The following is a 114,119-nucleotide window of genomic DNA, read 5'->3' as shown; positions in this document are numbered from 1 at the left end:
ATCCAGCACATCAATGGCTTTATCCGGCAACTGCCGACCTGAGATGTAGCGCGCCGACAGAGACGCTGCCGCCTGCAGGGCCTCCTCATCAATCAGGACCCCGTGTGCTTTCTCATAGACGCTACGCAGTCCGCGCAGAATAACCGTCGCCTGCTCCACATCCGGCTCACCGACGTTAACTAACTGAAAGCGACGCGAGAGCGCCGCATCTTTTTCAACGTATTTCTTGTATTCACTCCAGGTGGTGGCAGCAATCGTACGCAGCTCACCACGTGCCAGCGCGGGCTTGATCAGGTTCGAGACATCCAGCCCACCCGCCTGATTTCCTGCTCCAATCAGCGTATGAGCTTCATCAATAAACAGGATGACGGGACGCGGTGAATCCTTAACCTCCTGCATCACCCCCTTAAATCGCTTCTCAAACTCCCCTTTCACGGCGGCACCTGCCTGCATGGCCCCTAAATCCAGAGACAGCAGCTCCACGTCCCGGAGCTTATCCGGTACCTGACCGGCAACGATGCGCAAGGCAAGTCCTTCGGTGAGCGCGCTTTTACCCACGCCCGCCTCACCGACGATAATCGGATTATTTTTACGACGGCGTGAAAGGATATCGATCATCAGGTCAATTTCATCATCCCGACACAGCACCGGATCGAGCCTCCCGTCGAGGGCGTCCTGGGTCAGGTTATGCGTAAAACGAGCCAACAGCTCCCCCGTAGCAGAGGGGGAGGCAAGCGTGTTCCCCGCTGAAGTGTTCCCCTCACCTTCCGCCGAGCCCTTCACCCAGCCATCAAAATCCTGCGCCAGCCGTTCCCGGTTAATGCCCGACAGCAAGCGGGAAACGGCAGGTAATACATAGCGTCCCGGTGTCATCAGCAGTGCCAGCAATACAACACCGCTGCGCAACTGCAGATGACTCATCTGTGCCGAAGCCAGCATCCAGCCATCCTGCAGTAATTCCACCAACAGAGGCGAAAACGCCGGATAGCCCGGTGCAATGGCTTTATCCATGCCCCCCACATCCAGAAGATCATTCACTTCTTCATGGGCGATACCGACATGATCCAGTATGAGGCGGATATCGCTTAACGGCGTCTCCAGCGCTTTCAGCAGAAGGTGCTCAACACGAATTTCAGCACCCTGCTGGCTGACGCACACGGCCGCCGCCTCTTCCAGCATATGGCGGCAAACCGGATGAAGACGTTCAACAAGAATGTGCAGATCAATGCGGATCATGGGTTAACGCCCTCACTTTAAGAGTTCACTCAACTGACGCAGGACATCCTGCGTCTGATTGCTGAGCAGATGGTGAAAAAGGAGAAAAATGCAAGCCATCAGCAGGCAGGCGCTGCCCGCGACAGTGCGCAGTGACACCTGGCGGGACAGACGATACGGGGCGGCCTGTTGGCCAAAATCAAGATGTAACACTGGCGGCTGAGTGACAGGTTCCGGGTTCAGTTGATGCTGAAGGGACTGGCTTATCTCCTGTAGCATTTTTTTGCCGTCCGGCAGGAGACGATAACGCCCCTGAAACCCCATCAGCAGACACAGCAGAATAAATTCCAGCACATCGCGATAACGCACGGGATCGTCCCGCAGCTTATCAAGAACAGAAAACACCTTTTCACCGCCCCAGGTTTCACCATGAAACTGAGACAGCAGGGAGTTCTCCGCCCACACGCTCTGGTGCCCCCATTCATGGGCCATCACCGCTTCGTCAATAAAGGAGCACAGCACATAGCGAAACGACAGGATCACGCCATTCTCATAGTCGAGCCCCCGCAGTTCCTGCTCAATCGCACGGATTTCCGTTGACACAGTCTGATACAGACCTGCCACATCGTTATGGCGGCTCAGCGTGCGCACGCGGGCAACCATGCCGAACAGCGGAGTGACCGCGTCAACGATCGGATTCAGGCTGTTACCCCGCATCCTGAAAGCATAATCAGGATCGCTGTCCGTCAGACCCGCATCCTCATGGAGCAGCCCTTTCAGGCCGTCGTGGTACATTGCATCAGTTGCCATCGTTAACTCTCCCTGTTACTGGCTGCGAATAGCCCAGAGCTGCATGTCAAGTTCAGGAAACTCACCGGCAATATGGAACGCCAGCGTGTTTCCGGTCATCAGTACTGACCAGGCCGGACTTTGCCGGTCAAGCTGGAAGTAGCTGTAGCCCGCGTGGTAAGGCAACTGACGCGGAGCCACCGGCAGAGGCTGAAGCGGCACGCCGGGGAGCTGCAGGCTGATAAGCTCACGAATTTTCTCACCTGACGCGACCTTGACCTGCTGTAGCAGCTGTTTACGCAGCTGTTCCTGCGGCATTCTGGCGCGTACGGCCAGGACGAACATCGCACTCTGCAGCAGTTCACTTTCAGCAATGACAGCAAGATGAACGCCATACGCCTGTTTACTCAGCTGCAGGGAAACAGCGCGCGGCGACAGTACCGTACTGAGTGCCTGACGCAGGGCATGCATGACCGGTTCGAAACTCTGACGGGGATCGTCATGACGGTAGGCCGGAAACTCAGGATGCAGACGGGATTCGTCCGTGAAGGTCATCAGTTCACCGCAGAACGCCACCAGCGTTTCGTACAGACGCTCCGGGTGCAGCGTGCCCAGGCGGGCCAGATGCGACAGGCTGGGCTGCATGCGATTAAGCAACTGCAGCATCATGAACTCCGCCACATCGGCGATGCCCTGCTGTCCGGGAGTAGCAATACGCTGTGCCAGCGTCCGTGCGCGTTCGGCCACCAGTCCTGCGGATTCGCCCAGAAAACGTTTAAGCACCGGGATCGCTGACACAGACGAACTGCAGGGCATAAAAGCAGATTCCAGCACCAGGCCCCCATCCGGGCGCCGTTCCTGAATACGGGCGACAGCAAGCGTTGCCCAGGCACTGCGATCGTCTCGTTCCAGCATCAGACGGGGGCTCACACGCCCGAGATCGAGTGCGGTAATATCCCCGCCATCGCTGTGAAGGTCACGGATCTCATAGCGGTGGGCTTCCAGGCGGGTGGCAACAGACTGCTCCGGCTGACGTACTTCATTAACCCCACTGACCGCAAGCGGGATTGCCAGATAAACCTTCTGTCCTGTCACCGAGTCATCCGTAATTTCCAGCGGCGGCGGCAGCGCATCATCACCGGGAATATTGAAAACCGTGCCATCGGGCATCACACCCCTCGCCCCTACCAGTGCGATACGCCCAAAATTCAGGTATTCTTCATTGATGTCCAGGGACTGCAAACCACTGAAATAATCGCTGATGGCACTCAGGCGCGCCTGCAGCAAATAGTCCACATGGCGCTGTTGCTGCTGAAAATGCTGGGGCTTAATGAAAAGCCCTTCGCGCCAGATAACGCGGTTACGAATCGACATAGTTATTCTTCTGTTTGCTGTTGTAAGTCCACTTCATTCATACGCAGGTGCACCAGCACCTGGTAATGCCGTCCCGTGCTTTTCACCGGGATCACCTTGCGCCACTCGGTACTGTCCGGATCGGCATAGCGGGCTACGACACCGATATAGCGCGTCTTTTTATCCAGTTCAGCAGCAGGCAGGTATTTAAATTGCCCCGGCAGCAGGGTGTAGTCCTGGTGGTCGAGATAGTTTTTCGCCAGTGCCCTGGGCAGGTCAGTGGTTATCTGATCGTAATCACTGGCAAGTAACCGGGAATCTTCCGCCAGCATGACAATCTGAAATTCAACGGGTGACGCATCACCGCTCTCATTGGGGTTCATGTCCTGCTCCCCGACCAGACTGAAGGAGACAGTGGAAGGCTGATCGTCGTGACTACCGACCTGGATATCAGGATTAGCTGCAACCTTCGCCATCTTGCCCATGGTGGTACATCCCGCCAGGGATAGTGTGAGCAGCAACATCAGGACAACATTTCGCATCACAGCGGCTCCAGCCCATCCCGAACCGCGCGGTCATACGCCTGGGCGTATACCTGGCGGAACAGTTTTTCAAATCCCTGCTGGCGTGATGAGGTCAGTTCCCGGAAATAATGCTGATACATCTCCCACTCCCATCCTGCACTCTCCCCCTGTCCACCGCGGCGGTAATGAGCGAAACGGGCCAGCAGCCCCTCCGGCGAAAAAGCCTGAAGAACGCTATGCAGCGCAACACTTGTCGCCTTCTGGCTGGCTGTATGCTGCAGGCGGATATTACTGAGGAGTTCCGCAACGGCGGCCGGAGCCGACAGATGCACCGGGCTTTGCCCTTCGGCAAAGAGCAGCGAGAGGGTGTCGTGATAATCAAGCCCCAGGCGCAGAGGGTTATCTTCAATCGGGCGCAGCAGTTTGTCGGCAAGCGCCCCCTGTTCAGCCTGAAGCGCCAGCAACCCTTCCACCAGCGCACGCAGGGTTCTGCCCATATCGAACAACATCTCTGCGGCGGTAGAAGATTCTGTCACCGCAAGGTTTCCCCCCATACCGGACATCACGATTTCCAGCGCGGCCACCATGCTCTCGTCATGTGTAAGGCCGGTACGCCCCACACCCGGTAGTTCAATAAATGACTGATTCACTGTCTCTTTTCCTCCAGAAAGCTCGCCCGTCTGTTCTGAGAATGCAGGCTGAGGCATACTCCCTGTCACCAGCGATGACACGCTGTGGCTATCCTGTTGCAGCGCCCCAAGAGGATCATCCTGTCGAGGCGCCTTTGTTACCGTATGCGTCGTTCCGGCGTCGTGCTGAGTATCTTCAAGCCATGTATCCATATCCCGCTGTGGTCGTTTATCCATCAGTTCATCCAGCGCAGGATCGTGATGTCTCTGCCCCAGGGACACCCGGATCTGAAACGGCCCAACGGTCAGTTCATCTCCCGGACTCAGCCTGACGTGCCGGTCTCCGCCCACCGGTGACCCCGAACCATTTATGAATGTTTGTCCGCTCTGGTCGTGCAGACAAAAATGCCCGTCAATAACGTCAATACGTGCATGCCCCGGCAGAACCGAGCCAATACTTTCCCGAAGCTGCCAGTTATCCTGATCCGATGCGCCAAGTGTCCCCCCTTCCGGCCCGAAATGGTGCTGAACCTGAGAGTCGCCCTCCAGCTGCGCGCTGTTAATGACCAGTAATGAAAGCTGTTGTGTACTGTTGTTCATGCCTACTCCTGCACGCATATCATGACGCGGGCCATCTCAGGCGGCGTCCCCAGAAAACTGCTCCAGCCCAGGCTCGCGCCCTGATGATTGTCGAGACGCATTCCGTTTGCCTGCTGATAGCCAAAACCGAGGCTCAGATCCCAAGCCAGCTGGTCGCGCAGAATGAATGACATAAAGCGCACCAGCGGCTGATGCTGATCGCCATCCGGCAGAAAACGGAGAAAATCACGAAATGAAAGGTTATTGATTTTTAATATGAATTTCCCGGCACAGTCATTGACCCGAGCACCAGAAATGAAATCATGCCCAAGTGCCATGTTGGCCTGCCCTAGGCGGTTTTGCTGTTCTTCGCAGACCGCCACTTTACGCATCTGCCAGTCCTCAACGTCCACATTCTCAAGATCGAAACAGTGCATAACCAGACCAGAGATGACTTCAGGTGAACGGCTGGGGCTCGCCAGCATCCCTGCATAAGAGAGCATTTTGGCCCGGTTAACAGGCAGGCTGTCGCGTACGGCTTCATTACCGAGGCCCACCAGCGCAAACATCTGACGGGAGAACCCGTCCCGTCCGTCGTCCTGAAAACGGACATGGTAGCGATACTTACGCCATATCCGGTGAAGAAGGGTCAGCAGGCGATGATGGAAAAAATCCAGAAACAGCCCGAGACGCGATTCCTGCCACGCGTACTCCCAGGCCAGTTCGTCAAGGTAATAGCCGGGCATCGGAGACTGGCTGCCATGCAGACCCAGAAAGGCCACTTCAAGATGGCGCAACCCACTATCTTCCAGGCTTAAGCTGACAATGTCGCCGGGATGAAAGCCCAGCGAAGCCGTGGCAGTAAAGCGCACACGCTCCTGTTCAGGGTGAATATCCTGGTCAGATTCGGGATCGACGTTATCCAGCAAATGGAGCAATTCAACCAGCGGGAAGAAAGAAAACTGTGCAATCTCCCCACGGGCAATCACATCATCGAGTGCTGACCTGCCTGTACCGGCCATCGGTAACACTCCTTGTTGTCAAGGTTGTACACCTCCAGCAAATGAAACGCGTTCACGCTGGCATAGAGGGAGAGGAAATGTGCAAGCACGGTGCCGAAGAGATACAGATCACCTTCGCCCCCGAAGGCCGACTGACGCACAAAGAGTCTGGATTTCAGGCCGCGCACCGGCATACCGCGTATCAGGCGATCAACCGGCACGGTCTCAATACGCTCGACCCCCGCCAGTCGCTTACGCGATGCCTGTTCAGCTTGTTTGTCATACAGCGCTGGAAAATCCCACGTACGTAACACCTGCGTCAGCGCGTCCGGACTCAGCAGTGAGACATAGTTCAGTGACATGCTGGAAATCAGCATCCACTGCAGGCTGCCATCCAGCACAGGACGTAGTGAACGCGTTGGGCGGGTAATATTGCGGAAAGTGAAAAAATTGGGCGTGGCATTCGTCGGGACGCAAATGTCCCCCACCTTCAACTGTGCTGCACGTTCTCTGTTGGTACAGGTCATGGTGACAGAGACTGCTTCATCTTTTCCGACCACTTCTCTTTCGTCACCCCGGACGAAAGACAGTGAATGCTCAAAGCCCTCGCCGTTCACGGCCTCGCGAACCCTGAGACGGTAATACAGCGCCAGACGCCCGTTTGCACGTTCAATCTGGTGCTGAAAACTTTCAAAAGGCTGATACACCCGGGTGCCGCCCCGCGCACGGCCATCCGGGCCCTCTACCCAGCCTTCTACATTGTTTACAGAAAAAATCTCGTAGCTGTCAGGATGACTGTAGCTGGCGCGTAACGGATATTCCGTTTGCTGTCCAGTGAGGGCCACCGGTTCACTGTCATGATGGAAAAGATTGATGGCAGGCACACAGTTCAGCATGAAAGCATCCTGGCGGATCTTCAGTGAAGGGGGCAGCGGACGTTCAAAACAGAAATGCAGTTTAAATGACGACACGGCCATCGGTTGCTTCGGCCAGTCGCCCCCGGCAAGATGGATAAACAGAAAACTTTCAGGGAAACAGAAATACTCCTGCAGGATGCGATAGCCAGAGTAGATATTGCCGGGGTAGGGCAGCAAAGCCTCTTCCCGTGCAAACCCGCTGGTCCTGAGGAGACTGGCAGGCTGACGAAAACGCGTGCCGTTAATTTCCAGCTCAATCCAGGCCAGCCGGTCCGATAACCAGAAATAGAGCTCTCGCGCCGTCCAGGCATCACCGCCAAGATAAAACCGCAACTTACTGAGATCCAGTTGCTCAAGAGTCATCGGGACCTGCAGCGCCAGCTCCAGGGTGATCGCCGAAACATCTGTACCGCTGTAAGCACTGACATTCTCAAGCGTGGCCGGAAAGATCCACAGATCGTGGCATGTCTGAAAATGGCACACTGCTTCATTGTTAACAATGCTGTCAAGCGCGCACCCCCGCCCGAGAAACGCGGGCTGTGCCAGAGCCCCTGCAACCGGCGTAAACTGAACAATTGTCATCGAAGGAACAGGACGCAGGTAATTCGGCCACAGCATATTGAGCAGGCCATGCGTCAGTTCCGGAAACTCATCTTCGATTTTGGCGCGCAGGCTACCCGTCAGAAACGCGAACCCTTCCAGCAGTCTTTCCACATCAGGATCGGTAGTCTGTTCAGATAAAAAACGCGACAGCTCGGGATGCGACTCAGCAAACTGACGCCCCTGCAGGCGCAGCCAGGTCAACTCATCCCGGTAATAATGTTCCAGCGACATAAATCACATCATTCTGTAGTGGCGGTTACTGTCCATATGGATATCAAACGAGGCGACCTGCTCAATCGTATCCAGATGTACCGAGGCGTTAACCCGAAATGCCATACCGGGGACCGCTGTGGTGTTATCCACAGCAAAAACCTCAACACCGACAATCCGTGGCTCATATTCGCGGATACAATGGCGGATAGCTTCACGTATACGTCCACCTGCATCAGCACGACTCTGCGTGGAATCATTAAGATCCACCACACCGAGCTCCGGCGCACTGCGGCAACTCCCGCATCGGGTATTGAGAACACGCTCAAGCTGACGCTTGACCGAGCTGACCAGCCTGTCTGTTTCCTGGGTGGGCGAAATGGCTGTATCCTCACCCCTGATACGATCAAACAGGCTGGCAGAGCTTCCTCTGTTCCATAATGCGAGAGAAGACACCGTGGCTTATTCCTTGTCCAGACGACCCACCAGGGAGAGTTCAAAGTTCGCGCCCATGTATTTGAAGTGCGGACGGACAGAAATCGACACCTGATACCAGCCTGCCTCACCTTCCACATCCTTCACCATGATCTGCGCTGCACGGAGAGGACGACGGCTGCGCACATCAGCAGGCGGATTTTCCTGATCGGCAACGTACTGCTTGATCCAGTTGTTCAGCTCACGCTCAAGATCCTGACGTTCTTTCCACGAGCCAATCTGCTCACGCTGCAGAACTTTGATGTAATGCGCCAGACGATTAATAATGAACATGTACGGCAGCTGCGTACCCAGACGATAATTGGTTTCGGCGTCTTTCCCCTCACGCGTATTCGGGAATACCTTCGGCTTCTGTACCGAGTTGGCCGAGAAGAACGCAGCGTTATCACTGTCCTTACGCATAGTCAGAGAGATAAATCCCTCCTCTGCCAGCTCGTATTCACGGCGATCGGTGATGAGGACTTCCGTCGGAATTTTGGCCTGTAGCTGCCCCATCGCTTCATAAACGTGGACAGGCAGATCGGAGATAGAACCACCACTTTGCGGACCAATGATATTCGGGCACCAGCGGTACTTCGCGAAGCTGTCGGTCAATGCCGTCCCCATCAGGTAGGCGGTATTGCCCCACAAATAATGATCATGGCTGGCGTTGATATTTTCCTGATAGTTAAACCCTTTGACCGGATTCTCCACCGGATCGTACGGCAGGCGGGCCAGAAAACGCGGGGCGGTTAAGCCCAGATAGCGGGCATCTTCTGACTCACGCAGGGCGCGCCATTTGGTATAGGCCGGGCCTTCAAATACCGATTTGAGATCCTTGATGGAGGGAAGATCGGTAAAACTGTCCACACCGAAAAATGTCGGCGCCACAGAAGAAATACAAGGTGCATGTGCCATCGCGCCAACTGCACTCAGGTATTGCATCAGCTTGATGTCCGGAGAGCTTTGGGTCAGGGAATAATCACCAATCACCGCACCGACAGGTTCCCCACCAAACTGGCCATAACCGGTGGAGTAAACATGCTTATAAAATCCGGACTGCGTGATTTCAGGTGCAAATTCAAAATCATCAAGCAGCTCATCTTTAGTCGCGTGTAACATCAAAATTTTGATGTTCTCGCGGAAATCGGTTTTATCAACCAGCACCTTCGCCGAACGCCAGGTGGACTCCAGCGCCTGGAACTCACGGGCATGCAAAATTTCATCGATCTGGGCGCTGAGTTTTTTGTCCAGCTCAACAATCATGCGGTCAACCAGAGCTTTGTTGACTGGTTCGGCGGCATCACCACTATCAAGGATGTTGGATATCAGCGCTGTAATACCCTGCTTCGCGACGTTATAGCCTTCGTCAACAGGCGTAATACGCGCCTGCGCCATAATCTCGTCAAGCAGTGAGGAAGATGCCCCGGCATCATCAGTGCGGGTTTGTTTTTCGGTAGCAGACATAATGTTTCCCTTACTGTTGTCGCATTATTTTTCTGGCTTAATGAGATCCAGCTCTTTAAGCAGCTGTTCACGGGCATCAGGGTTTGCAAGCAAATCCTGCAAACGGTTACGGAATGAGGGGATATTTCCCAGTGGTCCCTTAAGCGCAACCAGCGCCTCACGCAACTCCAGCAATTTACGTAACTCAGGGACCTGCTGTGCAAGGTTGTCCGGGGAGAAATCAGCAAGAGAAGCAATGTTCAGATGAACAGGCAGGTCATCTTCGCTTTCTTCTTCAAGACGATTTGGCACGTTAAAAGCGAGATCAATTTTGCTTTCCCGCATGACGGCATTGAAATTGTTCTTGTCCAGCGATACCGTCTGTCGTTCTTCAATCGGCGTTTCTTCTGTTCGCCCTTTCAGGTCACCCACGATCATCAGCGTTAAGGGTAATTCAACCTCTGCCTGTTGCCCGCCGGTCGCAGGAACATATTTAATATTGATTCTTTCTTTCGGCGCGACAGAGGAGCTGCCTGTATTTTTACTCATATTCTTCTCACTCGAGTTTTCACAAATCAGAAATTAAAACCGGCGGACCAGCAAATACAATCGGGTATCCCCGGGCGAAGATTCAGATATTCACCAGACGGTTAATTGGCGATAGTCACCTGACGTTACACTGCCTCATACGGAGGAGTGACGCGCAGGAATGATGCCGGATATGTTAGATCATCACGCTACACATTTGCAATAAAACAGAATTAAAGATCGCAATCAGATCACAAAAAGAGATTTAATATCAAAATGTAACAAAAAAGACACATTCAGATAAATCCAATAAACATCATGACTACAGCATAAAACCGCTACATTCACTCGCTACTACAACTACCTACAGAATAATATTTCATTATTATTAAATTACGCCATCATGCAGGTACCGGGCAGGCTAAAATATTTCCTGATACACGTTAAAAAAACACAAAAAGAAATATAATTCACCATTTCACACTATTTAATCACTTGCATAGCTATAAAAGTCAAAATAAATGCAATATAAAAGGATTTCATTAATCATTCGTTTATAAAAAACCTGAATATCATTCCGATCGTTTCATGATAAAAAGCCATTCTGATTATGACTACATTAAAATCTGTACTCCATTGTGCATTACTGGTGACCTCGGGTTCTTTGTTACTGACTGCTTTTACTGTTCAGGCAGATACAACGGTCACCTTTCTTCGTCATGGTGAAAAACCGGAGACATCTACCGGTCAGTTAACCTGCAAAGGGTTTAATCGTGCTCTGGCACTGCCATCAGTACTCTTAGCCCGCTTTGGCATGCCTGATGCAATTTATGCTTCAGCACCAAAGGAAAACAAAACAGGCAGTACGCTGCGTCCGCTGACTACGATTCTCCCCACAGCCATCCAGGCTGAACGCCCGGTGATTCTCAAATACCATGCCACGCAAACAGAGGGGCTGGTGAGCGATATTCTGTCTGCCCGCAGTCTGCATAAACGGGTATTCGTCTCATGGGACATAAAAATCTGGTGGTGGCTGCGAAGGGGCTGGTGAAACAGACCGGAGGCGATCCAGAGCAAATCCCCTCATGGCCCGGGCAGGATTTTGACAGCCTGTATATTGTCCGACTTAACGATCATGGACGGTTTGAATCATTCAATAAAGAAACAGAGGGGCTGAACGGGGTAAGCGATCGTTGTCAGAAGTGAAAAGACGAAGGGACCCACCTGGATCCCTAGCTCATTGGGCAAACAGCCACTGTGTCGTTTTGCTGTCAATCTTACCAGACGGTTTACCATCAACCCCAAAGTAGCGGTCCTTGCGGCACATCTTCTCTTTGGTGTCGCAGTAAATGCCGTTCGTAAACGTAAACGCCGTGCGGTCAAAGTCGCCCTGCGACGCCAGCTGCTGGCTTTTTTTCGCGCCCAGGTATTTCATCGTCAGCACATCCGAAATGCCTGTCGCATCAGCACAAAAATACGCATCGCAGACGACACCTTTTGCCGGTAAGCGCAGTTTATTGTGCTCTGCAGCCCCTGCCAGAAAAGACATACTTACCCCTATAACCAGCAACAGCGCACTAAATATGTTTTTCCTACTCATCCGTTTCCCTTGATTTGCTCTTGAATGGCCGTCTTAAATATCCAGGGCGCCCGCGCTTCCCAGTGTTGAACATTCGGGTGATAAGCAAATGTCCGCGCGTTGTTGCATTCCACTAAGGATATTTCATCACCCGCGCCCTCTCTCCGGAGGAGCACACCACTATTTGCGTTAATAATTTTCACGCCACACTACACACTCCAACAGGCGGCGCGACTCCCCCTGCTCACTCACGCTTCAGTCGTGGCGAATTGCACAGCCACAGAGTCATAACCATCACCAGTATCGCACCGGCATACACAAACACATCACATGAAGACGGATGCTCCACAATAATCAGCCTGACAACGGCCGTGATGCCAATGTAGATGATGTAACGGAGCGGAAAATGGTATCCCGCCTGAAAGTACTTCACGATAAGCGCAATAAACTCAAAGTACAGAAAATACACGATCAGCCCAGCCACCAGGCTGTATTTGGTATTATCCGTCACAGGCTGTAGTAATACCTGAGCAAGATGCCAAGTCTCTTTTGCAAGAAAAACGACCAGTATCAGCCCCAGCAACAATAGCGCTGCGTTGAGCACCAGTTGCAGACATCTGGCGATCCCTGCCGGTACAGCATGAAAAAGTTGGTCAGTTGGTAACATCCTTTCTCCTTGCCTTGTTGCCTTGTTGCCTTGTTGCCTTGTTGCCAGAACATCCGGAACCGACATAAAACACCACCAGCTAAGCACACTGCCTGCCACAGCCAGTCCCGCATACCATGATTCCCCTCGGACAGTGGAGTTATTAGTGTCGTCTCATTCGGTTGAGCGCGAACAGACAGCGGTAGATAGCGCGATATCAGGGTATATTGCCTGCCCGCACTCATGCGAATGGACTTTCCGGTCACTCCGGGTTATCCCTTCATCGCGGACCAGAAAGCCAGATGGACCACCACCAGGGCCTCAAAGCCCACACCTGCAACATCAGTGTCACCGGCTCGTTCCTGCTGAGCAAATGGCGGTCTGCGTCTCTTTATACGGGGGCGGATATTACGAACGGAAAATGAGCCACACAAGGGCTTATAGTCAAGAATATGTTTCAGCCAAATACCAAATGTTAAAAACATTCATGATGTTACGACAACTTGTTCAATAAACAGGCGGGAGGAAAATGAGCAGGATAATGTTCTGACGGTATAAACCCGGAAGCGCCTTACACACCGTCGCAACGGTAAACCGGAACCCGGCGGATTGTTCCGGTGAGCGAATCAAAGATGTCAGCGTCTGAGGTCACAATCCTCATGCCCGTCTTTCTCAGGCGCAGCACATCCGCTGCCATACGCTGGCAACCGAACCAGAAGAGAGCATCCAGTGCGGTCACCGCCAGTCCCGATGCAAGTGCCCGCCTGATACGCTCGCGTGGCGATTTCACCTCTTTTGCTATCTGCTGAAAGGGGGATGACGAAACGCCATCCGGACTCACACGCCGTATGCGGGTCACCAAGTGATAATGAAATTCGTCCGGTATTGCACTGAGATCGGCCTTCAGGCTCCAGACGCAGCCAAAACGCTTCCCATTGAAAATCGCATCTTTCTGATTAAGCTGCAGCTCATCGCGCAGACCGGCGATCAGCTGTGGTGTACGGAGCAGCAGTAAGCGAAAAGGCAGCTCAAAGCTGGTGACGTAATCGACGTTCAGCAGGGCAATACGCAGGCGTTCTTCCGCGCCTGCTTTTTGTTGTCGGCATTCTTCGAGCACATCCACCCACTGCCGGGTCAGGCGGGGCGACTCGTCAGAGCATGAAAAATGATACTTTTCTATCTGATAGTCAATCCGCCCCATGCTCATCCTTTTACGTTAGTATTGCTAACAGCACTTCAGACATCAGCTACTGGCAACAGAGACAGTAAACTCCCACCTGCGTGTTGCTCACCCGTCGCGTAACGCAGGTCCCGTGCATCAAATGCATCGCAAACAACACGCACCTCTCCGGCAACGATAAACGCCACCGGCGCGGACTGCTTACCCTCTTCTGTAAAATGGCGCTGCAGTTCGGACTTTCTTACCAGTAGCGCAGATACGTCCGCGTATTCGGCGTACAACGCGCCGGGAACCCATTCTTCATCAGACACCACCGCATTTATCCAGCCCTGCGAGCGCAGATATTCGATAGCGTGTGTCAGGCGGAACAAATCCGACTGTTGTGCCAGCGGCTCTGTGCAGGACTGAAGGAGGTATTCCAGCCGCTTTAACAATCCGGCAGCGGGACCTTGCTGGCGTCCGAGTCGTAGCAGACTGTCAATGTCGGAAGCCACAGAGCGTGGAAAGCGGCGCTGCTTTTGCGTATCAGCGAGCCAGCGGACCAGAAACGAGTGAATGCCCAGCGGTGACAGCGCCTGACCATCCTGCTGAGCAATCCTAAACCCACCAGCGCACACCAGGCAAAATGCGCCAGGTCGGCCAGTGATTCTTCGGGAGGTAGTGCAGTGAGATTCTTTTTATTCATGACGGGGATTATATCGGCAGCGCGTAGCGCGGAAAAGGACTGAAGGCCGGGGGGGATAACATCAGCGCCGAAGAGTGATATCTTTCCTCATCGTCAGACTGCACGCTCAGGCGCAAATAACGCTCGTCCGGGCGAGAGTGACGGGTACTGTCATTGCCTTAACCTGCGCGGTAAACTGGTTAAAGGGCGTTGTGAAGACGCCCCGGGCAACGCGGTTCAGGATGACTGGCGTTATATTCGTTACGTCTTTACGATTTGCGCCAGTTACCGCTATCCATGCATCAATGAGCATCCCGCTAATCCCCTGCTGAGCACTTTCATCGTGGACTCTCCCCAGCGTATCAAGGTTGAGCAGCAGCACCATTTTGCATTCTGGTGCACTGGCCGCCTCCCATATCCAGCGTAACAGCGTCGGTGGTGAACTCCGCCGCTCCTGCTGGCGTTGCCACGAATATTTGCCAATCTGTTGCCAGACTTCGGTATGAAAACGCAGGATAAGCGCACGGTAATCGGTCATGCTTTTGCGGTACGGCAACGTCAGCGTAAAGCTGAACGCCACCAGTCGCGGGTAATGGTCAACGGCCTGTTGTAGAAACATACGAATGGTGGCCGGGGAGCAGCAGTCAGCCCCGGTAATTTCAGAAACAGAATGATTCACGATGAGGGTTCTCTTTTGTTGATTCAGGTTACACAGTAAATATCGGGTGCAGAAGGAGGGGAAGCAGGGCTTATCCCGGGAGGGGGTTACAGCAGTAATTCCTCTGCCAGTTCGCCTCTTCGATGCTGTAGATACCGGTCAGGCACCGGGGGCAATACTTCACGCCCTGATAATGGTCGCCACACCATACGCAGTACCAGGCAAGCGACATCACGGGTGCCTCCAGCCCGCGGATAATACTGCGCAGCTTGTTGTGCCGGGCTTCGGCCTTCACCTCCGGGTCAAGATGGGCGCAGGCCATCAGCACATGACGGGATACGGTCTGCTGGTCATGCTCAAACCACGGGTCTTCGTGCATACCGGCATGCAGTATCAGCCGACAGCCACAGGACGCGCAGCTCCATATCTTTCCCGGTGCACTCATCGCCTCACCGGCAGTCACAAAATGCCCTTCGCGGTCATTTGCCAGGTAACACTTCAGCATGCGCATGTCGTCCCCCCTGCTGGCAGGTTGTCCGTATCAGCGCTTTCACGGCTGTATTCACCGCTCCGGCAGGTCACACAGTAACGCTCGCCGCGGTACTCGCTGTCGCAACCGGTACAGTGCCAGTCAGATTTATAAACCAGCGGACGGGCATCAGGGACATAGCACTGCAGCTGCCGGATATGGCGGGTCTCTTTGGGTTTCAGCCTGACATACGGACAGTGCTGCCGCCCGTTATCCGAAAGCGTTGCGGCCTGGTGTTCAAACCACGGACGTCCGGTCTGGTATTCAGGGTGGTACAGCAGCGCACTGCCACAGAGATGGCAGCAATAATGGTCGTACGGTGCTGTCTGCGCGGTTCTGGCACCGGTAAGGCGGTCTTTGCCGTCGAGGGCCATAAAGGATTTTGCATACATGGTCATACTCCGTACCGCCAGACGACACGCAGGCGTCAGCCGTCCCGGTACAGGCAGCATGGCAGGGTGCGAATGGCAGGTCAGTTAAGCGTTAGCGGGTCGGTACCGGCGATGGCCGGTCATGGAATACAGAAAGGTTACGGTTGCGCAGGAGCGCCGGAGGGACGAAAACACACGGGACAGGGTTTGATACCAGAGTACCGTCGCTGGCAACGGGGGCACGTCCACCGTGGCGGGATTTTCCATGACTGAGTACGGCGTCGTTTTTCCATTCAGATATCCCCTCTGCTCAGACGCCACGGGAATCAGCAATGCGCTGGCGCAGCCAGGATTCCACGTCACTTTTGTACCAGCGTGAGCTGCGCCCTAACTTAATCGGCTTCGGGAACCGGCCCTGGCTCATCAGCTGGTAGAACCATTTGTCAGTCATGCCGGTGCAGGTGGTGATAAAGGTCATATCGATGAGCGGGTCTTCTGCGCAAAGCAGTGTGGTGGAGGTTGTGTTCAGTCTGGTCATAATTGTTATCTCCCTCTGAGAAAAGGTTGTCGGGAGACATCCGGTGTCGCTGAATCAGGGACACGCCGGCTCTCCTCAGAGGATAGGGGTTGCCTGTTAAAAATTACCGGCCTATCGCATCAGGCCGGCTGAATTTAAACGCGGGAGTACGCTCAGCCCCGGCTGCAGCCGAAGTTACGCTCACCATCTCCGGTCGCTTTTGTCTCCAGCTTGGCCAGGTAGCTCGCCTGTAACAGCGCCTGCCGCAGCTGAGGTTCATCGCCACGCGTCAGCCATGAGACAGGGCTCGCCGGAAAACGCGCCAGAACGGCATGTGCCTGTGCATCCACCTTCAGGGCGCTGCACCACGCCTGTTTAATCATGCCGGCAAGCGAGTCCGGGTCCTGATAATCCCCCGGCCCGCACCAGGTATCCCGGTTCAGTAACAGCACCACGTGGTAGTGCTTCTTCCCTTTGATTTCGCCAAACTCCCGCGCCCAGACAAAACGCAGCGTGGTCGGCCAGACGCGCTTGCCCTCGCGACGTTTACGCCTGTGCAGGGCATCAATGCGGGCCTTCAGGGCATCGGTGAAGCGGGAGATAACAGCGGCATCCGAGGCCGAGGGGGTATCCGGCAGCCTGAGGTCAACGCGCAGGGCCAGTACGCGGGTATACGCCTTCAGCGCACAGTTAAAAGTATCGGTAATACGTTGCTGCCAGTAAGGGTCGCAGGTGTAACTCATGGAAACGGGCTCCGGTAGGTTGGTGTTCATAACCATTACCGGCGCCGTTAAAAAATACTTTTCGCCTTCCGCGAGCCCCTCTGTATTTCCATCAACGGCGGGTGAATTCAGAAATGTTCGGGATCGTTGGCATGCTGTTGAAACACCCTTTGCATACTGCATTACAGAATGCACAGGAGGGTGCCCGATGCCTCACTATCGAATGTTACTTATCAGCGTGTTATTACTGGCCGGATGTACGTCAGAGCACAGCAACCCCATCAGTCGTCTTGCCAGCGTAAAACACGCGACGGACTCACAACCTTACTGTGCGGAAAGCAGCGGGGTACTCAGTTGTGACTGGAATAACGTTACCGATGACTGGGATAGTGCCGATCCGGCAGAGTTCAGTGAGCACACGACAGTACGACCGTAATCTGTTCTTTCAGGGGAATAGCGTCATGGCAGCGACGGGTTCTGGTGCAGGGTGCCCCGAAGGCTGTGAAAAAACAGTCTTCACGTTACCGACACGTAAAGGGCTTCAGTGAACAATGGGTATGAACGAATAAGCCACGAGGGATTAAAGATGATTCCTGATGCTGATGAAGCACCGGCGATCCCACTGGCGCTGGCGAAAGAGAAACGTCACGACTGGCAGCATTCTGCCAACCCGAATTGCAGCGGCTTAACCGTTTCGATCTCAGATACTGGCCTGATATTGCCGGGATCATTCGCTCTCCGGGGATGGAAGAAGTGGAGATAACATTTTCGGATGAAGCCACAGAGGCAATTATCAACGCCCGCAGACCTTCGCTGACGGATTTCTTCAGCGCGTTTTTCGATAAGATTGCTATGCAAAAAACCGGCTACCACTACTCATTACCACGGACGTTTAAACCCTCAGATGCTGCGCTGGCGACGAGGGATCATATCCCCCGTGATTTGCCGCCGGATGAGCTCATTGACGCGCCATGTGAAGCGTACCCGTCATCGACTGAAAGAACAGGGCTACAGTGCTGTATGGTAAAGTGAGCCGTCATTCTTACCCATTTTTTATCGTGGGCCAGTGGTGGCTGATATGTCCCTCTGAACATCTCACCTGCGATACAGACTCCCCTGACCGGATGCCGCACGTGCCCACAATTCTTCATCGCTGAGCGTTGTCTCAATCAGTTCAACCGGCACACCGCAGTCATCAATAACGGCCACCCGGTAATCATCGATGGGCTCATAAGGCCCCAGGATAACCGTTTCCCCCGCAATCGCCTCAGCCAGACTGCTGACCTTAAAGGCCACATGTGGAACGGTTTTCAGCAACGGATGCAAAGGTGAGTCATCGGTAAAGCGATGCCACTGCACCCGGAACTTACCCGGATTATCGGAGGTATACATTCCCGCGCTGGCACTGAACTTGCCTGAAGTATCCCCGTCCTGCGCCGGAATACCGAAATGATGAAACTCGTACTGTACGTCTGCTTTCATCGTTAACGTCTGCCTTTTTTGGATAAACTCACGCTACATTACCCACTCTACCGAAAACAATGCATCAACGGATATTAACGTTCTGGTAAGTCAGCGGGCTGTTTATCTCCCTTTCTAAAACGCTCTGTAACGCATCAGGAGCGACGAATTCATCCCATACACAGATTTCCACTACCATGTTATTCAATGTGGTTATACCGTCTTACAGGAAGCCCTGAAGATATAAAGAACTGCAACGCCCAATGGCTTATCAAATAACCTGCGATTATTACCCGGAGAATGGCCGCATTCCATTTCACCATCATCTGGTTATTCTGTTTACGGTACAATCATGGTTATTACCACCAGTAAAGAGGCAGGTGCTATCAATACTCGTGCATACGTATATCCAAAACGCTTCCGGGATAGTCATTCACCGTAGTATCTGTCACTGACAGGTATTGCAAGGATTAATATCCGGCAGGCAGAGCAATATTCATAAAACTACGACAGGTTAGTTAACTGACTGAACATTTAACGCTCATTACCAATGTCATTGCGATACTGAAATTCAATTACCTCCATGCCTACAGTTAAGTACGGGAATGTTTATCTAATGACGAACCGTTGATCATCACCTGCCACTTATCAGGTATAACCATTCACCTTAAACGTTACTGTTAACCAGTAACCTCTGTCGTTGTGATTATTAGATTACTGACATCAATCGTTTTCACTTTTGCTCTGGTGCATATTACTCAATGGCTACTCATGTAAATACCCATTGCTTAATGTCAGTTCCTCAATGAACACTGAGCATTCAAGAGCCACTACATTGAGTGAACGTGTCAATGAATACCATCCAATAGCACTATCCCTTTAGTGATTACCTTCAGGTGATAATACCCTCTTCGGCATAACCCATCTGGTGATGACATATCCCTGGCTAATACCATTAATGATAATGCCCTATAATACTCCTTCTTTAATATATTAATACCATTAATGATAATGCCCTATAATACTCCTTCTTTAATATATTAATACCAATCCAACACATTCAGCACAGAGAAAACATTGAAGATAGCCACGCCAGACAGTGCTTATCTACAATTAACCCCTGTGTAAGTTACTCAGGAATTATCATTCTCAGTTAAGTGTGAAAACAGAATCAATGAAATCAGACGAACTCAACAGGGCGAACACTTATATCACCGTTAACCACAGAAGACCATATACCTGTTTCTGAGCAATGAAATGAAAATATCAATGGGCAACCATACCTGATGCAAGAAATGTCTCCTGAAGCGAACCAGGCATCATGACGGGGATGAGAACGAGAGTGTGCAGTAGGGCAAGCGGAAGGGTAAGATAAGCCCGTTGAGATGCAATAACATATACGAAAAGCCGTAAAATACGATAACAGTAAGGAAAAAAACAATAAAAACAACGACGGTAAAACCATGATAAAACCGTGATCAAACCAGAATCAAACCGCAATCACACTTCACGATGACTACCAGATGTGTTTTTCAGTGACGGTAAAACCATCATCGTGCTACTGTATTACGACGATAATCACTACACACACCCCTACTGTGTAGTTTAGTGTATGGAGCGTTTGATAATGGCAATACATTACAATGATGGCAGGCAAACACCCGTTAAAAGTCGTGACATCCGGATTTGTCATTTTTACCTTGACTGGTTAGGGATAAATAAAAACATCAGACCAGAAGGTATTAATCGCCAGGATGCAGGAAACTGTCATCATGCCGTCAACCAGCTCATCAATCAGTACTACCCCGATAAAGAACAGCAGAACAGGCTCATGGCTGAAATGAATACCGCCTGTGATGAAAATATCTTACCGGCAGAGCATTTTGACTGGCTTGAACACGATGAACGGGCTGCATTCTGGTTATGGGGTTATCTTTATACCGTGGGAGATTTGACTCTTGGGATTTCTTCATCAAGAGATGCACGTTACGATGAGAACTGGTATCAGTACCTTCATCTCAGTAAATCCCCGGCAAGTCATCAGGAAAGAATGCAGCTTCTCTTCAATTTCTTTGACTGGATAATTATTCCTGCCCCACCGGTTAATCACCTCAAGAGCCAGGTAATGGACAGACTTAAAGACCAGTGGAAGAATATTTACAGCAAACCCGTCCCGCTGAAATGGTTACCTGTTGAGGAAGAGGCAGTATTATGGGCATGGAATAGCCTTAAATCGCTACAGGAAGAAAGAAACGCCCCCACCGGTGGGCTTTCATTTATGCTTTCCTTACCAGGACTGAGCACCTGGTTTACGCCACTGAATCATTCCGAACGCAATTTAGCGCTGCGTGCCGCAATTGATTTATGGGACGATGCCCCGGATACAAAACGGCTCTTCCTGCTGAATCTGAATAAGGCCTGGAACCAGCAAAAATTACGTCAGTCCCGCACCGATAAAAAAGCACTTAACACATACCTGAAGAACGAAACGAAAATGCGACTGGACTTTATGGCTGAACGCAGCGGGGTTCGCATCAGCGATATGCTGGAAACACTGATTAATGACCATTACCGGAAAACCTGTGGCGGTGAATGAGGACTCCGCACTGAAAAAAGAGTGAACGGTAACAACCACACGGCCAGAAACTGCATTCAAAAAAATTTCAGACCTATATTACCCATGTGAGAACGGCAGCAGAAATGCTGCCGTTTTGTTATTTCACTCACGGAGGTTAATGTGTCCAGTCAGTACAACCGGGGGCCCGATACCCTGTTACCGTCGTTATTCCTTCTCCCGGGTCAACGGTCCCGAAAAATACCCGTGCAAATGTTTCTGGCGCGACGTCACTGCTCTGCGTCCTCTTCCGGTACCCGGATTTCGCTGATACACGGTCCGCCAGCTCATGAAGGCGACTATTGATTGCCAGTAACCAGGAGAGAAAAATGCATTGTCCGAATTGCGGTTCGCAAAACATACAGCTGCGCCATATGGGTAAAAAGACAGGTGGGGTGACTGGCGCCATTGCCGGGGGACTTGCCGGTCTGGAAGGGGCGACAGCCGGCGCGATGATTGGCTCAGTCATTCCGGTTATCGGTACAGTGGCCGGAGGGCTTGTGGGTTTTCTGTCAGGTGCCTGTGCTGGCGCGGTGGCGGGAGCGGTTGCCGGTGAAAAGCTGGACGGGACGGTATTTGATGAATATGGCTGCACGCAGTGTGAGCATACCTTCAGTGCGCCGTGAAGTTCAGCGGTATCAGCCATAATTACCACCGGGCCCTGTGGTCCGGTGTTTTCTGAGCCTGTTTTCCCCTTCCTCCCCTGGAGCTATGATGACAGGGAGTGTCCGTGTGTGGCCTTTTCTTGACCGCACAATACTAACCCTTTGTTAATCCTCACCTAAAATTTTCATACTTTCTTCCTGCCAACGCTCAGGGTGGTCATAACGTGTCCACCCACTCCTGCATAATAACCCCATGAAATATCGACCTTTTTTTTTCACATGGAGCGCCCATGCCACGCGCAGATGAAGAGACCCGCTATGACCGGATGGCCGTCAGACTGTCGGTCATCATCAGCCGGTTAATGACCGGAGAAACGCTGAACCTGCAGGCGCTGTCCGGGGAATTTGGCGTTTCTGAGCGCACCCTGCGCCGCGATTTTTATCAGCGGCTGGTTCACCTCGATATTATCGGGGAGAGCGGTACGTACCGGCTCAGCGAAAGCACCTTGCGTGATTACTCTCCGGGGGCATTGTCCTTTGCCCGCAGCACCGGCATCGCCCGCATCATTCCGTCGCAGAGCCGACAGCTGATGCACCTGCTGATGAATGAAACCGGCACCTCGCCCTGTTTTATCTGGCACGACTCACCGCCATCATGGGCGCATGCTGACAGTTTCCACCGCCTGGCCGAAGCCATTCATCACCATCAGGTTGTCAGTCTGCTGGTTGGCGGTGTTCGTCACGACACTCTGGAGCCTTACCGTCTGATTTACCGGCACCAGCACTGGTATCTGGTTGCCTGTCAGGGCGGAAGCCTCCGGGTATTCCGGCTGGAGGAAATCATCTCGGTCTCGCTGTCGGTGCAGACCTTTCGTCGCCGGAGCGACATCTGTTCGCTTATCACCGAAGAGAGCTTTATCAGCGCACTTCCCCATTTTCGCTTTATCAGCGATGTCATTCGCACGTTTCAGGAATGACGGACTTACACCACCATAAGGAAAGCCGAATGAGAGCACTTACTGCCACCCTGCTTGCCACACTTTGTACCCTGCCAGTGGCTCATGCAGACACACCTGACGCCCTGCGCAACGCCCATTACCTGCGCTGCGCAAAGCCCGTCTTTTATGCACAGACCCTGAATCACAAAAAGGAGGTCGAAATCTGCATCGTCACCCCGTCGGTGGCGTATTCGTTCGGTAAGACCGGCGCGGAGCACAGGGAGATGGACATCACGGTTCCGGCTCAGGCGACAGGCTACGCGTACCAGAGCAACCAGGTTATCAGCCTGCAGGAATTTACCGTCCGCAACGGCGATACCACTTACCAGGTATCAGCCGGAAGCAACGATGAAGGCAAACCCTTTGCCGCGCTCGATGTGTACCGGGGAAGTCCCGATACCGGAAAACATCTGGCGACCATTACGCTTGACCCAAACACCGTGGTTAACGACATCGGCCACGGATTGCAGGATGCAGGCATCCCCCGGCAGGATGGCCTTTAACCGGTTTTACCAACCTTAACCCTCAGTTTATTCAAGGATACAGCAATGAACATTTCCCTTGCTGGCGGTGTGCTCCGTCCCGCACGTTATTTTTCTGCGATCTGCCTGTTGCTCTCTGTTGGGGTGCTCAGCGGCTGCGGAGACGAAAAGTCAAAAGCCGAAAGCGAGTTTATCCGGGGCTGTAAATCCGGTGGCGGTACCACCGCTATTTGCGGCTGTGTTTACGACACTCTGCAGACGAAATACACCCACGGAGAGCTGCTCAAAATGAACCAGCAGTACGGCTATGTCCCGCCGGGCTTTATGAACAACATGCTCAGTGCGGCGCAGCAGTGTCGTAAGCAGTAAATGCCGGATGTACACAACGTTACCGGTCTGGATTATTCAACAACAAAAGGAACACGCTAATGGCGCTCGTCATTAAGTATTTCAGTATTGCTTTTGGCATCGCGCTGGTCGTGGTGCTGTTTAACGTTATCAGCGCCACCGGCGAAATTCGCAGTTTTGGTCAGGGGATGGGGTATCTGTTCTGGATGACGCTTGGGCCAGGCGCAGGTATGACAGTTGGCGCGGCTCTTCGACTGTGGCTGATGCCGGATGCAGTATACACCAGCGAAGGGATGACCGGGCTGCTCAAAGCCCGCCTGTTCTGGCTCGCAGGCCCACAGTGTATCGGCTGGCTGGCAGGACTTATCACCGTGGGTAAACAACTCATGTAACACGACTGCCCCTCAACACCATTTTTGACTCAGAAGGAAAAACACCATGCGATTCATGTACGCCATCCTGTCAGCAGGATCACTGGCCTTTGCCATGTCGGCACAGGCTGTCCCCAATATGTGGAGCAGTGGCTTCGGTATGGGCGTCACCGAATACATCATCACCAGCCCGGAAAACGTGATGCTGAATCTGAACTGCACCGGAAACCCTGACGACCAGAATATCCTGCAACATCACGTCATGCTCACACTGCCTGACGGCAGCGGTGCCGATTCACAGGATGAGAATACCGCCATCACCGTCGTCACGGATGACCAGCCGTTCCCGTTGCCGTCCTCTCTGGGCTGGCGTAACGGTGACAACGCCTGGCTGTCGTTCATTGATGCCATCAGCAAGGCAACGTCGTTTGAGATTTATGTCAACGACAAAAAGGTGGGGCATTTTTCCCCTTCAGCCGGAAACGTCCACAAGGTGCTGGCTGATATGTCCGGCTGTACAACATTCATCGCTGAATAGCGCCAGCCCGGCACTGTTACTCATTATTTTCAGTAAAACCCGTCAAGGAAAATCCCGATGACCGATATTTCGACCCTCAGCCAGCGACTGGCGACCCCAACCCTGAACTTCGTGCTGCTCACTGTCGCCACCTGCGGCATCTGGCCGCTGCTCTGGCTGTACCGGAAACAGCAGATTATCAGCGAGACCACCGGTTACCCGGTAAATGGCGATATCTTCGTTATCTGGCTCGCCGTCTGCTTTGGGTTCGGGCGGCAGTTCGGCGTGATGGCCTCACCGGACCTCGCCGGCTACGACACGGGCAGCGACACGCTGCTGGCCTTAAGCGGCCTTCTGTCACTCGCCTGTGGCGTGATGTACATCGTCTGGGCCTTTAAGGCCCGTGCCGCACTGCGTCACTATGCGCTGAATACCTTCCGCTTCGACCTGAAAATGAACGCGTTCTGGACTGTCGCTTTTAACGTCTTCTACATTACGTACTGCATCAACGACATGCCGCAGGCGCTGGCAAAACACCGGATTATTCACGGTCAGGCCCCCGTGCCGCCAGAATCGCCGTCACCGCAGTAACTCAGCTCTCCTCTATTTATATCCGGCAGGGGCTTCCGTGAATGCCCCCATTCGTCCGGGTCCGCTCCCCATGAGATTTAACGCAATGACATGACTGAAAATGGTGCTCAACGCCCTGCGTCAGATGCTGACGCAGGGCGCCAGCAGCCGGGCGCAGCAGTTTGTGGAAGGCCACTTCCGCGAAGAAGGCTACGACGAAGACAGTATTGATATCGCCAGACAGGCGGCAACCCTGCTCGCAGGAGCCCTAATTACGGCCCTGATGGAGCTGGTTCTGCAACTCATCGCCACACATCTGACCCACTGATGCCCTGCTCACTGAGCGGGGCATTTTGTTTATGCCATTCATCAGGAGCATTCACATGCACAACACCGACAGCCCGTTGCTGCCAGAAGGCCCGTTTACCCGCAGACAGGCTGGCGTCGTGGTAGCCGCGTATCAGAACGTCACTATTGAAGACGACCAGGGCACGCATTTTCGGCTGGTCATTCGCGACCACGAGGGACAATTAATCTGGCGGGCGTGGAATTTTGAAGCCGAAGCCGGGGAATGGCTTAATCGCTATCTGCTCAGCCACGGTATCCCCAAAAACACATTCACCAGAGATTAATCTCACCAGCAGCCACACCAACAGGCCATGTTCCCACAGGAGCATGGCCTTTTTGTTTATACCGTTAAAGCAACCATAAGGAATTAAACATGCGCTTAGCCAGCCGTTTTGGCCAAATCAACCAGATCCGTCGCGACCGCCCGTTAACCCGTGAAGAACTGATGCAGCATGTCCCCAGCGTCTTCGGAGAGGATAAACATGCTTCCAGGAGTGAAAAATATACTTTTATTCCCACCATCACCCTGCTGGAGAACCTGCAGCGCGAAGGGTTCCAGCCGTTCTTTGCCTGCCAGTCACGCGTTCGCGATCCGGATCGCCGGGAGCACACAAAGCATATGCTCCGTCTGCGTCGCGCCGGTCAGATAAACGCTCAGCAGGTGCCGGAAATCATCATCCTGAATTCGCACGGTGGTGAGTCCAGTTTTCAGTTACTTCCAGGAATATTCAGAAGCGTCTGCACCAATTCGCTCGTCTGCGGACAGTCGTTTGGCGAAATCAGGGTTCCGCACCGGGGCAACGTGGTGGAAAAGGTCATTGAAGGGGCTTACGAGGTACTGGGAATATTTGACCGGGTTGAAGAAAAGCGGGATGTCATGCAGTCGCTTTTACTTCCCCCAGCAGCACAGCAGGCCTTTGCAAAAGCCGCGCTGACGTACCGCTTTGGAAATGAGCACCAGCCGGTGACGGCATCCCAGATACTGACGCCCCGCCGCTATGAAGACCGTCAGGACGACCTGTGGTCAGTATTTAATCGTTGCCAGGAAAACCTGCTGAAAGGGGGTCTGCCTGGACGTACTGCCAAAGGCAAACGCAGCCACACCCGTGCCGTTAACGGCATCGACGGCGACGTTAAGTTAAACAGGGCGCTCTGGGTGATGGCGGAAGAACTGCAGCAGGCGCTGAACTGATGCCACCGCTGCCTGATAACACCCACCAGACCACCCTTTATCCGGCCGCCCTGGAGAACAATTCCTGCAGCCGTTCCATCTCCGATGACGACCTGTGCGCCTGGTGCTCGCACCTTCTTTATCGTCCCGGCGAGCTCAGCCTGTGCCAGTTGTCTGTGGCTGACGGCATCTGGCCCTCACACTGTGATGAGGATGGCTATGCGCAGTCCTGTCCGTCACTTCACCTCAACAACTCACCTCAAAATACAAAGGAAATCTAATGAATAACATGCTCACCCAGGACGAAAACACCGTCGGCTCAGCATCCCCGGAACAACTGCACGCGTCCACAATTATCTGCACGCCCGTACCGGATGAGGACCGCATCTGTTTCTGGCCGCTGCACTTTGGCACCATCCCGCAATGGATAACCCTGGAGCCCCGCATCTTCGCCTGGATGGAACGTTTCTGCGAAAACTACACCGGGGGCATCTGGCAATTTTATACGCTGAGCAACGGCGGCGCATTTATGGCCCCGGACGTTGACGAAGACGGTGATGAAAAATGGACGCTGTTCAACCCGATGAACGGTAACGGCGCGGAGATGAGTCCGGAAGCCGCCGGGATTGCCGTCTGCCTTATCGCTTACAGCCATCATGCCTGCCGTACGGAATGCGGTGCCATGACGGAGCACTACTACCGGCTGCGGGACTATGCGCTCATGCATGCTGAATGCCACGCCATTATGCGCACTATTGACTGAGACTGGCCGCGATGGAACAACAACTCCCGCTGTTTGCCCGTGAATTAGCCCCCACCGACCAGCAGACCATCCGGACGGCCCTCACTCTGCTGGAAAGCCAGCTACGCGAACCCGGCGCGCCATTTACCTCCAGCCATGCAGTCCGTGACTGGCTGCGCCTGCAGTTTGCCACACTGGAGCGTGAAGCCTTCACCGTCCTGTGGCTCGACAATCAGCATCGCCTGATTGCGCACGACACGCTGTTCTACGGGACAATCAACACTATCACCATACATCCGCGTGAGGTTGTTAAATCCGGTCTGAAAAATAATGCCGCCGCTGCCGTTCTGGCGCATAACCACCCGTCGGGTCTTGCTGAACCCAGCGACGCAGACAGACGAATCACCCAACGCCTGAAACAGGCGCTGGACCAGGTTGATATCCACCTGCTGGACCATCTGGTGGTCGGCGGGATGGATATTGTCTCTTTTGCCGAACGCGGCTGGCTGTAAGGAGAATAGCGATGAAAATTATCAGTAAACGTCAGGCGATGGCGATATACCGTCAGCATCCGCAATCGCGATTGTTTCGCTTCTGTACCGGAAAATACAAATGGTCCGGCAGCGTCTGCCACTACGCCGGTCGGGAAGTACAGGACATCAGTGGTGTGCTCGCGGTCTTCGCTGAACGCCGTCAGGACCGCAACGGCCCGTATGTCGTATTGCGCAGCGTCACGCTGAACTGAGTAAGGAAAATACCGATGAGCAGAATTATCTCCACCACCGTTTATACGCTGGATGAACTTTCAGGATCGGCCAGAGAACAAGCCCGCACCTGGTATCGTGAGCATGCACTGAACGATGACTGGTATCAGAACGTGTTTGACGAGTTCTGCGGCACCTGCAATATCCTGGGCGTGGAAATTAATATGTACAGGGTACCTCTCCTGTCTGGCGGCAGTCGTCAGCACCGCTGTATCTGGTTCAGCGGCTTTTGCCATCAGGGAGAGGGGGCCTGCTTTGAAGGCGATTATGCTTACCAGCCGCAGGCCGTCTACCGGATCCGGGAACACTACCCTGAAGACGCAGATCTTCACCGGATTGCCGATTTACTGCAAACCATTCAGTTGCACAACAGCGGTCAGCTTCATGCCACGATCCGCCATCACGGCCAGCATATCCATGAAAACTGTATGGCAGTCACGGTCGAACGACACAGCCCTTCCGGGCAGGACATGACCACAGACAGTGAAGCAGCGGTAACAGAAGCCATGCGGTTGCTGGCCCGCTGGTTGTACGACTGGCTGGAAAGCGAATACGGCTGGCAGACATCCCCCGCCATTGTTGACGACGACATCATCGACGGTAAATACACCTTCACCGCATCCGGTCAGCGCTTCGGCTGAACGGCATCACCTTTAACCTTTCCTTAATGACTTTTTTAGCGAGGCTTAATTATGCCAGACACACTCACGCCCCGTGTTCCCACGGACGCACCGCGCTGGGGTCTGCAACGGGATATCACCCCCTGCTTTGGCGCACGCCTGGCGCAGGAGGGCAACCGACTGCATTACCTGAATGACCGCGCCAGCATCACCGGAACGTTCAGCGATGCAGATTTACGCCATCTCGACCAGGCGTTTCCCGTGCTGTTGAAGCAAATGGAGCTGATGCTGCTTTCAGGTGAACTCAATCCTCGCCATCAGCACGGCGTCACGCTCTACGCAAAAGGGCTGACCTGCGACGCGGAGACCCTCGGCAGTTGCGGCTATGTCTATATAGCGATTTACCCGACACCAGCAACAACCGCGTAACCCCCGAACCATTGCCTTCGTTTTACCCCATTAACAAAGAGATCCAACGATGAGAATCTATCCTGTATCTGCAAAACGGGCAGCTGAGATTTGCCAGTCAACTCATGTGTCACCGATTGCTGTGTGGCTGCGCCTCCTGACTTATCTCCTGGACCATCACTACGGCCTGGCGCTCAACGACACGCCTTTCGGCAATGATGGCGTGATTCAGGAACACATTGACGCCGGTATTTCACTGTGTGACGCGGTGAATTTTATCGTGGAGAAATATGACCTGGTGCGTACTGACCGTCGCGGCTTCAGCGCAGAAGAACAATCGCCACTTATCAGCAGTATCGATATACTTCGCGCCCGTCGTGCCACCGGGCTGATGAAACGTAGCGGTTACAGAGCCATCACCGATATCACCACCGGGCAATATTCACTGGAGTCCGGGCAATGAAAGTTAGCCTGAACATTGAAGCTGACGCCATCAACGTACTGGCCCTCAACATGGGCCGGATCGCCGTAGATATCGACGGTATTGAACTGGCCGAACTGATTGATGTGGTGAACCAGAACGGTTATTCGCTTCATGTTGCTGACGAGCCTGGAAAACTGGCCATTGAAGATCCGCTCCCGCCCGTCACCCGCCTTAACGGCATCCAGTGTAGTACCGCCCATATCTCCGAGGCTGACAACAACCTGCTATTCGCTCTTTCGCATCAGCATGAAGACTTTGGTGACAGCGAGTGGATAAGCTATACCGGCTCAGGATATTTGATATATCTGGATGCGTGGCAGTACCCGGTGCTTCAGCTTAAGAAACGGGGCCTGTCGAAAGCCTGCTCGTGGCGCTGATACGTCGTTACACTATCAGAGTCATCCATCTTGATGCCTGTGGTGAAGTGCTGCCAGGCTTCGCCACCTTTGACTGGTAACTAATACCTCCAATCTTCACAAGTATTCGCATGCCTGAATTCACCACGGAAACGGCCCTCAATATTCTGATTGACTGGCTGCTGGACGTTCGCGATCTGCAGCTTCTGCACCCCCCCAGAACAAATTAGCCACCGAACCCCACTCATCACACACGCATAAGCGCCAGTCCTCACCGACTGGCGTTTTGCTTTCTTTGTATAAAAGGATAAGAACATGTCAGACCTTACTTTCACCGAACCCGACGTTTTAACCGACCATACCGACGTGATTTGCTCGACCAGTATTGAACGTATCGTCACAGAACGTAACGCCGCACTGACGCAGATTGAAGCGTTGATCCTCCAGCTTGACGATATTTCGACACTGACCCGCAGTATCGGCGGCAAAACCGCCCTGGACTGGGCCATGAAGCAGGACTTCCGCTGCGGCTGCTGGCTGATGGAGAAAACAGAAACGGCGATGAAAGCCATTACCCGCAATCTCGATCGCGGTATTTGGCGGGATTTGATGAAGCAGTCGGGGATGCTCAGCCTGATGGATGCTGCTGCCCGTGAGCAGTGGTACAACAGCCTGGAAAAGGATGACATTCCTGCCGTTAGCGAAGCCAATATTCTCAGTACGTTTGAGCAGTTACATCAGAGTAAAGGTGACGTATTTGAACGTGGGGTGATTAACGTGTTTAAGCGTTTAAGCTGGGATTACAAATCGAACTCCCCCTGTAAATTTGGCAAGAAGATCATTGTAGAGGGGCTGGTCAGCTACACCCGCTGGGGTTTCAGCTTCAACTGGGGCTGGCGGCGCGATCAACTTGTCGATCTCGAACGTATGCTAATGTTGCTGGACGGTAAGCCCATCCCCGACAATCGCGAGGATATTGCCCGACGCCTTAGCGATCACATCAGCCAACAGAAAACATCGGACAGTTACGAAGATGCGTTGTTTAAAATTAAATACTTCCAAAAGGGATCGGCACACATTACGTTCCTGCGTCCAGACCTGACGGACAAACTGAACGACATCATTGCAAAACACTATCCTGGGATGTTGCCATCCAAACAGTGAGAGGCCCTATTATGGTACCATTGCCAAACGCTAACGGTGCTCACTACGATTCCGTAAAAAGCGAGAACACCGTATCATCAAAAAGTATTCAGATGGACGTCAAAATTCCCCTTCAACCGTCGAATTTTGATGATCTGCAGAAGGGGGCCTTACTGGGGGCCTCAATATTTATGAAACACGATAAAACCTATTATTATCAACCATCATATACAGTGGAATTCATTCCGAGTCCGGGCACCACTATTTAAAGAACCCGCCCTCGTGGCGGGTTTTTGCTTTCTTGCTCACCATATCTAAAATCCCATTTGCACTCCTTGTTAGCCCCCTCCCCAGCTCTCTGACTCTGTTGTTTGTCATTTTTTATCCAGTATTACCATAAGCTTACAGAAAATCACTCTGCCGAATCTGTCACGCAGCACATCGCGTTTCGTATCCTGCATGGCAACCTTCATCGGGGAATGATTATTGCCTGGAAAAAATGGGCTGGAGGCAGAATACAAATGCCCCTGAACTGCCTGGCAGAAGGTGGAGTGAGCCTAATGAAGGCAATCAGGCGTAGTTTGATTCCAGTCGTGATGGACGGCGGTCGCAGCGCGATCATGCAGGATGAAGAAGATCTCTGAGGCATTTCATTAACAGGCTGGCACACCTTGCGCCAGCCATTGCGGCCAGATGGCGGCCCAGTCTGAACCATGCCCCATGCCGCTCACCCCGGCCGTGCGAGCACAGTTCCCGCCGACCGCCTGTACAAAGCGGCGGGCGACGTCGGAGGGAACCGTTTTGTCCGCGTCGCCACTAAGATGCAGCTGCGGGATATGGCGTAGCGCCGCTGCGTTATCGATGGCATTCAATGCACCCGGCATCGCGCTCACGTGATGCAATGCATTCACATAAGCGACATCCAGATTCCCCGCCACGGTGCGTAGCGAGCGCACGTCCTTTCGCCGTTCCGCCAGCAGCGCCGCGATATTTCCGCCGCCCGAATATCCCGTTAAATCAAGCTGAACGCCTGGATAGCGCGCCACAAACCGATCAATCGCCTCGTTCATTGCTTCGAGTACTTCCGCTGAAAACCGATCTTCCGTCCACCAGCGCACGCTGCAATCGGCGGGTAACGCAGGCCCGACGAACTGGCAAGGCCGGGCAAGATACAGCACGTTTGCGCGGGTATCGGTGGCGGCCAGCGTCAATCCCACCGGATTGTGCGGTGTAGGATCGTCCGAGGGCCGCGTACGGCTTTGCCAGGCAAAACCATCTCCTTCGATATAGACATGCAGTGACGTTGCCGGGGGCGTGATTCGGCTCCAGGTGACGATTAAAAATGAGGAGGTCTGCACATTCTCTCTGGTAAGACCTGATTGTTTTGCAATTTGGCTGGCAACGCTTTGGCGATCGACAGAAGTACAGCCTGCGAATAAAAAAGATAAATTAATCAATAAGGCTGCAACCAATATATTCCGCCTGACCTGCATATCAATGAATCGCCTTAAGTAAAATTAATAACAACACAAATTTTAGGTATTTATTTCGCCTGTAAATAATTAAGCAAACCTTATTGTTTTTTGCAACAAATTGTATATTCTGCGCCCGAACAATATCGGATTAATCCGAAGTTTATCCATCTGCAATTGACAACTATCGCAACTTTGTGACGGCACACCATGAGAAAAAAATATCTTAGCCAGCTGATTTCTTTGCTGGTAGCTTCGACAGCGGCGCAGGGGCTGCTGACCACCCATTCTATCGCAGCAGCAGACGTTATCATCGACGCCCCCATGTCTGACCTTCAGGTTCTGGGTTCGAATGATGTTATTCACGTCACCGACACCGGCTCTCTCAACGGCGCGCCGACCACCGCATTAACCCTTAACCCAGGGGCCTCGATCAACACCTTCATTAACGACGGTGTGCTCACTGATAATAACCTTCTTAATCTGCCCTCCAACCTGAACATTGTTCAAATTAACGGTGCAGTGGGTACCTTTGAAAACAACGGAACCATTCAAAGCATTACTCAATACCACTATGGCAGTATTGTCGAGCTGGGTTCACCGGCCGTGGTGGATAATTTTATTAACCGCGGCACGATTCAAAATTCGCTGAACAATCTGAATATCGGTATGGATAATACCGGCTCCGTCGAAAATAACGGCCATATTCTTAATCTGACAAATACCGAAACCGGAACCATTACCGGTTATCGCGGTATTAATAACCTCGGCACCATTGATAGCTTAACCAATGCGGGCGTGATTACCGCCGCGAATAATAATTTCATGCCGATGCCGGGGCAAAACGGGGCGATTTATAACCGCGGATTAATTGGCACCTTGCATAATACCGGCACGCTCCAGACCGGCACCCTTAACTATTTCGGCAGCGCCGGAGTCATCAACTGGGGCACCATCAACACCCTCATTAATGACGATTTGATCAGCGGCAGCGCAGATGCGATCACCAACTACGGTAACATCGGCACCATTGAAAATAATGGCCGCATCGCCGCGATCAACAACGGTATTTTCGCCAACAGCTCCGACGGCAACATCATCAGCGAAATCGTCAACAACGGCGAAATCACCGGCGGGTATTATGGGATTTATCTTTCCAGCTACAGCAACCTGAATCCAGCCACGCAAATCATCAACAACGGTATCCTGAACGGCGGCAATTCTGCCCTGTATATCTATACGGATACCAACGCCAGCGCGGAAGTCACCCTGACCAACAGTGGCCTGGTGAAGGGCGATATTTACTCCCAAAGCACCACGCCGCTCACTATCAACGGCGGCACGACCACCACGGGAACCCTGACCGGCCAGAACGGGACAGGCACCATCACCAGCCAGCGCTCAGACGTCATCTTTGGTACCGGTTCGCTGGTGCTTAACGACAACGTGAATGCGGCGACCGTGCAGAACCGTGGCGCGTCGTTGCAGGTGAACTCGGACATTACGATTACCGGGGATTACCACCAGAAAGCCGCCGCGGCGCTGCTCTCTGGCATCTCCGACCTGGCGAGCCAAAACGGAATTGTGACGGCCGATACCGGCTATGGCCGACTGAACGTCAGCGGCAATGCCACCATTGACGCGGGTTCCAGCGTCAATCTGCTGCGCACAGGTGCCACTTATCAGTTCGCTGAAGGCCAGCGTTATGTGGTGATCAGTGCCGCCGGCGCAGGCACTGACTACCACGCGGATCAGCTGAACTATGAAGCAGTAGGCTATCGCGGTGCGGTGAGTGGTTCAGTCTACGAAGACGGTGCGAACAAGGCGCTGGTGCTCACCGTCGGTGCAGAGCCGGTTGTCGTTCCCCCGGTAGTGACGCCTCCAGTTGTGACACCACCGGTCGTCACACCGCCAGTTGTCACTCCTCCGGTTGTTACACCACCGGTCGTCACACCGCCAGTGGTCACTCCTCCGGTCGTCACACCGCCGGTCGTCACACCGCCAGTGGTCACGCCACCCGTTGTTACGCCTCCGGTTGTGACTCCACCCGTTGTCACGCCTCCGGTTGTCACGCCGCCGACTCAGCCAACGCCGAAACCAGGGCTGGCGACCATCCCGAGCGCCACCGCCGCACTGGGCGGTCTGGCGAGCTATACCGGTATTTCGTCGCCACAACTGCTGGATCTGTATAACGCCTCGTTAGCGATTCAGGGTAAAGAGGAAGCCAACCGCGCTGGCGAGAAACTGTCGTCAGGTCAGAACCTCAACACCAGTTCAGCGGCAGCAGTCGCAACGTCTACCGCACAAGCGGTGGTCGGCGCGCACATTGATGCCGTGCGTAATCCGCACACCTCTGGCACCAGCGGCGTGGCAACCGGTGATGACTATGCCAGCAACTGGATCGTCTGGGGACAGCCGTTTGGCGGGTATGCGCGTCAGGACAGCAGCGCAGACATCAGCGGTTACACGGCGAAATTTGGCGGCCTGATTCTGGGTGCTGACCGTTCTCTGGGTGACGACTGGCGTCTGGGTGCAGCCGTGAACTACAGCAACACTTCTGTCCACGGGAAAGGCAACCTGAGCGGCAATACTTCTACCGCCGACAACTACGGCATCATCGGTTACGCCGGGTACACGGGCGATCCGTGGTATCTCAATCTTTCTGCCGGTGTGAACCGTCAGAACTACAGCTCTGTTCGTCGCGCTGACTTTACCGGCTTCTCCGGCGCTGCGCAGGGCAAATTCAACGGCCAGTCTGTGACGCTGCAAACGGAGTTTGGCTATCCAGTGAAACTGCCAGCCGATGTGGTAGTTACGCCGCTCGCCAGCCTGACCTACGGTTATCAGCACGTTGATGACTATAAAGAAACCGGCGGAAACGGCATGGCGCTGGATGTGGGCAGCACCCACTCTCAGTCGGTGGTGAGCGACATCGGTGCCCGCATCGAGAAGACCTTTGCAACCGGCCTTGGCAACCTGACGCCTTTCGCACAAGTCTCCTGGATTCATCAGTACGATAACCGTCAGGTGAGCAGCCATGCGACGTACGCCGCCGACGCCGTCGGTGAAACCAGCTTTATCACCAAGGGTGCAGCGCCTGTGGAAGATATGGCGGGTGTCGCCATCGGCAGCACGCTGTACGATGCGAACGAACTGAGCCTCGATGCGCGTTACGATTTGCAGGCAGGCGAGCGCTATCAGGCGCACACTTTCAGCCTGCGTCTGCGTAAAATGTTCTGATTGTTGTAAGACAAACGGGGCCGCTAATGGCCCCGTTTTTATCTCGCCCTGAAAACATTGCGTTTTTCGCCCTTCACGTCGATAGTCGTTCTTTTACTAACACGTAATTTGACATGAGCCTGACAACACTCTCCTCTGCATTAAAAGGCGGCGCGCTGCTCTTGCTGCTGTTCCTGATTTATACCGGCCTAATGACCACTGACCGCATTACCTGGCTGATGGAAGTCACTCCCGTGGCGATCGTCGTGCCACTGCTGCTGGCTACCCAAAAACGCTATCCGCTCACGCCCCTGCTTTACACGCTGATCTTCTTTCATGCCATCATCCTGATGGTCGGCGGGATGTACACCTACGCCAAAGTGCCTGTCGGTTTTGAGGTGCAGGAAATGTTTAATCTCAGTCGCAACCCGTACGATAAGCTCGGCCACTTTTTCCAGGGGCTGGTGCCAGCTCTCGCCGCAAGAGAGATCTTAGTGCGTGGCAATTACATCAATGGCCGCAAAATGACGGGCTTTATCGTGTGCTGTATTGCGCTGGCGATCAGCGCGACGTATGAGCTAATTGAATGGTGGGCGGCGCTCGCCATGGGACAAGGCGCGGATGATTTTCTCGGCACTCAGGGCGACCCGTGGGATACCCAGTCAGATATGTTCTGCGCCCTGCTCGGCGCGCTGACCACGGTAATGGTACTTGGGCGCTGGCATCAGCAGCAGCTGGAACAAGCGTAAAACGATGTCACAATATGAGCCCACCCGATCTGGCGGGCTTTATCTGTTAAATTCGAATCGGTTTTAGAGGGGTTCGCAGCAGTTGGGTATGCAATCCGGCATACCTTGGTTCTTGTTGCGCGACTGACGAAAGTATTACTCTGTTATTCTCGATACTGAGATTTCCAGAATCAAATAGCTTGTGGAGATCGGCCGCTAAAACAATCCCATTTTCGAGCGAATAGTCACATTTCTTGGCATGACTTTGTATATGACATGCTTCAAGAGCCATCGTTGAACCTGTTATTGCACAACGGTTTTCCCAGTTTGTCAGTGCCCTATTGCGGAATTCCTCCTGGCCACGGCGAAATTTCATCATTCGCAGCCCATCCTCTCGAAAGACAACGGGGCTCACGTCCAGGTCATCACTTCCCAGCAGGTCACTTAAAATCACAATAACCCCCTCGTCGAGAGGAGCCTGGAAGGTTGCGCCCTGTCGGCAGAAATGCTGTTTGAAAATACTCAGACGTTGATCGCCTTCAATATCAGGTAACGCTTTATTCAACGCCTGCTCATCCAGCGTAATAAACGCATCATTCTTGCTGACTTTCTTTAAGGTAAATCTAAGAGGATATGCGCTTCCAACGGTTTTATAATGTCCCGTTATTTCATACAGACCGCAAAGCTTATATTCCCCCTGCTTACCAGGATTTTGAATAACAAAGACGCAATCCCCCGTTTGAACACGCTCCCATGTCGATTGTCGGTTGACCCCGTAACCCTTTTGATACTCGAAATCATCGTTATTTGCAGGGCCGTGATAGGCGTAGAAATAGTTCATGCTTATATCCTTATCGTTGATTATAAAGATATTATCGGCATAACTGCTGAAGACCTTAAATTAACACTGTAAATAAAATTGCTCTGCGTCACTCATCGAATCACCACCCACCGCCACCCCAGAGCCACCGTAGCGGCCACAATAGTGATGAACGCCGCAACGTGCATAACAAAATCCAGCGGATGCACCTCGACCGGATGGCAGAACGACAATAGCGTCAGCGCCATACAGGCCACGCCGGCTCCTGCTGTCACCAGACTTTGTAGGGGATGTAAACTGCGGGTACGGCGCAAATAGCCAATGACCAGCAGCATCATTGGCGCGCTGACGGTCATCATAAAAGTGTAGCAACTCACGTCATCGCGATGGCTGATAAGCGTTGTCTGACCAAGACTCGCCAGCACACATCCCAGCCATAAAATCAGCAGCGGCATAAACCATTTCCAGCTCAAAGGGCGTCGTCCGGCGATGCTGATTAAAAATGCGTTACGGATCGCCAGCACCCCCATCACAAACGTCAGCAGCAGTTGAAACGACGCGAGAAGCGCTCCTGCCTGGCTCCAGTCCGTCACTGCGCGTTGCACCAACAAACTGCTCAGCCACCCGCACGGCAGCGCCATCAGCGTCCACGCCAGCACGCGCCAACCGTCGGGCCACGGGCGTGTGACCGGATGCGCCTGCTGGCTAAGTTTTTCGATTAACACGTCATGATTGGTCATGGTTCGCTCCCATCCGGCGAAGATTGGTGATGGCTCGATGAAGCAGCGATTTCACCGCCGAAATCGTCAAATTATGACGGCTCGCGGCCTGCGCAAGCGTCATTTCCTGCAGGTGAATCTGTTCCACAATTTGCCGCTGGCGCACAGGCAGTTTGTCGAGGATTTGCGTCAGTTGTTCCTGAATGTCCTGATGCTCCGAACTGTCCTCAACCGCGATGGCGGATAACGCCTCTTCAGCATCCGTTTCCCGGCGCTGGTTGCGCCCGCGATGGCGCAGGGCATCAATTGCTCTGGCCTGAGTAATCGCCATAAGCCACGGCAAAAATGGACAGCCCGGATCGTAGGTATGACGCACCCGATGCACCGTCAACAGCACATCCTGGACGACATCCTCCACCAGCACCGAATCGGACACCTGACGGCGGGCGATCGTACGAATAGCCGGGACGATCGCCCGCAAAAGCTGCGTATAGGCGTGACGATCGCCAGCCTGAGCTTTTGTCATCAACTCAGGCCATTCCTCACGCGGGGCAAAGCCGTTATCCATATTCCGCCATGACATTTACCTCATGCTTTTTTATCGGCGGCCTGATTCAGGGCATTCACCACAATCGACGGTGTCAGCACCTGCGGAAGCACCTTCGGCGCGCTCCCGTCCGCCGGATAGACCACATACAGCGGCAATCCGCCCTGCCCGAACGTATTCATCGCATCATCAATGTCGGCGTTAAATTTGGTGGAATCGGCCACCATATACACCGCACCGGTGCGCGCCATCGCCTCTTTCACCGCCTGCGTCGACAGTGATGTGCGATCGTTCACCTGACAGGTGATGCACCAGGACGCAGTGAAGTTCACAAAGATGGCTTTGCCATGACCGCGCATTTCTGCCACGTTCTGCGGCGACCATTTAACCGGTGCGACGTTTTCAGCGACGACGTTAGTGGACTGCGCCGTTCCGGTGGAAATTGCCCGCGGTAACGGCGCGATAGCCACGACAAAAAACACCAGCGTGATTGCCAACAGCACTTTGTACGACTGACCGAGATAGTGTCTGCGCTGGGCGATACCGTACAGCCAGGCGGCAAAACTCACCACTACCGCACTCGCCAGCATCACCGCCAGCGCCGTTGTTCCGGCCTGCTGCGCCAGCACCCACACCAGCCAGGCAAACGCGCCCAGCATCGGGAAAGCCAGCCCACGTTTGAGGACATCCATCCACGCACCGGGGCGCGGCAGTCGACGGGCAATCGCCGGGAACAGCGAGACGAGGGTAAAGGGTGCGGCAAAACCGAGTGCCAGCGCGAAGAATATCGCCAGTGAAACGGCAGGCGGCTGGACCAGCGCATAGCCCACAGCGCCCGCCATAAACGGCGCAGAGCACGGCGTAGCGACCACAATAGCCAGCGCCCCTGTTAACGCCGAACGGACAAACGCCCCGCGCCCGACGGAAATTTCCCCAGCGCGTTGCAAAGACAGTCCGACTTCAAACACGCCGAGCAGATTGAGCGCCGCCCCGAGCACGATCAGCGCCAGCACCGCAATCACCAGCGGCGACTGAAGCTGGAATCCCCAGCCTACGGCGGTTCCCCCGGCACGCAGCGCCAGCAAAACTGCCGCCAGCGCCATCATGGTAAAAATCACCCCGAGCAGAAACCCGAACCCTTCGGTCCGTGCGCCAGCAGCATCGCCCTGATGGCGCATAATCCCCAGCGCCTTCAGGGAAATAACCGGAAAAACGCAGGGCATAAAATTCAGGATCACGCCGCCCAGAAAGGCGGCAAACATGGCGGTTAACATAGCGGACCTCGAAGGCGAAAATCGGCGTTAATTACGAATGCGATTTCGCATAAAGCTTTACGGCATCCATCGTTTTCTGGATATGTGCGTCCGGGTTACGATCCGTATAGCTCAACAGGATTTTGCCGTCCGGGGCGATAACGAACGAGGTACGATCCGAGAGCGTTTTACCGTTCACCTTCATCAGGGTTTCATATTCGGTCGCCACTTTTGCCCCCGGATCGGCCGCTACGGCAAACTTATCGCGACACTCGAGTTTCGAGAATTCATCCACCTGATCGACATTCCCGGCGGTCACCCCCACCACCGTCGCGCCCAGTTTTTTGAAATCATCCGTCGCTTCGGCAAATGCGTGAGCTTCCAGGGTGCAGCCTTTAGTAAACGCCGCCGGGAAGAAATAGAGTACCACCGGCCCTTTTTGCAGCGCCTGCTGGAGGGTGAAGGTCAGCGGCTTCCCGCCCAGCGCGCCCTGAAGGGTAAAATCGGGCGCTTTGGCTCCGGCTTCGAGCGCGGCCTGGGTGTTCATGGAAAACAGAGAAAGCGTCAGTACGGCTGCGGCAGAAGCGAGTTTCAAACTTTTCATGGTCAACTCCATCAGGGAAAGTGGGCTATCTGAATAATAGTTCGTCCGCGAAGGAGCAAAAGTTTCGCCCGCCCATAAAAAAACATCCGCAAGGGCGACTTGCGGATGTTCAGTTGCAGCGTCAATGCGATGAAAGCGCTATTTATCCTTCTCGACGATCAGCGGTTCGATATCGCTCTCTTTCTTGATAACCAGTGAATCATCTCCGCGCAGACAGGTCCCGCCATAGTTGCCGCCGACGGTAAAAGTACATACCTGAATGTATTTCCCGTCCACTTTTGGCAAGCACCACAGCTGCTGATAGATATTTTTGCGATCGATAAATTTGCCGCTGGATTTATCCAGCAGCTCTTCTTCAGCGCTGATCAGATCGATATTGCTGCCACAACGACCGGCAATAGGTTTCACCGCGTAACCGGTTTTGCTCAGCAGTTCGTTAACCTCAAAATCCGTATCCAGCAGGTAACGATGGTTAGGGAACAGCTGCCACAGCACCGGAAGAATCGCTTTGTTACCGGGGATCACCGTCCACAGCGGTTCGAAGACCAGCACTTCCGGGCGCAGCAGAACGTCAATTAAACGCACCTCTTTCTGCGGATGACCGGTGCGAATCGGCACGGCGGCGTATTCGGTTTCGCTAACTTCACGCACCTGCTCGATGGCCGTTTCCCACGCCCAGGTTTTCCACACGCAGTTCACGTGGCGGCCTTCATCGTCGATCAATTGCCCCGCCGCATCCCAGCTCAGCGCTTCCAGCCCGTGCAGAATTTTGGTCTCAAAGCCCGCCTGCATCAGGGAACGCTGAATAAATAACGCGTGGTAATCCTCTTCGATATCATTGTCTTGCATGATATGCACAAACGGACGCGCGTTGCTGTGTTTCCACGCCCCGGTGAGCTCTTCGAGCAGCCCTTCCGCCGGGTTGTGCCCGGTTCCGCGATAGCCGTTTTTCACCCACTCTTCGAGGATTAAGCCCCCTTCCGTATGACATGAGGCCGAATCAGCGTTGTATTCGTACACTTTCAGCCCGCGCTCATCCATACAAAAATCCATACGACCGGTGATCATATGGTGACGACGCCACTGCCAGGAGAGACGCAGGCGCGGCCAGAGGATTTTCGGAATGTCGAAAAGCGCGAGTAAATTGTCGTCTTTCAGCACTTTGTCGGTGGCGTGGAGATACATCAGATGCAGCTCGTTGGTGGCTTTGATCAGCTCCTGCTCGGCGCTTTCGGTGATCGTGAAATACTGGCAGGGATCTTTGTTGATCACATGACCGTTGGCGCGAACGTAAGCCTGCTGAAGCGCATCGTTTTCGTTGAGCCATTTGCCGTCAAACTGGCGTTTATTGGGCAGTCGCGCCCCGCTGATTTTCAGCTGTTCGCCGCCAATTTCCGGCTGCGGCAGGCTGTGTTCGGTATCGTCGGTCTGGATCATCCAGCCCAGAATCGTGGTATCTGTGAAGGTGTCATGCAGGGTGTAGCAGCCCTTTTCGACCGACAGGCGCAGCTCGCGCGTCCACTGTTGGCCGACGGGCAGCGGCGAGTGGATCACGTTTTGCTCGGCAATACGCACTTTATCGCCCATCAATTGGGTGATAACCGCCACGTGGCCAGTCTCATGAAACTCACCGCCCTTTTGCCAGATCAGCAATGATCCGGCTTCTGGCGCGCGTTGTGACCCGTTGGCAAAGGCCTGAAGCGGCAGGATGGTGTCGTTTACCACGGCGCGCAGGAAGCGCAGGGAGAAAATCTCCCACGCCATGCCGACGTCGGTAAAGACCATGCCGTAGTTGAGGAACAAAAAGCGGCGCGCGAACTCGACGCACTGCCATTTGTGGCCCATGTATTCGTTAGCAACATAGCTGCGAAAATCCGCGTCCTCGGGATAGTGCCGCGGGTCCAGACTGCTGTAATTCGAAGAGTAAATGGCCACGCCACCCGGCGCATAACCTAACAACGTCCCAAACGGCGCGTCATTGCTTAACTTTCCATTTTTACGCATGAATCCAACCTAAAAAGGCAGGCGGCAAGAAGATGAAGGTTGTCGTCCGCACGTTGATAATAATCAGACAGAAGTGGATTTATCATACACCTGATAACGGGGAAATTCACAGCGTAGGTCCTGGTCATTGTAGGCCGGGCAAGCATTAGCGCCGCCCGGCTTTCAGGCCGTAACGCCGCTTTTGCCGGGTGGCGGCTGCGCCTTACCCGGCCTACTTGTTCTGTGCGCTCTTTGTGCCGGGTGGCGGCTTCGCCTTACCCGGCCTACAAATCCAACCAACACGCTGCGAAATGTCCGGGGGAGATCTCCTGCATTGCGGGCTCCTGCGACCGGCAAACGGGCATCGCGTGCGGGCAGCGGCTGCAAAACTTACAGCCTGGAAGCGTTGACGTGGGGCCAGGGATTTCTCCGCGCAGAGTTGCTTGATCCAGGTGCCGAATGCGCGGATCGGGCAGCGGTACGGCGGCCAGCAGTGCGCGGGTATAGGGATGCGCCGGATGGGAATACAGTTCGCCCGCCGGGGCCACTTCCACCAGCTTGCCGAGGTACATCACTCCGATACGGCTGGAGATATGGCGCACCATCGACAGATCGTGGGCGATAAACAGATAGGTCAGCCCCAGCTCCTGCTGCAGATCCTGCAAAATGTTCACCACCTGGGCCTGCACCGAGACGTCCAGCGCCGAGAGCGGCTCATCGCACAGCACAAATTCCGGTCGCACCGACAATGCACGCGCAATGCTGATGCGCTGGCGTTGGCCGCCGCTAAACTCATGGGGAAAACGTTGCAGATGTTCCTGTTTAAGCCCCACTTTATAGAGCAGCGTTTCAGTACGCTCCCGTTGCTCCTCACGGCTGTAACCGTGGATCTGCATCGGCTCGGCCACCAGTTGCTGTACCGTCATCCCTGGATTGAGCGACGAATACGGGTCCTGGAAAATAGCCTGCATTCTTTTACGCAGCGGTTTCAGCTGTTTCTCACTCATCTGCGCAATATCTTGCCCGTCAAAGTGAATCTCACCGGAGGTGATATCGAACAGGCGCAGCATCGCGCGTCCCAGCGTCGATTTACCACAACCGGATTCGCCGACCAGGCCAAAAGTTTCACCGCGCTGAATATCAAAGCTCACGCCATCAACCGCTTTCACCGCCACGCCTTTACGCAGCAGTCCTCCCTGAGCGTGATAGTGCTTGTGCAGTTCACGCACGCTCACTAACGGCCTGTTTTGCTCGCTCATATCTGAACCTCCTTATCAGCCCATAACCAGCAGGCCGCGCGGTGGCCCTCTCCGACGGAATAAAATGCCGGTTGGCGATCACACTGCGGCATCCGTTTTGGACAGCGCTCGGCAAACGGACAGCCCGGCGGCGGATTGAGCAAACCAGGTGGCGTACCTTCGATGGGTGACAGACGTTGATTCGCCTCGTCCGGGCGCGGGAGTGACGCCAACAATCCTTGGGTATACGGATGCGCCGGGCGGTAAAAAATATCCTCCACGCTGCCCTCCTCCATCACCAATCCGCCGTACATCACCACCACCCGACTGCACACCTGCGCCACCACGCCGAGATCGTGAGTGATCAGCAGAATGGCGGTCTGCGTTTGCTGTTGCAGGCTTTTCAACAGACGCAAAATTTGCGCCTGAATGGTCACGTCCAGCGCGGTCGTGGGTTCGTCGGCAATCAGCAGTTTCGGGTTACAGGAGAGCGCGATAGCAATCATCACGCGCTGGCGCATCCCGCCGCTAAACTCGTGTGGATACTGATCGTAACGGCGCTCCGCTTCGGCAATACCGACTTTTTCGAGCATGGCGATCGCCGACGCCTTCGCCGCCTTTTTAGACAGGCCTTTATTGCGCACCAGGATCTCCGCCATCTGCTTGCCGATGGTCACCACCGGATTCAGCGCGGTCATCGGGTCCTGGAAAATCATCGCAATCTCGTTCCCGCGAATTTTGCGCATTTGGTCAGGCGTTTTGCGCGCCAGATCGTCATTCTGGAAACGAATGCTGCCACCGGAGATATGTCCGTTGCTGCCGAGCAGCTGAATAATCGATTTGCAGGTGACGCTTTTCCCGCACCCGGATTCCCCGACGATGCCGACAAGTTCTCCCGCTTGTACATTAAAGCTCACGCCGCGCACTGCCTGCACATCACCGTCGCGGGTGTGAAATGAGGTTTGCAGGTTATCGAGTTCTAATAAGTTATTCATCGCGGTTCGCTCCCGGCTCAAAGGCGGTGCGGAAGACATCACCGAGCACGTTAAAACTGAACACCGTCAGCAAAATCAAAATGCCGGGGAACATCGCCAGCCAGGAGGCTTCGCCAATGTATGACTGGGCGTTGTTGAGCATACTTCCCCACGACGCCGCTGGCGCTTGCACGCCCAGACCGAGAAAACTGAGCGTCGATTCCATCAAAATGGCCGAGGCAATATTGAGCGTGGCGGCGACGATAACGGTCGGCAACACACCGGGAATGATGTGGCGCACGATGATCCGCAGCGGATGTTCGCCCGACGCGCGGGCATAGAGAACATACTCGCGCTCTTTGACTGACAGAGTTTCAGCACGCACCAGTCGGGACATGCTCATCCACGTCAGCAGGCTAATAATGAAGATAATGTTATCCACGCCTGGCTTCAGATAGGCGTTGACCACCAGCAGCAGGAAAAATGCCGGAATGGCCATCAGAATATCGACGGCGCGCATCATCAGGTTATCCAGCCAGCCGCCAAAATAGCCGCTGATGGTGCCCACGATCGTGCCAATCAGGGTGGAGAAAATCATCGCCAGAAAGCCGACCATCAGCGAGATTTGCCCGCCGTACAGGGCGCGCGTGAAGTAATCCCGCCCATATTCATCGGTACCAAACCAGTGCGCGGCGTCAGGCGGTAGGGTACGCGCCCCGAGCGACATCTGATCGGGATCGTAAGGGCTCAGCCCCGCGCACAGCGCAGCGGCGATAAAAATAAACAGGACTAATAAAGAGAACTGCGCCGGACGATTGCGGCGCAGCTGGTGACGAACTTGTTGCCAGCGTCTGCTCATCCGGGGCTACCTCAGTGTACGAATGCGGGGATCGGCGAAGCGATAAAGCAGATCGGCGATCAGGTTACCGACGATCAGCATCATCGACGACAGCATGATGATCGCCATGATCAGCGGATAATCCAGGGAGGTGATCGACTGGATCCCAAGCAGTCCCATGCCCGGCCACGAGAAGACGCTTTCAGTCACGTAAGCTCCAACCACCAGCTCGCCAAACGACAGACCAAACAGTGTGATCACCGGCAGCAGCACGTTTTTCAGCACATGCCGGAACAGGATACTGGTGCGTGTGGCACCGTATGCGAGCTGAGTTTGTACATAGTCAGCGGACAGTTGGGAAATGGTGTTCGAGCGGATATAGCGCACGTAGCTGGAGAGGTTATAGAAGGTCAGCGCAATACATGGCAACACGCCATGACGCACCACGTCCAGCCAGTTGTCATCCATGCCGATGGTGCGCATCCCCATGCTCGGAAACCAGTTAAGCTGCACGGCAAAAACGGTGATGAGCAGAATACCGAACCAGAAAATTGGCACAGAAATGCCAATATAGGCGAACAGGTTCAGGATGTGATCCAGCCAGCGGTGCTTGAATGCTCCAGCCAACAGGCCCAGCGGGATCGCCAGCACAATCGCCATCAGCAGCGAAGCGCCCATCAGCCCGAGCGTGGCCGGAATGCGCTCGCCGATCATCTCCAGCACCGGGCGGTGGTAAATCAGCGAATAGCCCAGATCGCCCTGAAAAACATTTTTCAGCCACAGAACGTATTGCGTCACTAAAGGCTTATCCAGCCCCATGCTCTGGCGGATACGCTCGATATCTTCCGGGGCCATCCTCGGCGTGATATACGCCGCCACCGGATCGCCGGGCGCGAGTTTGACCAGCAAAAACGCCACCAGCGAAATAAAGAACAGCATCGGCAGCAATTGCAGCAACCGACGCGTCAGTAATGTATTCACGACTTGCCCTTACGTGTAGACAAAAAGCCCCGGTCAACTGACCGGGGCAACAGCTTATTTTTGATAGATTTTGGAAAGATCCTGGAACATATAAACCGGTTTAGGTTCTGCTTCCTGGGTGCCGCCGAAGCGTTTATCCACTGCCACCGTCGCGTTGGTGTACGAGATCGGGTAGTAGGTCATGTCGTTCGCCACGGTCTGCTGAATTTGCTTGTAGATGTCAGCACGTTTCGCAGGGTCGGTTTCTACCGCACCTTTGTCCCACAGGGCGTCGAACTGCGGATTTTTATAGTGCGCATAGTTATAGGCTTCGTTGCTCATGAACAGCGATTTGTAGCCATCCGGCTCGGCGCCCATGATGTAACCGCCCAGATTCAGCTCCCACGCGGTGTTGTTCATATCCAGGCTGCGCTGGGACATGGCGTTGGAATCCAGCGGCATCAGTTCGACGTTCACGCCGATGCCTTTCAGCTGCTGCTGGATGTAGAGCGCCATGCTCTCCTGAGTTTTGTTGGTGTTCACATAAGCCAGACGCAGCTTGAGATCGGCGGGTGCGCCGGACGCTTTCAGCAGATCTTTGGCTTTTTGCTGATCGAATTTGTACTGCTCAACGTCGTTGGTCTGATACAGCGTGTCCGGCGTCAGGAACGAGGTGGCCGGTTTGGCGTAATCCAGCGAGGTAAACGCAGTTTGCGTCAACTCGTCTTTATTGATGGCATACGCAATCGCCTGACGCAGCTCTTTGCTCTTCATCACCGGCACGTTCTGGTTGAAGGTCATGTACGCCAGACGGCCTTCCGGGTAGACCACAAAATCAAACTTACCGGTGTTTTTCAGGCGGCTGACGTCCTGTGGGTCGACCATCTTCAGATTGATTTCGCCGTTTTGCAGGGCGAGGTTTGCCGAGTTGCTGTCTTTGGCAAAACGGTAGGTCACGGAATCGAGCTTCGCTTTGCCGTTCCAGTAATCGTCGAAGCGGGTCAGGGAATAATATTGCCCGGCACGATACTCTTTAAACTTGAACGGGCCGGAACCGACCGGCGCATCGTTTTTGGTGCTCTTTTCCAGATCGTCTTCTTTCGCGAACACATGTTCAGGAATCGGGTAGATCTGCACCAGGGTTCCAGCAAATGCCGCGCTGACCTGCGGTAATGTGAATTTAACGGTGCGATCGTCAACCTTACTGACTTCTACTGGCTTACCGCCGTAAGTGAACATGCTGCGGAAGAAGCTGTGCTGTTTCGCTTCAAGGAGTTTATTGAAGGTGAAAACCACGTCTTCGGCGGTCAGCGGCTGGCCGTCCTGCCATTTCAGATTTGGTTTTAAGGTCAGGGTGTAGCTGAGATTATCGGCGGACGGCGTCAGGCTTTCGGCAAGACCCCATTCGATTTTGCCGTCGTTAAAACTGTAGAGCGGAGCGTAAAGCGCCTGCATGATAGTCAGCGTGGTGCGGTCGCTGGCGTACAGCGGGTTCACGGCCAGTGGATCGCCGGAGGTAATACCGATAATCAGCGAACCACCGTCTTTTGGCGCATCGCTTTTTGCCGCTGGCGCGTTCGCCGTTTCATTCTTTTTAGCATCATCACAGCCCGCTGCGGCCAACGCCAAGGACACCAGAACAGCAGATAACAGTAGCTTGCGCATATCCAACTCACTCCTTGCCATAAAAGTATTTAATACTGAAAAGTTCTTTTTATTCAGAAGCATCATATTCAGCTTTGTCATATTGCGCATTAACAATGAAAATGCGATTTTCGATTAAGCTTATAACCGTTTTGATATATATAAGCGCCCGAAGGAATAGCGCCTAATCTATTGCGCTCGCAACGTTAAATGGTTCACGAATCTCCTGCTACACTGCCTCAACACATCACTAAAAAGGCAGATCAACATGTCCGACAACACTTACCAGCCACCGAAAGTGTGGGAATGGAAACAGAACAACAACGGCGGCGCGTTCGCTAATATCAACCGCCCGGTTTCTGGCGCAACCCATGAAAAAGAACTCCCGGTTGGCGCACATCCGCTGCAGCTTTATTCCCTTGGCACGCCAAACGGCCAGAAAGTAACAATCATGCTGGAAGAGCTACTGGCGCTCGGCGTGACGGGTGCGGAATATGATGCGTGGCTGATCCGCATCGGCGAGGGCGATCAGTTCTCCAGCGGTTTTGTGGACGTGAACCCTAACTCGAAAATTCCGGCACTTCGTGACCACTCAGTGAACCCGCCGCTGCGCGTATTTGAATCCGGTAATATCCTGCTGTACCTGGCAGAAAAATTCGGCCACTTGCTGCCAAAAGATCCGGCGGGACGCACCGAAACTCTGAACTGGCTGTTCTGGCTGCAAGGCTCTGCTCCATTCCTCGGCGGCGGTTTCGGTCATTTCTTCAACTATGCGCCGGTTAAGATTGAGTACGCGATTGATCGTTTCACGATGGAGTCCAAACGCCTGCTCGACGTGCTGGATAAGCAGTTAGGTCGCGGTCGCTATGTGGCGGGTGATGAGTACAGCATTGCCGATATCGCCATCTGGCCGTGGTTCGGCAACGTGGTGCTCGGTAACGTCTACAACGCCGCCGAATTCCTGGATGCGGGAAGTTACAAGAACGTCCAGCGCTGGGCAAAAGAAGTCGCCGAGCGCCCGGCGGTGAAACGAGGCCGTATCGTCAACCGGACCTTTGGCGAGCCGAGCGAACAGCTGCATGAACGTCATGCGGCGAGCGACTTCGATACCCACACCGAAGACAAACGTCCGGCCTAATACGATGACACATTGCCCGGTGGCGCTGCGCTTACCGGGCCTACGTTTGTTTTGTAGGCCGGATAAGCGCAGTGCCATCCGGCATAATTACACGCCGAAACCCGCCTGCTGCAATATCGCCTTTGCCTTTTCCGACTGTAAAAACTCCGCCAGATTCTCTGCCTGTGGTGTCATCACTGCACAGGCATATTCCGCACGCGGGTTAATAGGCTCCGGAATGTTCAGCACGCTCAAACCGTTTATCTGACGAAGCTCAGGCGCGTAGCTGGCGTAGCCGATGAACAGGTCCGCCTGGCCACTCTGGATGACCCATTCCGCTGCCAGTTTACCTGTCGGAATTGGCGCACTATCTCGCCCGCCGACCAGCGCCATTGCCCGCTCACGCACCGCAATACCCGCTTCACCCATGCGCGTAAACAGCTCCTGCGTATAGTCGCCAGAAGGGTCGCACCCCGCCGTTGACGTCGCCACCCGCAGGTCGGGACGCGTGAGCAAAGTGAACCAGTCATCGCCCTCGCGCAGCGCGTTGCTGCGCACGGTTAGACAAAGTGTGTTGCTGGCAAACGGCACCACGGAACGTGCTTGTCCTTGCTGAAGCAACGCCTGCGGATGGGCAACATTTGCAGACGCAAACAGATCGCACGGTTCCCCTGCTTCAATGCGTTCGCGCAATAGCCCTGCCGGGCCAAAATGGGTTTCGACCGATTGCGGAAAGTGTGCCAGTAATGACGACCATACTTTGCGCAGGCTGCCCGCCGCCAGCACGCGCATCAGTCGATACCTTCGTAATGGGTGCGGTAGAAACGCTGATACCAGTCGTCCGCGACCTTACGCATATCGATATCTTTAAACTTCTCAGGATAGAGTTTTTTCGCCATCCACAACTCACCGATGCCCATTGCTTCCGGCATCGGGTAGCCCCACGCTTTGGCGTAATCCGGCATCAGATAGACGCGGTGGTTTTTGACGGCATCGATCACCTGCCACTGTGATGAATTTTTGATTTCATCGACCACAGACGGATAACGATCTTGCACGAAGATCACCTGCGGATTCCAGGCAATGATTTGCTCCATCGCCACGGTTTTGAAGCCCTGGATGGTCGCCGCCGCCACATTGAGTGCGCCAGCATGAGCCATCATCAGGCCGGTGTATTTTCCAGAACCGTAGGTGGTCAGTTCCGGGTTAGCCATATAAGCGCGAATACGCTGCTCTGCCGGAATGTCCTTCAAACGATCGCTGACCATTTTGCGACCCTTATCAGTAGCGTCGATCAGATCTTTGGCTTCCTGCGGTTTGTTAACGATCTCACCGATCAGGGTGATACCCTCGCGCAGCCCCAGGTCATAGGCTTTTTCTTCGTCGGCCATCGTTGGATTGAGTTTCGCTTTTTCCCCCGCTGCGTCGTGGCGCAGGGAGATGGCGATAACCGGGATGCCCAGGCTGCTGATTTTGTCGATCATTTCCTGCGGCGCGTAGTTGGTGACAAACACCACCTGTGGGTGCAGGGCGATCAGTTTCTCAGGGTCTACGTGGGTGAGATCGCCGAGCGTCGCTTTCTGATTCAGCCCCGGAGCCAGACGGGCGTAACCCTCGCCAAGCTGCTGTTTCCAGTTCGCCATCACGCCAACGATTTTGTCGGTGGCATTCATTTGCACCAGCAGGTTCAGCGTCTGATGCTGAAGCACGACCACCCGATCAACCTGGTCGGGAACGGTGACAGTGCGGCCAATTTGATCGGTTATCTGACGAGATGCCTGAGAAGATAACGGGAGTAAAATCAGTAAACTAAAGGTAATTCCCTGCCAAAATCGTTTTTTCATAATGCCCTCTCACTTTCGTTATGAAATGGATTATATAACGATTCGAGCAGCGGATCTTCGTATGCTTTGGGGGTATGGATTACATCCACATTGGCACAAGAAAAGAAAACCCCAACACATACAGAGCGTTCGACCTGTTCGTTTCTCTACGCATGGTTGATTAATCCACCAGCGCCACAATTTTACCTTCGTAGCGCTGAATACATTTTCTGAGTTCCAGATCGTTAGTCACATTTAGCTTTCGCATAATGCTTCTTTTATGTGTGCTGAATGTTTTTTCACTGCGGAACAGGACTTTCGAAATTTAGAGTAAGACGACAGTTGAACCACTGCCGCGAGAAAATCCATCCATTCGACTTTCGTTTCAATATCTAAACGAGGCGTGCATTACGTTTAAACGTAAACACCGTTTTATAATTGCAATGACGGCGGGTGACGATGTCATGTGTTTGCTGACCGGAGGCGTAATCCAGAAGAACATTTAATTCCGAGTCCGCATTATTTTGCACAACAACGCGTCAAGCCCCACGACGCCGATAAGTAAAACTCTGGCAGCATCTGACGAGTTGCAAATTTCTTCCGTTAACTGCTCCAGAGAAAAACAGGGGATAACCCGGTGTTCCTTTTCCTGGAGTTGGACACACAGGCCATTGCGTAACAAAACACGCGCTTCAAAAAGAATAACGAGGGGTAAGGAATTCATAGCATCCATTGCAGGTCATAAAATTAAAAAGCCTGTACAAGATAATTCTCAGGCTTTTTTATTCAATCGAAATAAAATCCACTAATGGACTCAATAAAAAACTCCTACTGACTTCAAACGGTTGTTGTCCGGTCTCTTTTGCTATCTCTTTACAAATGCAGATGCACTTATCGCAAATCACTCTCTTTTTTCAACAGCATATTTACAACTGACGCTAAACTGGCAAGAATAATTCTTATTTTCCTAAGAAACTTCCTATGTCAGAACAGGCGCTACGACAACAGATTCAAAATCTGAAAAAGCATAACGCCCGGCTTGCACGGCTGGCCCGTGACGCCCGTAGCAAGCTCAGCGCTGCGCTGGACGGCACTGGCCTGTGTCTGTGGCAACTTGACGTGCCCACTGGGAAGTTGATTATCTACAATCGCCGCTGGGGATCGATGCTCGGCTATCAGCCGAAAGAGCTGAGCGCACAATTCGACGTTTGGCGGGAACATCTTCATCCCGATGATAAGCAGATGGTGCTGGATGCTTTTTACGATCATCTGCACGGCAACACCCCGTTCTACGAAGCGCTGCACCGTATGCAGCATAAAAACGGTACCGTCAGTTGGGTTCTCGATCGCGGTCGCGTGAGTGAATGGGATGAGCACGGGAATCCGATAAAAGTGACCGGCACCCACATCGATATGACCAAAGAAAAGCAGTACGAAGAACAGCTCGCGCTGCTGGCAAACCACGATCCGCTCACGGGCCTTGCCAATCGCCACGCCCTGCTCAAACACTTTTCCGCACTTAAAACGCAGGGCCCTCTGTGTGTGGCGTTTATCGATCTGGATGATTTCAAAACGGTTAACGACACCTTCGGCCATCGCAGCGGTGACGAACTGCTGATCCAGCTCAGTCGACGCCTGCGTGAAACCTGCCCGCAAGGTTCGATTGTGGGTCGTCTGGGCGGCGATGAATTTGTCCTGCTGCTGCCCTTCCCGCTCTCCAGCCTGTGGGTAAATAGCACCGCGCATAGCTGTCTGCGTGCGGCGCTAACGCCCTTTGAGCTGGATAACGGTCAGGCGCAGGTGGGGGCGTCGATCGGGATTGATGAGGTGCAAGCACAGGATGATTTTGTGAATGCCCTGCGCCGCGCCGATCAATCGATGTACCAGATCAAACACACCGGGAAAAATGGCGTGGCGATCGGCTCGACGTTGATTTCAATTTCACGTACCGGAACGGACGCGTGAAAAGCAGTCGCCTGCAAAACATCATCCAGCTGCTGAGCGGCTGCGATGGGCTGACCACTGATACGCTGGCAGAGCACTTCGCGGTCAGCAAAGAGACTATCCGCCGCGATTTGAAAGGGCTTCAGCAGCAGGGAAAAATTGTGCGCCACCACGGTCGGGCGCGCGCCATTCACCCGGACAGCCGTGATGGTGGAGAACCTTTTGGCGCGCGGCTCAAAAGCCATTATGCCGATAAAGCGGATATTGCCCACCGCGCGCTGGACTGGATAAGCACCGGCATGACCGTCGCGCTGGACGCCAGCTCGACCTGTTTTCATCTGGCTCGCCAGCTTCCTGACATCGAACTGACGGTGTGCACCAACAGTCTGCCCATTTGTCATGAAATGGCGAAACGCGAGCGCATCAACTTGATCTGCACGGGGGGCACGCTGGATCGCAAGTATCGCTGCTATGTGAACCCTGCGCTGGTGACGCTGCTAAAAGGACTGGATATCGACCTGTTTATTTTTTCCTGCGAAGGCGTGGATGAACAGGGCAACATCTGGGACCCGGCCGAGCAAAATGCGGCCTTTAAGGCGCAACTGCTACGCCGGGCCAGTCAGTCTTTATTATTAATCGATAAGAGTAAATTCCAGCGTTCGAGCGAGGTGAAGATAGGTTCGCTTTCTCAGGTCACGCAGATGATCACCGACGCTCATCCTTCCAGACGGTAGCCCGCCATAAAGTAGCGCAGCGTGGTGCTGGACTGATTCTCTTTGAAGAAATCCATCACCATGTCGCGATCCAGACCGTAGCGCCGCGTCAAAATTCCCGCTTCCCAGGCGCTCAACTGGCGATCGCCGGTTTTCTCAAACATACGGTGCGAAAAGCCCAGTACGAATCCGCGTTTGTAGTCGGAACAGAAATGCGCCACGTTTTTAGCAGTATCCGCCTGCGCCGCGCGCATTCCCGCCATCAGCCCTTTGCCAAAATGGTTTTCCATTAGCCTGCCCTCAATCGTTATATATTAAATTATATAGCGATATTTTGAGCGATGGCTAGTGGAAAATGAGGCCGCTGTGGGCGGCCTTTGAAGGATCAATCAAAACGAAACCCATTCGTCCGGCACGCCGGGCGATTTCGCGCGTGCAGGAGTTTTAGGGGAAGCGATGACTGCGGCACCTTTCGGCTCCTGCGCTGACAGGCGGAATTTTTGTACCGAACGTTGCAACTCTTCCGTCTGGCGCTCAAGCGCCGAGGCGGCAGCGGAAACTTGCTCGACTAGCGAGGCGTTCTGTTGCGTCACGCCGTCCATCTGGGTAATCGCCACGCCGACCTGTGAAATCCCCTTGCTCTGCTCTTCCGACGCCGACGCAATCTGCTTCATGATGGTCGTCACTTCGGTAACCGCGCGCAGAATCGCCTCCATCGTGGTGCCCGTATCGTTGACGATTTTCGCTCCTTGCTCGACGCGCGAAACGGAATCAGCGATCAGCCCTTCAATCTCCTTCGCCGCATTCGCACTTCGACTCGCCAGGTTGCGAACTTCGCCTGCCACCACCGCAAATCCACGGCCCTGTTCCCCGGCGCGCGCCGCTTCAACCGCCGCATTGAGTGCCAGAATATTGGTCTGGAACGCAATGCTATTAATCACCGTGGTGATCTCAGCGATTTTCTTCGAGCTGGCAGAAATCCCGCTCATGGTAGTGACCACATCCTCGACCAGTGAACCGCCGCGACTTGCCGTCGTGGAGGCAACATCTGCCAGTTGACTGGCCTGGCGCGCATTTTCAGCGTTCAGTTTCACCGTGGCAGTGAGCTGCTCCATGCTGGCCGCCGTCTCTTCCAGCGCCGCCGCCTGCTCTTCAGTACGCGAGGAGAGATCGTTATTGCCGCTGGATATTTCAGTCGCGCCGCGCCAGATATTTTCGCTACCGGAACGAATAGAGCTGACCGCTTCACGCAGACTGTCCTGCATCGCGGTTAACAGAGGCACCAGTCGGCCCACACAGTTACGCCCGAAGGGTGCAATCGGCTGGCTGAGATCGCCCTGTGCAATCTGACGGAAATGCTCACGAATACGATCCAGAGGTTTCACCAGCATCGCCACCAGATAGCGATCGGTGAACAACAGGATCAACAAACCAATAATGGTCGCCGCGATAATCACGACGCGCGTCATGCTGGTCAGGCCGTCAACCACGTCGCGAGTGCTGTCGAGCGTACTGGCAGCCGCGGTGTTGAATTTATCCGCCGCCGCCCCGAAAGCACGACTCAACGGCGGTGTGACGTTATTGGCCTGCTGGCGATAACCCTCGATCGTTCCTTGCTGTGCCTGCTGCATTTGCTGCGCAATCCCTTGATCCAGCAGTGCCTGCCAGCTGCCGATCACCTCTGCCGAGATTTTTTCATCCATCGGGCCTGGCGAGATGGCTTTCATCTCGTTGAGCTTCTTGCTCATATTATCCAGCGCAAGTTGTGCGGAGGCTAAATCAGGATTTCCGCCTGCGGCTTTGGCTTCCATTGCACGACTAAGACGCGTGACGAAGCGGAAATATTGATCGTTGCCCTGACTTAAGATCGTCATTTGTTTAACAATTTGACGATCGATTTCGTTCCCATCTGAGACCCTGGAAAGTGACCAGGTGCTGTAAAGCCCAACCCCTGCCCACATCAAACAAAAAATACCCAGAATCGTCAGCATGACGAACCGGATAGTAAAATTACGAAGCATTTGCATAAGAGTATCCTTGCCGTTAGGGAAAACTCGCCCAAAGGCGAGTCTTATCTTGGTTATCGGCAGGAATGGGGGAAGATATATGCTTTAGGGCATATATTTATAAAAACGCGCACTCCCTGACTTTAACAAAAGCCTGAATGACGAATACCCTGATAATTAGCACGCAAATATAATAAAAAAAAGCCGCTGTTATCCGGCTCTTTTTTGAAATAATACATTCATACTAGTTCAAATATTTCTCAAACCATCCCAATGTTCTTTTCCACGCCAGCTCTGCTGCGGCTTCGTCATAGCGTGGGGTCGAATCGTTATGGAATCCGTGATTTACGCCGGGATAAATATAGGCCTCATAGACGTTATTATTGGCCTTCAGAGCGGCTTCATACGCTGGCCAGCCTTCGTTAATGTTCTTATCAAGCTCTGCATAATGCAGCAGCAATGGCGCTTTTATTTTGGCGACATCCGCCGCTGCAGGCTGGCGTCCATAAAAGGGTACGGCGCATTCCAGCTCAGGATAGGCCACCGCCACCGCATTGGAAACGCCGCCACCGTAGCAAAATCCGGTGATCCCGACTTTTCCGGTCGCCTCGGGGTGTATTTTCATAAACTCAACGGCGGCAAAGAAATCGTTCATCAGCTTTGTCGGATCGACTTTTTGCTGCAGCACTTTGCCCTCTTCATCGTTGCCGGGATAACCGCCGACGGAGCTTAATCCATCGGGTGCGAGGGCGATGTATCCCGCTTTGGCGACACGCCGGGCAACATCTTCAATGTACGGATTCAGCCCACGGTTTTCGTGCACCACCACCACGGCGGGCACTTTCCCGGCCACTTTCGCAGGCTTGACCAGATATCCCCGCACCTCGCCATGACCGTTTGGTGAAGGATAATGAATGTATTCGGGCAGAATATCGGGATCGGTGAATTTCACCTGCTCGGCCAGCGCGTAGTTTGGCTTAAGCATATTGAATAATGCCAGCGCCGTTACGCCGCCAACCGCATAGCGCGCCGCCAGATTCAGGAACTCGCGTTTGGATATTTTGCCGTGAGCGTAATAGTCATAATAATCGAGCAATTCTTGCGGAAAATCTTTAGCGGTCAGACGCGTCATCGCATATCTCCAGAAATTGTGATTTTATAATCATAGAATGAAAACGCTGTTTCGAAACTTCATCGATAAGAAAGGAGACATCATGTCCTGGACCCCCTACCCAAGCCGCTACGATAATATGCAGTACCGATACTGCGGTAAAAGCGGCCTGCGCCTGCCCGCACTGTCGCTAGGATTGTGGCACAGCTTCGGCCACGTTCAGCCTCTTGATACCCAGCGTACGCTTCTGCGCAAAGCCTTCGATTTAGGCATTACCCATTTCGATCTTGCCAATAACTACGGGCCGCCTCCCGGCAGCGCGGAAGAGAATTTTGGCCGTCTGCTGCGCGAAGATTTTGCCGCGTACCGCGATGAGTTGATTATCTCCACCAAAGCCGGATACGACATGTGGCCTGGCCCCTACGGCTCAGGCGGCTCGCGTAAATACCTGCTCGCCAGCCTCGATCAAAGCCTGAAGCGCATGGGCGTGGATTATGTCGATATTTTCTATTCGCATCGCGTCGATGAAAATACGCCGATGGAAGAGACCGCCGCCGCGCTGGCCCACGCCGTACAGAGTGGTAAAGCGCTGTACGTGGGGATTTCGTCTTACTCCCCGGAACGCACGCAGAAAATGACCGAGCTGCTGCGCGAGTGGAAAATCCCGCTGCTGATCCATCAGCCGTCCTATAACCTGCTAAACCGCTGGGTGGATAAGAGCGGCCTGCTCGATACGCTGGTGGCAAACGGTACCGGTTGTATTGCGTTTACGCCGCTGGCGCAGGGTTTGCTGACCGGAAAATACCTGAACGGCATCCCGGACGGTTCGCGGATGCAGCGCGAGGGGAAAAAGGTGCGCGGGTTGACGGAGAAGATGCTGACCGATGCCAACCTGAACAGTTTGCGTCTGCTCAATGAAATGGCGCAGGAGCGCGATCAGACGATGGCACAGATGGCGCTGAGCTGGCTGCTCAAAGATGAGCGCGTGACGTCAGTACTGATTGGTGCCAGCCGCCCTGAACAGCTCGAAGAGAATGTCCAGGCGCTGAATAATCTGCACTTTAGCGACGATGAGCTAACGCGGATTGATCGCCACGTTGCGGACGGAGAGCTGAATTTGTGGCAGGCATCGTCGGATAAGTAGTTATAGTCAGTGCGGTTTGATGCCCTCACCCCGGCCCTCTCCCACAGGGAGAGGGAGAAAAAAGTCTCACCGAACATTCCCCTCTCCCTGTGGGAGAGGGTTAGGGTGAGGGAAATACCAGGGTATTTACGCTACACCGTCGCAGGATCGACTACCGGGCGCTCGTACTCCGGCCAGACCAGCACCACAAGTTCCGGATAAGCCTGTAAGCTAAACTCGCGAAAACACTGGCGCAGATTCAGCACATCGAGGTCGGAATGCGACACTTTTTCACCGTTCAGGCAGCGCTTTTTGATATTGTCATAATATTTATAGACCGCCGAGTTGAGATCGCTGCAGCGGCGCTGAGCCTCAAAAAGTCCCGGTGTATCGTTTATTTCTGTCATCTTCATGCGCTTTATTGTGGCGTGCAGAAAATCGATATATTCATGATTCACCCGCCAATACCACACTGGCGTTATCGCATTCATCAGCATCGAGAAATGGTCTTCACCCTCCTCTTTGGTCATAGGAATGGGTTGGGATGACTCGCCAGTTTGCTGTAAGTCTTTCGTTTTATTGAACTCTCGCATCAATAAAAGAACACCGGCGGTAAGCACCAGTAATGTAATGACAGAATAAAAAATGCTGTTCATGGGTTGGCTCCATTTTTTTTGATTTTAAATTTGCCTCATGTTATTGTCAACGAATCTCACGTCCTATTCGATCCTACCCTGTTGAAATTAAAGGATATTAAAATGCTGCCCGACAATCTTGTGCCGGTCAGGTACCACATCGCCTCTGTGGTCCCTAAATCGGCGGAAGCAGAAAGCAATGCTAATTTCACTCAGGGAAAAAGAAAGCTATCCGATTTCGAAGCTGACATATTAATTGGTGTTACCCGTACGGGTAAATCACGTAATATGCTGCTGGAAGAGCACGACCGCCATATAAAAGACCGGCTATTCCGCGTGGTAAAGATTGAAGCCTTTGCCCACCTGCTTAACGACCTGCAGGCTGAAGGTGAAATAGATGCCCAGACATTAAGTCAAATAATGGCTGAAAAAACGGAAGAAATAAATGAAGCGGGTAACGAAATTTGGCTTAATCTAATTACGCGAGAAAAAAACAATCCCATTTTTTATAAACTAGAGGATGATTAACGTGAAAGAAGTTGAAGACAATAACGTTTATTTGACTTTAGATAACCATAAAAGCGATGAGTTTATCTTAAAGCAGAATCTCGATGCATTGATAAAACATAAAAATGACGAGATGACCCGCATTGCGCAAGACATGGTATCGATCCCAGCCGCGCTAGTGCGTCTGAAATGGGAAAATCGCCGTGAGATATATTCTCTGCAGGTGAAAGAAGAAATATACGGTTCGATGATTAATGCGCTCATGGAACTTAAGCCAGAGCTTAAAGAAAAAATCATGGGACGGCTGGAAAGCAACTATCAGCATATGCTGACCAGAGAGTCCGCCACACTGCGTCTTACTCGTAAGTTGGCTGACGGCGGATATCACACCTCCAATGTCACCGCTGTTGCTCTGGACGAAGAAGCGCTTGCCGCGAAGACCGACGCGTCTTCAGACCCTAAATAACGGCCCATCCCCGTCAGATTCGCCTGAATCAGCCCACCCCTTCCGTAAGCTCCCCTAGACTTAATGCCTTAAGTCACCGTTAAGGAGCGCTCTTATGTCAAACCATCAGACGAAAATCCAGAATCCCATCACCCAATACCACACCGGCGAATATGCGAAGCAAAAGCAGCCTGCGCCCGGCGTACAGTCGAAGATGACGCCTGTGCCTGATTGTGGCGAAAAGAGCTATAAAGGCAGCGGCAGGCTCCAGGACCGCAAGGCTCTGGTGACGGGCGGAGATTCCGGAATCGGACGCGCCGCAGCCATTGCTTACGCGCGTGAAGGCGCTGATGTCGCGATCAACTACCTCCCAGCGGAAGAAGAAGATGCCCAGCAGGTGAAACAGCTTATCGAAGAGGCGGGTCGTACAGCCCTGCTGATCCCCGGCGATTTGAGCGATGAGTCCTTTGCCCGCTCGCTTGTGCATAAAGCACATGAAGCCTTAGGCGGGCTGGATACGCTGGCGCTGGTCGCAGGGAAGCAGGTCGCCGTCGAGAAGATTGCCGATCTGACCACCGAGCAGTTCAAACAAACCTATGCGGTGAACGTACTGGCGCTTTTCTGGATCACCCAGGAGGCGATTCCGCTCCTGCCTGCCGGTTCCAGCATTGTGACCACCTCGTCGATTCAGGCCTATCAGCCGAGCGCACATCTGCTCGATTATGCCTCTACTAAGGCGGCGATATTGAACTACAGCCGGGGTCTGGCGAAACAGGTGGCGGAGAAAGGTATTCGCGTCAACGTCGTCGCCCCAGGTCCAATCTGGACCGCGTTGCAAATTTCTGGCGGACAGACGCAGGAGAAAATCCCGCAGTTTGGTCAGAAGACACCGATGAAGCGTGCGGGGCAGCCTGCTGAGCTGGCTGGGGTGTATGTCTATCTGGCAAGTCAGGAATCGAGTTACGTGACGGCGGAAGTGCACGGCGTGTGCGGCGGGGAGCATTTGGGATAAACGTCTGTGCGGGCTGTTGCCCTCACCCCAACCCTCTCCCACGGGAGAGGGAGAACACAAACAAAAACGGTAACCCTTGGGTTACCGTTTTGCATTTTATTTGGCTGCCGTTTTCTCTTCGCCTACCAAACCAATCTTGAGATAACCCGCCTGGTGAAGCCGGTCCATTACTCTCATCATAGTTTCGTAGTCGACGGTTTTATCCGCGCGGAAGAAGACGGTGGTGTCTTTCTTGCCCTCAGTCAGCGCATCGAGTGCCGGAACAACGGATTCATCGGTAACCGGGTCGTTGCCCAGGAACATCGATTTATCGGCTTTTACCGACAGGTAAATCGGTTTTTCCGGTCGCGGCTGCGGCTGGCTGGAAGACGCCGGCAGATTCACCTTCACGTCCACCGTCGCCAGAGGCGCGGCCACCATGAAGATAATCAGCAGAACCAGCATGACGTCGATAAACGGCGTCACGTTGATTTCATGCATTTCGCCGTTATCGTCCAGATTTTCATTAAGACGCATTGCCATAACGTATCAACCTACACGCAGTTTCGAAGCAGAATGGACCGGCTTAACGGAGCTGGCACTGAGGTCGAGATCGCGGCTTTGCAGCAGCAGAACCTGCGCAGCAACATCACCGAGCGTGGCTTTGAAGCTGCCAATCATACGCGCGAAGACGTTATAGATAACCACCGCCGGGATGGCAGCAATCAGGCCGATAGCCGTTGCCAGCAGCGCTTCTGCGATACCCGGCGCCACAACCGCAAGGTTAGTGGTTTGCGTTTGAGCAATCCCGATGAAGCTGTTCATAATGCCCCATACGGTACCAAACAGACCGACAAACGGCGAAATTGCACCGATAGTCGCCAGATAACCATTCCCACGGCCCATGTGTCGACCGACGGCAGCCACGCGACGCTCCAGGCGGAAACCTGTACGCTCTTTAATGCCTTCGTTATCTTCACTGCCAGCGGAGAGTTCCAGCTCGTTCTGAGCTTCGTAAACTAATTGGGTGGTCAGGCTTTTCGCTGCGAACGCTGACGTCATGTCAGACGCCTGATCCAGAGAGCGAGCTTCAGCCAGTTGCTGCTGCTCGCGCTTGAGACGACGCTTTTGGGAAATCAGCTCGACGCTCTTGCTGAAGAAAATTGCCCAGGTGATCACGGACGCCAGAATCAGGCCGATCATCACAATCTTAACCACGATGTCAGCATGTTGATACATGCCCCAAACGGAGAGATCCGTCTGCATCAAATTATTACCCACTCTGTATCTCCAGGACGCAAATCACAAATTCTGAGCATAATAATATCAAAACCACGTCGAATTGATAGTAGTTCTCATTAGTATTTGCATAGTGCCGTAAATTTCGCTCATTTTCCTTGCGCTTACGCAGTAAAAATTTCTTATGCGTATTTTTGATAAAATTTTCTGCTTATTCGCTTAGCATCCGGGTGCAGATTTTCATAGTCGTGGTAGTCTGGACGTCCAGACGGATAAAAGAGGTTTAGCGAACATGACAGAGAAGCATCTTGATACCACGCTTGTCCAGGCCGGACGCAGTAAAAAGTACACTCAGGGTTCGGTCAATAGCGTGATTCAGCGCGCCTCCTCGCTGGTCTTCGATACCGTTGAGGCCAAAAAGCACGCCACCCGTAACCGGGCGAAAGGCGAGCTGTTTTACGGTCGTCGCGGCACGCTGACCCATTTCTCATTGCAGGAAGCGATGTGCGAGCTGGAAGGCGGTGTCGGTTGTGCGCTATTCCCGTGCGGCGCAGCGGCGGTAGCCAATACTATTCTGGCGTTTGTTGAACAGGGCGACCATATCCTGATGACCAACACCGCCTACGAGCCGAGCCAGGATTTCTGCACCAAAATTCTGACCCGTCTGGGCGTCACCACCGGCTGGTTCGATCCGCTGATCGGCGAAGGGATCGCAGAACTTATTCAGCCAAATACGCGCATCGTGTTCCTGGAATCTCCCGGCTCTATCACAATGGAAGTGCATGACGTTCCGGCCATTGTTCGCGCGGTACGCCGCATCGCGCCTGACGCCATCATCATGATCGACAATACCTGGGCGGCGGGCGTGCTGTTTAAAGCCCTCGATTTTGACATCGACATCTCTATTCAGGCGGCGACCAAATATCTGATTGGGCACTCCGACGGCATGATTGGCACGGCGGTGTCTAACGCCCGCTGCTGGGATCAGCTGCGCGAAAATGCTTACCTGATGGGGCAGATGGTCGATGCCGATACTGCCTACATGACCAGCCGTGGTATTCGCACGTTGGGCGTTCGCTTGCGTCAGCATCATGAAAGCAGCCTGAAAGTGGCCGAATGGCTGGCACAACATCCGCAGGTGGAACGCGTCAATCATCCGGCGCTACCGGGCAGCAAAGGCCACGAGTTCTGGAAACGTGACTTTACGGGCAGCAGCGGTTTGTTCTCGTTTGTGCTTAAAAAACGCCTGAACAACGACGAGCTGGCAGCCTACCTGGATAACTTCTCGCTCTTTAGCATGGCCTACTCGTGGGGCGGCTTTGAATCTCTGATTCTGCCTAATCAGCCTGAGCAGTTGGCTGAGCTACGTCCCGGCGGCGAAATCGACTTTACCGGCACCCTGATCCGACTGCATATCGGTTTAGAAAATGTTGATGATCTGCTCGCGGATTTGTCGGCAGGTTTTGAACGTATCGTGTAGAGTGCAGGCTGTAAACGTACTCCCGGACGGTTTTACAGACACAGGCCGCATAAAAGTCTGCGTTTGTTGCGTACGCGATCAACCCAAGCCGGGTAAATCAGGAGTACAATAGCCGCATATCCGTTGTTCCACAGGAAAGTCCATGGCTGTCATTCAAGATATTATCGCTGCGCTCTGGCAACACGATTTTGCAGCGCTGGCGGACCCGCATGTTGTGGGTGTTGTTTATTTCGTTATGTTCGCCACATTATTTCTGGAAAACGGCCTGCTGCCAGCATCGTTCCTTCCCGGCGACAGCCTGCTGTTATTAGCCGGTGCGTTAATCGGTAAAGGCGTTATGGACTTCGCCCCGACGGTCGTGATTTTAACCTCCGCCGCCAGTCTGGGCTGCTGGCTGAGCTATTTGCAGGGCCGCTGGCTCGGGAATACCCGCGTGGTGAAAGGCTGGCTGGCGCAACTGCCGGTCAAATATCACGAAAGAGCGACCTGCATGTTTGACCGTCATGGCCTGCTGGCGCTGCTGGCTGGGCGTTTTCTGGCCTTCGTTCGCACTCTGCTGCCAACAATGGCCGGGATTTCTGGTCTGTCGAACCGCCGCTTTCAATTCTTTAACTGGCTGAGCGGCCTGCTGTGGGTCGGCGTGGTCACGTCACTGGGTTATGCGCTGAGCATGATCCCGTTCGTTAAACACCACGAAGATCAGGTCATGACTTTCCTGATGATCCTGCCGATTTTCCTGCTGGTTGCGGGCCTCGTGGGAACGTTGTTTGTGGTTATTAAGAAGAAATGCTGTAGCGCCTAATTTCTTCCATCCTCTCCCCAATGGGGAGAGGATAATTTAAATCCCCTGCATCATTCTGATTCGCGCCGCATCTTCCCCCGGCGTCACGCCAAAATAGCGTTTAAATTCACGACTGAACTGCGACGCACTTTCGTACCCCACGCGCATCGCCGCCGCGCTGGCCTTCATGCCGTCGTGAATCATCAGCATCCGCGCTTTGTGCAGGCGATAGCTTTTCAGATATTGCAGCGGCGAGGTGCTGGTGACGGATTTAAAGTTATGGTGAAACGCCGAGACGCTCATATTAGCTTCTGACGCCAGCTCATCGACACTCAGGTTTTCCGTGTACTGACTTTCAATGCGCTTCAATACACGGCTGATCAGGCTGAAATGGGTCTGACGGCTCACCAGCGCCAGCAGCGCCCCGCCGCCCGGTCCCATCAGCACGTGATACAGAATCTCACGGATAATCTGCTTACCCAGAATACGCGCATCGAGCGGGCGTTCCATCACATCCAGCAGGCGCTCAATGGCGCAAAGAATTTCATCCGAGAGCGTCGCGGAGTTGATTCCGCTTGCCGCCATCGCCGGCTGGAACAGTTCGTCTTCGCCAATATCCATCAGCAGCTCCTGCAGCTGAAGAATATCCACGTTGACGCGAATACCGGCCAGCGGAACCGCCTCTGTCGCGAAAGTTTCACATTCAAAGGGTAAAGGTACTGTCAGGAGCAAATATTCATTGGTGTCATAGCGGAACACGCGTTCGTTGATATAGCCAATTTTATGGCCCGAAAAGAGAAATACGATGCCAGGCTGATACATCACAGGCGTGCGCGTACCGGGCTGCGTGCCGTACAACAGGCGGATATCCGGCAGCAGCTCATTGAGATTATTTTCTTTATCTTTCAGTCTATTAATTTGGCCTGTTAGCTGAAGGCAAATCTCATCGCGGTTCATTTAGGTTCGTTCCCGATACGGTTTCCAGTGATGCCAGTTTGCGCATCTTTTTCCCTTTTCTCCAGCCCTCTGTAGAAATGGGCAAGACAACGGCAGGAATGTGCATTGAGAGGCGTGCGTCCGATGGCCACAATGGGCACCATCAGGCAGCCATCGACGCCGCCACGTTTTTCACCCACATAAAGGGCACGAGCAATGAACAATTTTAATCTGCATACCCCAACCCGCATTCTGTTTGGTAAAAATGCCATCGCCGACCTGCGCGATCAGATCCCTGACGGTGCACGTGTACTGATCACCTACGGCGGCGGCAGCGTGAAGAAAACCGGCGTACTGGACCAGGTTTATAGCGCCCTGGAAGGCATGGACGTGCGTGAGTTTGGCGGCATCGAGCCAAATCCGTCTTACGAAACGCTGATGAACGCGGTCAAAATCGCCCGCGATGAGAAGATTACGTTCCTGCTGGCAGTCGGCGGGGGTTCGGTTCTCGACGGCACGAAATTTATCGCCGCAGCTGCGCATTACGCCGACGGCGTGGATCCGTGGGAAATCCTGCAAACCGGCGGAAGCAACATCACCAGCGCAATCCCGATGGGTTCTGTTTTGACCCTTCCAGCGACCGGTTCTGAGTCCAACAAAGGTGCGGTCATCTCGCGTAAAACCACCGGCGACAAGCAGGCTTTCATGAACGAACACGTTCAGCCCGTGTTTGCCATTCTGGACCCGGTTTACACTTACACCCTGCCACCGCGCCAGGTCGCTAACGGCGTGGTGGATGCCTTCGTTCACACCGTTGAGCAGTACGTAACCTATCCGGTTAACGGCAAAATTCAGGACCGCTTCGCAGAAGGTATTCTGCTGACGCTGGTGGAAGACGGCCCGAAAGCGCTGCAAGAGCCAGAAAACTACGACGTGCGTGCGAACGTGATGTGGGCAGCGACGCAGGCGCTGAACGGTCTGATTGGCGCAGGCGTGCCGCAGGACTGGGCCACCCATATGCTGGGCCACGAACTGACGGCGATGCACGGTCTGGATCACGCTCAAACGTTGGCCGTCGTTCTGCCTGCCCTGTGGAATGAAAAACGCGATACCAAGCGTGAAAAACTGCTGCAATACGGCGAGCGCGTCTGGAATATCACTACCGGTTCTGACGACGAGCGTATCGATGCCGCTATCGCAGCGACGCGTAACTTCTTCGAACAGCTGGGCGTGCCAACTCGCCTCTCCGGTTACGGCCTGGACGGCAGTTCAATCCCTGCTCTGCTGGCAAAACTGGAAGAGCACGGTATGACGCAAATTGGTGAGCGCAACGACATTACGCTGGACGTCAGCCGTCGCATTTACGAAGCGGCCCGCTAAGCGTTTTTGTCATCCCGCCTTTCGTTTTTTGACATTTCGTCCAGACTTAATGCACATCACATCACCGGGGACACCCCCGGTGATGAGCAAATGGAGGAGGAACAATGGCAAACCAAACCCTAATCAAGCTTCAGGACGGCAACGTCATGCCCCAGCTGGGGCTCGGCGTCTGGAAAGCCGGCAATGACGAGGTCGTTTCCGCCATTCACAAAGCACTGGAAGTCGGCTATCGGTCTATCGATACCGCCGCCGCATACAAAAATGAAGACGGCGTGGGCAAAGCCTTGTCCAGCGCTGACATCCCACGCGATGAGTTATTCATCACCACCAAACTGTGGAACGACGACCAAAAACGCCCGCGCGAAGCCCTGCTGGAAAGTCTGGAAAAACTCCAGCTCGATTTCGTTGATCTCTATCTGATGCACTGGCCGGTTCCGGCCATCGATCATTACGTCGAGGCGTGGAAAGGGCTAATCGACCTGCAACAAGAGGGGTTGGTGAAGAGCATCGGGGTCTGTAATTTCCAGATCCATCATCTGCAGCGTTTGATTGATGAAACCGGCGTTGCGCCAGTGATCAACCAGATTGAGTTGCACCCACTCATGCAGCAGCGTCAACTGCACGCCTGGAACGCCACGCACAAAATTCAGACCGAATCCTGGAGCCCGCTGGCTCAGGGCGGTGAAGGCGTGTTCGATCAGAAAATCATTCGGGATCTTGCCGAGAAGTACGGCAAAACTGTCGCGCAGATCGTCATTCGCTGGCATCTGGACAGCGGCCTGGTAGTAATCCCGAAATCGGTCACTCCGTCGCGCATTGCCGAGAACTTCGACGTCTGGGATTTCCGTCTGGATAAAGAGGAATTGAGCGAAATAGCGAAGCTGGACCAGGGCAAGCGTTTAGGGCCTGACCCGGATCAGTTTGGCGGGTAGTGTCGTAAAAAAAGCCGGGTGGCGGCTTGGCCTTACCCGGCCTACGGTTCGGTGCGGCATTTCTGCCGGATGGTGGCTGCGCCTTATCCGGCCTACGGTTTTGTAGGCCCGGTAAGCGCAGCACCACCGGGCAACACAGGCTTAGCGGCCTGCCACTTTCCCACGTTTTTTGTTCGACGCAGGCGTCTGACGCTGATGTGCTACCGGCGTATGCTTGGTCAGTGCCGGGCGCGTATTGCGGTTCTGACGACGCGCTTCGCGCATCTCATCCAGCGTTGGCGCAGGCACCAGACATTCGCGGCGCGAGCCAATCAAGTGCTTTTTACCCATATCTTCCAGCGCCTGACGGATCAGCGGCCAGTTCGCCGGATCGTGATAGCGCAACAGAGCCTTATGCAGACGACGCTGTTTGTCGCCTTTCGGCACCACCACATCTTCACTCTTATAACCAATCTTACTCAGCGGGTTTTTGCCGGTGTAATACATGGTCGTCGAGTTGGCGAGCGGCGACGGATAGAAGTTCTGCACCTGATCAAGACGGAAGCGGCGCTGCTTCAGCCACAGAGCCAGATTCACCATGTCCTCATCGCGCGTACCAGGGTGTGCGGAGATGAAGTACGGGATCAGATACTGCTCTTTCCCCGCCTGTTTGGAATAGGTATCAAACAGCTCTTTGAATCGGTCGTAGCTACCCATGCCCGGCTTCATCATCTTCGACAGCGGCCCTTCTTCCGTGTGCTCAGGGGCAATCTTCAGATAACCGCCGACGTGGTGGGTCGCCAGCTCTTTAATGTAGCGCGGATCTTCCACGGCGATGTCGTAACGCACGCCAGAGGCGATCAGGATTTTCTTGATACCCTTCAGGTCACGCGCGCGACGGTACAGATTGATCGTCGGCTCGTGGTTGGTGTCCATGTGCTGACAGATATCAGGATAGACGCACGACAGACGACGGCAGGTTTGCTCCGCACGCGGGGATTTGCAGCGCAGCATATACATGTTAGCCGTTGGGCCACCGAGATCGGAGATAACGCCGGTAAAGCCTGGGACTGAGTCGCGAATGGCTTCGATCTCGTTAACGATCGAATCTTCCGAGCGGCTCTGGATAATGCGCCCTTCGTGCTCGGTGATCGAACAGAACGAACACCCACCGAAGCAGCCGCGCATGATGTTGATCGAGAAGCGGATCATCTCGTACGCCGGAATGCGGCTGTTACCATACGCCGGGTGAGGAATACGCTTGTACGGCAGGGCAAAGACGCTGTCCATCTCTTCGGTCGAAAGCGGGATCGCCGGCGGGTTCACCCAGATATAGCGCTCGCCGTGCTTTTGCATCAGCGCGCGGGCGCAGCCTGGGTTGGTTTCATGGTGCAGAATGCGTGACGCGTGGGCGTACAGCACTTTGTCCGCTTTCACTTTCTCGAAGGAAGGCAGCAGCACGTAGGTTTTTTCCCAGGGTTTTGGACGCGGGGGCTGCACGACAACGGCTTTGGCTTCGGCTTTTTTCGGCTCGACCGGTTTGTTATCAGCACACGGCAGATCTTCGCCATACGGATGCGGGATCGGGTCGATTTTACCCGGCATATCGATGATGCGGGAATCCACCCCGCTCCAGCCCGGCAGCGCTTCTTTCACCATGATCGCGGTGTTACGCACGTCGCGGATGTTCCCGACCGGTTCGCCCTGCGCCAGACGGTGCGCCACTTCGACCAGCGGGCGTTCGCCGTTACCGAAGATCAGCATGTCGGCTTTGGAATCCACCAGCACCGAACGGCGCACGGTATCAGACCAGTAATCGTAATGCGCGGTACGGCGCAGGCTCGCTTCGATTCCCCCCAGGATGACCGGCACGTCTTTCCATGCTTCTTTACAACGCTGGGTGTAGACCAAAGTGGCGCGATCCGGACGCTTGCCGGCGACGTTATCGGCGGTGTAAGCATCGTCGTGACGCAGTTTGCGATCGGCGGTATAGCGGTTGATCATCGAGTCCATATTCCCGGCGGTGACGCCGAAAAACAGGTTCGGTTTGCCGAGGCTCATGAACGCCTCTTTGCTGTTCCAGTCTGGCTGAGAAATGATCCCAACTCGGAAGCCCTGCGCCTCCAGCATACGGCCACAGATGGCCATGCCGAAGCTCGGGTGATCGACGTACGCATCGCCCGTCACCAGAATAATGTCGCAGCTGTCCCAGCCCAGTTGGTCCATCTCTTCGCGGGACATCGGCAGGAATGGCGCCGGTCCAAAGCAGGCCGCCCAGTACTGGGGCCAGGAGAAGAGGTCTCGATCCGGCTGGATCAGGGATATTGCGCTCATAATGCTTCCGAAGAAAAAATAAACAAAGGGCGGGGATTATACGCTGGATTTATACGTTAAATGAAGGGGTATTATGCGGACGGGTTTTGCTGTTGCCCGGTGGCGCTGCGCTTACCGGGCCTACGTTCGTGGACGCTGGATGAACGTTCGGTGGTTTTGTAGGCCGGGTAAGGCGAAGCCGCCACCCGGCGTATTGATGCAGGTTATACCAGCGGATTCACCAGCAGCTGCCCCACCGAACCGCGATCCGCCATCTCCAGCGTCTGGCTATGGAACAGGAACGGGAAGTGCGGCCACGAAGGCTGTCCGTAATAGACCAGCAGTTCCACCTGCCCATCGACCCAGACCGTGTCTTTCCAGCCCCGGTCTTCCGGGAACGGCATCGCGCCGTTCACGTTGCGAATCAGGAAACTCACCCCTTCGATGTGGAACGCCTGCGGCATTTCCGCGCGAACGGTCCAGCGTTCCCAGGTACCCTGCTGGGCGGTGATATCAATGCGATTCACGTCCCACAGCGCGCCATTGATGCCCGGATCGTCGCCGAGGCTGATATCGCGGCTGCGTACCGGCGTCCCGCTCATGATCTCTTCCGGCAGCAAGCGCATCGGCAGGCTGTCCGTCACCAGCGGCAACAGGCCCGTTGGACGCAGCGTAAGCACCAGCGTAGAAACCAGAATGCTTGATGGCTCGAAGAAGCCACGAATACGGTCAACGATACTTGCCGCTTCGCCGCAGGTCACTGACACTTCATCCCCGTTGGTCATATCCACGAGAATTTCGCGCCGTTCGCCCGGTGCCAGCGCCAGTTGTTTAACGGATACCGGCGCAGGCAAAAAGCCCTGATCGCCAGAAATCACGTGCAACGGGCGGCCATCGCTCATTTGCAGCTGATAGCGCCTGGAGTTGGACGCATTCAACAAACGCAGACGCACCCAGCCGCGAGACACTTCGACGTACGGACTTTGCGCGCCATTGACCATCAGAGAATCGCCTACAAAGCCGCCGCTGCCCGGCTCGTTATACTCAGGCGTTCCGAAGTTATCGAGGCGTTTGTCCTGAATAATGACAGGGAAATCATCAACGCCGTAATGGTTTGGGATCGGCAGCGATTTACTCACCTCATCTTCCACCAGCCACATACCCGCGAGGCCGTTATAGACCTGCTGCGCGGTGCGGTTTGGCGTATTGGCGTGATACCACAGGGTGGCAGCGCTTTGGCGAATCGGCAGAACCGGCGCCCAGTCGGCGCTCGGCGTCATCATGCGCGCCGCGCCGCCCATCAGCGGGCCAGGAACCTGCAATCCACTGACGGTCATGGCGACATTTTCAGTCAAGCGGTTACTGTAAATCAGCTTAACGTCATCCCCGCTCCAGACGCGGATGGTTGGCCCAAGATAGCGGCCATTGACGCCCCAAACCGACGCGCGTGTACCCTGAGTAAAGGACCAGTGTGAGCGTTGCATGGTCAGGAAAAGCGGTTGCCCGCGGCGGGATTCCAGTAACGGCGGAATGGGCAGCGGCTGCTGCTGCCCGGCGGCGTTGGCTGTCAGCGGAACCGCGCCAGCACAAAGGGCGATTCCCGAAGCCTGAATAAACTGACGCCGACTGAGTGACATATTTGCTCCATGTAAAACGACGATAAAACCTGGGAATTCATTTCCCTGTAACTCCGGCTTAAATTTTACCGGAGGCTTCTCTCTCTGCGACTTCTTTGTCGAGCATTTCGATTTGACGCGCCATCAGCTCACGGCAATGGGCAGCCAGTTCACGAACCTGGTCTTTACCGTATTTGCTGGTATCTACTGGCGGCAGCATTTCGACAATCACCAGCCCGTTTTTCAGACGGTTAAGGTTAATTTTATTCGAAGTATTGGAAACACACACAGGAATAATCGGAACACCTGCTGCAATTGCGGCGTGAAACGCGCCAGTTTTAAACGGCAGCAGGCCACGACCACGGCTGCGCGTCCCTTCCGGGAACATCCAGATAGAGATTTTGCGTTTCTTAAAATGATTTACTACTTCAGCGATGGTGCTATGGGCTTTAGCGCGATTATTACGATCGATAAGCAAGTTACCGGTGAGCCAGTACAGCAGACCGAAGAACGGAACCCACAGCAGGCTTTTTTTACCGACCGTCACCGTTGGCGGCAGCACGATATTCGCAGCGGTGACCATATCGTAATTATTCTGATGATTGGCGATATAGATGGCGTTGCCAAAGTTCTCTGCACCTTCAGGCAAACGCCTTTCGACCTTCAGGCCATACAGCGGTGCCAGTCGGCCAAACATGCGGCCAAAAGTGGAAACATGCTTCGGATTACGCGGGCTGAACAGGCAGTAAATGCAGCCGAATACGCAGACCAGAATGCAGTAAATAACGGTAAGAATTGAACGAACAATGAATAGCATAGCGACCTCAGAAGCCCTAACAGCTGACAATTATATACTCCAATGTCAGTCAGGTAAGGACTTTATATAAAGACGGAAAATATTTTGCGAGAACCCCCTCCTGAATGGAGGGGGAGAGGCGACATTACTCTTCGCTGTCGCCCGATTTCGCACGCAGTGGAGAGTCAATTTCCACGCGATCAATACGCTGCAGACCGCGCATCAGCGAGCCGCGACGACCGCGTTCGCCAACCACTTTCTGCAACTCTTCCGGACGCAGTTTGATCTTACGTTTGCCGACGTGAATGGTCAGCGTGCTTTGCGGCGGCAGAATGAAGAGATGCGCCAGCCCGTCTTCGCCTTTAGCGGCTTCTGCTGACGGGATATTGATGATCTTGTTGCCTTTGCCTTTCGACAGCTGCGGCAGATCGCTGACCGGGAACATCAGCATCCTTCCGGCGTGGGTAATCGCCAGCAGCATATCGCTTTCGTTCTCAATCACCAGCGGCGCCATCACGTGCGCGTTATCCGGCAGGCTGATCATCGCTTTACCCGCGCGGTTGCGGGCAATCAGATCGTTGAAGGTACAGATGAAACCGTACCCTGCATCCGAGGCCATCAGCAGTTTCTGCTCTTCGCCTTCCATCAGCATATGATCAACCGTCGCCCCCGGTGGCAGCGTCAGCTTACCGGTGATCGGCTCGCCCTGCCCACGCGCCGATGGCAGCGTAATCGGGTCAATCGCATAGCTGCGTCCGGTGGAGTCAATGAACACCACCGGCTGATTGCTCTTGCCTTTCACCGCTGATTTGAAGCTATCACCGGCTTTGTAACTGAGGCCCGGCGCGTCAATATCGTGGCCTTTGGCGCTACGCACCCAGCCGCTTTGCGACAGCACGATGGTCACCGGCTCTGATGGCAGCATGTCGTGCTCGTTCATCGCCTTGGCTTCTTCACGCTCGTGCAGCGGCGAGCGACGGTCATCGCCAAACGCTTCGGCATCGGCCTGCAGCTCTTTCTTCAGCAGATTGCTCATCTTGCGTTCAGACGCCAGAATCGCCTGCAGCTGATCGCGCTCTTTCGCCAGCTCGTTCTGCTCGCCGCGAATCTTCACCTCTTCCAGTTTGGCAAGGTGGCGCAATTTCAGTTCAAGGATCGCTTCGGCCTGGGTTTCGCTGATGCCAAAACGCGACATCAGGGCTGGCTTCGGCTCGTCCTCAGCGCGAATAATCTCGATCACTTCATCGATATTGAGGAACGCCACCAGCAAACCTTCGAGGATATGCAGGCGCTTAAGGACTTTTTCCAGACGATAGTTCAGACGGCGACGCACCGTATCACGACGGAACGCCAGCCACTCGGTCAGGATCTCCAGCAGGTTTTTCACCGACGGGCGACCATCCAGACCAATCATGTTCAGGTTAATGCGGTAGCTTTTTTCCAGATCGGTGGTGATGAACAGGTGGCTCATCACCTGGTCCATATCCACGCGGTTAGAACGTGGCACGATCACCAGACGCGTCGGGTTTTCGTGGTCTGATTCGTCGCGCAGGTCGTCAACCATCGGCAGCTTTTTATTGCGCATCTGGGCGGCGATCTGCTCCAGCACTTTGGCACCGGACACCTGGTGTGGCAGCGCGGTGATCACCACGGCGCCGTCTTCTTTGGTCCACACTGCGCGCATACGCACGGAGCCGCGACCGTTCTGGTAGATTTTGCGGATTTCGGCGCGGGAGGTGATGATCTCCGCTTCGGTCGGATAGTCCGGCCCCTGCACGATATCCAGCAGTTCATCCAGCGTGGTTTTCGGCTGTTCAATCAGGGTGATAGCGGCTTTTGCGACTTCGCGCAGGTTGTGCGGAGGAATATCCGTCGCCATGCCCACGGCAATACCTGTGGTGCCGTTCAGCAAAATATTCGGCAGACGGGCAGGCAGCATTTTCGGCTCCTGCATGGTGCCGTCGAAGTTTGGCACCCAGTCCACCGTGCCCTGGCCGAGTTCGCCGAGCAGCAGTTCTGCATATTTAGATAAGCGGGATTCGGTATAACGCATCGCCGCAAAGGATTTCGGATCGTCCGGCGCACCCCAGTTTCCCTGGCCATCGACCAGCGGATAACGGTAGGAGAACGGCTGTGCCATCAATACCATTGCTTCGTAGCAGGCGCTGTCGCCGTGCGGATGGTATTTACCGAGCACGTCACCGACGGTACGGGCGGATTTTTTGAATTTAGCGCTGGCGCTCAGCCCCAGCTCAGACATCGCGTAAACGATGCGACGCTGAACGGGTTTCAGGCCATCACCGATAAACGGCAGTGCCCTGTCCATGATGACGTACATGGAATAGTTCAGATAGGCGTTTTCAGTGAATTCATGTAGCGCGAGGCGCTCTGCCATATCGCTCATTAAATGTCATTCCTCAACTCAGAAACCTGTGGGTTTCAGGCAATATTGCCGCAGATACTACCCTATCTGACGAGTTGAGTCACAAAGAAAAAGGGCCGTAGAATCGGCCCTTTTCGACATTATTTGTCCAGTTTGAAGACCTGTTTCACGTCGATTTCAAACTCGTTCCACTCTTTATCGACCTTACCCTGAATCTCGACCTTATCCTGCGGGGTGATGGTCTGTCCGTTCCAGCGTTTGTGGTCAATTTCCACATTCACCGTACCGGTGGTATCGCGGAACAGGTAGCGGTCGTCAGACAGGCGCTCGATGATGTTCCCGCGCAGTTTGACCCAGCTATCGTCCTTCTGATCTTTCACTTTTGCCGCCGTGGTGAGGTTGGCGTCGTTATCCACAAAACCGCCCTGCTGCGTTTGGGTTTGCGCCGGGGTGGCGGACGGACCGCTGAATCCCCCCTGTGCTGCAAATACCGGGGCTGTGGTCATCATCATGATTGCCGTAATGGCTGCGAATTTTTTCATCGTTTTCTCTCCCTTTAATGTGGTGTTGAACTCCATTAAACAGGGTAAACCTTAACGACTTCTTAAGGGGAAAATATAAATTTTAATGCTGTACAGCATGATGTCACAGAGGGTTTACTGCATTTATCTCGCAGCATCAAGGAGGGAACATGCGCATTTTACTGGTAGAAGACGACAGGATGATTGGCGACGGCATCAAAGCGGGCCTCAGCAAAATGGGCTTTAGCGTTGACTGGTTCACTGACGGCGGTACCGGGAAAGCCGCGCTCTATACCGCCCCTTTCGATGCAGTAGTGCTCGACCTCACGTTGCCGGGGATGGATGGTCTGGAAATTTTGCGCGAATGGCGCGAAAACGGACGCAGCGAACCGGTGCTGATCCTCACCGCGCGCGATGCCCTCGATCAACGCGTCGAAGGTTTGCGTCTCGGTGCGGATGACTATCTGTGCAAACCTTTTGCTCTGGTCGAAGTGGCAGCACGGCTTGAAGCGTTGGTCCGTCGCACGCACGGCATGGCCCGCAGCGAGTTACGCCACGGCAATGTGACGCTGGACCCGGTCAGCCTGGTCGCCACATTGAATGGCGAAACGCTGCCTCTCAAGCCAAAAGAGTTCGCCCTGCTGGAGCTGCTAATGCGTAACGCGGGCCGCGTTTTGCCGCGCAAACTGATCGAAGAAAAACTCTACACCTGGGACGACGACGTCTCCAGCAACGCCGTCGAAGTCCACGTCCACCATTTACGCCGCAAGCTCGGCAGCCATTTTATCCGCACCGTGCACGGCATCGGTTATACCCTGGGTGATGCATGAAACTGACTCAACGCCTTAGCCTGAAGCTGCGTCTGACGCTGCTTTTCCTCGTGCTGTCCGTCGGCGCCTGGCTGGCGGCAAGCCTCGTCGCCTGGCAGCAAACGACCCACAAGCTCGATAAGTTGTTCGACACTCAGCAGATGCTGTTTGCCAAACGGCTGATGACGATGGATCTCAACGAGCTCAACGCACCGGTGCGAATGGCCGACGTGCCCAAAAAAGCCAAACACGGGCATCTGGATGACGATGCGCTGGCTTTTGCCATCTACTCCGCCGACGGGAAAATGCTGCTCAACGACGGCGAAAATGGCCGTGATATTCCGTATCACTATCGCCGCGATGGTTTTGATAACGGCCGCATAAAAGACGATAACGACGAGTGGCGCTTTCTGTGGCTGAGTGCGCCGAATGGCAAATACCGGATTGTGGTCGGCCAGGAGTGGGAATACCGCCAGGAGATGGCGCTGGATATTGTGACCTCTCAGCTCACTCCGTGGCTGGTCGCTCTTCCGCTGATGCTGCTGTTGCTGATCGTGTTACTCGCCCGCGAACTGCGCCCGCTGAAAAACCTCGCGCTGGCGTTACGACAGCGTTCGCCTGACGCGACTGACCGGCTTGGAACTGAAGGACTACCGACGGAAGTGCGCCCATTGCTCGACGCCCTGAACCATCTTTTCGAACGCACTCAGGAGATGATGACGCGCGAGCGACGCTTTACCTCGGATGCCGCCCATGAGCTGCGCAGTCCACTGGCGGCCCTGAAAGTGCAGACCGACGTGGCGCAGCTGTCGATGGACGATCCACAGGCTCAGGAAAAAGCGCTCAAACAATTACACGCTGGCATCGATCGCGCCTCGCGGCTGGTGGATCAGCTCCTGACGTTGTCGCGGCTCGATTCGCTGGAAAATCTCGATGATATTGAGCCTATTAATCTCGCCGATCTGCTGCAATCGGCGGTGATGGATATTTACCACCCGGCGCAGCAGGCGGGCATCGAACTGCGCCTGAACATCAACGCGCCGCAGGTTGTGCGTTCCGGTCAGCCGCTTTTACTGAGCCTGCTGGTGCGCAACCTGCTGGATAATGCCGTGCGCTACAGCCCGCACGGCAGCCAGGTGGATGTCACCCTGGATGCGCAGAGTTTTACCGTACGCGACAACGGACCGGGAATTTCTGCCGCTGATTTGGCGCGGATCGGCGAGCGTTTTTATCGTCCGCCGGGCCAGGAACAGACCGGTAGCGGACTGGGGTTGTCGATCGTCAAACGCATCGCAACGCTACACAGAATGCGGTTAACGCTTGCGAATGCGCACGAAGGCGGGTTTGAAGCGAAGGTGAGTTGGTAGTTCGATTATTGCCCTATGAGCAAAAGACTTTGCACATTTTGCTCATTTTTCCGCACCGTTATTACGGGTAACATGACGGCCAAACTCGCCAGTCTGAGGACAAATAATGAGCAACATTCTGATTATCAACGGTGCGAAAAAATTCGCCCACTCCAATGGTCAACTGAATGACACCCTGACCGAGGTCGCGGATGGTTTCCTGCGCGACGCCGGGCATGATGTTAAGGTTGTGCGTGCCGATAGCGATTACGACATTCAGGCTGAAGTGCAGAACTTCCTGTGGGCCGACGTGATTGTCTGGCAGATGCCAGGCTGGTGGATGGGCGCACCGTGGACCGTCAAAAAGTACATGGATGATGTCTTCACCGAAGGTCACGGTTCACTGTACGCCAGCGATGGCCGCACCCGTTCCGACGCCTCCAAAAAGTACGGTTCCGGCGGTCTGCTGCACGGCAAAAAATACATGCTGTCACTGACCTGGAACGCCCCGCTGGATGCCTTCACCGATGAAGATCAGTTCTTCCACGGCGTGGGTGTAGACGGTGCTTATCTGCCGTTCCACAAAGCCAACCAGTTCCTGGCGCTGGAGCCATTGCCGACCTTCATCGTCAACGACGTGATTAAAATGCCGGACGTGCCGCGCTATATCGCAGAATATCGCAAGCATCTGGCTGAGATTTTTGCTTAACTGGTAATTCAAAATTAGACCCAAATAATTCGAGTTGCAGCAAGGCGGCAAGCGAGCGAGTCCCGATGAGCTTACATAAGTGAGTGATTCGGGTGAGTGAACGCAGCCAACGCAGCTGCGGCTTGAAGTATGCCGGGTATAGAAGGAGTTAACCATGCTTACTGTCATTGCTGAAATCCGTACGCGTCCAGGCCAACATCACCGTCAGGCGGTGCTGGATGAATTTGCGAAGATTATCCCGACCGTGCTGAAAGAAGAAGGCTGCCACGGCTATGCGCCGATGGTCGACACCGCCGCTGGCGTGAGCTTCCAGACCACCGCACCCGATTCGATCATCATGGTTGAACTGTGGGAAACCGTGGCACACCTGGAAGCGCATCTGCAAACCCCGCACATGAAAGCGTGGAGTGAAGCGGTGAAAGGGAACGTTCTGGAAACGCATATCCGTATTCTGGAGCAAGGGGTTTAAGTTTCGTGGACTTTGCCGGGTGGCACTGCGTTTACCCGGCCTACAAAACCCAACCCTGACCCGTAGGCCCGGTAAGCGCAGCGCCACCGGGCAACATAGACCGCACATGTGTAGGCCCGGTAAGCGAAGCGCCACCGGGCTTTTTATTACCAGTACAACTTCCAGCTCTGCGTAAACCGTACCAGCGCCTCAACGTAGAAATAATCCCCCCAGCTGGCACACTCATCCACCCCTTTATTGCTCGCCAGATGGTAAACCGAGTGCTTCAGCAGCCCGTTGCCCTTCTCCTCTTTGCCCATCAGATAGTGGCGGGTCAACGACGACATCATCCCTTTCGCCCACTCCAGATAACGCTCGCGATCCGGATCGGTCACCGGCAGGTGCTTCACCAGTTCCAGCAAACCGCACACTGCAATCGCCGCTGACGACGAATCGCGCAGCGCATCGGTGCCCACCAGCGCCAAATCCCAGTGGCAGACATAATCCTCCGGCAGACGGTTGAGGAAGTAGTTCGCCAGCCGTTTCGACAGGGCAATCATCGTCTCGTCACCGGTGTAGATGTAGCTCAGCAGAAAACCGTAAATCCCCCACGCCTGGCCGCGCGACCAGCATGAGTCGTCCGCATAACCCTGCTGCGTATTGCCGTAGCGCGGCGCGCCGGTTTTCACGTCCATGTAGTAAGTATGGAACGTCGAGGCATCCTCACGAATTAGATAGGTCGCCGCCTGCATCACGTGCGCTTTAGCCGCCTCAGCAAAGCGCGGATCGCCAGTCTGCTCCGTTGCCCAGTAGAGCAGCGGCAGGTTCATGTTGCAGTCGATGATCATCCGCCCGGCCTGTTCCGGGTCAGAAAGATCGCCCCACGCCTGAATGATTTTCGCCTTCTCATGGAAGCGTTCCAGTAAGGCTTCGGCGGCCAGCAGCGAGAAACCGCGCGCTTCACGGTTGCCGGTCAGACGCCAGGCCGCCACGCACGACAGGGTATACAGAAAGCCCAAATCGTGAGTATTGGTGTCGTTGCGCCCGGCGATGCGCAGGCCAAACGAGCGCACATTTTTCTCGGCAAGCTGGCGGAATTTTTCGTCGCCGCTCATCTCCCACGCCAGCCACAGCTGTCCGGTCCAGAAGCTGGTAGTCCACTCGACGTTTTCCGTCAGCGGGTAGAACCCATCCTCACAGGTTTCCGCCGGGAATTTTTCACCGAACTCCGTTAAATGACGGCTAATCAGTTCGAGGACATGATCCCGCGCCGAGCTTAATTCATCCCTGAACGCACGCGCATCAACGGGTACAGGAATATCGGACAGGCGTTCCTCTGCGATACGATTTAACATATTTCGGTTCCTTCTTTGACATCAAAAATTAGCGTGATGGATGTTGTTCTGCGACGTTTATTGCCTGATTACCGCGCCATTTGCTTTGACAGGCAGATAAGGTAAAGGCAGAAATAATCGTAAAGGTCAGCGCTGTGACGCCCATGATGATATAGGTCTGTTCGAAGCCAATGCGGTCATACATATATCCAGCTGGTGAAGAGACCACCACGTTCCCGACATACAGCATCGCCTGATAGCCTAATAAATACATGGTGGCGTTCACGCGTTTATCGAAATGTTCGGCGATATATTTAAAGACCGACACCAGCAGGAGGCAGATTTCCAGACCGTATAGTGGTTTGAGAATCGAAATTAACAGATGCGAATCGCACATCCCGGAAATAATCAGGCGTGCGCCGACCACTAATCCGACAATTAATAACCCGCGTTTGGCACCAATAAAGTTAACGAATAGCGGAATAACCATATACATCAGGAATTCCATCCCCGACTGCACGGTGCCCAGATAGCCAAATACCGCGTTGCCTTGATGTACATCGTCGAAGAAGGTCACGAAGTAGCGCGAGAATTGTTGTTCGGCGATAAACATCATCCACGCCACGCCCGCCACATACAGACAGAAGGCCCAAAATTTGCGGTTACGCAGCAGCGCGTAAACGTCTGATGGCGCAATTTTCTCTTTGGTCAGCACCTCACCCGCATGGACGGAGTTAGTGTTCACTTTCAGGTTCAGCAAGACGATCAGCATGATAACCGACGCCACGCTGCCCATAATGAAGTTGTACGCCGGAGAGAGGTTAAACAGCAGGCCGGAGAACGACGACGCCACCGCCCAACCGAGCGATCCCCACATGCGGATCTGGCCGAACTCCATACCGTTAAGGCGGCTAAAGCGGTCGGAATAGGATTCGCACGCCGCCACGCCCGCATACCAGGCGAAGCTTAAATAGAGCGCACCAATAATAATCCCAAGCATCGTGTTAGACATGAGTAACGGCTGATAGACATAAATAAAGAACGGAGCCATCAATGCCGACATCGCGACGACAAAATAGAGCAGATATTTGCTCATGCCGATTTTATCGAGAATATAACCATAAATCGGTTTCAGGATAACGGAGAACACGCCGTTCACCGCAAATACGGTACCAATCACCGAACCGCTGAGATTCGCTTTTTGGCCGAGCCAGATAGCCAGCAGGCCAATACTGGCCGACCAGGTAAAGAAATAGAGAAAAATAAAGGTACTGATTTTGTAATATTCGGTTTTATTCGTTGAGCTGATTTTCATAGAATCCTCGCCAACTTGTAGGGTCCAGAGTGTTTATATAAAGAACGACAACTGACGTTCGCTTCCCGGTTCGTTAATCACGACCTGGTTATTGTTGATATGCAGCTGCGGGGAGACCGTGTAGTTTTTCTGTTCCCCGGAAGCGGTGACGGCGCAGCAGAGCCAGCTTTCCCCGACCGGGATTTCAGTCATGAGCACAGGAATCGACGCGCACTCTGCAAACATCACGCTGCTGTTTGGCGGGGTGACGATGCTGTCGGGCTGGCGCGCCATCGCTGGCGAGAGGTCGACAATCACGCTGCTGCCGTTCTGGGCATTCAACACAGCCCTGCGCTCCTGCAAGCGATGCTCTGTTTTGATCACCGCAAATCCGCCCTCCACCGTTTGCAATCTGCGGGCGCTATCCACGCGATGCAGGCGCAGATGCCACTCGCCAAACGGTACCAGCCAGGTATCGATATGCACGTCGTGCCACGGCGACCAGCGCGAGAAAATGAAGTTTTCATCGACGCGTACTTCCTCACAATCGCGACGACCGCGAAAGTAATTATCCGCGTCAGAGAGCAGCAGCATCGAGTCGCAGGCCGCGTGTTTGATGCCGTAGCGCCCACGCTCAATGGTGAAACCAAAGCGGCTGGAGTAGGCAAATTTGGTGTATTTCGCCTCGGTGTTGACGTAGTTATTTAGCTCAAGCTGTCCGGCGGTAAGCAGCGTGACGTGCTGCGAATCGTCGGTGTGGATAACTATCTGCTGCGCGTTGGGGATCAGGTGTTTTTCCGCGCGTTTCGGCAACGGCTGTTCCTCTGCCTGCCAGAACGGACTTCCCTCATCCAGCGCCAGGATCAGGTAGGTTTTCAGTGCCCAGTACGGCGACCCCGGTGAGTTGTAGTCCTCGCACATCGCCAGATTCGGATAGGCAAAACCGAGCGTCAGAATACCGTCGCGATCGAGGATTGGCTGATGCTGCCACCAGCGCAGATGGCGCAAAATGATGCCTTTGACGATGCCTGGCGTGAACACATCCAGCCCAGAAAATGCCACCGCGCTCCAGAAAGCGACCATCGCAAAGCGGTAGGTCAGGCTGCGGCCAAACGGAATCGAGGCTCCGTCGGCGGCGGACATATAAATGAAATCATCAGCAAACTGGCGTGCGCGGTCGCGCAGCACAGCCGCCCTCTCCTCGTCGCCGCTCAGAGTGGCGTAGATCAGGCCGTAAAAGTGAAACGCCATCGAGATGTAATAGTCTTTCGGACGGCCCACGCCATCGGAATACCAGCCGTCGCCCAGATAGTAGGCGTCCATCAGCGCAAAGCGGTGATCGATAGCAGATTGATCGAACGGCAATCCGGCGCGTTTAAAACCGAGCTGGACCATAATGGCAAAATAGTTCCAGTTGCTGTCCGGCATCTGGGCATCGGTGATTTGATTCAGCCACGCGTGCAGATTTTGCACCTCGCGCTCGCTGAACAGATCTGTGAGCCGGTTTTGCAGCAGCGCCAGCCCGAGTCCATAGGCAGCCATCTCCACCAGACGCTGATCGTAAGGCGCGGTTTCGCCCCAGTAGCCTGCACTGTGCGGATCGGTGCCCTGCTTAATCGCGGTGATGTATTTCTCGCTATAGGGCGTGCTGTCGCCAGAAGCCAGCAGCGGAAACAGGCCCCACAACGCGCGCGACAGCCCCTCCATCTGCGCAATATCCGTCGCGTAGTGTGCACACGTATCACCCAGTGAAATGCGTGAACTGCCCGGCGTAAACTGTTTATCCAGCGCGCCTAACAGGGTATTTAATTCCGCCACCACATCCTGGCGGGTAGACAACGGATTTGATGTTTCTTTATTTGCCGCCCACATACGCTCGTCCTCGTAATCATCTGCGGCAAAGAATAGTGAATCCATAACCCCCAGAAATGTTAGCCGTGTCACAGGGAAGAGAGATGAATAAACCCGAAGTTGAGAAAATTTAAAAAGGTGGTTTATAACGGGGAAGAGACGGGTAAAAGTTGAGTTTTATTGCACTATGCGCGACACGCCAAAATCTGACCATCTGGAGCTGATCACCCTCAACGATACCATTGTGTCGTTCAGCCGCCTGTTCGCCAATACCGTGCGCTATCACCACTGGCATCAGTGTCTGGAAATTCTGTATGTCGAAGAGGGTTTTGGCGTGGCGATCGTCGATAATCGCCACTACACCATGCGCCCCGGACGGATGTTTTTCTTCCCGCCGTTTACGCTGCACAAAGTGATGGTTGATGAGCAGGCCGAGGCGATTTATCGGCGCACTATTATTCACCTCGATCACCACGCAGTGCTGAAAGTGCTACGTGATTTCCCGCAGGCGCAGCAGCGATTACAAAAGCTGGCGCGGCGCGGCGGGCCCGCGTGGGTAGCCGATGTGGCGCAAAGTCAGGTTCATATTAATCATCTGCTGAACTGCTATCAGCCGCCGATGAACAGCGAAAGCGTCGCCAGCCTGCTGATCAGTTTATTTGCCATGCTGCCGGACGACAGCGATGGCGCACCCGGCAGCAGCCACGGCATCGCCAGCCAGGTGATGTTCTGGCTGGATGAGAACTATCAGGTTAAATTTAGCCTCGACGCGCTGGCGCTTGAGCTGGGTAAATCCCGCAGCTACGTTTCACGTAAATTCCACTCGGAGACGGGCGAGAAAATTCACGATTACCTGAATACGCTGAGGCTGCGAAAGGCCTGCGAATGCCTGCTGCACAGCGACGAGAGTGTGCGGGATATCGGTGCGCGGGTCGGGTTTTCGGATGTGACGTATTTTATCAGCGCGTTCAGGAAGGGGATCGGTGAGACGCCGTTGCAGTACCGGAAGAATCATTCGGGCGGTTGAAGTTGGGTGCGGTCTGGTGCCCTCACCCCGGCCCTCTCCCACGGGAGAGGGAGAACACATTAAAAACGGCAACCCTGTTGCCGTTTTGCATTGACCTTGTAGGCCGGGTAAGGCAACGCCGCCACCCGGCATTTTTGCCCGGCGGCGCTGCGCTTGCACGGGCCTACAAAACCGGGCTGATTTAAGCACTTTTCTTCCCCGGTTTTAATCCGCGGTGAAACTCGTTGATGCGTTTCATGGACTTAATCGTGCGCTGCGGCGCGGTGGAGGCTACCGATAATACAATCATCTCCAGACACAGCATCACCGTGCCGTGCAGCGGGATTTTACCCTTCTCGTTACCGCGCGGAACGTGGATCACCACGCTCGCCTCTTTGCTGAATCGCGAATCGACAGCGTTGGTCAGCAGAATGGTCGGAATACCTAAACGGCGGGCCTCACGCAGGGTAGTTTGTCCTTCCCGGTGCGCGGATTTTTGCGCCATCATCACCAGTACATCCCCGCGCTGGAGCTCAATCAGCTGCTCAGCGAGGTTAATCCCTGTGCGATTCAGGGCCATCGCTGGCAGGCCAATACGGCTAAACAATCGCGCGGTATATTCCGCCAGAATCCCCGACGCGCCAATACCAAAAATCGCCACCTGGCGCGCCTCGCCCAGCAGCGCCACCGCCTGCGCCAACGCGTAACGGTTCTGTGGTTCCGATAATATCTCGCAGGTGTGCTGATGCCCTTCCAGCACAAAATCGATACTTGAATTGACGTCGCTGGTCAGCGCCTTCACGGTGGTGGTGATCTTCTCGCTGGAACTGAGCGTCGGTCCAAACCAGTGCTCCAGCGTCTGTTTCAAATCGCGTAAACCGGCAAAACCCAACGCCTGAATAGCGCGTACCACCGTCGCATCGGAGGTTTTAAGCAGCGCAGCGATTTCCATCGCCGTTTGCTCCATCACTGCTTCACGATTGTCATTGATGTAACTGGCGACCAGCAGCAGGCGCGGCGTGAGCTGATGTGCGCGAGCGCGAAAACGCTCCCCGTAGACATCTACGCGAGATTTGTCTTTTCTGTTCATTTCACCTCCGGTAACGGACGACCGGCGATTTGTGACTGGATCTGCGCGGCCATTAACCCCAGCGAGGCGAAGGAGTTGGAGATCGCCTCCTCGCGTGAAATCAGCACGTAATGTCCGGTGCGACAGGCGTTGAGGAATTGGCACCAGCCGGGCATGACGGCCTCCATCGCCGCCAGCTCGTCCTGCGGTTTGCCGCCCGTGTCGCCGCGCCAGGTGGCAAAGACGAAATCCGCATCCAGCTCAGGCAGGCGTTCGGCGCTGACGTCAATGCGGCCACCTTCGGGAATATTGTCGATAAGAGGCGGGAAGGTGAATCCGGCGTCGCGCAGCACGCGGCCCAGGGAGTGATAGCTGTGCATCACCGTGATCTTGCCCTGATTAGCCTGGATCACCGAGACGCTCGTTTTCTTCGTCTCGATCGTCGCTTTTAGCGCGGCGATCTGATCCTGATAGCGACGCTCAAGGATCTTGAGCCGCTCCTGCGTGCCGGTCAGCTGCGCCAGCTTGCGGTAGATTTCCGGCGCACCGCCGTCAAGATGATCGATGCTTACCGTCGGCGCGATTTTCTCTAACTGCGAAACCGGCGTGCTGCGGGTCGGCTCGGTGATGATCAGATCCGGCTTGGCGGCGGCGATGGCTTCAATATCAATATCCGCCGTGCCGATAAACTGGATAGACGAATTATCGAAATCCACCCCCGTCAGCAGCCCACCGGAGCGGATAAAATGGCTGCCGTCCGGGCGCGTACGTCCGTGACTCGCCACCGGCGGGACGCCCAGTTCGATCAGCGGAATGGTAATATCGAGATCGTGCAGCGACACGATGCGTTTCGGGTGCAGAGGCACCGTCACCGTGCGCCCTAAATCATCGGTAAACGTCTGAACCGGTTCCGCTGCGCTCGCGGAAAACCCCGCCAGCAGCAGCATCAAAAACATAACGCGCATTTCATTCCCCTTTTAAAACCGGTCCCGGCGCGCCCAGAGCAGCACCAGGAAAAACGGACCGCCAATCAGCGAGATAACAATACCCGCAGGCAGTTGCAGCGGCAGAAACGCCAGCCGACCAATGTTATCCGCGAGCAAAACCAGCAGCGCACCCAGCGCCGCGCTGCCCACCAGCAGCGTAGTCTGCCCCCCTCGCAGCAGAAAACGCGCCATATGCGGCGCAATCAAACCGACAAAACCAATGCTCCCGACGCACGACACGCAGGCCGCCGTCAGTAATACCGGGGCCAGTACGCGCAGCAACGCCAGACGCGAGGTCCGCACGCCCAGCCCGGTCGCGGTGTGATTCCCGAGTAGCGCGACATCCGCCGCGCGGGCCGTAAACAGCAGCAGCGCAAACGCGGGGAGCGCCCAGCCCGCCGCCACGCCAACCAGCGTCCAGTTTGCTGCGTGCAGGCTCCCGGCGAGCCACAGCAGCGCGGTTTGCACGTCTCGCACGTCCGCCGTGGTCATGAAAACCCCCATTCCGGCGGCGAAGGTCCACGACACGCCAATGCCAATCAAAATAAAGCGCGGACGGGAAATGTCGCGGGCAAGCCATATCACCAGCAGCGCTGTCAGCAAACCGCCCGCCATCCCCACCACCGGACGCCAGAGAACGGAAAGCGTCGGAAACTGGAAAATCAGCAGCAACACCGCCACGCTACAGCCCTCTTTCACCCCGATAAGACCGGGATCGGCCAGCCCGTTGCGGGTGATGGACTGCATCGCCGCCCCCGCCATGCCGAGCATCGCCCCGCAGAGCAGCGCCATCAGCAGGCGCGGCAGACGGATGTCCTGCACGATGAAACGGGCGTCGGCGCTCAACGCATCGGGATAAAACAGCGCACGTGCCACATCAGACGTCGGAACGGGAAGTGTGCCGTGCGTCAGGCCCAGTACCAGCAGCGAGAAGATCAACAGGGTTAATACGGCTAACCAGCCCAGCGCTTTGGGGCGGATTAATGTGGAAAATTGTCCGCAACGCAGCGGGCGCAGTTCGGCGCGTAAAACAGCCCGGCTCATCGGAACATCCTCGCGGCCATCAGGATAAACACCGGCGCGCCGACCAGTGCGGTCATTACGCCGGTAGCCAGTTCGTGCGGCGTAAACAGCGTGCGCGCCGCGATATCTGCCAGCAAAAGCACCAGTGCACCGCAGCAGGCACAGAGCGGCACCATGACGCGTAAATCCACCGATACCAGACGGCGGATAATCTGCGGGACCACCAGACCGATAAAACCAATCGGCCCGGCAATCGACACCGCTGCGCCGCACAGTAACGCGATGGCGATCAGGGCGAGTATCCGCGTGCGCACAATCGACACGCCCAGCCCCTGGGCCATGCGATCGCCGAGCGCCAGCATGTTTAAAGAAGGTGCGATCCACAGGGAGAATGCAAATCCTGCAGCAGCCACCCAGGCGGCATGTTGCGTCGTCGCCCAGCTTAATCCCGCCAGATCCCCCGCCAGCCAGGTGCGCATCGCCAGCAGAGTTTGTTCATCGAGGATCAGTACTGCCGCGGTGATGGACGAGGCAAACGCCGACATCGCCACGCCGCAGAGCGTCACTTTCATCGGCGTCAGGCCGGTGCGTCCGGCAGACGACAGGGTGAGCACCAGCAGGAACAACGTTGCCGCACCTGCCGCCGCGATCAGCGGTCGCCCAAACGGCAGCGCCAGCCCGAGCGCGCTGGTGATGACTACCGCCAGCGCGGCGCCAGCGTTTAAGCCGAGAATATGCGGTTCGCCCAGCGGATTGCGGATCACCGCCTGCAACAGCACGCCCGCTACGCCGAGCGCCGCGCCGGTAATGAGCGCCGCCGCCAGACGCAGCAGGCGCAGGTTGATAATTACGTTGTGATCGAAGTTGCGCGGGTCAAACGCCAGAAACGCCTGCACCACGGTAGACGGGGGAATAAAGCGCGCACCGAGGCCCAAATGAATGATTGCGCCCATCAGCAGCAGCGCCAGAAAAACGACGGAAGCCAGACCTGCGCGCATCATAGTTTCCCACTACTGCGGCGAAACGGCATGAAAAACGGTTTGCCGGTCATCGGGTTGACTGATATCTGCACGTCCACGTCGAAGACGGTTTTGATCAGTTCAGCCGTGCAGACGTCGCCCTCGTGCAGCACGCCCTCCACTTTGCCTTCGCGTAAGAAGACCAGCGTATCGCCGTAGTTCACTGCAAAATTGAGATCATGGAGTACGACGACGACGGTGCGCCCGTGATGGCGAGTCAGATCGTGCAGCAGTTCGAGAATCTCCACCTGATAGCGCAGATCGAGGAACGTGGTCGGTTCATCCAGCAGAATGGTCGGCGTCTGCTGGGCCAGCGCCATCGCAATCCAGCAGCGCTGACGCTGACCACCGGAAAGACTTTCAACGGACAGATGCGCAAATTCTTGCGTGCCCGTCAGACGCAGCGCTTCTTCCACTGCCTGCTCGTCGGCGTCGGTCCACTGGCGCATAAAGTTCTGCCACGGAAAACGCCCGCGCGACACCAGCTCAAACACCGTCAGCCCTTCGGGCAGCAGCGGCGATTGCGGCAAAATGCCGAGTTCACGCGAGACCGCTTTGGTCGGCTGGTGGTGAATGGCTGTGCCATTGAGCAATACCGCGCCACCCATCGGGTGCAGCAGGCGCGCCATTGTACTGAGCAGCGTCGATTTCCCGCAGCCGTTGGCCCCAACCAGCACGGTCATTTTTTCAGATGGAATAGTGAGGGAAATATCATCGACGATGATTTTTTTCTGGTAGCCAGCAGAGAGGTTTTCAAGAACCAGCTCCGGCTTTGTCGCGTTTTGAGCCACGTGTACGCCAACTTAATCAAATTACGAATAAATAAAAATAAATCTCATTCTCTTTTGTGAGTTTGCCGCTGTGCTATGTAGTAGTCAAGGGGATAAACACCCTAAAAAAACCAGGGATTAATGGTCTGTACCACCTCAAGAAAAAATGAAAATAATTACCTATTTTCATGACATTAACGTTTTAAACGCGCACGTGAATCTGGCGTTTTTTTACTGTAGTCGAATTTTGCTTTTTTCCATTTACTACTACATTGCCGCATGATTGAATGATTCTCAATTACATACCCGATACCGCACTGGCAAACGGGTAGCGCTTTACGGGCAATGACACACCATCTTCACCGGCGAGCATTCGCAGGTATTTCGGGAAAACAGATTTAATGGCTAAGTTCACACCTTCATTCTCTGGGATTAAAGGGCGCGCACTCTTTTCACTGCTGTTCCTCGCTCCGATGGCGCAGGCGGCAGACAGCGCCACCGCGAAAGACGGCGAAACGCTGACCGTCACCGCTGATACTTCCGCAAAAACAGAGGCGACCAATGGCTATCAGCCACTGAACACCTCCACCGCCACGCTCACCAATATGCCAATGCTGGATATTCCGCAGGTGGTGAATACCGTGAGCGATCAGGTGCTGGAAGATCAGCACGCTACGACGCTCGACGAAGCGCTGTATAACGTCAGCAACGTAGTCCAAACCAACACGCTTGGTGGCACGCAGGATGCCTTTGTGCGCCGTGGTTTTGGGGCTAACCGCGACGGGTCGATCATGACCAACGGCCTGCGCACCGTGCTGCCGCGCAGCTTTAACGCCTCGACGGAGCGCGTCGAAGTGCTGAAAGGCCCGGCGTCGACGCTGTACGGCATTCTCGATCCGGGCGGGCTTATTAACGTGGTGACGAAGCGCCCGGAGCAACAGTTCGGCGGGTCGATCTCCGCGACCTCCACCAGCTTCGGTGGCGGCACCGGGCAGTTCGACGTGACCGGCCCGATTGAAGGCACGCGTCTGGCCTATCGCCTGACGGGTGAATATCAGAAAGAGGATTACTGGCGCAATTTCGGCAAAGAGCGTAGCACTTTTATCGCGCCGTCCCTGACCTGGTTTGGCGATGACGCCACCGTCACAGTGCTCTATTCCCACCGCGATTATCAGACCCCTTTCGATCGCGGGACGATCTTCGATCTGACGACCAAACAGCCGGTAGATGTCGACAGAAAAACACGCTTCGACGAGCCGTTCAACATCACCGACGGTGAATCCGATCTGGCTCAGTTGAACGCCGAATATCGCCTGAACAGCCAGTGGACCGCCAAATTCGACTACAGCTTTAGCCAGGATAAATACACGGACAACCAGGCCCGCGTGATGGCCTATGACTCCGCCACCGGCAACCTGACCCGCCGTGTGGACGCCACTCAAGGTTCGACCCAGCGCATGCATTCGACCCGCGCGGATCTGCAGGGCAACGTCGATATTGCCGGGTTTTACAATGAGATCCTGACCGGGGTGTCGTACGAGAATTACGATCTGCTGCGCACGGATATGATCCGCTGTAAGAACGTTAAAGATTTCAATATCTACAATCCTTCCTACGGCAATCTGGGCAAATGTACGACGGTGTCGGCATCCGACAGCGACCAGACCATCAAGCAGGAAAGTTATTCCGCCTACGTGCAGGATGCGCTGTATCTGACGGATAAATGGATCGCGGTGACCGGCCTGCGCTATCAGTCTTACACACAGTATGCGGGGAAAGGCCGTCCGTTTAACGTCAATACCGACAGCCGCGACGACCAGTGGACGCCGAAAGCGGGCCTGGTCTACAAGCTGACGCCGCAAGTGTCGTTGTTCGCCAACTACTCGCAGACGTTTATGCCGCAGTCGTCTATCGCCAGCTACATTGGCAATCTGCCGCCGGAAACGTCCAATGCCTACGAAGTCGGTGCCAAGTTTGACCTGTTCGACGGGATTACCGCTAATATCGCGCTGTTTGATATTCACAAGCGCAACGTGCTGTACACCGAAAGCGTGGGTGATGAGACGGTCGCGAAAACCGCCGGGCGCGTGCGTTCTCAGGGCGTGGAAGTGGATCTGGCGGGCCGTTTGACAGAGAACACCAACGTGATCGCCAGCTATGGCTACACGGACGCGAAAGTGCTGGAAGACCCGGACTACGCGGGCAAACCGCTGCCCAACGTCCCGCGTCATACGGGTTCTCTGTTCCTGACCTATGACATTCAAAACGTGATCGGCGGAAATACCCTGACGCTGGGTGGCGGCGGGCATGGCGTGAGCCGTCGTTCGGCTACTAACGGCGCGGATTATTATTTACCGGGCTATTTTGTCGCCGACGCCTTTGCGGCCTACAAGCTGAAGTTACAGTATCCGGTGACGCTGCAGCTGAACGTGAAAAACCTGTTTGATAAGACCTACTACACGTCGTCGATTGGCACCAATAACCTGGGCAACCAGATTGGCGATCCGCGCGAAGTGCAGTTTACGGTGAAGATGGATTTTTGATGTAAAAAAGCCCGGTGGCGCTACGCTTACCGGGCCTACGATCGATCCCCTCTCCCTGTGGGAGAGGGTTAGGGTGAGGGCATCAGGCTTCGATATCGGCCATGTCGCCTTTATCCTGCAACCAGTTGCGTCGATCTTCAGAACGTTTCTTGGCTAACAGCATATCCATCATGGCGTTGGTCTGCTGTTCGTCTTCGTCGCTTATCACCAGTTGCACCAGACGGCGAGTATTAGGGTCCAGCGTGGTTTCACGCAGCTGCAGTGGGTTCATTTCACCCAGACCTTTAAAGCGCTGCACGTTCGGTTTGCCCTTCTTGCGTTTCAGCTGCTCAAGCACGCCCGCCTTTTCTTCTTCCGTCAGTGCGTAATAGACCTCTTTGCCGAGATCGATACGGTACAACGGCGGCAGAGCCACGTGAACGTGACCGTTCTTGACCAGGGCGCGGAAGTGTTTCACGAACAGCGCACACAGCAGAGTGGCGATGTGCAGACCATCGGAGTCCGCATCCGCGAGGATACAGATCTTGCCGTAACGCAGCTGGCTTAAGTCGTCGCTGTCAGGGTCCATACCGATCGCCACGGAAATGTCATGCACCTCCTGCGAGGCCAGCACTTCATCGGAAGAGACTTCCCAGGTGTTGAGGATCTTGCCTTTCAGCGGCATGATCGCCTGGAATTCGCGGTCACGCGCCTGCTTGGCAGAGCCGCCCGCCGAGTCACCTTCGACGAGGAACAGCTCGGTGCGATTAAGATCCTGTGCGGTGCAGTCGGCCAGTTTACCCGGCAGCGCCGGACCGCTGGTCAGCTTTTTACGTACCACTTTCTTCGCCGCGCGCATACGGCGCTGGGCGCTGGAAATCGCCATTTCAGCCAGCATTTCTGCGGTCTGAATGTTCTGGTTCAGCCACAGGCTGAAGGCGTCTTTCACCACGCCGGAGACGAAGGCCGCGCACTGACGCGAAGAGAGACGCTCTTTGGTCTGCCCGGCAAACTGCGGGTCCTGCATTTTGACCGACAGCACATACGCACAGCGATCCCAGATATCTTCCGCCGACAGCTTCACGCCGCGCGGCAGAATGTTGCGGTATTCGCAGAACTCACGCATCGCATCAAGCAGACCCTGACGCAGACCGTTGACGTGCGTACCGCCCTGCATGGTTGGGATCAGGTTGACGTAGCTTTCTGTCAGCAGCTCGCCGCCTTCAGGCAGCCACAGCAGCGCCCAGTCGACCGCTTCTGTATCGCCAGAGAAGTTACCGAGGAACGGTTTTTCCGGCAGCGTTGGCAGGCCGTTAATCGCCTCAGCCAGATAGTCGTTCAAACCATCCTGATAGCACCAGCGCTGTTCGCTGCCGTTCACTTCGTCTTTAAAGGTAATTTCAACGCCTGGGCACAGCACCGCTTTCGCTTTCAGAATATGCGTTAAGCGCGAAACGGAAAAACGTGGGCTGTCGAAGAAGCTTTCGTCTGGCCAGAAATGGACGCTGGTCCCGGTATTACGTTTACCGCAGGTACCGATAACCTGAAGTTCTTGTACTTTGTCGCCGTTTTCAAAGGCGATGTTGTAGACCTGGCCGTCGCGGCGCACGGTCACTTCCACGCGCTTAGACAGGGCGTTGACCACCGAGATCCCCACGCCGTGCAGGCCGCCAGAGAATTGGTAGTTTTTGTTGGAGAATTTACCGCCCGCGTGCAGACGACAGAGGATCAGCTCAACGGCTGGAACGCCCTCTTCCGGGTGGATATCGACCGGCATACCGCGCCCGTCGTCGATCACTTCGAGCGACTGGTCGGCGTGCAGAATGACGTCGATGCGTTTGGCATGGCCTGCCAGCGCTTCATCGACGCTGTTATCAATTACTTCCTGGCCCAGATGGTTTGGGCGCGTGGTATCGGTGTACATCCCAGGGCGGCGGCGAACCGGCTCAAGCCCGGTGAGTACCTCAATGGCATCAGCGTTATAGGTTTGCGTCATGATTTAGCTAGCAATTCGCATTGATTGTCAGAGACTGTGCAGCCCAAGAAAATCGACAATCTGGGTGAAATGATTCTCAAAGCCCGTGAAAGCATGGTTTCCGCCCTCTTCTACAGTCTGGCGGCAAGAGGCGTAATACGCCACCGCCTGGCGGTAATCCAGCACTTCATCGCCCGTCTGTTGCAGCAGCCAGAGGAGATCCGGCGCGTCCAGAGGGTCTATCTGCATCACTTTGAGGTCGTAAATATGGCGTGACTCTAGCACATATTGCTGTCCGGTGTAGGGGTTCTCGTTTTGGCCGAGAAACTCCGTCAGCAGCTCAAATGGGCGTACAGCCGGGTTGACCACAACGGCAGGCAGCATAAAGCATTGCGACAGCCAGGTGGCGTAGTAGCCGCCCAGCGATGAGCCCACCACGCCGAAGGATTCGCCACCGTGTTGCATTACGATGGACTCCAGCATTTCTGCGGCATCCGCCGGGTATGGCGGCAATTGCGGGACAATCATCTCAATATGCGGATGATGCTCGCCGAGCCACTGGCGAAACTGGGTGGCTTTTGCAGAACGCGGGGAGCTGTTAAACCCGTGCAGGTAGAGGAGCGTAGACATCAGTATCCTTCTGAAGCGGTATCTGGGCGGAACTTTGCCCCTTCCAGGCGACACACTTCCGTACTCAGCGAGCCATCGGCGTGGAGTTCCAGCCAGCGCCATCCGGGCGCAATGGTATCTAACGTGAAGTTGTCGCAGTGCGGTTTAAACTGCACGCAGGTTGACGGGGTCGCCAGCAAACGGCGGCCATTCCAGTCGAGATCTTGTTCCTGGTGAATATGCCCGCAGATCAGGTTGTTCACGTTCGGGTATTTCGCAAGAACGCGGTCCAGCGCAGCCGAGTTGCGCAGACTGTGCTGATCGAGCCAGCTGCATCCCGCCGGAAGCGGATGATGGTGCAGTAACAGCAGGGTGTGTCTTTCGGGCACGTCAGAGAGTTTAGTCTCAAGCCACTCCAACTGGAAATCACTCAGCTCACCGTGCGGCACGCCGAACACCTGCGTATCAAGCAGCAGAATTTGCCAGTGCTCGCCCACGAACACGCGCTTGGCCGGTGAGATACCCGCTTCCTGAAGCGCACTGTACATGGCAGGCTGGAAGTCGTGGTTACCGGGCAACCAGACGGTAGGCACGCTAAAGCTCGCGATCCCGGTAGCAAAATGCTGATAGGCCGCAGCGCTTTGATCTTGTGCCAAATCACCCGTCGCGACAATCAAATCGCAATCGCGATTTTCGACGCGAATGGCATCAAGTACAGCCTGATAACTCTCCCAGGTGTTGACCCCCAGCAAAGTTTCATGCTTTTCGGCGAACAGGTGAGTATCAGTAATTTGTAATATCCTGACTGGCGTCCCACCAGCAACAGTCAGGTTCAACAGGCTTTCCAAATGGTGTCCTTAGGTAGGTTTATGACGCTAACAAACCGGAATCGCCATTGCTCCATGTGCTAAACAATATCTTAGCCAGTCAGCTAAAAACTGGTTAATTTGATGCTTTTCGTCGCGTTGATGCAACTTTTTATTAGGATAATCATATCGCGCTTTGAAGCGAAAGATCTGCTGACTTGAACACACTTCAGCCACCATCGCGTCATGATAGAGCCTGACAGTCATCGACGGCAGGCTCCAGTAGCTGACGGCCGGGGCCGTTTGCTTAATTTCGACCAGCGTAGTGTAGCGAGTGGACTCTGTAATCGTTAAGCGATATTGCGCATTGCTCACCTGATAGCTCACCGTTTCACCGGCCACATCGTTACGCGGCAACAGACGACGTAATTGCGCGAAATTGGTCTCGCACAGGCGCATCATTTCTGGGAAGTCAGGTGTATAACGCTTCATTTTTTCCACTCTTTTCGTAAGTCTTGATAATGCAGCTGGAGCCATTGCAATGCGATGACAGACGCTGCGTTGTCGATTTTCCCCTCATTGACCCATTGATAAGCCTGCTCCCGACTCACCACATGAACACGAATATCTTCGTTTTCATCTGCCAGACCGTGAATACCTTGCGCGGTCGTGGCGTCCACTTCACCCACCAGAATCGAAGAGCGCTCGGTTGCCCCCCCCGGACTTGCCAGGTAGCTCAGCACCGGTTTGGTTCGGCCCACAGTCAGCCCTGCTTCTTCCTGCGCCTCGCGGCGGGCGACATCTTCCGGCGTTTCGCCCTCTTCGATCATTCCGGCGACAATCTCCAGCAGCCACGGGCTTTCGCTGGTATCCAGGGCGGCAATTCGAATCTGCTCAATCAATACCACTTCGTCACGCACTGGGTCAAAGGGTAGCAAGACTGCGGCATGCCCGCGCTCAAAAATTTCGCGTCGGACTTCGCCGCTCATTTCACCGTTAAACAGCCGATGCCTGAAACGGTAAAGTTCCAGTGAAAAAAAACCGCTATAAAGCGTTTCCCGTGCAATAATTTCTACATCGTTTTTGGTGAAAGTCACTGGCAACTTATCTGGTTTCTGCATGGCGGTATCCTGGTCACAATTGTGTTGAAATCATGAATTTCAAGGCTGTTTGGCTGCCGTTTTACAGGCTATATGATAGATTGGTGCAAATTACCGCCAGATGGCACGTAACGCCAACCTTTTGGTGTGGATGATTCTGTTAGAATCGGCAATTATTTTTAATTAGATCAGCGCTAATACTGCTTCACAACAAGGAATGCAAATGAAGAAATTGCTCCCCATCCTTATCGGCCTGAGCCTGACGGGCTTCAGCGCGATGAGCCAGGCAGAAAACCTGTTACAGGTTTATCAGCAAGCACGTCTGGGCAACCCTGAGCTGCGTAAGTCAGCCGCCGACCGTGATGCTGCGTTCGAAAAGATTAATGAAGCACGTAGCCCGCTGCTGCCGCAATTGGGTTTAGGTGCAGATTATACCTACAGCAATGGATTCCGCGATGCTAACGGCGTGAACTCCAACGCCACCAGCGCATCCCTGCAGTTAACGCAGACCTTGTTTGATATGTCCAAATGGCGCGCGCTTTCCCTGCAGGAAAAAAGCGCCGGTATTCAGGACGTGACCTATCAGACCGATCAGCAAACGCTGATCCTGAACACCGCCACCGCGTACTTCAACGTGTTGAGCGCGATCGATTCGCTCTCCTACACCGAAGCGCAGAAACAGGCGATTTACCGTCAGTTGGATCAAACCACCCAGCGCTTTAACGTGGGTCTGGTGGCGATCACTGATGTGCAGAACGCCCGTTCACAGTACGACAGCGTGCTGGCGAACGAAGTGACTGCCCGTAACAATCTGGACAACGCACTCGAATCTCTGCGTCAGGTGACCGGCAATTACTACCCTGAGCTGGCCTCCCTGAACGTCGATAACTTCAAGACGGACAAACCGCAGGCAGTTAACGCCCTGCTGAAAGAAGCCGAAAACCGTAACCTGGCCTTGCTGCAGGCTCGTCTGAGCCAGGATCTGGCGCGCGAGCAAATTCGCCAGGCACAGGATGGCCATCTGCCAACGGTAGGCCTGACCGCATCAACGGGCGTTTCTGATACCAGCTACAGTGGTTCAAAAACCAATACGTCCCAGTACGATGACAGCAACATGGGTCAGAACAAAATCGGCCTGAACTTCTCTCTGCCTCTGTATCAGGGTGGGATGGTTAACTCTCAGGTGAAACAGGCGCAGTACAACTTTGTTGGTGCCAGCGAGCAGCTTGAAAGCGCGCACCGCAACGTCGTGCAGACCGTGCGTTCTTCCTTTAACAACGTGAATGCGTCCATCAGCAGCATCAATGCTTACAAACAGGCCGTTGTGTCTGCGCAAAGCTCCCTTGACGCGATGGAAGCCGGTTATTCAGTCGGTACACGTACCATTGTTGACGTGTTAGACGCGACCACCACGCTGTATAACGCCAAACAACAGCTCTCCAGCGCACGTTACAACTACCTGATTAACCAGCTGAATATTAAATCAGCGCTGGGTACGTTGAACGAGCAAGACCTGCAGATGCTGAACAGCACGCTGGGTAAACCGGTTTCTACAACGCCTGAAAGCGTTGCGCCAGAAAACCCACAGCAGGACGCTAACGCAGACGGCAATATGGCCAACAGCGCAGCACCTGCCGCTCAGCCAGCCGCAGCTCGCACAACCTCTACAAGTGGTTCCGGCAACAACCCGTTCCGTAGCAATTAAGTTTTGCCCGATAACGCTGTGCTTATCGGGCCTACCTTCGTGTAGGCCGGGTAAGCACAGCGCCACCTGGCGCGAAATCACATCCAAACGTAAGCCAACGTAAAGATCCCCCCGTTTGCCCCTCTGCGCTTCATTTTCGACCACTCATCCTCTATCCTGAGCCTTATTTACTTCGTTCTACCACTGGGTCCTGGAAGACAAAAATGAAACGGACAAAATCGATTAATCACGCTTCGTTCCGCAAAAACTGGAACGCGCGCCATCTCACTCCTGTCGCCCTGGCGTTTACCGCCATCTTTATGCTGTCAGGCTGTGAACAATCCGATGAAACGGTATCGATGTATCAGAATGCCGATGACTGCTCGTCAGCCACCGGTAAAAGTGCGGAATGTACCACTGCCTACAACAATGCCCTGAAAGAAGCAGAGCGTACGGCGCCGAAATACGCCACCCGTGAAGACTGTATCGCCGAGTTCGGTGAAGGTCAGTGCCAGCAGGCACCGGCTCAGGCTGGCATGGCGCCAGAAAATCAGGCGCAGGCACAGTCCAGCGGCAGCTTCTGGATGCCGCTGATGGCGGGTTACATGATGGGCCGTATGATGGGCGGCGGTATGGGCCAGCAGCAGCCGCTGTTCAGCTCCAAAAATCCGTCCAGCCCGGCGTACGGTAAGTACACCGATGCGAGCGGCAAAAACTACGGCGCGGCAACCCCTGGCCGTACCGCGACAGTACCAAAATCCGCGATGGCACCAAAACCTGCGACCACCAGCACCGTCACGCGCGGTGGCTTTGGCGAATCTGTTGCCAAACAGTCCACCATGCAGCGTAGCGCGACAGGTTCCACTTCTCGCTCAATGGGCGGCTGATAATGGAACGAGTCAGTATTGTCGAGCGCCCGGACTGGCGCGAAAAAGCCACCGAATACGGGTTTAACTTCCACACCATGTACGGCGAACCGTACTGGTGTGAAGATGCCTACTACAAGCTCACCCTCGCCCAGGTAGAAAAGCTGGAAGAGGTGACCGCCGAGTTGCACCAGATGTGCCTGAAGGTGGTGGAAAAGGTGGTTGCCAGCGATGAGCTGATGACCAAATTCCGCATTCCTAAACACACCTGGGGTTTTGTGCGCCACGCCTGGCAGACTAACCAGCCTTCCCTCTACTCGCGCCTCGATCTGGCGTGGGACGGCGTGGGCGATCCTAAGATGCTGGAAAACAACGCTGATACGCCGACCTCGCTGTACGAAGCGGCCTTCTTCCAGTGGATCTGGCTCGAAGACCAGATTGCTGCGGGCAACCTGCCGGAAGGCAGCGACCAGTTCAACTCCCTGCAGGAGAAGCTGATCGAGCGTTTCGCTGAACTGCGTGAGCAGCACGGGTTTAACTATCTGCATCTGGCCTGCTGCCGTGACACCGTTGAAGATCGCGGTACGGTGCAATATCTGCAAGATTGCGCAGCCGAAGCGGAAGTGGCGACAGAATTCCTGTACATCGAAGATATCGGTTTAGGCGAGCGCGGTCAGTTCACGGATACTCAGGACCAGGTAATTAGCAACCTGTTCAAGCTCTATCCGTGGGAATACATGCTGCGCGAAGTGTTCTCCACCAAGCTGGAAGACGCGGGCGTTCGCTGGCTGGAACCGGCCTGGAAGAGCATTATCTCCAACAAAGCGCTGCTGCCGATGCTGTGGGAGATGTTCCCGAACCATCCTAACCTTCTGCCCGCCTATTTCGCCGAAGACGACTATCCGCCGATGGATAAGTACGTCATCAAACCAATCTTTTCCCGCGAAGGGGCCAACGTTTCGATTATTGAAAACGGCAAAACCCTGGAAGCCGCCGAAGGCCCGTACGGCGAAGAAGGGATGATTGTGCAGGAGTTCTATCCCCTGCCGAAATTTGGCGACAGCTATGTGCTGATTGGCAGCTGGCTGATCAACGATCAGCCAGCCGGGATTGGAATCCGCGAAGATCGCGCACTGATCACTCAGGATCTGTCACGCTTCTATCCGCATATTTTTGTGGAGTGAGTGTTTGCGCCGGGTTGTGCGGCCTGATGCCCTCACCCTGGGGAGAGGGAATAAACACTAAAACGGTAACCCTTGGGTTACCGTTTTGCTTTTACCTCGCCATCGGGCTTTCTTTTAGCCCACCTGCACGGAAAGCATACTCAGACTTCCCATTTCAATACCATCCACCGGTACGGTGACAGGCTCACTGCCGTCCCACGCGCCCAGTACGTACAACAGCGGCAAATAGTGATCCGGCGTTGGGTTAGAAAGCGAACCGCCTTCATGATCCATGTAATTCACCAGCGGATGCTGTTCCGTCGGCCCCTGCCAGGTGAGATTTTCTTTCACAAAATCATTGAACGACGTCGCCCACGGGTAAGGCGTATTTTCGCCGTGCCAACGCGCCGTGCGCAGGTTGTGAACCACGTTACCGCTCGCCACCAGCATGATGCCTTCGTCGCGCAGTTTCGCCAGCTTACGTCCCATCTCAAAGTGCCACGCTGCCGGTTTGGTGCTGTCGATACTCAGCTGCACCATTGGAATGTCGGCCTCCGGGTACATTTTGATCAGCACGCCCCAGGAGCCGTGGTCGAAGCCCCAGGCCTCTTTATCCAGCGTCACAGGAATCGGGGCCAGCAAATCAACCAGCTGTTGAGCAAGCGCAGGCGAGCCCGGTGCCGGGTAATGCGTGTCATACAGCGCCTGCGGGAAACCACCAAAATCGTGAATAGTTTTCGGTGCTTCCATCGCCGTCACGCCGGTTCCACGGGTAAACCAGTGCGCAGACACCACCACAATCGCTTTCGGACGTGGCAACGTCTCGCCGAGATGACGCCAGGCGCGGGTATAGACGTTATCTTCCAGGACGTTCATCGGGCTACCGTGGCCCAAAAACAGTGCTGGCATACGAGAAGAAGTCATGGTGATATCCTTACATAGGGTGTCTGTTTAATGTCACTACATTACCCGCTATCTGCATAACATGAACTCAGATAAGCGTGATGAAGATCTTCAGAAAATTTGAATGTAAGAAAACTGTAAAGCCGGGAATGCCCTCTCGCTTTGCAGCAGATTAATCATTAGCATTAATGAGAATCATTATCATAAGGAGAGTTGAATGTCAGTACCCTTGATTCTGACGATACTTGCGGGTGCCGCCACCTTCATTGGTGCGATTCTTGGCGTGCTCGGGCAAAAGCCTTCGAACCGCGTACTGGCGTTTTCTCTCGGCTTTGCCGCCGGGATCATGCTGCTGATCTCCCTGATGGAGATGCTGCCCGCGGCGCTCGGCACCGAAGGCATGTCGCCGGTACTCGGCTACGGAATGTTTGTCGTGGGTCTGCTGGGCTATTTTGGTCTCGACCGCATGCTGCCCCACGCCCATCCGCAGGATTTGATGCAGAAAAGCGTTAAACCGTCGCACGGAAATATCAAACGTACGGCCATTTTGCTTACCCTCGGCATCAGCTTGCACAACTTCCCGGAGGGCGTCGCCACCTACGTGACAGCCAGCAATAACCTGGAACTGGGTTTCGGCATTGCCGTGGCGGTTGCATTGCACAATATTCCTGAAGGACTGGCGGTGGCAGGCCCGATTTATGCGGCAACGGGTTCAAAACGCACGGCGGTGTTCTGGGCCGGGATTTCGGGTTTGGCGGAAATTTTAGGCGGCGTGCTGGCGTGGCTGATTCTGGGCAGTATGATCTCCCCGGTGGTGATGGCAGCGATTATGGCAGCGGTGGCGGGGATTATGGTCGCGCTGTCAGTTGACGAGCTGATGCCGCTGGCGAAAGAGATCGACCCGAACAATAACCCTAGCTACGGCGTGCTGTGCGGAATGTCGGTGATGGGATTAAGTTTGGTGCTGCTACAAACAGCGGGAATTGGATAAAAAATACGCCGGGATAACCCGGCGTTTTTTTATTTAGCTGGCTTTACGTTCGTGCGCCTGGCGGTAAGCCACCAGATCTTCAATGGTCACCACAGCCATATTGTGTTTCTTCGCAAACTCGATGCACTCCGGCGCGCGTGCCATAGTGCCATCGTCGTTGGTCAGTTCACACAGAACACCCGCAGATTTAAAGCCTGCCAGCGTCACCAGGTCGATGGTCGCTTCAGTGTGGCCGCCGCGAGTCAACACGCCGCCCGGCTGCGCGCGCAGTGGGAAAACGTGACCAGGACGGTTCAGGTCTGATGGCTTCGCATTGTCAGCGGTGGCTGCGCGAACGGTCGTCAGACGGTCAGCGGCAGAAACACCGGTGGTCACACCGTGCGCGGCTTCGATAGTCACGGTAAAACCGGTACCGAAGGCGCTGGTGTTATTTTCGACCATCATCGGCAGATCGAGCTGTTTACGACGTTCGTCGGTCAGACAAAGACACACGATGCCACTGCCGTGACGAATGGTCAGCGCCATCTGTTCAACGGTCATGGTTTCAGCGGCGAAAATCATATCGCCTTCGTTTTCACGGTCTTCGTCATCGAGAACCATCACACCGCGATGTTCACGGAGTGCGGTCAGTGCAAGCTCTACACGATCGGTAGAGGCGCCAAAAGCGGAAAGTAGCGTCTGATTCATGGTAAAAAAACCTCATTAAAATTATGGTTACCAGAATCAGGGCAGTCTTAGGAGCACCGCGTAAGCGGCAAAAAAATAACGTGAGCGGGCCTCGCCCGACTTGGTCGTTACTCTCTCCCATCCGGACTCTAACCGTCGGCTCTGGAATTACACCAGATCTGCTGACCTTTGAGTTTTCACCCAAAGCGCTCGCGGGCTTTCAGCGCAAGGCTGATTTACCGCCGGTGGGGAATTTCGCCCCGCCCTGAGAATAAGCGAGATAACTATAACGCTATTGATTATGCTGGGCAATGCATAAGCATCAAATCATTCTGGTTTTGCACTTCATCCTTCGAGTTGCCTCTGCGTTGGCTGCGCCCTCAAACCCCCGTCACATAGTTAACTATGCTCCAGGGGATTTTCAGGCTTGCCGCCTTGATGCACCTCGAATGATTTTGTGCAAAAGATCGGAGGGAACGCGCTACAATGTTCGCTAACACCTTCTAATCAAGGGAAACGACCATGATTGACCCGAAAAAAATTGAACAAATTGCCCGTCAGGTTCATGAATCCATGCCGAAAGGCATTCGTGAGTTTGGCGATGACGTCGAGAAGAAAATCCGTCAGGTACTGCAATCGCAGCTGACGCGTCTTGATCTGGTGAGCCGTGAAGAGTTCGACGTACAGACTCAGGTTCTGCTGCGCACCCGCGAAAAGCTGGCGCTGCTGGAACAGCGTCTGACCGAGCTGGAAAACCGCAGCCAGCCTGCCGAAGTGAAGCCAGCACCTGCGATCCCACCGGTCGATCAGGCATAAAAAAGCCGGGTGGCGGCTGCGCCTTACCCGGCCTACAAATCTGATGCAAAACTAAACGGCAACCTCGGTTGCCGTTGTTCGTATTTGCTCCCTCTCCCGTGGGAGAGGGTTGGGGTGAGGGCATAAGGCCGCTCACACTCCATTGTTACTGACTGTCTTTCTGGATTTTCTTAATGATGTTGGTGGTTGAACACCCGTCCTCAAAGTTGAGTACCATCACTTCTCCGCCATTGGCCCAGACCTCTTCACTGCCCGCAATCTGCTCCGGCTTATAATCGCCGCCTTTCACCAGCAGATCCGGCAGAATTCCCGCAATCAGACGCTGCGGCGTGTCTTCTTCAAACGAGACCACCCAGTCGACCGCTTCCAGCGCGCCGAGCACAATCATACGCTGCTCTAGCGGATTCACCGGACGCGTTTCACCCTTCAAACGTTTGGTCGAGGCATCGCTGTTCACCGCGACAATCAGACGATCGCCGAGCTTGCGCGCATTCGCCAGATAAGAGACGTGGCCCGCGTGCAGAATGTCAAACACGCCGTTGGTCATCACCACTTTCTCGCCGCGCTTACGCGCCGCCGCGACGGCCGTTTTCAGCTCGTCTTCACTCATCACGCCAAAACCGGTATCCGCACGACCGCGCACTGCATTTTCCAGCTCGATGGGTGAAACGGTAGAAGTACCGAGTTTACCGACGACCACGCCCGCAGCCGCGTTCGCGAAATAGCACGCTTCTTCCAGCGAATTACCCGCCGCCAGCGTCGCCGCCAGCACGCCAATCACCGTGTCACCGGCACCGGTCACATCGTAAACTTCCTGGGCCTGCGTCGGCATGTGCAGTGGCGCTTTGCCCGGTTGCAATAGCGTCATACCCTGCTCAGAACGCGTCACCAGCAGTGCGGAGAAGTCGAAATCAGCGATGATTTTCATCCCGCGCTCAACAATCTCTTCTTCAGTTTTGCACTTGCCTGCAACGGCTTCAAACTCAGACAAGTTTGGCGTCAGCAGCGTCGCGCCGCGATAGCGCTCGAAATCGGTGCCTTTCGGGTCGATAAGCACCGGCACACCCGCTTTACGCGCCAGTGCAATCATCTGCTGCACGCTGGCGAGCGCACCTTTGGCGTAATCAGACAGCACCAGCGCTCCAATGCTGCCCAGCGCCTGCGCGATACGTTCGTGCAGCGGCTCAGGATCGACGCCTTCAAAACCTTCTTCAAAGTCGAGGCGGATCAGCTGCTGGTTGCGGGAGAGTACGCGCAGTTTGGTGATGGTTGGGTGCGTCGGCACAGAAACGAAATCACACTTCACGTTCACGTCGGCCAGCGTTTTGCTGAGCGCGCGCGCCGCATCGTCAATGCCGGTCAGCCCCACCAGACGCGAATGCGCGCCGAGAGAAGCAATGTTCATCGCCACGTTGGCCGCGCCGCCAGGACGCTCTTCGATGGTATCAACTTTGACGACCGGGACCGGGGCTTCCGGGGAGATGCGGCTGGTCGGCCCGTACCAGTAGCGGTCCAGCATCACATCACCGACAACCATAACCCCAGCACGTTCAAACTCTGGCAGTGTTACTTTCATTCCTGACTCCAGAAAGATTCACAATTTGCGCGCGATAATATCACACTTGTTTCTATACGCACGGCTCCACCAACCACTTCTGCCAGCTCGCAGACACCTGCATACGTTCGTTCGTAAAACATTCCGGCGCCACATGGCCCGGCTGTTCCTGTAATGCCAAATGATGCAGCTCGTCACGCAGCGTGGTGTAAGCGTGAGTCAACGTCTGCGCTTCCTGCTCATCCATAATGTCATTTTGCGCCAGCAATTCCAGAATGCGCACGTTATCAGACCAGCGCGTCAGCTTCGGCTTGTCGTGCGCATGGCGGAGCACCAGATACTGCGTAATGAATTCAATGTCGGTAATCCCGCCTTCATCGGCTTTGATATCAAAGCGATCGCGGTGCTTGTTGCCCAGATGCGCCCGCATTTTCTCACGCATTTCTCGCACGTCGATCTGCAATTTTTGACCTTCGCGCGGCGCAATCAACACGTCCCGACGAATGGTATCGAACTGCGCTTTCAGCTGTGGATCGCCGTACACCACGCGGGCACGCACCAGCGCCTGATGCTCCCATGTCCAGGCTTCGTTTTGCTGATAGTCAGCAAAGGATTCGGTGGACGTGACTAACATGCCCGCCGCGCCGGATGGGCGCAGACGTGCGTCCACTTCGTACAAAATACCGGACGAGGTGCGGGTGCTGAACAGATGCATAATGCGTTGCGCCAGGCGCAGGTAGAACTGACGTCCGTCGATTTCACGCTCGCCGTCGGTCATCACGTCCACCGGACAATCGTGCAGGAAGATCAAATCCAGATCGGAACTGTAGCCCAGCTCCCAGCCGCCCAGCTTGCCATAACCCACTACCGCAAAACCGCGCCCTTCGCGATCCGCCAGATGCTTCGGCTGACCATAGCGCACCACCATCTGACTCCAGGCCTGCTGGACCACCGCGTCGATGATCGCTTCCGCAAGCCAGGTGAGATGATCGCTGACTTTCATCACCGGCAGCGTTCCGGCGATATCCGCCGCCGCCACACGCAGCATCTGCGCCTGCTTAAACTGACGCAGCGCCTCCAGCTGTTGCTCCTCGTCCTCTTCCGGGACGCGCAGCAGATACTGGCGCAGCTCGTCGCGATAGGCATCCATCGCTGTCGGCTGATACAGGGTATTCGGGTCGAGCAGTTCATCCAGTAACAACGGATAACGCGCCAGTTTGCTGGCGACCATCGGCGATGCAGCGCAGAGCGAAATCAGATGTTTGAGCGCACCGGGGAATTCGCTGAGCAGCTCAAGATAAGTCGTGCGGGTAATAATCCCGGTGAGCAGCGGCGTCAGGCGCGAAAGTGGAACCGGCGCATCCGCCCGTGCACAGACGTTGCTCAGCAAATGTGGCATCAGGTGATCGAGCACCTGTCGCCCGCGCGGGCCGATAGCGCGTTTGTTCATTTCCAGGCGGAAATCGGCGATCAGCGCCACCACACGATGGCGGTCGTCATCGCTCAAATGGGCCAGCACTGGGGTAGTGTCATCTTCCTGGAGCGCATCCTGCCACAGCTCGCGCCAGTGCTCAGACAGGGTATCGTCCGGCGATTCGGCTTCGTCATCGCCAATCAAATCATTAAAGATCCGCCGTACACCCGCCATATGGGTATCCAACGTCTCCGTCAGCCCCTGCCAGTCGTCAACGCCCATGCCCCAGGCCAGACGCGCCCGATTGAGGTCATCGCCCGGCAGGGTTTGGGTCTGTTCATCGTTGATGCTTTGCAGCAAGTTTTCGAGGCGACGCAAATAGAGATAGGCGTCGTGCAAGGTTTGCGCATCGCCTTCCGGCAGCAAATGCAGCTGCTCAATAGCCTTCAGCGTCGGCAGCAGCGAACGGGATTGCAGGGACGGTTCGCGCCCGCCACGAATAAGCTGGAACACCTGCACGATAAACTCAATTTCGCGAATGCCGCCCGCGCCGAGTTTTATATTGTCTTTCAGGCCCCGGCGGCGCACCTCGCGGGCGATCATCCCTTTCATATTGCGCAGCGACTGAATAACGCTGAAATCGATATAGCGGCGGAAGACGAACGGGCGCAGCATGGCGCGCAGCTCGCTGGCGTAAACATCGCCGTTATCGCCCATGATCCGCGCTTTGACCATCGCGTAGCGTTCCCAGTCGCGGCCCTGCTCCTGGTAATAATCTTCCAGCGCAGCAAAGCTCAACACCAGCGGGCCGCTGTCGCCGAACGGGCGCAGGCGCATATCCACGCGGTAAACAAAACCGTCCTGCGTGGGCTGGTCCAGCGCTTTAATCAATCGCTGACCGAGGCGGGTAAAGAACTGCGCGTTATCAAGTTCACGCCGTCCGCCACGGGTTGCGCCCTTTTCCGGCCAGGCGAAGATCAGGTCGATATCCGACGAGAAATTCAGTTCGCCGCCGCCCAGTTTCCCCATGCCCAAAATCATCAGCGGCTGTGGAGTGCCTTCTTCACTGCACGGCGTACCCCACTCTTTGCAGCAAGCGTCGTACAGCCAGTCGCGCGCAGCTACAATCAGCGTCTCCGCAAGAACGCTCAACTGCTGCAGAGTGCTCTCTTCACTCACCAGCTCCAGCGACTGCGCCCAGGCGATGCGGACCATCACGCGACGGCGGAACTGGCGCAAAACGCGCATCAGCGTCGGCTCATCGCTCACGTCCGTCAGCGCGTCACTTAGCCATTGTGGATAGTGCTGCCACTCGTCGGCCAGCGGCGGTGCCGCTTCCAGTTCAGACAGCCAGTCAGGATTCGCGGTGATGCTCTCCTGCACAAAATCACTAAAAGTAAGCACTTGCTGCGCCTGCTCACTGAGTGAGGAAGCGGGTAATGATTCTGGCAGACGCGCACAGACCGTCTGCCAGTGCTGCGTGAGCTGTGAAGAAAGCGGCATCATGGGGTTCCTTGCCTGAGTTAGCGTTTTCCGCTGTGCAACCAGAACGGCTCTTGCGAAATGGCCTCATTGCGGAAATGTTCAATTTCAATGCGCTGGCGCGTTTCGATGGCATGGCGAAGCCCCTGCCAATTTTCCAGCCACGCCTGCGCTTTGGGTCCATCGTAGGAGCCAGCCAGCAGCAGAACCGTGTCAATATCGCGCGTCAGACGAACCAGCTGATCGGCGTACTGATCGCCAAGCGGTCGGTCAAAAATGGTTTTCAATTCTGAGTTGCTGCGGGACATATGCGTATCGGCGAAACGCTTAAACGACTCAGCAATCTTCTTCTGGGTTTTATCATCCAGAAAACGCTGCCAGCCGCGCGTCACCAGAAACTCAGTTAACGCCAGCTTTGCCGCAGCCGTCTGCGGGCTGTAAACCGCCGTTTCGGCAGAGATGTCCGTCGCCATTAGCGCTTCGGTCTGGGTCAAGAAATCGCGTAAGTGAGCACTCGCTTTACGCGGTACCACGCCGCCAAACAACGTCAGGGTGCTGCGCACCAGACCGATGGCATCCAGTACGTGTTTTTTCGCCCCGCTCACGCCGCGCACCCACAGCTCCTCATGGTATTGCCACTGGCTGAGAGCCAGTTCCAGCGAAGCTTCCAGCCCCTGCTCGACGCTGGATTTTGGTGCCACGTGCAGGATAGTGGTGGTTTTAACCTGGCGCGGCGCATTGCCCGCCGCCAGATGATACCCGCGCGCGGCCTTACTCAAACTCCCCTGACGCAGACCGGACTGGCCCACCAGCTTACGCGCCAGCTTCAGCACGTCGTCGGCATCGCCTTCCAGCAGTTCAAGCTCCAGCTCGCAAATCGGTTCCTGGAACTCGCCTGCTTTGACGTCGCCCAGATCGAGCGCAATTTCGATACGGCTTTTCCCTTCATTCACCAGCCACTTTTCGCGCCAGAAATCGGTGCTGAACAGCGGCTTAACCTGATCCGACAGCCCATCCGGCAGTTCACCGTTCGGCCAGACGTCTGCCGGAAGTCGATTCAGTTCAAGTTCTGGCTTTTCAATGTCGATATTATATTCAGGACGCTGATGCAAACCGCCGACCACACGACCCGCAATTTTCATCGTCATTTCATAACGCCCGTTCGCGCCACGAATGCGCAGGCCCATGTCATGACGGCGCAGCCAGTTATCGGCAGTTTCGTAATAGATGTTGAGAAGTTGAACCGGCTCATGGTGTTCAGCAGTCAGCTGATTGAGATGAGTCCGCAGCGCGTCAACGCTGCCCTTTTCTACGATAAATTTCAGTTCGATTTCTTGTGCCATAGCCCTGTACTTTCGGTTGCTTCACAGCCGCGTCAATGAAGGCGAACTTTCTCGCCATTTGTTTGTCAGTACATAGTATTTTGCGCCAAATTGCCACGCAATGAGCAATTTGACGGGCGTAAAAGTTTAACGCGGTGACACAGATGATTCCGATAGCTGACGCGAATGCTTTGCGTAGCGATACTGTTGCCACTACTATCGTTCCACTTTTTATGAAAATAACGACTGATGATGCTTAAATTACGCCTGATTGGACTGACTTTACTTGCTTTCAGCGCCGCGACTGCGGTCCACGCTGAAGAGAAACGTTATGTTTCTGACGAATTAAACACCTGGGTACGTAGCGGCCCTGGAGATAATTATCGCCTCGTGGGTACGGTGAATGCCGGCGAGGAAGTGGTTTTATTACAGACAAATCAGGACAGTAACTACGGTCAGGTGCGCGACAGCACGGGCCGTACCTCATGGATCCCGTTGAAACAACTCAGCAATGTGCCAAGCCTGCGCACCCGCGTGCCGGATCTGGAAAATCAGGTGAAAACCCTGACCGATAAGCTGACCAATATCGATAACACCTGGAACCAGCGCACGGCTGAAATGCAGCAGAAAGTGGCGCAGAGCGACAGCGTGATCAACGGCCTGAAAGAAGAGAATCAGAAGCTGAAAAACGAGCTGATTGTGGCGCAGAAGAAAGTCAGCGCCGCCAATCTGCAGCTCGATGACAAACAGCGCACCATCATCATGCAGTGGTTTATGTATGGCGGCGGCGTGCTGGGCGTGGGTCTGTTCCTCGGCCTGGTGCTGCCACATCTGATCCCAAGCCGTAAGCGTAAAGATCGCTGGATGAACTAATTCGTCTTATTCACCATACTTACGTATTATCGGGTGAAAAGAGAATTCGGGAGTTGAAGGCGTGAAGATTTATCTGGTCGGTGGTGCGGTTCGTGATGCGTTGTTAGGTCTGCCGGTCAAAGATAAAGACTGGGTTGTGGTCGGTGCCACACCCGAAGAGATGCTCAACGCGGGCTACCAGCAGGTAGGCCGCGATTTTCCCGTGTTTCTTCACCCTAAAAGCCGCGAAGAGTACGCCCTTGCACGCACGGAGCGCAAAGCCGGTTTCGGTTATACCGGTTTTACCTGCTACGCCGCGCCGGACGTCACGCTTGAGCAAGATCTGCTGCGCCGCGATCTGACCATCAACGCGCTGGCACAGGACGACGACGGTACTATCGTCGATGCCTACGGCGGCCAGACCGATCTGCAAAACCGAATTTTACGTCACGTCTCCCCGGCCTTCTCTGAAGATCCGCTCCGCGTCCTGCGCGTGGCGCGTTTTGCTGCCCGTTATGCCCATCTAAGTTTCCGCATTGCCGATGAAACGATGGCCTTAATGACCGCCATGACCGACGCGGGCGAGCTGGAACATCTCACGCCGGAACGGGTGTGGAAAGAGACGGAAAACGCGCTGACGACCCGCAATCCGCAGGTCTTTTTCCAGGTGCTCCGCGACTGCGGCGCGCTGAAAGTGCTGTTCCCGGAAATCGACGCCCTGTTTGGCGTTCCGGCTCCGGCGAAGTGGCATCCGGAAATCGATACCGGCATTCATACCCTGATGACCTTAAGCATGGCGGCAATGCTCAGCCCGGAAGTGGACGTGCGTTTCGCCACGCTTTGTCACGACCTGGGCAAAGGATTAACGCCAAAGGCCCTCTGGCCGCGCCATCACGGCCACGGTCCGGCGGGCGTCAAACTGGTTGAGAATATTTGCCAGCGCCTGCGTGTGCCGAATGACATCCGTGACCTGGCGAAGCTGGTCGCCGAGTTTCACGACTTGATCCACACCTTCCCAATTCTGAAACCGGCTACCATCGTCAAGTTGTTCGACAGCATTGATGCCTGGCGCAAGCCGCAGCGCGTCGAGCAGATCGCGCTCACCAGCGAAGCGGACGTGCGCGGGCGCACCGGTTTTGAAGCCTGCGATTATCCGCAGGGCCGTTTGCTGCGTGAAGCCTGGGAAATTGCGAAAGCGGTGCCGACGAAAGCAGTGGTGGAAGCTGGATTTAAAGGCCCGGCAATCCGCGAGGAGTTAACCAAACGCCGGATTCAGGCCGTGACAGACTGGAAGGAAACGCGTTGCCCTCAGCCAAAAGACTGAGGGCAGTGGCTTAGAAGAAGACCACGTAGACTGCCGCCGCGACGATAAAGCGGTAGATAGCAAACGGAATGAAGGAGATACGTTTGATTAACTGCAGGAAGGTTTTGATTGCCACCAGCGCGACCAGGAACGCGGTCACAAAGCCCACGGCGAACATCGGAATGTCGGCCGTCGTCAGGAAGTGGTAGCTCTTATAGAGATCCAGCGCGGTAGCGCCCATCATCATCGGCACTGCCAGCAGGAACGAGAACTCGGACGCCGCATAGCGACTCACGCCCATCAGCATCCCGCCGGAAATGGTCGCCCCTGAACGGGAAAAGCCCGGCCAGAGTGCCAGACACTGGAAGCAGCCAATCATAAACGCCTGACGGTAGGTCATATCATCCAGACCCGGTGCTTTCGGCTCTTTCGGCTTCAGCAGTTCAGCGGCAATCAGCAACACACCGCCGACCACCAGCGCATACATCACGTTTATCGGGTTAAACAACGATTTGATCGTGTCGTGGAAAATCAGCCCCAGCACCACCGCCGGCACCATCCCAAGCAGGATGTGAATCAGCGTCAGACGGCCTTTGCCCTCGCCTTCGTGCTGCGGCTGACGACCAAAGTGAATGCCGATCAGACCAAACAGGCGACGCCAGAACATCACGACAACGGCCAGAATGGAGCCTAGCTGAATCACCACTTCAAAGGTCTTTGCCGTTTCGCCTTCGAAGCCGAGCAAATGACCGACGATGATCATGTGTCCGGTACTGGAAACGGGCAAAAACTCCGTCAATCCTTCGACCACACCCAGTATTGCCGCCACCAGCAGCGAGTGTATATCGCTCATCTATTAACCCTTCTAAAAATGTAAAAAAACGGCGCACCACACTGGACGCCGTGAAAGAGACAGCTTTAAGACCGGTATAACCGAAAATGGTTTAGCATTTATGACGTTAAATCTTTTGTTTCAGATTTGTGCCACGCTCAATGATCACCCCGACGTTAGCGGCTCGCGCCACGGCACCCGGTTTGCTGAGTTTGATGCGCACCCACGGCGAGTTGAAACGGCTCAACAGCAGTTCGGCCACCTCTTCTGCCACGCGCTCCACCAGCGCAAAACGCTGCCCTTCGACATGCTTCACCACCGTTTCGCTGATATCGGCATAGCTCAGGCAGTCGTTCACATCATCACTTTTAGCCGACAGGCGATTATCCCAGCCCATTTCGATATCGAACACCAGCTTCTGCTCGATGGTCTGTTCCCAGTCGTAAACACCAATTGTGGTGATTACCGAAAGTTGCTCTATAAATACAATATCCATCACGACCTGCCTGGTTTTTGGCTAAACCGGATACCACTTCCGGCGAATTATGCGTATTATCCACAGATGCAGAGAATACAGATACATTTTCAAAACGGAACAGCGTTATGAGTGCAATCGCGCCTGGAATGATTTTCCTCGCCTACCTTTGCGGCTCAATCTCCAGCGCCATTCTGGTCTGCCGCATCGCCGGATTACCTGACCCTCGCGTCAGCGGTTCCGGGAATCCAGGGGCGACCAATGTATTACGAATTGGCGGCAAGGGAGCAGCCGTAGCGGTATTGATTTTTGATGTTCTGAAAGGAATGCTCCCCGTCTGGGGCGCTTATGCGCTGGGCGTGACCCCGTTCTGGCTGGGGCTTATTGCCATCGCCGCCTGTCTGGGCCATATCTGGCCGGTATTCTTTGGTTTTAAAGGCGGCAAAGGCGTCGCTACCGCGTTTGGCGCGATCGCCCCCATCGGCTGGGATTTGACCGGCGTTATGGCGGGCACCTGGCTGCTGAGCGTGCTGTTGAGCGGCTATTCATCGCTGGGCGCAATTGTGAGTGCACTGATCGCTCCGTTCTATGTCTGGTGGTTTAAACCCCAGTTCACCTTCCCCGTTTCCATGCTCTCCTGCCTGATTCTCCTGCGTCATCACGACAACATTCAGCGTCTGTGGCGTCGCCAGGAAACTAAAATCTGGACCAAGCTGAAGAGAAAGAAAAAAGACCCGAAGTAATTCGGGTTTCTCTCGTATAAACACCTTTCATTTCAATCCGTTCGTTATGTCATATAACCAAATGTGATTTAGCTCACTTTCTGTCTGTGGGTACTCTTTTTGTACTCATTGCAAACACACAAAAAGAAAATGACTGACATCACTGAATCACACGCTATTTCAACGGCAGGAAGCGCCCCGGACGGCGACATTAAATGGGTACGTAACGCATCGGACGTTACGCAGCTGGTCAATGCTGGCTCGCAGGGGAGAGCCAACGCGCGCATCGTTATCGGTATCGCGCTGGGCGGAATTTTCCTCGACGCCTACGATCTCGGCGCACTGGCGTTTGGTATCAAAGACATCACCCGCGAATTTAACCTGACGCCCGCCGGAACCGGCATGGTGGCTTCGGCGATCACTTTTGGGGCGATCGTCGGCGCACTGATTGGCGGTTATCTGACGGACAAAATCGGCCGCTATCGCGTCTTTATGGCCGATATGATCTTTTTTGTCGTCGCCGCTATCGCCTGCGCCTTTGCGCCAAACGAATATGCCCTTGCCGGGGCACGCTTTGTGATGGGCCTTGGCGTCGGGATCGATCTCCCCGTGGCGATGGCCTTCCTCAGCGAATTCGCCAGACTGAAAGGCCCTGGAAACAAAGCCGCCAGCGTGGCGATGTGGTGTCCGACCTGGTACGCCGCGATCAGCATCTCCTACCTGCTGGTGCTCTTCTTTTACGCCGTACTGCCCGAAAGCCACAGCGACTGGCTATGGCGTTTGATTCTCGGCTTTGGCGCCATTCCCGCGCTGGTGATTATCGCCATCCGCAGCCGCTATATGAGCGAATCCCCGGTCTGGGCGGCGAATCAGGGCAACCTGAAAGAGGCCGCGTCTATTTTGCGCAAAGCGTACAACATTAATGCCCACGTCCCGCAGGATGCGCTGAACCAGCCCGTAGCGGTGGTGAACAAGGCCAGATGGCAAAACTATCTGAATCTGTTTCGCGGCGTGTACCTTAAGCGGACGACGCTGGCGACGCTGCTCTCCGTGGTCTCGTCATTTGCCTATAACGCCGTAGCGTTTGGTCTGCCGGTGATCATCTCCAGCTTCTTTGTGCAGTCGATGCTCACCACTATTTTGATCTCGCTGGCGCTTAACCTGCTCTTTGCCTTCGTCGGCGGGCTGCTGGCTGTGCGTCTGGTGCCGCGCTTTGGTGCATGGCGGATGTCGCTGGGCGGCTATGCCTGTCAGTTGGTCGCCCTGCTGGTGCTGGCCCTCATCGGACGCCCGGAAGGCGCGGCACAAGGCATCATCTCTGTCGCTATGCTGGCGCTGTTTTTGTTTGGCCAGGGCTTTGGCCCAGGCGCGCACACTATGGCGTTTGCCTCGCTTAGCTATCCAACCTCGCTGCGCGGCGTCGGCGTCGGCCTCAACCAAACGCTAATGCGCAGCAGTTCAACCCTGTCGCTGTTCCTGTTCCCACTCCTG

General features: G+C 54.8%; 118 protein-coding genes, 1 pseudogene and 1 riboswitch (2 of these 120 only partly in view). Of the genes and pseudogenes, 52 read left to right on the top strand and 67 right to left on the bottom strand.

Going from position 1 to position 114,119, the window contains the following annotated elements; genetic code table 11:
* The 10 genes in view from tssH to tssB are tightly spaced (at most 24 nt apart) and all read right to left on the bottom strand, a layout consistent with a single transcriptional unit that may run on beyond the window.
* On the bottom strand, positions 1-1,236 hold the 5' end (the start) of the coding sequence (gene tssH, locus C3708_RS04525) for a type VI secretion system ATPase TssH (protein WP_103948921.1). Its footprint begins 1,356 nt before the window's first position; 1,236 of the gene's 2,592 nt are visible here — the first part of the coding sequence; its start codon is at positions 1,234-1,236; the stop codon falls past the left edge of the window.
* Positions 1,237-1,248: 12 nt separating this feature from the next.
* Positions 1,249-2,025, bottom strand: a complete 777-nt coding sequence (gene icmH / locus C3708_RS04520) for a type IVB secretion system protein IcmH/DotU (protein WP_103948920.1) — start codon at positions 2,023-2,025, stop codon at positions 1,249-1,251.
* 15 nt (positions 2,026-2,040) lie between these two features.
* On the bottom strand, positions 2,041-3,378 hold the full coding sequence (gene tssK / locus C3708_RS04515; protein WP_103948919.1) for a type VI secretion system baseplate subunit TssK: 1,338 nt from the start codon (positions 3,376-3,378) through the stop codon (positions 2,041-2,043).
* A gap of 2 nt (positions 3,379-3,380) precedes the next feature.
* A complete protein-coding gene (gene tssJ / locus C3708_RS04510) occupies positions 3,381-3,899 on the bottom strand; it encodes a type VI secretion system lipoprotein TssJ (protein WP_103948918.1) in 519 nt (172 codons plus the stop codon).
* Complete coding sequence (gene tagH, locus C3708_RS04505) at positions 3,899-5,110, bottom strand: type VI secretion system-associated FHA domain protein TagH (RefSeq protein ID WP_103948917.1); 1,212 nt, start codon at positions 5,108-5,110, stop codon at positions 3,899-3,901. The genes tssJ and tagH overlap by 1 nt, the downstream gene beginning before the upstream one ends.
* A 2-nt stretch (positions 5,111-5,112) precedes the next feature.
* Positions 5,113-6,111, bottom strand: coding sequence for a type VI secretion system baseplate subunit TssG (gene tssG, locus C3708_RS04500; protein WP_103948916.1), 999 nt, complete (start codon positions 6,109-6,111; stop codon positions 5,113-5,115).
* Positions 6,075-7,841 carry a type VI secretion system baseplate subunit TssF gene (gene tssF, locus C3708_RS04495; RefSeq protein WP_103948079.1) on the bottom strand — a complete coding sequence of 589 codons (1,767 nt, stop codon included), beginning with the start codon at positions 7,839-7,841 and terminating at the stop codon, positions 6,075-6,077. Before tssF ends, tssG begins: the two co-directional genes overlap by 37 nt.
* A 3-nt stretch (positions 7,842-7,844) precedes the next feature.
* Positions 7,845-8,276, bottom strand: a complete 432-nt coding sequence (gene tssE / locus C3708_RS04490; RefSeq protein WP_072056054.1) for a type VI secretion system baseplate subunit TssE — start codon at positions 8,274-8,276, stop codon at positions 7,845-7,847.
* 6 nt (positions 8,277-8,282) lie between these two features.
* On the bottom strand, positions 8,283-9,761 hold the full coding sequence (gene tssC / locus C3708_RS04485) for a type VI secretion system contractile sheath large subunit (protein ID WP_103948078.1): 1,479 nt from the start codon (positions 9,759-9,761) through the stop codon (positions 8,283-8,285).
* Positions 9,762-9,785: 24 nt separating this feature from the next.
* Complete coding sequence (gene tssB / locus C3708_RS04480; RefSeq protein WP_103948077.1) at positions 9,786-10,289, bottom strand: type VI secretion system contractile sheath small subunit; 504 nt, start codon at positions 10,287-10,289, stop codon at positions 9,786-9,788.
* Between the two features lie 589 nt (positions 10,290-10,878).
* Here tssB and C3708_RS04475 point away from each other — a divergent pair.
* Positions 10,879-11,319 carry a hypothetical protein gene (locus C3708_RS04475; protein WP_338065307.1) on the top strand — a complete coding sequence of 147 codons (441 nt, stop codon included), beginning with the start codon at positions 10,879-10,881 and terminating at the stop codon, positions 11,317-11,319.
* A gap of 186 nt (positions 11,320-11,505) precedes the next feature.
* Here the strand turns inward: C3708_RS04475 and C3708_RS04470 are convergent, their stop codons facing one another.
* The 9 genes from C3708_RS04470 to C3708_RS04430 all read right to left on the bottom strand — a co-directional run bounded on the left by C3708_RS04470 (position 11,506) and on the right by C3708_RS04430 (position 17,155).
* Positions 11,506-11,868, bottom strand: coding sequence for a YcgJ family protein (locus tag C3708_RS04470; protein ID WP_103948076.1), 363 nt, complete (start codon positions 11,866-11,868; stop codon positions 11,506-11,508).
* Between the two features lie 223 nt (positions 11,869-12,091).
* Positions 12,092-12,514 carry a phosphate-starvation-inducible protein PsiE gene (psiE, locus tag C3708_RS04465; protein WP_103948074.1) on the bottom strand — a complete coding sequence of 141 codons (423 nt, stop codon included), beginning with the start codon at positions 12,512-12,514 and terminating at the stop codon, positions 12,092-12,094.
* 550 nt (positions 12,515-13,064) lie between these two features.
* Positions 13,065-13,694 carry a helix-turn-helix domain-containing protein gene (locus C3708_RS04460; RefSeq protein WP_370446862.1) on the bottom strand — a complete coding sequence of 210 codons (630 nt, stop codon included), beginning with the start codon at positions 13,692-13,694 and terminating at the stop codon, positions 13,065-13,067.
* 35 nt (positions 13,695-13,729) lie between these two features.
* The gene (locus tag C3708_RS04455; RefSeq protein WP_233210394.1) at positions 13,730-14,290 is read right to left on the bottom strand and encodes a DUF2913 family protein; all 561 of its coding nucleotides are present in this window, start codon (positions 14,288-14,290) and stop codon (positions 13,730-13,732) included.
* A 174-nt stretch (positions 14,291-14,464) separates the two neighbouring features.
* The gene (locus C3708_RS04450; protein ID WP_233210393.1) at positions 14,465-15,016 is read right to left on the bottom strand and encodes an inovirus-type Gp2 protein; all 552 of its coding nucleotides are present in this window, start codon (positions 15,014-15,016) and stop codon (positions 14,465-14,467) included.
* Positions 15,017-15,086: 70 nt separating this feature from the next.
* Positions 15,087-15,506: a putative zinc ribbon protein gene (locus C3708_RS04445; protein WP_103948913.1), complete on the bottom strand. Its 420-nt coding sequence runs from the start codon at positions 15,504-15,506 to the stop codon at positions 15,087-15,089.
* Positions 15,494-15,916 (bottom strand): putative zinc ribbon protein, encoded by a 423-nt coding sequence (locus C3708_RS04440; protein WP_103948912.1) that lies wholly within the window; start codon positions 15,914-15,916, stop codon positions 15,494-15,496. Before C3708_RS04440 ends, C3708_RS04445 begins: the two co-directional genes overlap by 13 nt.
* Positions 15,917-16,205: 289 nt before the next feature.
* Positions 16,206-16,433 (bottom strand): AlpA family transcriptional regulator, encoded by a 228-nt coding sequence (locus C3708_RS04435; RefSeq protein WP_103948911.1) that lies wholly within the window; start codon positions 16,431-16,433, stop codon positions 16,206-16,208.
* 152 nt (positions 16,434-16,585) lie between these two features.
* Entirely contained in the window at positions 16,586-17,155 is a 570-nt protein-coding gene (locus C3708_RS04430; protein ID WP_103948068.1) for an inovirus Gp2 family protein, read from the bottom strand.
* Between the two features lie 187 nt (positions 17,156-17,342).
* Between C3708_RS04430 and C3708_RS23540 the strand changes: the two genes are divergently transcribed.
* Positions 17,343-17,570, top strand: coding sequence for a hypothetical protein (locus C3708_RS23540; RefSeq protein WP_133159664.1), 228 nt, complete (start codon positions 17,343-17,345; stop codon positions 17,568-17,570).
* Between the two features lie 150 nt (positions 17,571-17,720).
* Complete coding sequence (locus C3708_RS23675) at positions 17,721-17,897, top strand: hypothetical protein (RefSeq protein ID WP_158251352.1); 177 nt, start codon at positions 17,721-17,723, stop codon at positions 17,895-17,897.
* Between the two features lie 332 nt (positions 17,898-18,229).
* Here the strand turns inward: C3708_RS23675 and C3708_RS04420 are convergent, their stop codons facing one another.
* Positions 18,230-18,616 carry a hypothetical protein gene (locus C3708_RS04420; protein ID WP_103948910.1) on the bottom strand — a complete coding sequence of 129 codons (387 nt, stop codon included), beginning with the start codon at positions 18,614-18,616 and terminating at the stop codon, positions 18,230-18,232.
* A gap of 1,606 nt (positions 18,617-20,222) precedes the next feature.
* On the opposite strand from C3708_RS04420, the gene C3708_RS04415 reads away from it, so the two are divergent.
* From C3708_RS04415 to C3708_RS23535, 21 genes and pseudogenes are all read left to right on the top strand, one after another.
* Positions 20,223-21,191, top strand: a complete 969-nt coding sequence (locus C3708_RS04415) for a hypothetical protein (protein ID WP_103948909.1) — start codon at positions 20,223-20,225, stop codon at positions 21,189-21,191.
* Positions 21,192-21,538: 347 nt separating this feature from the next.
* Positions 21,539-21,835: a hypothetical protein gene (locus C3708_RS04410; protein WP_103948381.1), complete on the top strand. Its 297-nt coding sequence runs from the start codon at positions 21,539-21,541 to the stop codon at positions 21,833-21,835.
* Between the two features lie 269 nt (positions 21,836-22,104).
* Positions 22,105-22,791, top strand: a complete 687-nt coding sequence (locus tag C3708_RS04405) for a YafY family protein (protein ID WP_103948380.1) — start codon at positions 22,105-22,107, stop codon at positions 22,789-22,791.
* Positions 22,792-22,820: 29 nt separating this feature from the next.
* Complete coding sequence (locus C3708_RS23830; protein ID WP_233210392.1) at positions 22,821-23,315, top strand: hypothetical protein; 495 nt, start codon at positions 22,821-22,823, stop codon at positions 23,313-23,315.
* 45 nt (positions 23,316-23,360) lie between these two features.
* Positions 23,361-23,663 carry a hypothetical protein gene (locus tag C3708_RS04395; protein ID WP_103948379.1) on the top strand — a complete coding sequence of 101 codons (303 nt, stop codon included), beginning with the start codon at positions 23,361-23,363 and terminating at the stop codon, positions 23,661-23,663.
* A gap of 59 nt (positions 23,664-23,722) precedes the next feature.
* Positions 23,723-24,034 (top strand): hypothetical protein, encoded by a 312-nt coding sequence (locus tag C3708_RS04390; protein WP_103948908.1) that lies wholly within the window; start codon positions 23,723-23,725, stop codon positions 24,032-24,034.
* Between the two features lie 46 nt (positions 24,035-24,080).
* Positions 24,081-24,551 carry a hypothetical protein gene (locus C3708_RS04385; protein WP_103948377.1) on the top strand — a complete coding sequence of 157 codons (471 nt, stop codon included), beginning with the start codon at positions 24,081-24,083 and terminating at the stop codon, positions 24,549-24,551.
* Between the two features lie 57 nt (positions 24,552-24,608).
* A complete protein-coding gene (locus tag C3708_RS04380; protein ID WP_103948376.1) occupies positions 24,609-25,121 on the top strand; it encodes a DUF4234 domain-containing protein in 513 nt (170 codons plus the stop codon).
* Positions 25,122-25,221: 100 nt separating this feature from the next.
* On the top strand, positions 25,222-25,428 hold the full coding sequence (locus C3708_RS04375) for a hypothetical protein (RefSeq protein WP_233210391.1): 207 nt from the start codon (positions 25,222-25,224) through the stop codon (positions 25,426-25,428).
* A gap of 55 nt (positions 25,429-25,483) precedes the next feature.
* Positions 25,484-25,732: a DUF905 domain-containing protein gene (locus C3708_RS04370; RefSeq protein WP_103948375.1), complete on the top strand. Its 249-nt coding sequence runs from the start codon at positions 25,484-25,486 to the stop codon at positions 25,730-25,732.
* Between the two features lie 89 nt (positions 25,733-25,821).
* Positions 25,822-26,640 carry a DUF932 domain-containing protein gene (locus tag C3708_RS04365; RefSeq protein WP_103948374.1) on the top strand — a complete coding sequence of 273 codons (819 nt, stop codon included), beginning with the start codon at positions 25,822-25,824 and terminating at the stop codon, positions 26,638-26,640.
* On the top strand, positions 26,640-26,900 hold the full coding sequence (locus C3708_RS04360) for a hypothetical protein (RefSeq protein ID WP_103948373.1): 261 nt from the start codon (positions 26,640-26,642) through the stop codon (positions 26,898-26,900). Before C3708_RS04365 ends, C3708_RS04360 begins: the two co-directional genes overlap by 1 nt.
* 8 nt (positions 26,901-26,908) lie before the next feature.
* Positions 26,909-27,382 (top strand): antirestriction protein, encoded by a 474-nt coding sequence (locus C3708_RS04355; protein ID WP_103948382.1) that lies wholly within the window; start codon positions 26,909-26,911, stop codon positions 27,380-27,382.
* Between the two features lie 11 nt (positions 27,383-27,393).
* Positions 27,394-27,873 (top strand): DNA repair protein RadC, encoded by a 480-nt coding sequence (radC, locus tag C3708_RS04350; RefSeq protein ID WP_103948907.1) that lies wholly within the window; start codon positions 27,394-27,396, stop codon positions 27,871-27,873.
* Between the two features lie 11 nt (positions 27,874-27,884).
* Entirely contained in the window at positions 27,885-28,106 is a 222-nt protein-coding gene (locus tag C3708_RS04345; protein WP_042894348.1) for a DUF987 domain-containing protein, read from the top strand.
* A 15-nt stretch (positions 28,107-28,121) separates the two neighbouring features.
* Positions 28,122-28,766, top strand: a complete 645-nt coding sequence (locus C3708_RS04340; protein ID WP_103948906.1) for an antitoxin of toxin-antitoxin stability system — start codon at positions 28,122-28,124, stop codon at positions 28,764-28,766.
* A gap of 51 nt (positions 28,767-28,817) precedes the next feature.
* The gene (locus C3708_RS04335) at positions 28,818-29,174 is read left to right on the top strand and encodes a type IV toxin-antitoxin system YeeU family antitoxin (protein WP_103948905.1); all 357 of its coding nucleotides are present in this window, start codon (positions 28,818-28,820) and stop codon (positions 29,172-29,174) included.
* Positions 29,175-29,223: 49 nt separating this feature from the next.
* Entirely contained in the window at positions 29,224-29,616 is a 393-nt protein-coding gene (locus C3708_RS04330) for a TA system toxin CbtA family protein (RefSeq protein WP_103948904.1), read from the top strand.
* Positions 29,613-30,094, top strand: a pseudogene (locus C3708_RS04325) (DUF5983 family protein). Before C3708_RS04330 ends, C3708_RS04325 begins: the two are co-directional and overlap by 4 nt.
* 214 nt (positions 30,095-30,308) lie before the next feature.
* Positions 30,309-31,157, top strand: a complete 849-nt coding sequence (locus C3708_RS04320; RefSeq protein ID WP_103948902.1) for a DUF4942 domain-containing protein — start codon at positions 30,309-30,311, stop codon at positions 31,155-31,157.
* A gap of 350 nt (positions 31,158-31,507) precedes the next feature.
* Positions 31,508-31,780 (top strand): hypothetical protein, encoded by a 273-nt coding sequence (locus C3708_RS23535; RefSeq protein WP_133159902.1) that lies wholly within the window; start codon positions 31,508-31,510, stop codon positions 31,778-31,780.
* Positions 31,781-31,789: 9 nt separating this feature from the next.
* On the opposite strand, the gene C3708_RS04315 is transcribed toward C3708_RS23535, so the two are convergent.
* Complete coding sequence (locus C3708_RS04315) at positions 31,790-32,629, bottom strand: alpha/beta fold hydrolase (RefSeq protein WP_103948901.1); 840 nt, start codon at positions 32,627-32,629, stop codon at positions 31,790-31,792.
* Between the two features lie 189 nt (positions 32,630-32,818).
* Here C3708_RS04315 and C3708_RS04310 point away from each other — a divergent pair, with 189 nt between their 5' ends.
* Both C3708_RS04310 and C3708_RS04305 read left to right on the top strand, forming a co-directional pair.
* The gene (locus C3708_RS04310; RefSeq protein WP_103948900.1) at positions 32,819-35,848 is read left to right on the top strand and encodes an autotransporter domain-containing protein; all 3,030 of its coding nucleotides are present in this window, start codon (positions 32,819-32,821) and stop codon (positions 35,846-35,848) included.
* 113 nt (positions 35,849-35,961) lie between these two features.
* Entirely contained in the window at positions 35,962-36,576 is a 615-nt protein-coding gene (locus C3708_RS04305) for a DUF2238 domain-containing protein (protein WP_103948899.1), read from the top strand.
* Between the two features lie 46 nt (positions 36,577-36,622).
* On the opposite strand, the gene C3708_RS04300 is transcribed toward C3708_RS04305, so the two are convergent.
* The 11 genes from C3708_RS04300 to C3708_RS04250 all read right to left on the bottom strand — a co-directional run bounded on the left by C3708_RS04300 (position 36,623) and on the right by C3708_RS04250 (position 48,156).
* Complete coding sequence (locus C3708_RS04300) at positions 36,623-37,396, bottom strand: HNH endonuclease (RefSeq protein WP_103948898.1); 774 nt, start codon at positions 37,394-37,396, stop codon at positions 36,623-36,625.
* A gap of 92 nt (positions 37,397-37,488) precedes the next feature.
* On the bottom strand, positions 37,489-38,115 hold the full coding sequence (locus tag C3708_RS04295; protein WP_103948897.1) for a DUF1109 domain-containing protein: 627 nt from the start codon (positions 38,113-38,115) through the stop codon (positions 37,489-37,491).
* On the bottom strand, positions 38,102-38,662 hold the full coding sequence (locus C3708_RS04290) for a sigma-70 family RNA polymerase sigma factor (RefSeq protein ID WP_095283348.1): 561 nt from the start codon (positions 38,660-38,662) through the stop codon (positions 38,102-38,104). Before C3708_RS04290 ends, C3708_RS04295 begins: the two co-directional genes overlap by 14 nt.
* Before the next feature lie 20 nt (positions 38,663-38,682).
* Positions 38,683-39,915 carry a protein-disulfide reductase DsbD gene (locus C3708_RS04285; RefSeq protein WP_103948133.1) on the bottom strand — a complete coding sequence of 411 codons (1,233 nt, stop codon included), beginning with the start codon at positions 39,913-39,915 and terminating at the stop codon, positions 38,683-38,685.
* 31 nt (positions 39,916-39,946) lie between these two features.
* Complete coding sequence (locus tag C3708_RS04280) at positions 39,947-40,498, bottom strand: peroxiredoxin (RefSeq protein WP_095283350.1); 552 nt, start codon at positions 40,496-40,498, stop codon at positions 39,947-39,949.
* A gap of 138 nt (positions 40,499-40,636) precedes the next feature.
* On the bottom strand, positions 40,637-42,502 hold the full coding sequence (gss, locus tag C3708_RS04275; protein WP_103948896.1) for a bifunctional glutathionylspermidine amidase/synthase: 1,866 nt from the start codon (positions 42,500-42,502) through the stop codon (positions 40,637-40,639).
* Positions 42,503-42,765: 263 nt separating this feature from the next.
* A complete protein-coding gene (locus tag C3708_RS04270) occupies positions 42,766-43,740 on the bottom strand; it encodes an ABC transporter ATP-binding protein (RefSeq protein ID WP_103948895.1) in 975 nt (324 codons plus the stop codon).
* A complete protein-coding gene (locus C3708_RS04265) occupies positions 43,737-44,714 on the bottom strand; it encodes an ABC transporter ATP-binding protein (RefSeq protein ID WP_103948894.1) in 978 nt (325 codons plus the stop codon). Before C3708_RS04265 ends, C3708_RS04270 begins: the two co-directional genes overlap by 4 nt.
* The gene (locus C3708_RS04260; protein ID WP_103948893.1) at positions 44,707-45,552 is read right to left on the bottom strand and encodes an ABC transporter permease; all 846 of its coding nucleotides are present in this window, start codon (positions 45,550-45,552) and stop codon (positions 44,707-44,709) included. Before C3708_RS04260 ends, C3708_RS04265 begins: the two co-directional genes overlap by 8 nt.
* A 6-nt stretch (positions 45,553-45,558) precedes the next feature.
* Complete coding sequence (locus tag C3708_RS04255) at positions 45,559-46,512, bottom strand: ABC transporter permease (protein ID WP_103948892.1); 954 nt, start codon at positions 46,510-46,512, stop codon at positions 45,559-45,561.
* A gap of 54 nt (positions 46,513-46,566) precedes the next feature.
* Positions 46,567-48,156, bottom strand: coding sequence for an ABC transporter substrate-binding protein (locus tag C3708_RS04250; RefSeq protein WP_095283356.1), 1,590 nt, complete (start codon positions 48,154-48,156; stop codon positions 46,567-46,569).
* A 247-nt stretch (positions 48,157-48,403) separates the two neighbouring features.
* On the opposite strand from C3708_RS04250, the gene yghU reads away from it, so the two are divergent.
* Positions 48,404-49,273, top strand: a complete 870-nt coding sequence (gene yghU / locus C3708_RS04245; RefSeq protein ID WP_103948891.1) for a glutathione-dependent disulfide-bond oxidoreductase — start codon at positions 48,404-48,406, stop codon at positions 49,271-49,273.
* An 87-nt stretch (positions 49,274-49,360) separates the two neighbouring features.
* Here the strand turns inward: yghU and C3708_RS04240 are convergent, their stop codons facing one another.
* The 3 genes from C3708_RS04240 to C3708_RS24030 form a co-directional block, all read right to left on the bottom strand.
* Positions 49,361-50,044: a molybdate ABC transporter substrate-binding protein gene (locus C3708_RS04240; protein WP_103948890.1), complete on the bottom strand. Its 684-nt coding sequence runs from the start codon at positions 50,042-50,044 to the stop codon at positions 49,361-49,363.
* Positions 50,044-51,096 (bottom strand): ABC transporter substrate-binding protein, encoded by a 1,053-nt coding sequence (locus C3708_RS04235; protein ID WP_103948889.1) that lies wholly within the window; start codon positions 51,094-51,096, stop codon positions 50,044-50,046. Before C3708_RS04235 ends, C3708_RS04240 begins: the two co-directional genes overlap by 1 nt.
* A 160-nt stretch (positions 51,097-51,256) precedes the next feature.
* A complete protein-coding gene (locus tag C3708_RS24030; protein WP_217449987.1) occupies positions 51,257-51,388 on the bottom strand; it encodes a LuxR C-terminal-related transcriptional regulator in 132 nt (43 codons plus the stop codon).
* A gap of 668 nt (positions 51,389-52,056) precedes the next feature.
* Here C3708_RS24030 and C3708_RS04220 point away from each other — a divergent pair.
* Positions 52,057-53,040, top strand: coding sequence for a sensor domain-containing diguanylate cyclase (locus C3708_RS04220; RefSeq protein WP_095283361.1), 984 nt, complete (start codon positions 52,057-52,059; stop codon positions 53,038-53,040).
* Positions 53,037-53,753, top strand: coding sequence for an L-fucose operon activator (gene fucR, locus C3708_RS04215; protein ID WP_103948887.1), 717 nt, complete (start codon positions 53,037-53,039; stop codon positions 53,751-53,753). Before C3708_RS04220 ends, fucR begins: the two co-directional genes overlap by 4 nt.
* Here fucR and C3708_RS04210 read toward each other — a convergent pair.
* The 3 genes from C3708_RS04210 to yghX form a co-directional block, all read right to left on the bottom strand.
* Positions 53,735-54,022, bottom strand: coding sequence for a DUF2623 family protein (locus tag C3708_RS04210; protein WP_095283363.1), 288 nt, complete (start codon positions 54,020-54,022; stop codon positions 53,735-53,737). The genes fucR and C3708_RS04210 overlap by 19 nt on opposite strands.
* Positions 54,023-54,121: 99 nt before the next feature.
* Positions 54,122-55,759 (bottom strand): methyl-accepting chemotaxis protein, encoded by a 1,638-nt coding sequence (locus tag C3708_RS04205; RefSeq protein WP_103948126.1) that lies wholly within the window; start codon positions 55,757-55,759, stop codon positions 54,122-54,124.
* A gap of 223 nt (positions 55,760-55,982) precedes the next feature.
* Positions 55,983-56,870, bottom strand: coding sequence for a YghX family hydrolase (gene yghX / locus C3708_RS04200; RefSeq protein ID WP_103948886.1), 888 nt, complete (start codon positions 56,868-56,870; stop codon positions 55,983-55,985).
* An 82-nt stretch (positions 56,871-56,952) separates the two neighbouring features.
* Here yghX and C3708_RS04195 point away from each other — a divergent pair, with 82 nt between their 5' ends.
* Entirely contained in the window at positions 56,953-57,993 is a 1,041-nt protein-coding gene (locus tag C3708_RS04195; RefSeq protein ID WP_103948931.1) for an aldo/keto reductase, read from the top strand.
* Between the two features lie 131 nt (positions 57,994-58,124).
* Here C3708_RS04195 and C3708_RS04190 read toward each other — a convergent pair whose 3' ends face one another.
* On the bottom strand, positions 58,125-58,628 hold the full coding sequence (locus C3708_RS04190; RefSeq protein WP_095283366.1) for an ESA_00282 family adhesion-associated protein: 504 nt from the start codon (positions 58,626-58,628) through the stop codon (positions 58,125-58,127).
* A 102-nt stretch (positions 58,629-58,730) separates the two neighbouring features.
* Here C3708_RS04190 and C3708_RS04185 point away from each other — a divergent pair, with 102 nt between their 5' ends.
* The 3 genes from C3708_RS04185 to C3708_RS04175 all read left to right on the top strand — a co-directional run bounded on the left by C3708_RS04185 (position 58,731) and on the right by C3708_RS04175 (position 60,571).
* Complete coding sequence (locus C3708_RS04185) at positions 58,731-59,135, top strand: hypothetical protein (RefSeq protein ID WP_095283367.1); 405 nt, start codon at positions 58,731-58,733, stop codon at positions 59,133-59,135.
* Complete coding sequence (locus C3708_RS04180; protein ID WP_095283368.1) at positions 59,128-59,580, top strand: cytoplasmic protein; 453 nt, start codon at positions 59,128-59,130, stop codon at positions 59,578-59,580. Before C3708_RS04185 ends, C3708_RS04180 begins: the two co-directional genes overlap by 8 nt.
* A 94-nt stretch (positions 59,581-59,674) precedes the next feature.
* A complete protein-coding gene (locus C3708_RS04175; protein ID WP_103948885.1) occupies positions 59,675-60,571 on the top strand; it encodes an SDR family oxidoreductase in 897 nt (298 codons plus the stop codon).
* Between the two features lie 96 nt (positions 60,572-60,667).
* Here the strand turns inward: C3708_RS04175 and exbD are convergent, their stop codons facing one another.
* Both exbD and exbB read right to left on the bottom strand, forming a co-directional pair.
* The gene (exbD, locus tag C3708_RS04170; protein ID WP_103948124.1) at positions 60,668-61,093 is read right to left on the bottom strand and encodes a TonB system transport protein ExbD; all 426 of its coding nucleotides are present in this window, start codon (positions 61,091-61,093) and stop codon (positions 60,668-60,670) included.
* A 6-nt stretch (positions 61,094-61,099) separates the two neighbouring features.
* Positions 61,100-61,831, bottom strand: a complete 732-nt coding sequence (gene exbB, locus C3708_RS04165; RefSeq protein WP_095283371.1) for a tol-pal system-associated acyl-CoA thioesterase — start codon at positions 61,829-61,831, stop codon at positions 61,100-61,102.
* A gap of 250 nt (positions 61,832-62,081) precedes the next feature.
* Here exbB and metC point away from each other — a divergent pair, with 250 nt between their 5' ends.
* On the top strand, positions 62,082-63,269 hold the full coding sequence (metC, locus tag C3708_RS04155) for a cystathionine beta-lyase (RefSeq protein ID WP_103948123.1): 1,188 nt from the start codon (positions 62,082-62,084) through the stop codon (positions 63,267-63,269).
* A gap of 142 nt (positions 63,270-63,411) precedes the next feature.
* Entirely contained in the window at positions 63,412-64,071 is a 660-nt protein-coding gene (gene yghB, locus C3708_RS04150; protein WP_095283373.1) for a DedA family general envelope maintenance protein YghB, read from the top strand.
* Between the two features lie 36 nt (positions 64,072-64,107).
* Here yghB and C3708_RS04145 read toward each other — a convergent pair whose 3' ends face one another.
* Positions 64,108-65,007, bottom strand: a complete 900-nt coding sequence (locus C3708_RS04145) for an AraC family transcriptional regulator (RefSeq protein WP_095283374.1) — start codon at positions 65,005-65,007, stop codon at positions 64,108-64,110.
* A 195-nt stretch (positions 65,008-65,202) separates the two neighbouring features.
* Here C3708_RS04145 and yqhD point away from each other — a divergent pair, with 195 nt between their 5' ends.
* Together yqhD and dkgA are read left to right on the top strand one after the other, a co-directional pair.
* Positions 65,203-66,366, top strand: a complete 1,164-nt coding sequence (gene yqhD / locus C3708_RS04140) for an alcohol dehydrogenase (RefSeq protein WP_103948884.1) — start codon at positions 65,203-65,205, stop codon at positions 66,364-66,366.
* A 104-nt stretch (positions 66,367-66,470) separates the two neighbouring features.
* The gene (dkgA, locus tag C3708_RS04135; RefSeq protein WP_095283377.1) at positions 66,471-67,298 is read left to right on the top strand and encodes a 2,5-didehydrogluconate reductase DkgA; all 828 of its coding nucleotides are present in this window, start codon (positions 66,471-66,473) and stop codon (positions 67,296-67,298) included.
* 141 nt (positions 67,299-67,439) lie between these two features.
* Here the strand turns inward: dkgA and C3708_RS04130 are convergent, their stop codons facing one another.
* From C3708_RS04130 to C3708_RS04110, 5 genes are all read right to left on the bottom strand, one after another.
* Positions 67,440-69,611: a YgiQ family radical SAM protein gene (locus C3708_RS04130; RefSeq protein ID WP_095283378.1), complete on the bottom strand. Its 2,172-nt coding sequence runs from the start codon at positions 69,609-69,611 to the stop codon at positions 67,440-67,442.
* A gap of 203 nt (positions 69,612-69,814) precedes the next feature.
* Positions 69,815-71,227, bottom strand: a complete 1,413-nt coding sequence (gene ftsP / locus C3708_RS04125; RefSeq protein WP_103948120.1) for a cell division protein FtsP — start codon at positions 71,225-71,227, stop codon at positions 69,815-69,817.
* Between the two features lie 58 nt (positions 71,228-71,285).
* A complete protein-coding gene (plsC, locus tag C3708_RS04120; protein WP_103948119.1) occupies positions 71,286-72,023 on the bottom strand; it encodes a 1-acylglycerol-3-phosphate O-acyltransferase in 738 nt (245 codons plus the stop codon).
* 124 nt (positions 72,024-72,147) lie between these two features.
* Positions 72,148-74,406, bottom strand: coding sequence for a DNA topoisomerase IV subunit A (parC, locus tag C3708_RS04115; protein ID WP_095283381.1), 2,259 nt, complete (start codon positions 74,404-74,406; stop codon positions 72,148-72,150).
* A gap of 119 nt (positions 74,407-74,525) precedes the next feature.
* The gene (locus C3708_RS04110) at positions 74,526-74,927 is read right to left on the bottom strand and encodes a YgiW/YdeI family stress tolerance OB fold protein (protein WP_095283382.1); all 402 of its coding nucleotides are present in this window, start codon (positions 74,925-74,927) and stop codon (positions 74,526-74,528) included.
* Positions 74,928-75,076: 149 nt separating this feature from the next.
* Between C3708_RS04110 and qseB the strand changes: the two genes are divergently transcribed.
* The 4 genes from qseB to C3708_RS04090 all read left to right on the top strand — a co-directional run bounded on the left by qseB (position 75,077) and on the right by C3708_RS04090 (position 78,239).
* Positions 75,077-75,736: a quorum sensing response regulator transcription factor QseB gene (qseB, locus tag C3708_RS04105; RefSeq protein ID WP_095283383.1), complete on the top strand. Its 660-nt coding sequence runs from the start codon at positions 75,077-75,079 to the stop codon at positions 75,734-75,736.
* Positions 75,733-77,082, top strand: a complete 1,350-nt coding sequence (gene qseC / locus C3708_RS04100) for a quorum sensing histidine kinase QseC (RefSeq protein ID WP_103948118.1) — start codon at positions 75,733-75,735, stop codon at positions 77,080-77,082. Before qseB ends, qseC begins: the two co-directional genes overlap by 4 nt.
* A 106-nt stretch (positions 77,083-77,188) precedes the next feature.
* Positions 77,189-77,770 (top strand): NAD(P)H-dependent oxidoreductase, encoded by a 582-nt coding sequence (locus C3708_RS04095; protein ID WP_103948117.1) that lies wholly within the window; start codon positions 77,189-77,191, stop codon positions 77,768-77,770.
* A 154-nt stretch (positions 77,771-77,924) separates the two neighbouring features.
* Complete coding sequence (locus C3708_RS04090) at positions 77,925-78,239, top strand: putative quinol monooxygenase (RefSeq protein ID WP_103948116.1); 315 nt, start codon at positions 77,925-77,927, stop codon at positions 78,237-78,239.
* 146 nt (positions 78,240-78,385) lie between these two features.
* Here C3708_RS04090 and C3708_RS04085 read toward each other — a convergent pair whose 3' ends face one another.
* Genes C3708_RS04085 through C3708_RS04075 form a run of 3 tightly spaced genes read right to left on the bottom strand, consistent with a single transcriptional unit; the run spans position 78,386 to position 82,718 of the window.
* A complete protein-coding gene (locus tag C3708_RS04085; RefSeq protein WP_103948883.1) occupies positions 78,386-79,573 on the bottom strand; it encodes a glycoside hydrolase family 88 protein in 1,188 nt (395 codons plus the stop codon).
* 28 nt (positions 79,574-79,601) lie between these two features.
* Entirely contained in the window at positions 79,602-80,867 is a 1,266-nt protein-coding gene (locus C3708_RS04080) for an oligosaccharide MFS transporter (protein WP_103948114.1), read from the bottom strand.
* Positions 80,868-80,900: 33 nt separating this feature from the next.
* Positions 80,901-82,718 carry a DUF2264 domain-containing protein gene (locus C3708_RS04075; RefSeq protein ID WP_103948930.1) on the bottom strand — a complete coding sequence of 606 codons (1,818 nt, stop codon included), beginning with the start codon at positions 82,716-82,718 and terminating at the stop codon, positions 80,901-80,903.
* Between the two features lie 166 nt (positions 82,719-82,884).
* Between C3708_RS04075 and C3708_RS04070 the strand changes: the two genes are divergently transcribed.
* Positions 82,885-83,724, top strand: coding sequence for an AraC family transcriptional regulator (locus tag C3708_RS04070; RefSeq protein ID WP_095283389.1), 840 nt, complete (start codon positions 82,885-82,887; stop codon positions 83,722-83,724).
* A gap of 181 nt (positions 83,725-83,905) precedes the next feature.
* Here the strand turns inward: C3708_RS04070 and C3708_RS04065 are convergent, their stop codons facing one another.
* From C3708_RS04065 to C3708_RS04045, 5 genes are read right to left on the bottom strand one after another with little or no spacing between them, the layout of a single operon-like run.
* Entirely contained in the window at positions 83,906-84,793 is an 888-nt protein-coding gene (locus C3708_RS04065) for a MurR/RpiR family transcriptional regulator (RefSeq protein ID WP_103946981.1), read from the bottom strand.
* Complete coding sequence (locus tag C3708_RS04060; RefSeq protein ID WP_095283391.1) at positions 84,790-85,737, bottom strand: iron-siderophore ABC transporter substrate-binding protein; 948 nt, start codon at positions 85,735-85,737, stop codon at positions 84,790-84,792. The genes C3708_RS04065 and C3708_RS04060 overlap by 4 nt, the downstream gene beginning before the upstream one ends.
* A gap of 12 nt (positions 85,738-85,749) precedes the next feature.
* A complete protein-coding gene (locus C3708_RS04055; protein WP_095283392.1) occupies positions 85,750-86,802 on the bottom strand; it encodes an iron ABC transporter permease in 1,053 nt (350 codons plus the stop codon).
* The gene (locus C3708_RS04050) at positions 86,799-87,782 is read right to left on the bottom strand and encodes an iron ABC transporter permease (protein ID WP_103946982.1); all 984 of its coding nucleotides are present in this window, start codon (positions 87,780-87,782) and stop codon (positions 86,799-86,801) included. The genes C3708_RS04055 and C3708_RS04050 overlap by 4 nt, the downstream gene beginning before the upstream one ends.
* Entirely contained in the window at positions 87,779-88,591 is an 813-nt protein-coding gene (locus C3708_RS04045) for an ABC transporter ATP-binding protein (protein ID WP_103946983.1), read from the bottom strand. Before C3708_RS04045 ends, C3708_RS04050 begins: the two co-directional genes overlap by 4 nt.
* Before the next feature lie 380 nt (positions 88,592-88,971).
* On the opposite strand from C3708_RS04045, the gene C3708_RS04040 reads away from it, so the two are divergent.
* Positions 88,972-91,113, top strand: coding sequence for a TonB-dependent siderophore receptor (locus C3708_RS04040; RefSeq protein WP_103946984.1), 2,142 nt, complete (start codon positions 88,972-88,974; stop codon positions 91,111-91,113).
* A gap of 82 nt (positions 91,114-91,195) precedes the next feature.
* Here C3708_RS04040 and parE read toward each other — a convergent pair whose 3' ends face one another.
* Genes parE through nudF form a run of 5 tightly spaced genes read right to left on the bottom strand, consistent with a single transcriptional unit; the run spans position 91,196 to position 95,603 of the window.
* On the bottom strand, positions 91,196-93,088 hold the full coding sequence (gene parE / locus C3708_RS04035; protein ID WP_103946985.1) for a DNA topoisomerase IV subunit B: 1,893 nt from the start codon (positions 93,086-93,088) through the stop codon (positions 91,196-91,198).
* Positions 93,089-93,115: 27 nt separating this feature from the next.
* The gene (gene yqiA, locus C3708_RS04030; RefSeq protein ID WP_095283397.1) at positions 93,116-93,697 is read right to left on the bottom strand and encodes an esterase YqiA; all 582 of its coding nucleotides are present in this window, start codon (positions 93,695-93,697) and stop codon (positions 93,116-93,118) included.
* A complete protein-coding gene (cpdA, locus tag C3708_RS04025; protein ID WP_103946986.1) occupies positions 93,697-94,524 on the bottom strand; it encodes a 3',5'-cyclic-AMP phosphodiesterase in 828 nt (275 codons plus the stop codon). The genes yqiA and cpdA overlap by 1 nt, the downstream gene beginning before the upstream one ends.
* A gap of 27 nt (positions 94,525-94,551) precedes the next feature.
* Entirely contained in the window at positions 94,552-94,974 is a 423-nt protein-coding gene (locus C3708_RS04020) for a DUF1249 family protein (protein ID WP_095283399.1), read from the bottom strand.
* Positions 94,971-95,603 (bottom strand): ADP-ribose diphosphatase, encoded by a 633-nt coding sequence (gene nudF / locus C3708_RS04015; protein WP_103948882.1) that lies wholly within the window; start codon positions 95,601-95,603, stop codon positions 94,971-94,973. Before nudF ends, C3708_RS04020 begins: the two co-directional genes overlap by 4 nt.
* A 202-nt stretch (positions 95,604-95,805) precedes the next feature.
* Here nudF and tolC point away from each other — a divergent pair, with 202 nt between their 5' ends.
* The 3 genes from tolC to C3708_RS04000 all read left to right on the top strand — a co-directional run bounded on the left by tolC (position 95,806) and on the right by C3708_RS04000 (position 99,316).
* Positions 95,806-97,287, top strand: coding sequence for an outer membrane channel protein TolC (tolC, locus tag C3708_RS04010; protein ID WP_095283401.1), 1,482 nt, complete (start codon positions 95,806-95,808; stop codon positions 97,285-97,287).
* 203 nt (positions 97,288-97,490) lie between these two features.
* Entirely contained in the window at positions 97,491-98,153 is a 663-nt protein-coding gene (locus C3708_RS04005; RefSeq protein WP_095283402.1) for a DUF1190 family protein, read from the top strand.
* A gap of 2 nt (positions 98,154-98,155) precedes the next feature.
* Positions 98,156-99,316, top strand: a complete 1,161-nt coding sequence (locus C3708_RS04000) for a glutathionylspermidine synthase family protein (RefSeq protein WP_103946988.1) — start codon at positions 98,156-98,158, stop codon at positions 99,314-99,316.
* A 114-nt stretch (positions 99,317-99,430) separates the two neighbouring features.
* Here C3708_RS04000 and ygiD read toward each other — a convergent pair whose 3' ends face one another.
* Complete coding sequence (gene ygiD, locus C3708_RS03995; RefSeq protein ID WP_103946989.1) at positions 99,431-100,219, bottom strand: 4,5-DOPA dioxygenase extradiol; 789 nt, start codon at positions 100,217-100,219, stop codon at positions 99,431-99,433.
* A 196-nt stretch (positions 100,220-100,415) separates the two neighbouring features.
* Between ygiD and zupT the strand changes: the two genes are divergently transcribed.
* Positions 100,416-101,189 carry a zinc transporter ZupT gene (zupT, locus tag C3708_RS03990; RefSeq protein WP_103946990.1) on the top strand — a complete coding sequence of 258 codons (774 nt, stop codon included), beginning with the start codon at positions 100,416-100,418 and terminating at the stop codon, positions 101,187-101,189.
* 33 nt (positions 101,190-101,222) lie between these two features.
* Here zupT and ribB read toward each other — a convergent pair whose 3' ends face one another.
* Positions 101,223-101,876: a 3,4-dihydroxy-2-butanone-4-phosphate synthase gene (gene ribB / locus C3708_RS03985; protein ID WP_103948881.1), complete on the bottom strand. Its 654-nt coding sequence runs from the start codon at positions 101,874-101,876 to the stop codon at positions 101,223-101,225.
* Positions 101,877-101,981: 105 nt separating this feature from the next.
* A riboswitch (FMN riboswitch) is annotated at positions 101,982-102,132 on the bottom strand.
* Between the two features lie 245 nt (positions 102,133-102,377).
* Here ribB and ubiK point away from each other — a divergent pair.
* Positions 102,378-102,671 (top strand): ubiquinone biosynthesis accessory factor UbiK, encoded by a 294-nt coding sequence (gene ubiK / locus C3708_RS03975; protein ID WP_095283407.1) that lies wholly within the window; start codon positions 102,378-102,380, stop codon positions 102,669-102,671.
* Between the two features lie 145 nt (positions 102,672-102,816).
* Here ubiK and hldE read toward each other — a convergent pair whose 3' ends face one another.
* From hldE to C3708_RS03960, 3 genes are read right to left on the bottom strand one after another with little or no spacing between them, the layout of a single operon-like run.
* Positions 102,817-104,247, bottom strand: a complete 1,431-nt coding sequence (gene hldE / locus C3708_RS03970) for a bifunctional D-glycero-beta-D-manno-heptose-7-phosphate kinase/D-glycero-beta-D-manno-heptose 1-phosphate adenylyltransferase HldE (RefSeq protein ID WP_095283408.1) — start codon at positions 104,245-104,247, stop codon at positions 102,817-102,819.
* Positions 104,248-104,299: 52 nt separating this feature from the next.
* Positions 104,300-107,143 carry a bifunctional [glutamate--ammonia ligase]-adenylyl-L-tyrosine phosphorylase/[glutamate--ammonia-ligase] adenylyltransferase gene (gene glnE, locus C3708_RS03965; RefSeq protein ID WP_103946992.1) on the bottom strand — a complete coding sequence of 948 codons (2,844 nt, stop codon included), beginning with the start codon at positions 107,141-107,143 and terminating at the stop codon, positions 104,300-104,302.
* Between the two features lie 20 nt (positions 107,144-107,163).
* Positions 107,164-108,465, bottom strand: a complete 1,302-nt coding sequence (locus C3708_RS03960; protein WP_103946993.1) for an inorganic triphosphatase — start codon at positions 108,463-108,465, stop codon at positions 107,164-107,166.
* Between the two features lie 231 nt (positions 108,466-108,696).
* Between C3708_RS03960 and C3708_RS03955 the strand changes: the two genes are divergently transcribed.
* The gene (locus C3708_RS03955; RefSeq protein ID WP_095284379.1) at positions 108,697-109,317 is read left to right on the top strand and encodes a TIGR04211 family SH3 domain-containing protein; all 621 of its coding nucleotides are present in this window, start codon (positions 108,697-108,699) and stop codon (positions 109,315-109,317) included.
* Positions 109,318-109,378: 61 nt separating this feature from the next.
* Positions 109,379-110,620: a multifunctional CCA addition/repair protein gene (locus tag C3708_RS03950; protein ID WP_103946994.1), complete on the top strand. Its 1,242-nt coding sequence runs from the start codon at positions 109,379-109,381 to the stop codon at positions 110,618-110,620.
* A gap of 10 nt (positions 110,621-110,630) precedes the next feature.
* Here the strand turns inward: C3708_RS03950 and bacA are convergent, their stop codons facing one another.
* Positions 110,631-111,452, bottom strand: a complete 822-nt coding sequence (bacA, locus tag C3708_RS03945; protein WP_095283412.1) for an undecaprenyl-diphosphate phosphatase — start codon at positions 111,450-111,452, stop codon at positions 110,631-110,633.
* A 106-nt stretch (positions 111,453-111,558) separates the two neighbouring features.
* On the bottom strand, positions 111,559-111,927 hold the full coding sequence (folB, locus tag C3708_RS03940; RefSeq protein ID WP_103946995.1) for a bifunctional dihydroneopterin aldolase/7,8-dihydroneopterin epimerase: 369 nt from the start codon (positions 111,925-111,927) through the stop codon (positions 111,559-111,561).
* A gap of 107 nt (positions 111,928-112,034) precedes the next feature.
* On the opposite strand from folB, the gene plsY reads away from it, so the two are divergent.
* Together plsY and C3708_RS03930 are read left to right on the top strand one after the other, a co-directional pair.
* Positions 112,035-112,649, top strand: coding sequence for a glycerol-3-phosphate 1-O-acyltransferase PlsY (gene plsY, locus C3708_RS03935; protein ID WP_095283414.1), 615 nt, complete (start codon positions 112,035-112,037; stop codon positions 112,647-112,649).
* 129 nt (positions 112,650-112,778) lie between these two features.
* Positions 112,779-114,119, top strand: the 5' portion of a protein-coding gene (locus C3708_RS03930) for an MFS transporter (protein ID WP_095283415.1). 126 nt of this gene lie beyond the right edge of the window; the window shows 1,341 of its 1,467 coding nt (coding positions 1-1,341); its start codon is at positions 112,779-112,781; its stop codon lies off the right edge, out of view.

Source organism: Lelliottia sp. 7254-16 (assembly GCF_002922995.1).
GTDB classification, from domain to species: Bacteria; Pseudomonadota; Gammaproteobacteria; order Enterobacterales; family Enterobacteriaceae; genus Enterobacter; species Enterobacter jeotgali.
This window is presented reverse-complemented; position numbering and strand designations above follow the sequence as displayed.

Coding starts and splice junctions, on each gene's coding strand:
- icmH (WP_103948920.1), bottom strand. CDS start 2,025: ATGGCAACTGATGCAATGTACCACGACGGCCTGAAAGGGCTGCTCCAT.
- tssK (WP_103948919.1), bottom strand. CDS start 3,378: ATGTCGATTCGTAACCGCGTTATCTGGCGCGAAGGGCTTTTCATTAAG.
- tssJ (WP_103948918.1), bottom strand. CDS start 3,899: ATGCGAAATGTTGTCCTGATGTTGCTGCTCACACTATCCCTGGCGGGA.
- tagH (WP_103948917.1), bottom strand. CDS start 5,110: ATGAACAACAGTACACAACAGCTTTCATTACTGGTCATTAACAGCGCG.
- tssG (WP_103948916.1), bottom strand. CDS start 6,111: ATGGCCGGTACAGGCAGGTCAGCACTCGATGATGTGATTGCCCGTGGG.
- tssF (WP_103948079.1), bottom strand. CDS start 7,841: ATGTCGCTGGAACATTATTACCGGGATGAGTTGACCTGGCTGCGCCTG.
- tssC (WP_103948078.1), bottom strand. CDS start 9,761: ATGTCTGCTACCGAAAAACAAACCCGCACTGATGATGCCGGGGCATCT.
- tssB (WP_103948077.1), bottom strand. CDS start 10,289: ATGAGTAAAAATACAGGCAGCTCCTCTGTCGCGCCGAAAGAAAGAATC.
- C3708_RS04475 (WP_338065307.1), top strand. CDS start 10,879: ATGACTACATTAAAATCTGTACTCCATTGTGCATTACTGGTGACCTCG.
- C3708_RS04470 (WP_103948076.1), bottom strand. CDS start 11,868: ATGAGTAGGAAAAACATATTTAGTGCGCTGTTGCTGGTTATAGGGGTA.
- psiE (WP_103948074.1), bottom strand. CDS start 12,514: ATGTTACCAACTGACCAACTTTTTCATGCTGTACCGGCAGGGATCGCC.
- C3708_RS04460 (WP_370446862.1), bottom strand. CDS start 13,694: ATGGGGCGGATTGACTATCAGATAGAAAAGTATCATTTTTCATGCTCT.
- C3708_RS04445 (WP_103948913.1), bottom strand. CDS start 15,506: ATGCGCATGCTGAAGTGTTACCTGGCAAATGACCGCGAAGGGCATTTT.
- C3708_RS04440 (WP_103948912.1), bottom strand. CDS start 15,916: ATGTATGCAAAATCCTTTATGGCCCTCGACGGCAAAGACCGCCTTACC.
- C3708_RS04435 (WP_103948911.1), bottom strand. CDS start 16,433: ATGACCAGACTGAACACAACCTCCACCACACTGCTTTGCGCAGAAGAC.
- C3708_RS04430 (WP_103948068.1), bottom strand. CDS start 17,155: ATGAGTTACACCTGCGACCCTTACTGGCAGCAACGTATTACCGATACT.
- C3708_RS23540 (WP_133159664.1), top strand. CDS start 17,343: ATGCCTCACTATCGAATGTTACTTATCAGCGTGTTATTACTGGCCGGA.
- C3708_RS23675 (WP_158251352.1), top strand. CDS start 17,721: ATGATTCCTGATGCTGATGAAGCACCGGCGATCCCACTGGCGCTGGCG.
- C3708_RS04420 (WP_103948910.1), bottom strand. CDS start 18,616: ATGAAAGCAGACGTACAGTACGAGTTTCATCATTTCGGTATTCCGGCG.
- C3708_RS04415 (WP_103948909.1), top strand. CDS start 20,223: ATGGCAATACATTACAATGATGGCAGGCAAACACCCGTTAAAAGTCGT.
- C3708_RS04410 (WP_103948381.1), top strand. CDS start 21,539: ATGCATTGTCCGAATTGCGGTTCGCAAAACATACAGCTGCGCCATATG.
- C3708_RS04405 (WP_103948380.1), top strand. CDS start 22,105: ATGCCACGCGCAGATGAAGAGACCCGCTATGACCGGATGGCCGTCAGA.
- C3708_RS23830 (WP_233210392.1), top strand. CDS start 22,821: ATGAGAGCACTTACTGCCACCCTGCTTGCCACACTTTGTACCCTGCCA.
- C3708_RS04395 (WP_103948379.1), top strand. CDS start 23,361: ATGAACATTTCCCTTGCTGGCGGTGTGCTCCGTCCCGCACGTTATTTT.
- C3708_RS04390 (WP_103948908.1), top strand. CDS start 23,723: ATGGCGCTCGTCATTAAGTATTTCAGTATTGCTTTTGGCATCGCGCTG.
- C3708_RS04385 (WP_103948377.1), top strand. CDS start 24,081: ATGCGATTCATGTACGCCATCCTGTCAGCAGGATCACTGGCCTTTGCC.
- C3708_RS04380 (WP_103948376.1), top strand. CDS start 24,609: ATGACCGATATTTCGACCCTCAGCCAGCGACTGGCGACCCCAACCCTG.
- C3708_RS04375 (WP_233210391.1), top strand. CDS start 25,222: ATGGTGCTCAACGCCCTGCGTCAGATGCTGACGCAGGGCGCCAGCAGC.
- C3708_RS04370 (WP_103948375.1), top strand. CDS start 25,484: ATGCACAACACCGACAGCCCGTTGCTGCCAGAAGGCCCGTTTACCCGC.
- C3708_RS04365 (WP_103948374.1), top strand. CDS start 25,822: ATGCGCTTAGCCAGCCGTTTTGGCCAAATCAACCAGATCCGTCGCGAC.
- C3708_RS04360 (WP_103948373.1), top strand. CDS start 26,640: ATGCCACCGCTGCCTGATAACACCCACCAGACCACCCTTTATCCGGCC.
- C3708_RS04355 (WP_103948382.1), top strand. CDS start 26,909: ATGCTCACCCAGGACGAAAACACCGTCGGCTCAGCATCCCCGGAACAA.
- radC (WP_103948907.1), top strand. CDS start 27,394: ATGGAACAACAACTCCCGCTGTTTGCCCGTGAATTAGCCCCCACCGAC.
- C3708_RS04345 (WP_042894348.1), top strand. CDS start 27,885: ATGAAAATTATCAGTAAACGTCAGGCGATGGCGATATACCGTCAGCAT.
- C3708_RS04340 (WP_103948906.1), top strand. CDS start 28,122: ATGAGCAGAATTATCTCCACCACCGTTTATACGCTGGATGAACTTTCA.
- C3708_RS04335 (WP_103948905.1), top strand. CDS start 28,818: ATGCCAGACACACTCACGCCCCGTGTTCCCACGGACGCACCGCGCTGG.
- C3708_RS04330 (WP_103948904.1), top strand. CDS start 29,224: ATGAGAATCTATCCTGTATCTGCAAAACGGGCAGCTGAGATTTGCCAG.
- C3708_RS04320 (WP_103948902.1), top strand. CDS start 30,309: ATGTCAGACCTTACTTTCACCGAACCCGACGTTTTAACCGACCATACC.
- C3708_RS04315 (WP_103948901.1), bottom strand. CDS start 32,629: ATGCAGGTCAGGCGGAATATATTGGTTGCAGCCTTATTGATTAATTTA.
- C3708_RS04310 (WP_103948900.1), top strand. CDS start 32,819: ATGAGAAAAAAATATCTTAGCCAGCTGATTTCTTTGCTGGTAGCTTCG.
- C3708_RS04305 (WP_103948899.1), top strand. CDS start 35,962: ATGAGCCTGACAACACTCTCCTCTGCATTAAAAGGCGGCGCGCTGCTC.
- C3708_RS04300 (WP_103948898.1), bottom strand. CDS start 37,396: ATGAACTATTTCTACGCCTATCACGGCCCTGCAAATAACGATGATTTC.
- C3708_RS04295 (WP_103948897.1), bottom strand. CDS start 38,115: ATGACCAATCATGACGTGTTAATCGAAAAACTTAGCCAGCAGGCGCAT.
- C3708_RS04290 (WP_095283348.1), bottom strand. CDS start 38,662: ATGGATAACGGCTTTGCCCCGCGTGAGGAATGGCCTGAGTTGATGACA.
- C3708_RS04285 (WP_103948133.1), bottom strand. CDS start 39,915: ATGTTAACCGCCATGTTTGCCGCCTTTCTGGGCGGCGTGATCCTGAAT.
- C3708_RS04280 (WP_095283350.1), bottom strand. CDS start 40,498: ATGAAAAGTTTGAAACTCGCTTCTGCCGCAGCCGTACTGACGCTTTCT.
- gss (WP_103948896.1), bottom strand. CDS start 42,502: ATGCGTAAAAATGGAAAGTTAAGCAATGACGCGCCGTTTGGGACGTTG.
- C3708_RS04270 (WP_103948895.1), bottom strand. CDS start 43,740: ATGAGCGAGCAAAACAGGCCGTTAGTGAGCGTGCGTGAACTGCACAAG.
- C3708_RS04265 (WP_103948894.1), bottom strand. CDS start 44,714: ATGAATAACTTATTAGAACTCGATAACCTGCAAACCTCATTTCACACC.
- C3708_RS04260 (WP_103948893.1), bottom strand. CDS start 45,552: ATGAGCAGACGCTGGCAACAAGTTCGTCACCAGCTGCGCCGCAATCGT.
- C3708_RS04250 (WP_095283356.1), bottom strand. CDS start 48,156: ATGCGCAAGCTACTGTTATCTGCTGTTCTGGTGTCCTTGGCGTTGGCC.
- yghU (WP_103948891.1), top strand. CDS start 48,404: ATGTCCGACAACACTTACCAGCCACCGAAAGTGTGGGAATGGAAACAG.
- C3708_RS04240 (WP_103948890.1), bottom strand. CDS start 50,044: ATGCGCGTGCTGGCGGCGGGCAGCCTGCGCAAAGTATGGTCGTCATTA.
- C3708_RS04235 (WP_103948889.1), bottom strand. CDS start 51,096: ATGAAAAAACGATTTTGGCAGGGAATTACCTTTAGTTTACTGATTTTA.
- C3708_RS04220 (WP_095283361.1), top strand. CDS start 52,057: ATGTCAGAACAGGCGCTACGACAACAGATTCAAAATCTGAAAAAGCAT.
- C3708_RS04210 (WP_095283363.1), bottom strand. CDS start 54,022: ATGGAAAACCATTTTGGCAAAGGGCTGATGGCGGGAATGCGCGCGGCG.
- C3708_RS04205 (WP_103948126.1), bottom strand. CDS start 55,759: ATGCAAATGCTTCGTAATTTTACTATCCGGTTCGTCATGCTGACGATT.
- yghX (WP_103948886.1), bottom strand. CDS start 56,870: ATGACGCGTCTGACCGCTAAAGATTTTCCGCAAGAATTGCTCGATTAT.
- C3708_RS04195 (WP_103948931.1), top strand. CDS start 56,953: ATGTCCTGGACCCCCTACCCAAGCCGCTACGATAATATGCAGTACCGA.
- C3708_RS04190 (WP_095283366.1), bottom strand. CDS start 58,628: ATGAACAGCATTTTTTATTCTGTCATTACATTACTGGTGCTTACCGCC.
- C3708_RS04185 (WP_095283367.1), top strand. CDS start 58,731: ATGCTGCCCGACAATCTTGTGCCGGTCAGGTACCACATCGCCTCTGTG.
- C3708_RS04180 (WP_095283368.1), top strand. CDS start 59,128: ATGATTAACGTGAAAGAAGTTGAAGACAATAACGTTTATTTGACTTTA.
- C3708_RS04175 (WP_103948885.1), top strand. CDS start 59,675: ATGTCAAACCATCAGACGAAAATCCAGAATCCCATCACCCAATACCAC.
- exbD (WP_103948124.1), bottom strand. CDS start 61,093: ATGGCAATGCGTCTTAATGAAAATCTGGACGATAACGGCGAAATGCAT.
- metC (WP_103948123.1), top strand. CDS start 62,082: ATGACAGAGAAGCATCTTGATACCACGCTTGTCCAGGCCGGACGCAGT.
- yghB (WP_095283373.1), top strand. CDS start 63,412: ATGGCTGTCATTCAAGATATTATCGCTGCGCTCTGGCAACACGATTTT.
- C3708_RS04145 (WP_095283374.1), bottom strand. CDS start 65,007: ATGAACCGCGATGAGATTTGCCTTCAGCTAACAGGCCAAATTAATAGA.
- yqhD (WP_103948884.1), top strand. CDS start 65,203: ATGAACAATTTTAATCTGCATACCCCAACCCGCATTCTGTTTGGTAAA.
- dkgA (WP_095283377.1), top strand. CDS start 66,471: ATGGCAAACCAAACCCTAATCAAGCTTCAGGACGGCAACGTCATGCCC.
- C3708_RS04130 (WP_095283378.1), bottom strand. CDS start 69,611: ATGAGCGCAATATCCCTGATCCAGCCGGATCGAGACCTCTTCTCCTGG.
- ftsP (WP_103948120.1), bottom strand. CDS start 71,227: ATGTCACTCAGTCGGCGTCAGTTTATTCAGGCTTCGGGAATCGCCCTT.
- plsC (WP_103948119.1), bottom strand. CDS start 72,023: ATGCTATTCATTGTTCGTTCAATTCTTACCGTTATTTACTGCATTCTG.
- parC (WP_095283381.1), bottom strand. CDS start 74,406: ATGAGCGATATGGCAGAGCGCCTCGCGCTACATGAATTCACTGAAAAC.
- C3708_RS04110 (WP_095283382.1), bottom strand. CDS start 74,927: ATGAAAAAATTCGCAGCCATTACGGCAATCATGATGATGACCACAGCC.
- qseB (WP_095283383.1), top strand. CDS start 75,077: ATGCGCATTTTACTGGTAGAAGACGACAGGATGATTGGCGACGGCATC.
- qseC (WP_103948118.1), top strand. CDS start 75,733: ATGAAACTGACTCAACGCCTTAGCCTGAAGCTGCGTCTGACGCTGCTT.
- C3708_RS04095 (WP_103948117.1), top strand. CDS start 77,189: ATGAGCAACATTCTGATTATCAACGGTGCGAAAAAATTCGCCCACTCC.
- C3708_RS04090 (WP_103948116.1), top strand. CDS start 77,925: ATGCTTACTGTCATTGCTGAAATCCGTACGCGTCCAGGCCAACATCAC.
- C3708_RS04085 (WP_103948883.1), bottom strand. CDS start 79,573: ATGTTAAATCGTATCGCAGAGGAACGCCTGTCCGATATTCCTGTACCC.
- C3708_RS04080 (WP_103948114.1), bottom strand. CDS start 80,867: ATGAAAATCAGCTCAACGAATAAAACCGAATATTACAAAATCAGTACC.
- C3708_RS04075 (WP_103948930.1), bottom strand. CDS start 82,718: ATGTGGGCGGCAAATAAAGAAACATCAAATCCGTTGTCTACCCGCCAG.
- C3708_RS04070 (WP_095283389.1), top strand. CDS start 82,885: ATGCGCGACACGCCAAAATCTGACCATCTGGAGCTGATCACCCTCAAC.
- C3708_RS04065 (WP_103946981.1), bottom strand. CDS start 84,793: ATGAACAGAAAAGACAAATCTCGCGTAGATGTCTACGGGGAGCGTTTT.
- C3708_RS04060 (WP_095283391.1), bottom strand. CDS start 85,737: ATGCGCGTTATGTTTTTGATGCTGCTGCTGGCGGGGTTTTCCGCGAGC.
- C3708_RS04055 (WP_095283392.1), bottom strand. CDS start 86,802: ATGAGCCGGGCTGTTTTACGCGCCGAACTGCGCCCGCTGCGTTGCGGA.
- C3708_RS04050 (WP_103946982.1), bottom strand. CDS start 87,782: ATGATGCGCGCAGGTCTGGCTTCCGTCGTTTTTCTGGCGCTGCTGCTG.
- C3708_RS04040 (WP_103946984.1), top strand. CDS start 88,972: ATGGCTAAGTTCACACCTTCATTCTCTGGGATTAAAGGGCGCGCACTC.
- parE (WP_103946985.1), bottom strand. CDS start 93,088: ATGACGCAAACCTATAACGCTGATGCCATTGAGGTACTCACCGGGCTT.
- yqiA (WP_095283397.1), bottom strand. CDS start 93,697: ATGTCTACGCTCCTCTACCTGCACGGGTTTAACAGCTCCCCGCGTTCT.
- C3708_RS04020 (WP_095283399.1), bottom strand. CDS start 94,974: ATGAAGCGTTATACACCTGACTTCCCAGAAATGATGCGCCTGTGCGAG.
- nudF (WP_103948882.1), bottom strand. CDS start 95,603: ATGCAGAAACCAGATAAGTTGCCAGTGACTTTCACCAAAAACGATGTA.
- tolC (WP_095283401.1), top strand. CDS start 95,806: ATGAAGAAATTGCTCCCCATCCTTATCGGCCTGAGCCTGACGGGCTTC.
- C3708_RS04005 (WP_095283402.1), top strand. CDS start 97,491: ATGAAACGGACAAAATCGATTAATCACGCTTCGTTCCGCAAAAACTGG.
- C3708_RS04000 (WP_103946988.1), top strand. CDS start 98,156: ATGGAACGAGTCAGTATTGTCGAGCGCCCGGACTGGCGCGAAAAAGCC.
- ygiD (WP_103946989.1), bottom strand. CDS start 100,219: ATGACTTCTTCTCGTATGCCAGCACTGTTTTTGGGCCACGGTAGCCCG.
- zupT (WP_103946990.1), top strand. CDS start 100,416: ATGTCAGTACCCTTGATTCTGACGATACTTGCGGGTGCCGCCACCTTC.
- ribB (WP_103948881.1), bottom strand. CDS start 101,876: ATGAATCAGACGCTACTTTCCGCTTTTGGCGCCTCTACCGATCGTGTA.
- ubiK (WP_095283407.1), top strand. CDS start 102,378: ATGATTGACCCGAAAAAAATTGAACAAATTGCCCGTCAGGTTCATGAA.
- hldE (WP_095283408.1), bottom strand. CDS start 104,247: ATGAAAGTAACACTGCCAGAGTTTGAACGTGCTGGGGTTATGGTTGTC.
- glnE (WP_103946992.1), bottom strand. CDS start 107,143: ATGCCGCTTTCTTCACAGCTCACGCAGCACTGGCAGACGGTCTGTGCG.
- C3708_RS03960 (WP_103946993.1), bottom strand. CDS start 108,465: ATGGCACAAGAAATCGAACTGAAATTTATCGTAGAAAAGGGCAGCGTT.
- C3708_RS03955 (WP_095284379.1), top strand. CDS start 108,697: ATGCTTAAATTACGCCTGATTGGACTGACTTTACTTGCTTTCAGCGCC.
- bacA (WP_095283412.1), bottom strand. CDS start 111,452: ATGAGCGATATACACTCGCTGCTGGTGGCGGCAATACTGGGTGTGGTC.
- folB (WP_103946995.1), bottom strand. CDS start 111,927: ATGGATATTGTATTTATAGAGCAACTTTCGGTAATCACCACAATTGGT.
- plsY (WP_095283414.1), top strand. CDS start 112,035: ATGAGTGCAATCGCGCCTGGAATGATTTTCCTCGCCTACCTTTGCGGC.